Genomic DNA, 87,021 nt, shown 5'->3' on the forward strand with positions numbered 1-87,021 from the left:
CGGTGCGGAGATGGCGTCGAACCACGCGGAGGAGTAGGTGTAGTTGACCTCGGAGCCGTCCGAGTGCAGCGCGATCGTCTCATCCAGGGTGCTGGTGCGCTCCGTGTCAGACAGGAAGTACGCGGTCTCTGTCTTCGTCATCTGGATGCGTGCGCGCAGGATGATGCCGGTCAGGCCCATGCCGCCGACCGTCGCCCAGAACAGCGTGCCGTCCGGGTCGTCCGCGCTGCCTTCCGGCTCGAGGTGCAGGACGCGGCCGTCCGCCACCAGCAGCTCCATGGAGACCACGTGGTCGCCGAAGGAACCAGCGGAATGGTGGTTCTTACCGTGGATGTCCGGACCGATCGCGCCACCGATGGTGACCTGGCGGGTGCCCGGCAGGACCGGAACCCACAGGCCGTACGGCAGGGCCGCCTTCATCAGCTGGTCCAGGTTGACGCCCGAGTCCACGTCGACGATGCCGGTCTCCGGATCAATCGAGTGGATCTTGTTCAGCTCGTTGATGTCGATGACCAGGCCGCCACCGTTCTGTGCCGGGTCGCCGTAGGAGCGGCCCAGACCACGGGCGATGACGCCGCGGCGAGCGTGCTCAGGCAGGCTCTCGTTATCCTGCGCGACCTGTGCGACGGCTTGCTTGATGACCTCCACGTCAGGCGTGGACAGCACATGCGCAGTCGACGGAGCCGTGCGGCCCCAGCCGTAGAGTGACTTAAGATTGGTGTGTAGTTCCATCTCTTTCGCTTCTTCTTGTCGTCGTTGCTTCGCCGAAGTGCGAAGACATTCGGTTCGAGTCTAAATGATGTAAGTCGAAAAACCTATAAAAACATCATACTAAAGGTCCATAAGCTCCCTGATTTCTGCAGGAAGCTCCTCCTGCGACGTAATTTCCGGCTTCCCCGCAGCCTTGTGCTCCCGCAGCAGCTCATAGATGCGCCCACGCGACATCGAATCCACAAACGGCAGCTCCTCCGCGAACAGCCTCACCATGTAATCGGACAGCGGCACCTCGACGCGCTGCGCCGCCTCATGAATCTCCTCATGCTTAGTCATGCTTTTCACCCTACTAGTAGCATTGGACACCATGACTGACACGATTCAATCACTTGTCGACGAGCCCACCATCGACTACAACGCCCTCGACGACACCTTCGGCGGCCAGTGCATCCAAGCCGCCTACATCCTCGCCGCCGCCTCCGTCCCCGACTTCACCACGCGCAAAGCGCTGGCCTGGACCCTCCTCGGCGCCGCCAACCTCGCGACCATCGCCGCCTTCAACGCCTTCGACGAGGACCCCCGCAACGACCTGACCGCCGTCCTCGAATCCGAACAGGGCGAAGCCGAATCCATCGCCACCACCTGGTTCACCATCGGCGGCATCGCCGTGGCGGCCGCCGGCGCCTTCGCCGCCGGGGTGCAGGTGCAGAAGAAACTGGCAGGCTGGCTGAGCCGGAGGGGCGTCGCAAAGCCCAACGTGGCGATCGGCACCGTCGCAGCCCTCGCGTACCTCGGGGCGAAACAACTGTGAGCGCGATGAAGCAGCAAGCGCTGCCATTCCTCATCATCGGCATCGGCTGCGCCGTCATCGACTTCGGCATCACCTACACCCTCACCGAAGCCGTTGACCTCCAACGAGACTTCGCGAAAATGATCGGCTGGGTCTTCGGCACCGCCACCGCCTACGTGCTCAACTCGCGCTACGCCTTCAAATCCGAAGTCAGCGCGAAGAAGGCAGGCGCCGTCTTCGCGCTCTACGCCTGCACATTCGCCGTCCAAGTCCTGCTCTACAAGTGGACCGAACCGCCACTCATCGCGCTCGGACTCCACAACCCATGGAAAGACGGCATCAGCTTCGTCATCGCCCAAGGCGTTGCCACCGTGACCAACTTCGTCCTCCAAAGCAAAGTCATCTTTAAGGACGCCTAAAGTCCTCCCGCGCCCCCATCCGCAGCAGACGCAGCCACTGCAGGAAGCCCTTCGGATCCTTCCGCTCCACCAGGAAGAACCACCCGAAGCGCACCACTTCCTGCAGCTTCATCTTCTTCATGCCCTGCTGATTAATGATGTAGCCGCGATTCCGATACGTGAAATACCTTTTCGACTCATTATCCGGCCACTGCGCATGCGCCCTGCCACCCATAATCGGGTGGAACTCGCCCGACCCATCCGGGTGCAAATACTTCGTGGTCAGCGCCGTGCCATACCGCAGCCCCGACTGCGACAAACGCCGGTGATACTCCACCTCATCACCCCGAATGAACAGGCGATAATCCGGCACACCAATCCGCTCCATCGCCTCCGCCGAAATCAACGCCCCATTAAATAAGGACGCATAATCCGGCAAGAACGACCCCTCCAACTCGGCCGTCGTCCGCTTCCACTCCAAGCCCTGGCGCAGGGGAAACGCCAACTTCGCCGGATCCCCAATATTCGCCACGACCGGGCTCACCTCATGCAGCCGGTGCTGCTCCGCCACGCGATACAGCTCCTCCAACACGCCGTGGTCCGCCGGGCGGCCATCGTCGTCCGCGCACCAAATCGCGTCCGCCCCCAACGCCAGCGCCGTCAAAAAGCCATACGCGAACCCGCCAGCACCACCCAGATTCGTCTTCGACGGCAAATACACCGCTCGATCCCCGGCCAACTCCTGCAGCAGTTCCTGAACAGCCTGCTCAGCGCCGTTATCCACCACGATCACCCACTGCACCGGGTGCGTCTGGTTCACCACCTGCTCCAGGGAATGTCGCAGCATCTCGACACGCTTATGCGTCACGATCACCGCCGCCGTCGAACCACTACTTTTCAGGTGTGCCGTTCCAGTTCCAGTCATGCCTCATATTGTGCACCATCGGCGGGGCGGGGTGGGGGTGCGTCGGGGAGCGCGTGGTTTTCGGGCTGGTTTTCGTGTGGTCTTTGTGGTTTTTCGTTCCGGTCGAGGTGTACAAGGAGTGCGACGCTGGTCGCCAGAAATCGGCCGGGCTGGATGAAAATGCGCGACCTGCATCGCACGCTTCTAACCTTGGAGGGGAAACGGGAGGGCAGGCCGCCAAACGGTCGTTCGAAAACCGGCAAAAACTGCAAAGTGTAGTAGGTGGATTGTAGTAATCCTCGAAAATGATTGCGAAAAGGGGATTACTACAATCCTGTTACTCCCATTTGGGTTTCAGAGGAGCTCCGGCCAGCGAAAACCGACCGAAACCGGGCCGAACCAGCCCGGCGCCTACTCCGCCTGGAACCGCTTGACCAGGTCGTCGACGTACTGGCCGGCTTCGGGGCCTTCGTAGGCGCCGACGACCTCGGAGACCAGGCCGGCTTCCCTGATTTCGCCTTTGTCCACCCACAGAGCGGTGTTGCACAGCTGTGCCAGGAAGTCGTTGGAGTGGGAGGCGAAGACGAGGATGCCGGAGCGTTCGACGAGTTCGGCCAACCGGACCCTGGCTTTGGCCATGAAGGCGGAGTCGACGGCGCCGATGCCTTCGTCGAGGAGCAGGATTTCGGGTTCGATGGAGGTGACCACGCCCAGGGCCAGGCGAACGCGCATGCCGGTGGAGTAGGTGCGCAGGGGCATGGAGAGGTAGTCGCCGAGTTCGGAGAATTCGGCGATTTCGTCCATCTTGGCTTTCATCTGTTTGCGGGTCTGGCCGAGGAAGAGGCCGCGGATGATGATGTTTTCGTAGCCGGAGATTTCGGGGTCCATGCCGACGCCGAGGTCGAAGACGGGGGCGACGCGGCCGCGGACGTCGGCGACGCCGCGGGTTGGTTCGTAGATGCCGGAGAGCAAACGTAGCAACGTAGATTTGCCGGCGCCGTTGTGGCCGACCAGTCCCACGCGGTCGCCTTCTCGCAGGTGGAGGTTGATGTCTTTGAGTGCTTCGACGACCACGGTGTTGGAGGCATTCTTGCCGATTTTGCCACCGGCGGAGGACATGACTGCCTTTTTGAGTGAGCGGGATTTGGCGTCGAAAATTGGGAAGTCGACGCAGGCGTTGTAGGTGTCGATGGAAACCATGTGTGACTTCTTCTCCTTAGACCCAGTACGGCACGCGGAAGCGCATTTGGCGCATGGCGAGCAGGGCGAGCAGCAGGCCGATGATGGTGCAGACGCCGACGACGATCCAGTGGTAGCCGGCGAGTTCTTGGCCGATCATGGGGGCGCGCACGATCTCGAGGTAGTGGTAGAGGGGGTTGATTTCGGCGAGCATCGCGCGCTTGGCGACGTCGCCGCCTTGCTCCTTGAGCGTGTGGGTGGTCCAGACGATCGGGGTGACGTAGAACAGCAGCTGCACGAGTGCTTCCAGAAGTGGGGCGACGTCCCTGAATCGGGTGGCGATGATGCCGAAGAGCATGGTCACCCACACGCCGTTGACCACGAGGAGTGCCATCGCCGGGATGGCGAGGAGGACTTGCCATCCGAGGTGAATGCGGAACGCGAGCACGAGGATGACCCAGATGACCAGGTTGTGCGCCAGGAAGAGGAGTTGGCGCCATACGAGCCGGTACACGTGGACGGACAGTGCCGACGGCAGCTGTTTGATCAGGCCTTCGTTTTCGATGAAGACTTCCGCGCCGTCTTTGATGCAGCCGGAGATGAATCCCCAGACGATGAAGCCGACGGTGACGTGTGGGAGGAATTCGCGCACGCTGATTTGGAACAGCATGGAGTAGAGCAGCCCGAGGGCGAGCGCCATCACGCCGGTGGCGATGGTGATCCAGAGCGGGCCGAGGGTGGAGCGCCGGTAGCGCTGCTTGATGTCTTGCCAGCCTAGTTGGAGCCAGAGTTCGTGCTGGCCCCATCCGCGGATGAGGTCGCGGAATGCCAGCTTCAGCGTTTTCGACTGTGATTTCGGAGCGTCGTCGTGGTGTGGCTCGGAGGTCATCCTTGCGACGTCGTTTCGGAGCTGGTTTGTATTGTGCACGGTTCATACCCTAGCTTGCGTGTGCGTTGAGCGGTGTTTTGGCAGCATGCTGCGGGTGGGGTGCGCTGCGGTGTTCGGGCGTGCATAATGATTGGAAGTGTTGCCTGGAGGAGGTTGTGGTGTCGTTGCAGTCGTATGACGTTGCTAGTGTGCGTGGGCTGTACACCTCCCTTTCTGACGGCTGGACCTACATGAATGCGCACGACTGCCCGCAGATTCCGGAGCGGGTGTCGGCTGCGGTTGCGCGTTCGTTCCGTATGTCGACGGCGGTTGCGCGCCCGGAGCCGCGGGTCGGCTCGCATGCTCGCCCGACTGTCGGTGTGCCCGAGGGGCAAAGTTTTCTTTTCGACGCCCGCTCCGCCATCGCCGACCTGTGTAACGTTTCGCCTGAGCGTGTGGTGTTGGGGCCGTCGCTTCCGGTGTTGTATTCGGCGCTGGTGTTGGCGATGCGCCCGCTGTTTCGGCACCGTTCGTCGGTGGTGGTGTGCAATGCGGATCGTCCGGTGTTGACGGACGCGTTGGCGCGCTGCGCGGAGGATGCGCAGCTGCGTTGGGCGCAGACGGATCTGGCGACTGGCGATGTGCCTGCCTGGCAGTTCGGCGAGTTGGTGGATGGCTCGACGCGCCTGGTGGCGGTCCCGGCTGCGCACGAGGTGCTGGGGTCTGTGGTCCGAGTGGCGGACATTGCGGACACGGTGCGGGATCGTTCCCGCGCGTGGGTGCTCGCGGACGTCTCGGCGTACGCGCCGTATTACCTGATGGACTTCGATAGCTTCGGCGCGGATATTTTGGGCATTGACGTCGCGGAGCTGGGTGGCCCGCAGGTGGCGGCGCTGGTGTTCCGGGATGAGGCGATGTTCGGCAGGCTGGATATGTCGGCGTTGCAGCTCGACGTATCGACGGGCCTCGCCGGCGGGGTGTCCGCCATCGTCGACCACTACGCGCGCCTGGTGGAGGAGCCGGGGCGCCGCAAGACCCGCCGTAACCGGCTGGAGTTCTCGATGGGGTTGACGCAGCGCTACATGCGCGGGCTTCGCGACGACCTGCACACGTTCCTGGGCACGTTGCCGTCGGTGCACATCGTGGGTGTGTCCGGCGAGGCCGCTGAGGGCTCGCGCATGGAGCACACCCCGCGCCTGGTCTTCGGTGTGCACGGTGTACCAGCAGAGACGGTGCACCAGCGGCTGTTCGCCAACGGCATCGTATCGACGCCCGCCCCGACCACCCCGCTGCTGCAGGACATGGGTGTCGCCGAGATGGGCGGCGCGGTCGCCGTCGGGCTGGGTCCCTTCAATACGGAAGTGGACATCGAGCAGCTGATCCGCACCGTGGCCTCCCTGGCCTAAGCGGTTTCGACCTCCAGGACGACCTTGCCGGTGTGCTCGCCGGAGTTGAGGTAGGAATGGGCGCAGCGGGCGTCGATAAGCGGGAAGGTCCGGGAGATGTTCGGGTTGATGTGGCCTGCTTCAATGAGTGGCCACACGTGCTCCACCGTGCTTGCAACGATCGCTGCCTTCATGGGGCGCGGGCGGGCGCGCAGCGTGGTCGCGTGGACGGATTGGCGGCGCGTGAGCATACGGCCCAGGCTCAGCGTGCCCTTCGGCCCACCCTGCAACCCAATGACGACGAGCCTGCCGTCCACCGCAAGCGACTTGATGTTGGCCTCCAGATAGGAGCCGCCGATGACGTCCAGGATGATGTCCGCCCAGCCCGCGAGCTCCTCCTCGAAGCGCTGCTCCTTGTAATTGATGAGCCTGTCCGCGCCGAGCTGCCTGCAGTACTCGAGCTTCTCGGCGCTGCCCGCCGTCACGGCGACTTCGCAGCCCATGGCCTTGCACAGCTGGATGGCGAAGGAGCCGATGCCGCCCGCCCCGCCGTGGATGAGCACCTTGTCCCCGGACTGCAACCCGGCGACCATCCCCAGGTTCGACCACACCGTGGCAGCCGCCTCAACAACGCCGGCGGTCTCCGTGAGGGTGAGGTTGGTTGGCTTCGGCGTGAGCTGGCCCTCCGGCACCGCCACGTACTCGGCGTAGCCGCCGCCCGCCAGCAGGCAGCCGACTTCCTCGCCCGGCTGGCGGCCGGTCGTGCCCGGATCGGCGATGGTGCCCGCGCATTCCAACCCCATAATTTCCGACTCACCCTTCGGCGGCGGGTACATCCCCTTCGCCTGCATCAAGTCCCCGCGATTCACGCCTGCGGCGTGCACTTTCACCAGCACCTCACCCTCCTTCAGCTCGGGGAGGGGAACGGTAGTCAGTTCGAGGGCTTGCGGGTCCGAGGTATCAGTCTGGATGATGGCCTGCATAGTGTTCGTGTTCTGTGTGCTCATACTGCTCATACCGGGCCAGCGTACTGAATTTTCGCGTTCAGCAAGGGGGTGCTGTAGAATCACGCAACATTGGAGACGTGGCAGAGCGGCCGAATGCACTGGTCTTGAAAACCAGCGAGGGTCACACCTCCAGGGGTTCAAATCCCCTCGTCTCCGCAAGTGAAGGCCCCTTACCGGTTGGTGAGGGGCCTTCGTTTTGTTCCCCGTTCGTGGTGTGTGTACTATGGGCGAAGGTCTGGAGACGTGCCAGAGCGGCCGAATGGGGCTCCCTGCTAAGGAGTTGCCCTCTTTGCGGAGGGCCGCAGGTTCAAATCCTGTCGTCTCCGCCACGCGCCCGTGGCTCAACGGATAGAGCATCTGACTACGGATCAGAAGGTTGGGGGTTCGAATCCCTCCGGGCGCACCAGATCAAACCCCAGTCCACTGTGTGTGGGCTGGGGTTGTTGTGTTGCTTGTGCCAGTGTCTCAGTGCCAATGGACGCAACCATTATTGCCTAGCCCTTTGGTGACCTGCTCATATGCCCGGGCGGATTTTTCGAATTGCGTCCCTTGGCACTCAATCGGCTGGGGGACACCAAATTCCCTCCCAGCCCATCAGCGAACTGGGAAAACGCCGAGCGCCGTCGCGCGAATTGGCGAATCTGGTGCGCGCGCATATGCGGGCCGGTAGCGTCGTGCGTACACACACGCACCGAAAGGAATCGCACTATGCAACTGATGACACTTCGCCAACCCGGCGGAACCACGACCGCCGCGCGCCGCACCGGGGAAACGACTGCGGTGAAGCTCGGCTTCCATGACGTAGGCGAGCTCCTCGCCCAAGAGAATTGGCAGGAGCTCGCCGCGGAGGAAGGGGAGCAGATCACCTTCCAGGACAAGGACCTGGCGCCTGTTGTGCCTCGCCCGGGCAAGGTCATTTGTGTCGGCCTGAACTACGCGAACCACATCAAGGAAATGGGTCGTGAGCTGCCGAAAGTCCCGACGCTGTTCATTAAGTTTGCTGACGCCCTCACCGGCCCCTATGACGATGTGAACGTTCCCGAATGGGCCAGGGGAGCCCTGGATTGGGAGGGGGAGTTGGCGGTTGTGATTGGGAAGAGGGCGCGTCGAGTAGTAGAGGCGGACGCAGCTGATTACATCGCGGGCTACGCGGTGGCCAATGATTACACGATGCGCGACTACCAGTACTCCACCCTGCAGTGGCACCAGGGCAAGTCCCTGGAGAAGTCGGCGGGGTTCGGGCCGTGGCTGACCACTCGCGACGAGTGGGCGGGTGCGGGGCAGCTCACGACGCTCCTCAACGGCGAGGTGGTGCAGAACGATTCGACGTCTGACCTGGTGTTTACACCGGAGTTTCTGATTGAGTACATTTCGCACATTTACCCGCTGAACCCCGGCGACACCATCTTGACTGGTACGCCGGGCGGGGTTGGTCATGCGCGCGACCCGAAGCGTTATGTGGGCGACGGGGACGTCGTCACGATTGAGGTTGAGGGGTTGGGGCGCATCTCGAACCGCACTGTGTTCGAGTAGCGCCCGGCGCCCTTACTTCGCTGGGGTGGTGGGGACGACTGGCGCGGTGGTGGTCACTGAGCCGGTCGGCTGCTGGCCCTGGTTGCCGGAGCTGCCGACGGTGATGTCGATGTCCTTGACGTTCGGGATGCAGCTGCGCAGGCCGGCGATCGCCAGCAGGGTCACCACGACGCCGACCAGGCCGCCGCCGACCGCAGTCAGCGTGTTTGCGTCGACGTTGAGGGAGCGGGCGGTGTCGCGGAGTGCGCGGTCAATCGAGTTCTTATCGACGCCCGCAGCCTGAATACCGAGCTGGTTCGACAGTGCAACCGGGATTGCGGCAAGCAGCGGAAGGCCGAGGCCGACCAGGGTTGCGATGCAGCGTGGGTCGGAGATGCCGCCCTCTGCGCCGACGCGCGCGTTCAGGTTCGAGGAGCCGCCGTTGCCCTGGCCCTGACCTTCGCCGCCCTGGCCGCCACCCTTGGAGGAGCCGCCGCCGGAGCTGAGCGGGATGCCCTGCACGTTCGGATTGGCGTTGTCGGAGACCTTTATGTCTGGGTTGCCGTTGTTGTTGCCGTTGTCCGAAACGTTGACGGTCGGGTTCGCGTTGTTGGTGACCACGACGGTCGCCTTAGCGTTGTCAGAGATCTTCACGTCTGGGTTGCCGTTGTTGTTGGCGTTATCCGAAACGTTCACGGTCGGGTTCGCGTTGTTGGTGACCACGACGTTTGGGTTGCCATTATTGGACGCGTTATCAGAGACGTTGACGGTCGGGTTCGCGTTGTTGGTCACAACAACGGACGCCTTGGCGTTATCCGAGATCTTGATGTCCGGGTTGCCGTTGTTGGACGCGTTGTTGTTCGCGTTATCGGTGATGTTGACGGTCGGGTTCGCGTTGTTGGTCACAACAACGTTTGGGTTGCCGTTGTTGTTGCCGTTGTCGGAAATGTTCACGGTCGGGTTGGCGTTGCCCGTGATGGTGACGTTGCCGTTGTCGTGGACCTTGGCGTTATCCGTGACAACGACGCTGACCTGCGGGTTACCGTTGTTGGAACCGTTGTCGGAGATGTTGACGGTCGGGTTCGCGTTGCCGGTGACTGTGACATGGCCGTTGTTGTTGCCGTTGTTTTCGATGCGGATCGCGCCGTCTTCAACCTTGACGATGCCCTCGAGCGCGCCCTTCAGGCTGCCGAGCAGCCCGCCGCCCGAGCCGCCCTTGCCGTCCTCGCCAGAGCCGCCGGAGCCGCCACCGATGAGGCCGCCGAGCAAGTTACCGATAGCGCCACCGATGCCGCCGGTGCCGCCGCCGATCAGGCCGCCCAGGATCGGGCCGAGGACGCCACCGATACCCTTCGCGATTTCCCCACCAGTGGTCTGCGGGTTGGTGGCGTTGATGCGGATGGTGCGCTCGACGGTGGAGGTGCCGTCGCTAATCTTGACTGGCAGGTCGAACACGCCCGGGGTGAAGGTGGCAGGTGCGTTGACCTGCACTTCGCCGTTGAGGTTGGTGAAGGACCAGAGCGGGTACTTCGCGCCGCTGCGCTCAATCGTGACGTTCTCCGGCAGGGTGAGGCCCGGAACCGGCTTCACGCGCTGCTTCTCGAAGTCGACTGAGTAGATCTTGCTGAAGTCCGGCAGGTCGCCTTCCCACTCGGCGGGAGGCATGGTGTCGGTGAGCTTGACCTTCAGGGTGCCGGAGTACGGCTCGCCTTTCTTCGGCGTGATGGTGACCGGAATATCCGCGCTACCAGCCTTGATGGCGTTGTTGAAGGTGATCTTGTTCCACGGCTTCCCGATGGTCAGGTTGCCCTCCGCATCGACGGTCACCGGCCAGCGCGTGGTGCTATCCCAGTAGGTCGACGCGATCTTGTCGCCGGGCTCGAGCTTGGCGTCCGGCACGGGCACGGTTTCTTTGTTCCAGAAGTTCTCGGCCTCGTAGGTCTTGTCGAAGTCGAACTTCGGCGCCTCAGGGGCTGGGGCTTCCTCGCTTGTCGACGGCCCCTCCGACTCGGCTGGTGCTTCCGGTTTGGAAGACTCGGATGGTGCCTCCGGTTCGGAGGACTCAGACGGTGCCCCGGACTCAGCCGTGGTGGTTTCTGCCGAGGTCGTCTCCGGCGTGGTGGTCGCAGATGTGGTGGTTTCCTCCTCCTCCTCCTCCGGCTTTTCGTCCTTGACGGCGATCTTCAGCGTGGCCTCGTAGGGCTCGCCGGAGGCCGGGGTGACCTTGATCGGGATCTCGACGGTCTTGCCGACCTTGCTGCTGAACGCCAAGCCGTCGCTCGGGCGCCCGACGGTCAGGACGCCGTGGTCGTCGAAGGTCACCTTCCACCGGTACGTGCCGATCGTCTTCCAGTTGTAATAGGTCTCTACCTTGTCGCCCGGGTTCAGGGCGATGTCTTTGAGCGGGACCGAATCAACGTCCCAGAAGTTGACCTCTTCTGGCGTGTCGAAGTCGGATGCCTGCGTCGCCACTGTCTGGGCGTGGGCTGCGGGGAGGTCGGACGTCGAGACGCTGACGAATGGGGCGACCAGCGCGATCGAAAGCGCACCGGCGGCGATAGAGATGCGCTTTGTGCGCGTGCTGTATGCCATAAACTTGTCCTTTGCTCAAGAGCGGAAACGCTGCACTGGACCTGCAGCACAGGTATGTCACAGATTGATATCGTTTCTGTCCAGTAAAACTTAACATTCTCACCCCCGCCCAAGGCTAGGGATGGAAAGGGATAGGCAAAACATGCAGGTAGTTCGCTTTACAAAAAGGTGCGCTATTCCACCTCCGGGGGTAAGTGCGGCTACGCTTGCAATGCTTGACTTGGCCAATCGCGGTGAGGTGAAAGGACGTGGAGATGAAGATCAATGACCCCGAGCAGCTCTACGAGCTCGAGCGGCGGCTGGAGGACCACGACCCTGAGATAGAGGAGCTGTCGGAACTTCAGGAGCAGCTGAAGCACGTCCGCCTCAAAGACATCATCGCGATGATTGAGCGCACCGATGTCACAAACGGTGCGAAGATTCTGCGCCTGCTGTCGCCGGAGCGCTCTGCGGTCGTCTTCGACGTGCTGGACCCGGCGCACCAGGCAGACATGGTCACCGCACTTGGCGACGAAGCCGTCGTCGGCTTCTTCGACGCCCTCGGCGCCGAGGACCGCGTGGCCCTCCTCGACGAGCTCCCTCCCGAGGTCGCCGCCCGCCTTATGCACGAGCTCGACGAGGACGACCAGCGCGTCACCAACGTCGTCCTCGGCTACGAGAAGGGCACCGTCGGCCGCACCATGTCGCCGGAGGTGCCGCTGGTCACGCCAGAGATGACGGTCAAGGAGGTCGTCGATAATCTCCGCGAGAACGTCGACAGTCTGGAGACGATCTACACCGTCCCCGTCACGGATGCGCACCGCACGCTCGTAGGCATCGTTTCTTTACGACGCCTCTTCCAATCCAACGCCAACCAACCCGTTTCCGAGGTCATGCGGGAAGCGCAGTACGCCTACGCCTCCGACGAGGCAGAGGACACCGCGCGCTGGTTCCTGGCGTCGAACCTGCTGGCGTTGCCGGTCGTCGATAATGAGCACCACCTGGTGGGCATATTCACATACGACGAGGCTCACGACATCGTCGAGGAAGCAGACAGCGAGGACACAGCCCGCCTGGGTGCGTCCGAGTCCCTGAAGCGCCCGTACCTCTCAACGCCCGTGCAGGCCCTGGTCAAGAGCCGTATCGTCTGGCTGCTGGTGCTTGCGGTCTCCGCGATCCTGACCGTGCAGGTGCTCGGTATCTTCGAGGACACGCTGGAGAAGGCCGTCGTGTTGTCCTTATTCATCCCGCTGCTGACGGGTACCGGCGGTAACACCGGCAACCAGGCCGCCACCACCGTGACTCGCGCGCTCGCACTCAATGACGTCCGTAATCGCGACGTGGCTAAGGTGGCGTGGCGCGAAATGCGGGTGGGTATGCTTCTCGGTGCCGTGCTCGGAACGTTGGGGTTTGTGCTGGCAGGGCTGGTGTTCGGGCAGTCGGTGGGCATTGTCATTGGGTTGACGCTGCTGCTCGTATGCACGATGGCCGCAACCGTGGGCGGTGTGATGCCAATCATCGCTAAGACCATTGGCGCTGACCCGGCCGTGTTCTCTAACCCGTTTATCTCTACGTTCTGTGACGCCACCGGTCTGATTATTTACTTCTTCATCGCCAAAGCAGTTCTGGGGATCTAGCAGGCGTTTTGCTGCACTCATCGTTTCGGTGTAGAGTCTCTTTCGTTGCTTGCAAGGCAGCAAAACACCGCGCCCGTGGCTCAACGGATAGAGCATCTGACTACGGATCAGAAGGTTGGGGGTTCGAATCCCTCCGGGCGCACCAAATAAAACCCCAGTCCACCGCGTGTGGACTGGGGTTTTTGCTTTATTCTTTGAGGCGGTGTCAAAAGACGCACCCCTTGAAGCCTAGTCCTTTTCTGACCTGTGTGTATATTGGTCACGTTTTCTCGGATTGCGTCTCTTGGCACTCATTCCCTCATCGGCAATCGGCGAAATGTGGAAACAAAGGGGGACCCCGCTGCTCTCAGCTTTTTGCAAGGTTTGCCCGGCGTGTGTTGGGGTGCCTGATTGATTTGGACTAAGGGCGCAGGTCGGAGGGGGCGTCGATAATTGGAGCGGTGCGAAGAGGGGATTTGCGATTCTTGCGCTGCGTATATGTAGCTCTTAGCTTGAGTTGACGGTGGTAAACGACGTATATTTGTACAGATTACTTAGGAGAAGTCTGTGCGCTCGCTCCTAGGCTTCGAATTTCTCTCAATAACGTACGAATCAGGAGACCACAATGACCGGAAACGGTAAGTCCGGACGCGGACTGTTTTCCAGCATTCGCAAAGCGGCCATAGCTACGGCGACCGCTTTTTCTTTAGCTATCGGTGGGATGGCCGTCCCGGCTGTGAGCGACCACGCCGCTGAGGTGGCGCTGCCGTCGGCGTCGGCAACTGTTATCACTGATTTGCCCATTCAGCAGGCAAAAGTGACTAAAAAGGGGCAGCGAAAAATTTCGTGGGCGATACAGTCTGTAGGGTCGGCGCGATATCCAATCCCTATCTCCGGGATTTTTACAATCACTCCTTGGCTGGAGTCCAAAAAGCCGATCGTGCCGATCGGTAAGGTAAAAGTCCAGATCAAGCAGGGTGCTGAAGTTGTTGAGACTCTAGGCGAGTTTGATTTTCCGATCACCTCTGACGGGAAGTCCTATAAGCTTGATCTCTCCTCCAAGTGCACCACCTCTTCGCCTTGTTACCTCCCACAGTCTGACGTCCACTCATTGTGGATTGAGTCTGCGAACGATCTCGATCGAAAGCTCTTGGGAAACTTCGAGCAAGGTCGCCTTCAGGGAGGCTTTGGGCACCGTGAAGCTGAGGAAAAGAAACCAGAAGCCCCCAAACAAGGTTGGGTAGCGGGCCTTGTACAGGTACCGAATGGCTACTCGGCCTCCGATGTTGACCTGAAGATTGATGGGCGCCCAGTTCAAGTTGGTGGCAACGGCTGGTTTGTGAGCGAGAAGTTCAATTCTGGGACGTACGGCTGGGAAGCTCGCCTGAACGATAAGACTTCAACGTCAAGCGGTAGCGTTACAATCAGTGCTGACCAGCAGTCCTACCTCAATATCAAACTTGAGGAGCGCAAGGGGACCGTTTTGGTCCATATGCACGATCGTCATGGCTACCCGCTGTGGAACACGGGAGGTAGCCTGCAGATCAAACGTACCGACCTTGGCCCGAGTAACGGAGCTTCAATTGACCATGGGAATTGGTCGTCGACTGAACTAACCGGAAGCTACGGCGACTACCAAATTTGGTACAGCGGCTCGGATGAGTACTTCCCTACATCAGCACAGTCGTTCAATATCCCAGGGAACCGGCCAAGTGAAATCAGGTTCTACCTGCAGCGCAAGGAGGTAAGCGGTAGGGTTTACCTGCCGTCTGGTTACTCGTTCAATGCTGCGCAGGGGCTTACCCTCACAGTGTTTGACCAAAACAAACGCGAGGTCCGGAAGGTATCTCTCCTGGACTCTGGGGATTACAAGATTCAGGGTCTGGACAATGGAAGCTACCGCTTCCAGCTCTCTGGTGACTACATCAATACCGTTTCACGAACGGTGAATATTAGTAACCGTACGATCGACGGAGTTGACTTCCGACCAACGTTGAAAGAGGCCCGCGCTAAGGTAGAGATCCAGGTCCCAAGCAACGAGAACTTTGATGGCGGAAAGATTCGCCTGAAATACAACAATCAGACTTGGGGTGACTACCCATACAAGAATCAAGCAGGATACGACCTCGGTGTTGTCAACCCAGGTGAGGTATCCGTCCAGCTGATCGACCGGAACGGAAAGGTCGTAGGCAGCGGTTATGAGTTCGTGCTTCCAGGCGAAACTAAGATTGTGCGCGCCACAGTGTCCAAGACGCTGGCTTCCTACCAGGGCGTGGTGCTTGACCAGTTCGATAAGCCAATTTCTGGTGCCACGGTCTCTGTAAACGGCAAGAGCGTGAAGACGGACGGTCGCGGCCAGTTCGTTGTTGCAGGCGTGAAGCCCACTGCGACAGTTCAGGTCAAGGTCGATGCAATTGATAACTACACCTACGAACTGAATACGTCAGTGCCTGTCAATAAGACTGAAGGCGGCAAAACCTACGATCTTCCTGACCCGCTGAAGCCGAACTTTATGACGAAGGAACTCCTTCTCCAGTTCCTCGGCGGTGAAGAGGGCGCTGCGGGCGTGACGTGGGAAGTCGCTCCGAGCCCGAACCATAAGAAGGCAAACGGGGCTGAAGGACGTAAGGGCGTCACTGATAAGAACGGCTTTGTCCAGCAGGTGCTGTACCCAGGCACCTACGATCTCAAGCTGACTTCTCCGAAGGGCGACCTGGGCGACAAGTACACGTTCGAGAATGCTCCTCGAACCGTCACGATTGATCCCAAGAATGGCATGCAAGTCCAGGAGATCACGCTGAAGAAGAACCCAGGCGAAATCAACGGTCGCGTCATCTACGACGATGGCAAGCCAGTGGTGAATGCCGAAGTTCGAGTTGGCAATGAGACGGTTCGTACGAACTGGAACGGCTACTACACCTTTAACAGGGTCGCGGCTGGTACTGACTCGGTAACCGTTGCTGCCGCAGGTGACGGCACCTACGCAGAGGCCTCGCAGAAGTTCTCCGCGCTCAAGGCAGCGGAGAGGAAGACTGTCGAAGACATCAAGGTCGACCGAGCAACCTCCCGCATTGAAGGCACCGTCCGCATCGACGGGAAGCCTGCTTCGGGTGGTGTCTCGGTGGAAGCAAAGGGCCAGAACGGCGCGTACATCGACTTCGGTGGCGTTGACTCGAGCGGTAAGTTCTCCTTTGCAAATACCGGTTCCGCGAAGCTGCTGCCAGGTAAGTACGAGGTCACGGTCCGAAACTCGGGTGATGGCCGCTTCGACGAGACGACCAAGTCTGTCACCGTCAAGCCTGGAGAGGCTGCAAAGGTTGAGTTTGACCTCAAGGAAAATCGCGCTCCAATTGTCGCGACCGTCCGTAATGAGGCCGGCGAGCTAGTCAGTGGCGCAAAGCTGACTCTCAAGGACGTTGACACTACCTGGACCGAAGGCGAGCGCGGCGTGTACACCTCGGGCAACCTGCCTGCTGGTGAGTACATCGTCCAGGTTGAGGCAAACGACACTCATGGTTCGACGCAGGGTAAGGTCACCGTGAGGTGGGCTGCAGGTGGCCGCGCTAACTACATCGTCACGCGTAACCCGGGCACCGTCACGATTAACGTCACTGACGATGCAGGGCAGCCAGTAAACGGTGTGAAGGTACGGCTTAAGGGCACGCAGTCTGACGCTTACAAGACGCAAATCAACAAGGACTTGACCACCGCAAACGGCAAGGTCGCTTTCGATAAGGTTCCAGTCGGTACCTACAAGGTCACCATTGACGACTCTGCAGCATACGACGAGGCCCAGGGTATTGAGCTCAAGGTCGATGCAGCGGGCAACGTCGTTCGCGATGTGAAGCTGCGTCGTAAAGATGCATCCATGACGGTCCACGTCATGGATGAGAAGAGCCGTGCTATCTCGTCACCAGTCATCAAGCTGATTGATGAAAACGGTGCAGAGACCAAGGGCACCGGTGACGTGAACGGCAAGGTCGAGTTCAACGAGCTGCGCCCAGGTACTTACACGATTGAGGTTGAGCCGACGGATCGCCACAAGGGTGGATCGAAGTCCGGCGTCACCATCAAGCCTGGCACCACAGCAGCTGATAACAAGGAATTCGTCAGGGTGACCAACGAGTCCGCGACGGTGATCGGTACCGTCGTCGACGAAAACAAGCAGCCAGTTGCTGGCGCCACCGTCAAGGTGACGAACGAAGGCACGCAAGAAGTCACGACTGACAAGGACGGCAAGTTCGTCGTCGAGGGCCTCAGCGAAGGCAACGCAACCTTTGAGGTCCCGAAGACTAGCGAGTACACCGGTAACAACCTCACCGTGAACGGTCTGCTGCCAGGTGATCAGAAAGAGATCACCATCGAGGTCACCCGAGACCTTAAGCGCCTCAACGGCTCCGTGCTTGACGACGGCGGCAATGCCATCGAAGGCGTCGAAGCACAGTTGATCCAGAACGGTGAGGTAGTAAAGACCCAGACCACCGATAAGTCCGGTAGCTTTGCATTCGACAAGATGGAGCCGGGTACCTACACGGTGAAGGTCGAGGAGACTGACACCCACCTCGCTGGTGAGAGCGAAAGCTTCGAGGTTGTGCTTGGCCAGGGTACGGATCCTGTCCAGGTCTCCTTGCAGCGCAAGCCAGGCAGCATGAAGGGTAAGGTCGAATTCTCGAACAACAAGGTTGTCGACGGTGCCGAGATCCGACTGGTACCGGAGTCCGGCGATCCAATCGATCTGGAATTCAACAACGAAGGCAACATTGCCGTGCCAGAGCTACCAGCAGGTACGTACAATGTTGAGGTCAAGTCCCCGGACAACTACAAGCGCGTAAGTGTTCCACCACTGACGGTCTACCCAGGCAAGGAAGCTGACTTGGGCGTGATTAAGTTCACCGCCGAGATCGGCGACGTTGCAGGCACTGTCCGTGACGAGAACGGCGAGCCTGTTGGCAAGGTCAAGATCAAGCTGCAGCGAGCAGGCCAGCAGCCAATCGAATCTGAATCTGCCGAAGACGGCACGTTCTCCTTCACCAAGGTCCCGGTGGGCGATTACACGGTTGACGTTGTGCAGCCGGAGAAGTTCAAACCGGTCCGCGGTCTGACCGCCACGGTGAAGCCTGCCGAGGAAACGGCTCTTGACATCACCCTCGAGACGAAGCCGACGAAGGGCACCATCAAGGGCAACGTTGAGGACGAAGCCGGTGAACCGGTTGCGAACGTTGGTATCTCGCTCGAGCCGACCTCCGGCAAGGGCAACACCATCGACGTCAAGGTCGCCGAAGACGGCACATTTGACGACGCCACCATCCCAGCAGGCTCCTACAGCCTCAAGGTGACCCAGCCGGTTGGCTACGAACCGGTGGACAACATCCCGGTCAAGATCGACGCAGGTAAGGAGCGTGTCGTCCCGACCATCACGCTGAAGAAGAGCGAGGTGGAGGCCGAAACCGGTAGCTTCATCGGTGGTGTCTACGACAAGGCGACGAATGCTCCGCTGCCGCAGACCGGCCTGGTTCTTGTTGGTGACGCTGGACGCTACCCGGTGGCTATTAACGCTGACGGTTCGTTCCGTCGCAACGGCATCCCAACCGGTAACTACCAGTTGAAGATCGCGCAGCCGGAGGGCTACCTCGAGCGCGCAGACATCACCGTTGTCATCGAGACGGGCCTGGACAACTATGCCCAGGACATCAAACTGGAGAGGATCCCAGTTGAGAACACCCCGACCACGGGTACCCTGCAGGGCAACGTGCTCGGCGTGAGCGAGGGCAAGCCAGTCGAGCAGATTGCTGGCGCGAAGGTGAGCATCCTCCGCCTCGGTGGCGGATCTACGCAGGTCACCACGAACGATTCCGGTATCTTCACCGCTTCCGGTCTCGAGCCGGGCGAGTACGTCGTCCAGGTGGAGGCACCGGAGGGCTTCAATACGCCGCGTTACCAGCGTGTCGTTGTCGAGGCTGGCAAGACGAACGGCGACTTGCGGGTCTACCTCGAGCGCAAGCCGACGCCGAACCCGAAGCCAGGTGCAGCACCAGGCACGATCAGCGGCTGGCTCCTTGATGACGGCAACTACCCAATCAAGAGCGGCACGGTTCGCATCAAGGGCACCGCAAAGAATAAGGACGGCAGCCCACGCCTTGACGAGGACGGCAAGCCTATCGAGACACTTCCAGCGGTGAAGATTGGCAAGGACGGCTACTTCACCACGGATCGCCTTGAGCCAGGTGAGTACACCATTGAGCTCGACGTCCCAGATGGCTGGCCAAAGCCGAAGGACTGGCCGAAGAAGGTCACTGTCACTGAGGACAAGGCGATCGAGCTTGGCCTTGTCAGCATCAAGGCACCGCGAAGCAACGTCGAAGGTGTTGTTGACGACGGCTCCGGCAACCCAGTCGAGGGCGTCATCGTGACCGCGACCGACCCGCGTGGTGATACCAGCGTGGTCGCCACCGACAAGAATGGTAAGTTCGTCTTCGATAAGGCGCTGCCGGGTACCTCCACCATCGAGGTGTTCACCCCGCAGGGTATCCAGAACGTAGACCCAATGTATGTGCCGGTCAAGCCTGGCCAGGACGTTGCAATCCCGGGCGTCCACCTGACGGAGAAGCAGCTCAAGCTGAGCAAGCGTGTCCGCGGGTACGATGCCGACGATATGGACAGCGCCCCGATCCTCCCTGAGGACTGGGACCTGATCTACGGCTTCGTGATCACCAACGAGACCGACGAGATCATCAAGAACATCACCCTGGATGACCCATTCCTGGGAGATGCCAAGATCACCTGGCCTGAGGGCTGGGATAAGCCAGAGAATCGCACCTTGGAGCCGGGCGAGCACGTGTTTGCCTCCGCGAAGATTCCGCCGCAGAAGGACATGTCCGTTGTGAACAACATCGCGACGGCCCGCGGTACGGGCAGCAAGGGACAGATGGTGGCGTCGACACCTGATAACGCAGTGGCAAGAATTGGTTCTGCCTCTGTGGAGAAGAAGGTCAACGCACGGTTCGGTGTGGATAAGAACAAGCCAGTGTCCCTCGATGTGGATGAAGACATGTACTTCACCTACGAGATCATGAACCGTGGCGCCGCACCGATGTACAACGTCACCCTGACGGACGAGGTCTGCGAGTGGAATGAAGGCACGAGTGAAGACGATTCCAACGACTGCAAGCCGATGGAAATCGACCTGCCGAGTGACTGGAACCGCACCCTGCTGCCAGGCGAGCGCGTCTTCCTCACCGCTGCGCTGCCACCACTGAAGCCAGGCACCCGTCACCACAACAAGGCGCTGGTGAAGGCCGACCTTGACCAGCCTCGTCGTAGCCCGGGTATTGAGGAAGAGAAGGGCATCTACGAGGAGGACCCACCGTCAATCCTGACGGTTACCCCGAACAAGAACTCGTGGGGTAACGCACACGTGATTGTGTCTGAGGGCAAGACCCCGAAGGGCTACATCGATGGTGTGCTCAGCGGCCTGCCGGCTGGCCTGCTCACGGAGGCGAAGGTTGAGCTCATCTCGGAGGACAACAAGACCTCCCTGAGCGCAACCGTCGACGGTAACGGAAAGTTTGCCTACGGCAACGTCACGCCAGGCAAGTACAAGCTGCGCGTGACCAACCCGTCCGAGGACGTCATGAAGATCGCTGGCGAGTACGGCATCCCGACCGAGAAGGCAGCCCAGGGTGGGAAGATCACCACCAAGCTGTTCGAAGTCGAAGCAGAACAGCCGACGGACCTCAGCATCCAGCTGGTGAAGGCGGAAGTTCCGAAGGAAGGCAGCTCCCTTGGGCGCTGCATCACGGAGACCTCCTCCGCCTCGAACCCGGCGATGTACCTCATCCCGCTCGGCCTGCTGGTCGGCGCGATGGCGGGCAGCCTGGTCATCTACGAGGACCAGTTCAACGCCGTGGTCAAGCAGTTCAACCAGGCGATGCCGCAGCTCGCAATCGAGCGTCCGGCGTGGATGAACCAGATCAGCCGCCAGCTTGAGCAGCTGCACCCAGCAGCGGGTCCGGCAGTGCTGGCCATCATCCTGGTCGCGGTCGGTGCCATCGCGGTGGGCCTTGCTTACGCAGCCTGCGAAGCTGGTGCTGACGGCTCCAGCAAGGGAGAAAGCTCCAGCAAGAAAGAGCAGACCCCTAGTGAGGAAAAGGTCTCTTAGCCCAAAGCGCTAAGGACGAGCGAAAAGCAACCCGCCACCACGAAAATGGTGGCGGGTTGCTGCTTGAGAAGTACCACATCGTTTTGTACATTGAATGGTGGATTACTGGGTTTGCAGCCCCGCAACCTATACGAGAGGGAACAATGAAATTTTCGAAGACCGCCGGTTACTACGGCCGCTTGGCGATGGCGTCCGCACTCGCCGGGACATTCACACTCGTCCCAGTGGCAGCGAACGCTGACACCACGACCGAGACGCCCACCCAGGCGCCCGTCACCACGACAGCAACCGCTCCTTCGAGCATTGCTTCCTCCAGCGTGACGCCGAGCGCCAGCGCCACCCCAACCGTGAGCGTTGCTCCGTCAGTTGCGGGTGCGCCAGCAGTGGCGACGACGCCAGCGAAGGCGAAGAAGGCGTCGACAAGCGATAAGCCGGGCACTGGTACGAGCGGTGTAGAGCTCGAGTCCGGTGCGTGGACGTACACGGCGGTGGCGGGGCACCCAACCGACGGCAGCGTCTACGCGCTGTCCACCGCGCCACAGGAGAACCACCTGCTGAAGATCGACCCGGCGACGGGCAACGTGGAGGATCTTGGGGCTGCACGCGTCGAGCATGGCGCACTTCCTACCGACATCACCACGGCAACCATTACCTCTCATGGTCGCCTGATTGTGTCGGAGGAGCTGGCCAAGGACGGCGACAGCTACTACGCCATCGACCTGGACAAGCTGGGCGCAACCACCACCCCGGTGTTCACCGAGCACAAGGTGACGGTGGATACCTTCAGCAACCCGAAGCACTTCACGGCGCCAGGCGCGTGGGGCACGGCTTCCAAGAAGGCCGACCCGAAGGGTGAGTACCTGCATGCATACGCCGAAACCCTCGACGGCAAACCGGCATTGTGGACCCTGAACACTGACACCGACAAACTCAGCGTGACTACGCTGAAGGTGAAGCATGGTGTGAAGACCGAGGGCATTGAGCGCCTCGGCGATGTTGCCTACGCGGTGACCAAGGACACCGACGTCTTCGTTGCCGGCGACAAGGACGGCAACACCGTCGAGTTCAAGCCGACGCAGCTGAAGATCGGCCCTGGCGACGAGCTTGTAGCAACGTTCTCCCAGGACGGCGACGACACGCTCAGCGAGGTACTCGGCACCGACAAGAAGTTCGGGTTCACCGCCATCAAGCACGCGGGTACGGATACGGACGCGGAGAAGCCGTCCTCGGGGTCTGAGACGGCAGAGAAGCCTGAGTCGGAAAAGAACGAAAAGGCGGAGACGAAGTCGTCTGACTCCGCAGAGAAGTCCACGACTGAGACAGCGAAGCCCGCTGAGCCTACGGTGTCGACCACTGCGACGCCGTCTACGACGCCGACCACATCCAAGACGGAACAGGCCGCAGAGCAGCGCACGCTCGAGGTCGAGATCTACGCAGGTAGTGGCAACGATAAGAAGCCAGTGGAGGGTGCCCGCCTGGTTGTCCCGAGCCTGAACAACCTTGAGCTCGAAGGCGAGACTGACGCCGACGGCTACATGTTGACGACCCTGCCAAAAGAACTCAACGGCAAGGACTTCACTGTCCGCCTCGTAGAGGCGCCAGAAGGCTTCAAGAACAAGTCTATCCAGATCAAGAAGGACGACGACCACGCGGTCAAGGAAATCACCCTGGACAAGGACACCCGCGCAACAAGCACGAAGTCCAAGCCGCAGGAAATTCTTGACGTGTTCAAGGAAGTCAAGCCGCTGCTCGGCGCGTTCGGTGCCCTCGCAGGCGCGGGTGCGGCAGGTTCGAAGTCGAAGTCCACCACGACGAAGTCGACGTCGACATTCTCCAACTCCAAGAGCTCCGGCACCGTGTCCACCGGCCGCACCACCAGCGCAACGTCCCGCAGCACCGCTGGCACGCGCTCCACGGCGAAGAGCACCAGCAAGCGCAGCTCCAGCAAGTCCTCCTCGACGACCACGTCGACCCGCAGCGGGGACCTCGCCGACACCGGTACCCCAATGTCCGGCGTGATCACGCTCGGTATCGTGCTGTTCCTGATCGGCGGCGCGTACGTTTTCATGGGACGTCGCCGCGACGCATAAGCGGACGCATAAGCGACACGCTGAACGCATACGAAAGGCCCGAAGGGAGTGATCCCCTCGGGCCTTTGCCGTATCCAACAAACGCGAGTTAGAACACCTCGACGCGTCCGCCCAACGACTCGATCTGGCGCAGCTGCTTCACCCAGCCTGGCGCGCCCGGGTGCAGGCGCATCACAGGGCGCGAAGAAATCTTCACCGGTGACACCGACTCACGTCGCGCGCCCGAACGCGCCAGCATACGGGTGTGCGCCCGGTGGCCGTTCTCGGCGAGGCGCTTCATGGAAGGAGCGTCGGCGGAGAGGGCGGAGCGGGCGTCGGCAAGCAGTTCGGTGAACTCGTCAATGATGCTGACGAGGCTCTCGGCGTTGGTTTCGCACATGTTGCGGACCAGCGACGGGTCCGTGCCCGCGACGCGCGTGGCGCCCTTGAATGAGCCAGCCGCAAGCGACTGCGCCAACGTGCCGCCGCGATCCCCGACCACGGAGAGCGCCTCCGCGATGACGTGCGGCAGGTGGGACACGCGGGCCACTGCCTCGTCGTGGCGCTTCACTGACACCGGCACGGCCTCCGCGCCCGTGACCGCGACCAGGTTGCACACGTCCGCGAACAGGCTCGCCCACGTCTGTGGCACCTTGTCGACGCTCTCCGCGTAGTCATACGTCACCACCCACGCCGCGCGCTGGAACAACCCTTCTTGGGACGCCGACCAGCCGGAAAACTCGGTGCCGGCCATCGGGTGCCCGCCGACGTAGCGCTCCTCGAGACCGCGCTCCAGCACGAGGTCGTACACGGGCTGCTTCACGCTCACAACGTCGGTGATGCCGCAGCTCGGGGCGTGCTCAGCGATGGCGTCCAGGACGGTCGCCACGGCGTCCATCGGCACCGCGATCACGATCAGGGCCTGCTGCGCCTCTGCCTTCTGCAGTGCGGCCTCGAGGTCGTTGGTGACGTCGAAACCATCCTTTTGCGCAGCCCTCGTGCCCGCATTCGAGTGCGTGTAGCCGAACGCATCGTGGCCGGCCGCGGTGAGGTCGCGAATGATGGAGCCACCGATCAACCCCAGCCCAACAATGCAGACGGGAGGCAGGTGGCGCGAAGAATGTAGGAATGAGGCAGTCACGGTTTCACATTCTAGTGACAAATTCACTGCGTGCAGGCTAATGTCGTGAGGCATGGCACAGGAATTTCCAGACGGGTACGCAGTGACAGTCGCCCAGCACGACGGCGCATGGTCCGTGCACCGCTACAACGACACCTTCGACTCGCTGGAAGACACCATCGCCGCAGTGCGCCGCCTCCGCAGCGAAGGTCCGGCGTTTGCGCTGCTCAACGTCGAAAATGAGTACGTTGTGGTGCTGCGCCCAGGCCCGAACCGGGCACGCATTTTGCTTAGCGACGCCCCCATCGCCGTCGACGACGACTACGCCGCCGACGCCCTCGAAGAAGCCGGCTGCGACATCCCCGACATCGACCCCGATGACCTCGACGACACCGACAGCTGGGCCGACGGCGACTTCGACATCCTCGCCGACCTCGGCCTCACCGAAGAACGCCTCAGCCTGCTCCTCGACGCCGACGAAGACCCCGCCGACCTCATCGACGACATCGCCGACGCCCTCGGCTTCGCCGACGAATTCTACGAAGCACTGCGGTAACGTTGGCCTGCTCAAGCTGGCAGCGGCGCGCCACCGCCCGCATGCAACAAGCGCTCGACCTCGCGGCAACGACCCCGCCCGGCGACGTGCCCGTCGGCGCCCTCGTCTTCGACGCTGGCGGCGAGGTGATCGGCCGCGGCGTCAACCGGCGCGAACAACGCCAAGACCCCACCGCCCACGCCGAAGTCGAAGCGATCCGGGACGCCGCGCGCACCCTCGGGACGTGGCGCCTTGACGGTTGCGAGCTCGTCGTCACCTTGGAACCCTGCACCATGTGTGCCGGGGCCCTGCTCGGCGCCCGCATCGACTCGCTCATCTTCGGCGCCTTCGAGCCCAAAACCGGCGCCGTCGGCTCCCTATTCGACGCCCTCCGCGACCCCCACCACCTCCACCAAATCCAAGTCCGCGGCGGGATCATGGAACCCGAAAACGCGGAACTGCTCGCCGAATTTTTCCGGGACCTGCGCTAATATTTAACCGAATCGTTACAGTGCCGCCCTGCCAAAGCGGCTACCATGGGGAACCGTTAGCTTAAATACGAAACGAAAAGGAGCAATCGCATGGCTTTTGAAGGAGCAGCAGACAAGCTGAAGGGCACCGCCAAGGAAGCAGCCGGTAACCTTACCGACGACAAGTCTCTCGAGAACGAGGGCAAGGCCAACCAGCTCATTGGCGATGCAAAGGATAAGGTCAACGAGGCTGCCGACGCCGTCAAGGACAAGGCAAACGAGGTAGCCGCCAAGGTTGAGGACAAGCTGAACGACTAGTCCCCGCCTTGATTTGGTTGCTCGGGCAAGAACCGTTACTCTGGTGTGCGGTAGCGTGTCCGAGCGGCCGAAGGTACTCGCCTCGAAAGCGAGTGAGGGTAAAACCTCCGCGGGTTCAAATCCCGCCGCTACCGCCAATTAAAAACAACGCACTCTGGGTTCGCCTGGGGTGCGTTGTTTTTTGGTTTTGGGGAGGCCCCGAGTGCGCGAGTGCCAAAGGACGCAATTCGCAAAACGAGCATTTGTATTCCCGCAGGCCAGAAAAGGGCTAGAGGTATGGTGTTGCGTCTTTTGGCACTCGCTCCTTTGTATGTGCACCAGATTCCCTGTTTTGGGGTGGGGTCGGTGCGTTTCCCCAGGTCGTCTAAGTCTGGCGATGGAATTTGGTGCAGCGGGGAACAATTTCGCTTGGTCAAACCGGTGACCTGGGTATGAAGGGAAATCGAGTCCAGCAAGGTTTCGCCTATAAGATGGCCTGGTAGTGTGCCACGGTTTGGTGGCAGTCAGAATCGAGAAGCGACAGTGAGGACGTAAACACCGTGGCGAAGATGCTGTTTCGGCTTGGGCGCTGGTCATTTCTGCATAAGTGGAAGGTGATCGTGGCGTGGCTGTTGCTGCTCGGCGCGACGGCGGCAGGGGCGTTTTCGCTGATGAAGCCATTTACGTCGGAGTTTCCGATTTCGGGTACGCCTGGCATCGAAGCACTCGAGGACATGGAGCGGCACTTCCCGGGTGAAGGGAACGTGGCGACGGCGCCTGGGGTGAATTTGGTGTTTGCGGCGCCGGAGGGGCGTCGATTAGAAGAGCCCGAGTTTATGGCGGGGATGGACGCGACGGTCGGCTACATCGAGGAGCACCTGGAGGGGCTGACGGGGACGGACAGGTTTGGCAACCCGGTGCATGTGAACCGGGAGCTGGGGGAGATGATCGTCGGGCAGATGACGCAGATGGGCCTGCCTGAGGAGCAGGCGAAGCAGGACGCGTACTACCTGCGGATGGTGTCGGACGATGGCCGGATTGGGTACACCACGTTCGAGTTTGGCGCGGAGTCTTCGATGTCGGTGTCGGAGGAAGAGCGCGCCGTGGTCAATGAGGCACTGGAGATCGGCCGGGAGGCTGGCCTGCAGGTTGAGGCCGGTGGCGCCGGGTTCGGGGATCCGATCCAGATTAAGACGACGTCGGAGATGGTGGGGCTCGCGGTGGCGTTTGTGGTGCTGATTGTGACGTTTGGGTCCTTGGTGGCGTCGACAATGCCGATTGTGAGTGCTGTTGTTGGGGTGGGCATTGGTGTGCTGGCGGTGCTGATCACGACGCATTGGGTGGAGCTCAATGAGGTCACGCCGGTGCTGGCGGTGATGATCGGCCTGGCTGTCGGTATTGACTACGCGCTGTTCATCCTGTCTCGGTACAGGCAGGAGCGGCAGACGCTGGACGCGCCGGAGGCGGCGGGCCTGGCGGTGGGCACGGCCGGATCCTCGGTGGTGTTCGCTGGGGCGACGGTGTTCACGGCGCTGGTGGCGCTCTCCTTGGCAGGTATTGAGTTTTTGACGTGGATGGGCCTGGCGGCGGCGCTGACGGTGCTCATCGCGGTGCTTGTGGCATTAACGCTGCTCCCGGCGCTGCTGGGGGTGTGGGGTGATCGCTCGTTTGGTGGGAAGTTGCCGTGGTTCGCGGGCAACCCTGGCCCGGGCAAGAGGCCTGGTCGCGATTTGTCGGCGAAGTCGGTGGGCCGGTCCTGGGTGAACGTGGTGCGCAGGTTCCCGGTGGTGGTGATGACGGTCGTCGTGCTGGGGCTGGGTGCGCTGGCGTCGCCGTTGCTGCAGCTGGAGATGGCGCTGCCGTCGGATACGACGTCGAACCTGGACACCACGCAGCGTAAGTCGGCGGACCTGATGGCGGAGGGCTTCGGCCCGGGGGTCAACGCGCCGTTCCTCCTGGTTGTCGACGCCACCTCCGTCAACCCGGACGCGGAGATGCTGCAGCCGTACATGGCGATGATGCCGGACGAAGCCGGCGGGCGCGCGCAGAAGGCGGCGCTGGCGTCGTTTATGTACGCGGTGCAGGAGGCCAACAGCGTCAACGGGATCGAGCACGCGCAGCTCGTCGGCGCGAATGAGGACCTGACGGCGGCCCGGATCCTGGCCACCCCGAAGGGCGGTCCGGAAGAGGAGTACACGCTGGAGGTGGCGCATGCGCTGCGCGCGAACAATGTCCAGGTGGAGGATGCGACGGGGACGTCGATAGGCCTGACGGGTCTCACTGCGGTGCAGATGGACATTACTGAGGAGCTGGGCGACGCGATGCCGCTCTACCTGGCGATTGTGGTTGGGCTGGCGATCATCCTGCTGATCCTGGTGTTCCGCTCCATCCTGGTGCCGGTGGTGGCGGGCCTGGGCTTCCTGCTGTCGGTCGGTGCGGCGTTCGGTATGACGGTGGGCCTGTTCCAGCTCGGCTGGGGCGGACTTGTGAACACTCCCGGCCCGATCCTGTCATTTATGCCGATCTTCCTGATCGGCGTCACGTTCGGCCTGGCCATGGACTACCAGGTCTTCCTTGTCACCCGTATCCGCGAGCGCTACCTGAAGTTGCGCCGCGCCGGCGACCCGGAGGCGGAAATCAAGGCGGTGCGCGAGTCCACCGTCGAGGGCTTCGTGCAGGGCGCGCGCGTGGTCACGGCCGCAGCAGTCATCATGATTGCGGTGTTCGTGGCGTTCATCGACCAGCCGTTGCCATTCATACAAATCTTTGGCTTTACGCTCGGCGCCGCCGTATTTTTCGACGCCTTCTTCGTCCGCATGGCGCTCGTCCCCGCTACGATGTTCATCCTGGGCCGTTCCACCTGGTGGATGCCGAAGTGGCTGGACAAGGTGCTGCCGGAAGTTGACGTGGAGGGCACCGAACTCGAAGCCGAATTCCACCCCGAATCACTGGAGCACGCATGACCGACGACCTTTCCTTCGACCTGAACACCACCTTGTATGACGCGCCGGGTAAGCATGGGCGCACGGGTGTGATCCATACGCCGCACGGCCCGATCCAGACCCCCGCGTTCATCCCGGTGGCCACGAAGGCCACGGTGAAGACGCTCACCCCGGAGCAGATCCACCAGACCGGTGCGCAGGCGATCCTGTCCAACGCCTACCACCTGTACCTTCAGCCGGGTCCCGACATCGTGGACGAGGCCGGGGGCGTCGCCGCCTTCGAAAACTGGGACGGCCCGACCTACACGGACTCGGGTGGCTTCCAGGTGATGAGCCTGGGCGTCGGCTTCAAGAAGGTCCTGGCCATGGACACCGCCGGGCTCACCGACAAAGACATCCGGGCCGAGAAGCGTAAGCGCATGGCGATGGTCGACGAAGACGGCGTCGACTTCAAGTCTGTCATCGACGGCTCCAAGCACCGCTTCACTCCCGAGGTGAGCATGCAGATCCAACACCAGCTCGGCGCCGACATCATGTTCGCCTTCGACGAGCTCACCACCCTCGTGGATACCCGCGACTACCAGGAGCGTTCCGTGGAGCGCACCCACCGCTGGGCGAAGCGCTGCCTCGACGAGCACCACCGCCTCACCGAGGCGCGCACGCACCGCCCGAAGCAGTCACTGTGGGGCGTGGTGCAGGGCGCCCAGTACGAAGATTTACGACGCCACGCCACCCGCGGACTGCTCGACCTCGACAGGGAGGCGCGCGAGGCCGGCCGACGCGGCTTCGGCGGGTTCGGCATCGGCGGCGCCCTGGAGAAGGAAAACCTGGGCACCATCGTCGGCTGGGTCACCGATGAGCTGCCCGTGGACAAGCCGCGCCACCTGCTGGGCATCTCCGAGCCGGACGACATTTTCACCGCCGTCGAAGCCGGCGCCGATACGTTCGACTGCGTCGCGCCGACGCGGCTTGGTCGCCGCGGTGGCGTCTATACGCTAGATGGGCGCATGAACCTGATGAACGCCCGGTTCAAGCGGGACTTTTCCGGCGTCGATGAGGAGTTCGGTGGCTACGTCTCCGAGAACTACTCGCGCGCCTACATCCACCACCTGCTCAAGGCCAAGGAGTTCCTGGCGGGCACGCTGTGCACCATGCACAACCTGGAGTTCATGATCCGCCTGGTGGACAACATCCGCCACGCCATCGACGCCGGGGAGTACGAGGCCTTCCGCGACGAGTTCATGGGCAGGTACTACGCGTAGCCGAGTGACAAAAGACGCACGTCCAAACATCTAGCACTTTTTGCACCAGCACTTTTGAATGTATGGCCCAAATGTGGTTGCGTCTTTTGTCACTCGGGCTGGCTGGGGCGACACCAAAATCCCTGTTTTTGGGAAACGCCGTCAGCATTTCCCCAGGTCGATGGCGTTGTGCGAAGGAATTTGGTGCGTGCTGTCTCAGGGTGCGCACCAAATTCCCTGTTTTCGGGCGGGCCAATAAGAAAAAGCCCAGGTCGGGCCTGGGCTGTGATGGAATGTGGTGCGTGGTTTCCCTATTGGCTATAAATTTCTTGCTCGCGGCGGCGCACCCACGCGATGGTCGGGTAGGTGATTGGGAGGAGGACGACTTCGAGCAGGGTCTTCCACAGGAAGCCGACGACCACGTAGTTGATGAACTGACCTGGCGTTTCGATGCCGATGACTGCCGCTGCGATGGCGCAGAACAGGAGGGTGTCGGCGAACTCGCCGACGATGGTGGAGCCGATGAGGCGTGCCCACAGGCGGTCGTGCCCGAACCGGTCCTTCATTTTCTGCAACACCCACGCGTTGAGCAGCTGGCCTGCGATGTAGCCTGCCAGGGAAGCCATGACGATGCGTGGCATGAGGCCGAGGATCGTCGAGAAGGGTTCTTGCATGTCGTAGAAGTCGGCGCCGGGGAGCCAGATGGCGATGTAGAAGGATACGACGGCCAGGATGGCGATGCCGAACCCGGTGAAGATTGCCCGGCGGGCGGCTTTGAATCCGTAGACTTCGGCGAGCACGTCGCCGAGGACGTATGCAAGTGGGAAGAGGAAGAAGGCGCCGTCGGTGATGAATGGTCCGAGGGCGACTCCCTTCTGCGCTGTGATGTTGGAAATGAGGAAGACGGCGCAGAACACAGATACCAGGACAGGGTAAAGCGATCGCGCAATAGTTTCTTGGTTTGTCACGGCTACATATCCTATACACATGAATGCTGGACGGTATGCACCTTCTCCGAGTGGGGATCTTCATTTTGGTAATTTGCGCACGGCGCTGTTGGCGTGGTTGTTTGCGCGTCAGAGTGGGCGGCGTTTTTGGTTGCGAGTGGAGGATGTTGATTCGGAGCGTTCGTCGGAGGAGGCGGCGCGTCGTCAAATAGGGGATTTGCTGGCGCTGGGGCTTGATTTTGATCCGCCGGTGGTGTGGCAGTCGCAGCGTTCGGCGTTGTATGAGGCGGCGTTGTCGCAGCTGCCGGTGTATGAGTGTTATTGCACGCGCCGGGAGATTCGGGAGGCGGCGAGTGCGCCGCATGCGCAGCCTGGGCTGTACCCGGGCACGTGCAGGGACTTGAGTGAGAAACAGCGAGCTTTTCGACGCCACCAGCTTTCGCAAGAGGGCCGCATGCCTGCCCTCCGCCTGCGTGCCGAGGCGCGGGAGTGGACGGTGCGGGACTTCTTTGCGGGGGAGGTGACCGGGCCTGTCGATGACGTGGTGGTGCGCCGTGGTGGAAACCTCGCGCAGGCGCAGGCGGGGGACTGGGCGTATAACTTGGCGGTGGTCGTCGACGACGTGGACCAGGGGGTTGACCAGGTGGTTCGTGGGGATGATTTGTTGATGTCGGCGCCCGCGCAGGCGTACATGACGCACTTGTTGGGCGGGCAGGAACCCGAGTATGTGCACGTGCCGCTGGTGCTCAACGCGGAGGGCAAGCGGCTGGCGAAGCGCGATGGGGCGGTGACGTTTGCGGAGATGTCGCAGCGCATTGGGGTGGATGGCGTGGTGCGGGCGCTTGCAGAATCGATTGGGTGCGCAGGCGCTGGGACGGCGCAGGAGATCCTTGAGCGCTTTGACCCTGAGAAGCTCTCAGCGGATCCTTTCGTCTGGACAAATACACCCGAGCGGGGGTAACCGCTGGTTGAATAACATGCATGTGATGCAAATATTTTGACGACAACTGTGCAGGTTCGGGCGTTCGCTGAAAATAAACTGTCAAAAGTACTTGAAACTTCTTAAAAACCGTTCATGATGAATGGATAGCACAAATAACACACAGTTGCCTCTGAGGGGAGTTTCAGAATGCGAAATCGTAGAATGTCAGCCACTGTGGTGGCGCTGGCGCTGGGGGCGTCCGCGCTCGTGGTGCCACAGGTGGACGCGCAGAGCGCCGAAGAGAACCGATGCCACGACGTGCTGAGCGCGAACACCTTGTTCCCGCACCAGCGCATCGGTGGTGTGAGTACTCCGAACGAGGGCTCGTTTGAGCCGGGCACCCGCGCCGTTGTCAACGAGCAGGGCCAGGTTGAGGTGTACTACTGGGTCAGCCTCCACGGCGACGGCGAGCACGCTGTGGACTCGATGGTTTCCGAGTTGCGCATGAACCAGACTCGCATCTCTGATTTCGAGGAGACCTTCACCCTTTCGGCGGTGTCTGTAGGGGAGACTATCCCAGGAGCGGTGCGTTCCGGCGAGGATAGCACCACCAATATGGACCTGAACGTCACCGGCACCGCGCACGTTGAGCCGGTCGAGCTGCACCTTTCGGAAGGCTCCCCGGTGGTGTCCGCGAAGGTCATCCTCGAGGACGTGAAGGACATCAAGGAAGACGAGACACGCACGTTCGCGTGGGTCGCCCGAAGCGTAGGCAACGGCTACGAGAACTTCCCGAACCGCCTGGGCTTCGAGGCCCGCAACATCGCCGAGGTTGACCTGCTGCCGGTCCCGGCAGAGAACGCGCAGTGCTTCCCGCTGCAGGCGGCTCAGGACGAGGTGCCGGTTGTCACCGCGAATGGCAAGGAGTTTGCGACGAACATCCAGGTCACCAACGGTGCTGGGGAAGATTACGCTCGCGTGATTGCTGTCGTGACGCGAAACGGTAAGGCTGTCGAGGGCGCGAATGCGCGCGTCGATAAGGATGGCCGCGTGCATGTCACCCTGCCTGTCGGCGGGACCGGCGAAATCGACAATGACAAGCCTGAAGCGCTCCAGGTTGAGGTGTACGCCACCCCGCGCGACGGCTCCGACCAGCTCAACCTGCAGAAGTACAAGGACAACGCCAAGATCGGCGAAACGTTCCAGCTGAAGACCCAGCAGTGGGCCCCAAGCTACGGCAACGAGAAGACCTCCCCGGGCAAGACGGCAACCGTCGCGCTGAAGCCGGGCAGCCCGAAGTACCCTGACGGCACCACCTTCGAGGTCATCGGCGCTACCCCAAGCAGTGAGGCCCGCCCATGGGACGTCACCCTGGAAGAGGGCAGCAACGCGCTCAAGGTCACCGCGCCGATGAGCGCGCGCCTGGAAGATACCGTGACCGTGCAGGTCAAGGCCACCTACCCAGACGGATCCCACGACGTGCTGGAGTCCGTGGTCGGCGTTGACACGACCCTGGCCCAGGAGCACACCCCTGGCTACGACGTCGTGATCACCCGCCCATCCGTCACCGTGACGCTGCCGCAGGTCCGTGACCAGGAGCTGCCAGCCGGCACGACCTTCAAGATCGCCCCTGACCAGCAGCTCGGTGATTGGAAGGTGGGCGTCGATAAGCGCACCGGCGAGATCACCGCAACGCCGCCGGCGAACGCCCGCGACGGCGAAACCAAGACCGTCAACGTCGAGGTGACATTCCCAGACGGCTCCACCAAGGTCGTACCGGGCACCGTCATCGTCAGTGCGCCACCGCAGGCACAGAACCCGGACGCGTACTACCTGGCGGAAACCACCCGCCCAGGCGTCGAGGTCACCGTGGACGCCCCAGAGTTCAGCGCTGATGCGCCGAAGGGCACCACGTTCACCATCCACGACGCCTACGAGGCACCGAAGGGCTGGAAGGTCACCGTCGGCGAGGACGGCTCCGTCACCGCCACCCCGCCGGCCGATGCCAAGCCAGGCGACCGCATTGTCGTGCCTGTCCAGATCACCTACCCGGATGGTTCCTCGATCACCCGCCCAGCAGTCGTCGTAGTTGTTGACGACGCCCCCAAGGGCACCAACGACGTCCAGTTCCCACCGAAGCCGACCAAGCCGGGCACCGTCGTAGTTGTCACCCCGAAGGGTGGCACCGAGGGCTCCACCTACGTTGTCGAGCAGAAGGACGTCCCTGAAGGCTGGACCATCAACATCGACGAAAAAACCGGCGTCGCGCACGTCACTCCACCAGCAGACGCCAAGCCAGGCAACTTCGGCGTCATCAACGTGCAGGTCACCGACCCGAACGGCAACACCATCACGCGACCAATCGTCGTGACCGTCATCGACGACCCGGCCGCGCCCGTCGACCCGAAGCCGGCCACCCCGTCCGCTCCGGACCAGAACTACACCCCGAAGCAGACCAAGCCGAACCAGACCGTCACCGTCAACCCGACGCCACGCGCGCCGGGCGGCACCACCTTCGTCATCTCGCCTGAGTACAAGGTGCCGAAAGGCTGGAAGGTCAACGTTGGCGAGGACGGCGGCGTCACCGCCACCCCACCGGCCGACGCCAAGTCCGGCGACTACACCGTCGTCCCAGTCAACATCACCTACCCAGGCGGCCAGAAAGTCACGCGCCCAGCAACCATCCTCGTTGTTGACGACGCCGACACCCCAGAAGGCCAGCCACCAGTCGACTACACCCCTGGGCGCACCAAGGGCGGCGTCACCGTCGTCGTGCCGCCGAGCACCCAGCCAGACGGCGCAACCTTCAAGATCGTCGACGGCTGGAAAGCACCAGACGGCTGGGACGTCACCATCAACGACGGCGGCTCCGTCTCCGTCACACCACCTAGCGACGCCAAACCCGGTGACCAGATCGTCGTCCCAGTAGAGGTCACCTACCCAGACGGCAAGACCGTCACCCGCCCGGCCGTTGTCACCGTCGGCGGCGACACTCCGTCGACCGCAGGCGGCAACACCATCACCCCGAAGCCAGGCGAAACCGAAAAGGTTGTTGTCACGCCAGGCACGCAGAGCATCGTGATCAACGTGCCAGGAGCCAACATCGGTGACCTGAAGCTGCCCGACGGCTGGACCGCTAAGCACGAGGGCGACAAGGTCATCATCATCCCGCCAGCTGAGCGAACCCCGGACCCCAAGGGCTTCGACATCACGATCCCAGGCCGCGACGGCGATGTCACCGTCCACGTCGTTGTTCAGGGCGAACAAGACCAGCCGAAGACCCCAGGCAAGAGCTCGGCTGATGACCTGCAGCGCTGCTTCGCCGACATGTCCTCCCACGGTGGGCCGCTCCTGTGGCTCATCCCGCTCGGCCTGGCAGTCGCCGTCGGCGCGCCGCTCATCGCCGCAATGGGCCCAGAGATCAACGCCTCTGCCCGCCGCGTCTCCGAGCAGATGAACATCCCGAACCCGTTCGGCAACTTCGGCGTCGAGCGCCCTGACTTCCTCAAGCAGCTCGACATCGAAGCCGCACGCCTGAACGCCCAGTTCGGCCCGCAGGCCACCGAGGCCCTCGGCGCCATCGCGGCCGTCACGCTCGGCATCGGCGCCCTGGCTGGCCTGGTCTCCCTGTGTGCCCCAGGCGAGAACGGCGCCGCCAACAAGATCCAGCAGAGCTCCAACGAGGGCTCCTCGCTGGGCGACTTCCTCGGCCGGAAACCTTCGGCAACCGCTACGGCTACTGCTACTGCCGCCGCTGTGACGACCACGCCTAAGGAGAAGTAGCTCCTCTGCATAAAACCCCGCGATCTGCGAGTTGGGTCGCGGGGTTTTGTGCGTGCTGGACCCGCGCACCACATTCCTGGGGTTTCGCGGGCGAATTGGAAAACCCCAGTTCACTGGCGGCCAGTGAGGGAATTTGGTGTCTCCGTGGGTGGTGTGAGTGACAAAGGACGCAATCCTGTCGGCTAACTTCGGCAAAAGCCCAGGTCGCAAAAAGTAGGGTGCGTCCTTTGTCACTCGCCTTGATGTGAGGGACACCAAATTCCCTCGCACAGCGGGTGCGACCTGGGGAAACGCCTCGGTGACTTCTCAAAATACAGGAATTTGGTGCAAAGGCACGAGCCCAAAACGAAAACAGCGCACCCAGCGAAAAACTTCAACCGGATGCGCTGTTTGAATAGCGCGGAGGATGTGGGATTTGAACCCACGAGGGTCGTGAAACCCGCACGCGTTCCAGGCGTGTGACATAGGCCGCTAGTCGAATCCTCCTAGTTGCGACACATCATGCGTCGAGGGACTACTTTAACCCATCTCCCCGGCTTCCTACAAAACGCCAGCGCAATAATTGTTTTGCAACGCCTAAAGCTTCAAGCTAGAGTGTTCTGCAGGATCTCACGCGGTGCTCATCTCGTGAACTCCCCCAGGGCGGGAACGCAGCAAGGGTAAGCGGGCGCTGGCAGGTGCGTGAGGTCCCCTTTTTTATGGGGGGGACAACGCGGGTGAAACGCACGCGTGTGCCGGGGTGCCCGAGTACGATGATGGGTCGTTAGCACATAGGCCTCAGTACCCGGATAGGACACCACAACATTGAACACCCCGTTGAAAGAATTAGATGCTGAGCAGCTCGCAAGCCTGGCTGCTGAGTTGCGTGAGCAGTACAAGCAGCTGGAGGAGACCAACATGGCGTTGGATCTCACGAGGGGGAAGCCCTCGGCGCGCCAGTTGGACTTGGCGGACGAGCTGTTAGCACTGCCGGGTGTAGGGAATCACCGCGACGCGTCGGGCGTGGACGTGCGTAATTACGGCGGCCTGACGGGCATTTTGCAGTTGCGTGAGTTGTGGGCCGAGGCGCTCGGTATTGACCCGAAGCTGTTGGTGGCGGGGGACTCGTCGTCACTAAATATTATGTTTGACCTGGTGTCCTGGGCGTACACGTTCGGCACGAATGATTCGCCGCGGCCGTGGGCGGATGAGCAGCGCGAGCACGCGATTAAGTGGCTGTGCCCAGTGCCCGGCTACGACCGCCACTTCACGATTACGGAGCGTTTCGGCTTCGAAATGATCACTGTCCCGCTGCTTGAGGACGGCCCCGACATGGATGTCGTGGAAGAGCTGGTGAAGGACCCAGCCGTGAAGGGCATGTGGTCTGTGCCGGTGTTTTCCAACCCGACGGGCGCGGTGTACTCCCAGGCGACCATCGAGCGTCTGGCGGCGATGGAGACGGCCGCGCCGGACTTCCGCATCGTGTGGGATAACGCGTACGCGGTGCACACGTTGACGGATACGTTCCCGGTGAACGTGGACGTGCTTGAGGTGGCGGCGAAGGCGGGGAACCCAAATCGTTTCTGGTACATGTCGTCGACGTCGAAAATTACGCATGCGGGTTCGGGTGTGGCGTTCTTTGCTTCGTCGGAGGAGAACCTGGAGTGGTACGAGTCAATCGCGAATGTGCGCGGTATCGGACCGAATAAGGTGAACCAGTTGGCGCACGCGATGTACTTCAAGGACGCGAATGGCCTGCGGGAGATTATGCGGAAGCATGCGGAGTCGTTGGCGCCGAAGTTCGAGGCTGTGCTCGAGGTGCTGGAGAACCGGCTCGGGGGCACGGGGGTGGCGTCCTGGTCGAAGCCGAAGGGTGGCTACTTCATTTCTTTGGACGTGATGGATGGCACTGCGACTCGCGTGTGGGAGCTGGCGAAGCAGGCCGGCATCAGCCTGACGAAGGCGGGCTCGGCGTTCCCGAAGGGGCAGGACCCGAACGATCGCAATATTCGTTTGGCGCCGTCGATGCCGCCGCTTGAGGAGGTCACGAAGGCGATGGACGGCGTGGCTACGTGTGTGTTGCTCGCGGCGGTCGAGAAGCTCGGCGCATGACGGGAGACGAGCTCGCTGCCTGGTTGGCCTCGGTGTTTCCGGGGATGCAGCTTTCGCTTATCGACGCCCGCGCCGCCGCCACCGCGGAACTGGACGGTGCGAATGTGGCGGTGACTGCCGGGTTCAGCGGTACTGACATGGGGCTGGTGGCGCTTGATGATGGCGGCCCCGAAGTTGTGTGCGAGGTGATGGCGGTGGGGGACGTCGACAAGCAGGTGCTTGCCGAGGCCGTCGTGGGTGTGACCCGCGAGCTTGAGCGCCTCGGCGTGCCCGGTCAGCCGGGTGTGCTGCTCGAGGGGTTGCTGGCCGACGCGCCGGGCACCGTGCGGCATGGGCTGCTGCGGGAGCCGGAGGTGTTTGCGCAGGGCACCCCGCTGGTGCGTGAGCCGCGCCGGATCACGCTGCTTCTGGAGCTGATTGCGCTCACCGATGAGGAGTTCGGGATCGCCTCCGAGCAGGGCTATCCGGTGCTGGAGCGGCGTCTGCGCAGGCGTGGCGTGGATGTGAAAGATTGGTGCCGGGAAGAGGGCTGATCGTCTACACTTGGCGCCGTGGCTCTGTACCGGAAATATCGTCCTGCAACGTTTGGTGAGCTGGTTGGGCAAGACCAGGTGACTGTGCCGTTATCGAACGCTCTCGACAACGGGCGCATCAGCCATGCGTACCTGTTTTCGGGGCCGCGGGGGTGTGGCAAGACGTCCTCGGCGCGCATTCTGGCGCGCTCGTTGAACTGCGTTGAGGGGCCGACGTCCACTCCGTGCGGCAAGTGCGCGTCCTGCGTGTCGCTGGCGCCGGGTGGCACCGGGAACCTGGACGTGATGGAGCTGGACGCCGCCTCTCACGGCGGTGTCGACGACATGCGTGAGCTGCGCGAACGCGCCATGTTCGCGCCTGCGGAGTCCCGCTACCGCGTCTTCATCATCGACGAGGCGCACATGATTTCGCCCTCCGGCAACAACGCCCTGCTCAAGATTGTGGAGGAGCCGCCAGAGCACCTCATCTTCATCTTTGCGACGACCGAGCCGGAGAAGATCCTCGGCACGATTCGCTCGCGTACCCACAACTACCCGTTCCGCCTGCTGACCCCGCAGGCGATGCGCCACCTGCTGGAAAACATCGTTGCGGAGGAGGGCGCGTTCGTCGACGAGAACGTGTACCCGCTGGTCATCCGCGCTGGCGGCGGGTCGCCGCGCGACACGCTGTCCGTGCTGGACCAGCTGTTGGCGGGCGCCGGGCCGGACGGCCTGACCTACGAGATGGCGCTGCCGCTGCTCGGGGTCACGGACCTCACGCTTCTCGACGCCGCCATCGACGCCCTCGCCACCAAGGACGCCGCGGCGATGTTCCACACCATCGACAAGGTGATCGAGTCCGGCCACGAGCCGCGCCGTTTCGCCCTCGACCTGCTGGACCGGCTGCGTGACCTGCTGCTCATCGTCACCGTGCCGGATGCCTTCGGCGAAGGGCTTGTCGACGCCCCCGTCGACCGCGCCGAAATCCTCCGCGCCGAAGCGCAACAGTTCCACCCGTCGACGCTGGCCGCGCTCGCGACCGAGGTCAACGATCGGATCGGCGACCTCCGCGGCGCGACGTCCCCGCGCCTGTTGTTGGAAGTGATGATGGCGCACCTGCTCACGATGGGCGACCGCCCGGCGGTATCCTCGGCTACCTCAGCTGCACCGGCGCCTGCTGCCCCTGCGCAGGCGGCCCAGCCTGCCCAGCAGGCCCCGTCGCAGGCTCCTTCGCAGGGTGGGGGAGCCGCGGCCGCTGCGGCTGCTGCGGCCAGGATCGCGGAGCGCCGCAAGGCGCAGAGTGCGCCAAAGCCTGAGCCCAAGCCCGAGCCGAAGCCTGAACCGAAGCCGGTGCCGCAGCCACCCGCGGAACCCGCAACGCCGCCGAAGCCGGAACCAACCCCGGCACCGAAGCCAGAGCCAGCACCTGCGGAAGACCTCCTCGAACGCGTGCAGCGTGACTGGATGAAGCTGCGCCAAGCTGTGGGCAAGCGCAACCAGGTCGCCGAAATCATGCTTGCCGAAGCCAAACCGCTCTCCCTCGACAACGAAGACGGCCAACCCACGCTGCTCATCGGACACAACACGGGTGCCCTCGCGGAGCGCCTCAACGCCGACAACAACAACGGGGACATCGTCGCGGTGTTCTCCGAAGCGCTTGGCACCAAGGTTGCCGTGCGTTGCGTGGTGGGCACGAAAGGGGCGAAGGGGGCGTCGAAAAGTGAAGCAACCCCAAAACCCGCAGCGCAGCAGCCCACTGACTGGCGGGCGATAGCGAAGGCCGCCGGGCAGCGCAGCGCGCAACAGGAGCGTCGCGAGCGCGAGGAAGTCCCGCCGCCGCCCGAACCATTCCACGAAGACGCCGGATGGGAACCGCCTCCGCCGCCGCCCGAGCCCTACAGCCAAGAGGACGAAGAGCGCGACATGGTCGACCAGGCCGAGGCCGAGTCGGCGACCTTCGACCGTCGTGACGCCACCGAAGTCGCCATGGACCTGCTTGCCAGCGAACTTGGAGCCAAGCCCTTGTAAGCATTCAGGAACTACCGGGTACACTGGTGAGCAAATTAGACAAAATCACTGACACGAAAGGGTGTTACACACCATGACCCAGCCAAATATGCCTCAGGACATGCAAGAACTCATCCGCCAGGCAGCCGAGGTGCAGCAGGCGCTGCAGCAGGCACAGCAGGAGCTGCTCAGCACCACCGTCACCGGCACCGCTGGCGGCGGCCTGGTCACCGTCGTCATGACCGGTGGCGCAGAGATCACCGACCTGCAGATCAAGCCGGAGGCTGTTGACGCCGACGACGTCGAGACGCTGCAGGACCTCATCCTCGCCGCATACCGCGACGCCCACAACAAGGCCGGCGAGCTGGCACAGGAGAAGATCGGCCCACTGACCGGCGGCGCAATGCCACAGGAGGCTCCTGGTGGTCAGCAGCCTGCACCTGGTGAGATTCCGTTCGGCGGCATCATCTAAACCCACCCGCTTGAACGCCTGGCACTTCGCCAGGCGTTTTGTGTTGTAAAGGACCCCCATGTTCGAAGGACCGCTCCAAGACCTTATCGACGAGCTCTCGCGCCTCCCCGGCGTCGGACCCAAGTCCGCGCAACGGATCGCCTTCCACCTTCTCCAAACCGAGCCCGAAGATATCGACCGACTCCGCGCCGCCCTCGCCGGCGTCCGCGACGGCGTGACGTTCTGTCGCATCTGCAACAACGTCTCCCGCGAAGCAGTCTGCCGCATCTGCGCCGACTCCGGCCGCAAAAAAGACCTCATCTGCGTCGTCGAAGACGCCAAAGACATCCAGGTCATCGAGCGGACCGGCGAGTTCAACGGCCGCTACCACGTGCTCGGTGGGGCACTCGACCCACTCGCGAACGTGGGCCCCAAGGACCTCGCCGTCACGCCCCTGCTGAAGCGCATCGGCGGCGTCCTTCCCGACCTCGACGGCGACGACGCCCCCCAAATCACCGAAGTCATCCTCGCCACCGACCCCGACACCGAAGGCGAAGCCACCGCCTCCTACCTGGCCCGCCTGCTCAAGGACTTCCCAGATCTGACCGTCTCCCGCCTGGCCTCCGGCATGCCGCTCGGCGGCGACCTCGAGTTCGTCGACGAACTCACCCTCTCCCGCGCGCTCTCCGGGCGGCTCACGTTGTAGGAGGTGCTGTGCACCAAATTCCCTCACTGAGCTCCAGCGACCTGGGCTTTTTCAAATTCGCTCGCGAAAAACTAGGAATTTGGTGTTGTGACCAACGAGCTTGACACCAAATTCGCGCTTTTCGAGTAGGCCCTGAAGCGTTTCCCCAGGTCGCGAAAATCCAATGAGGGAATTTGGTGTCACCCCAACCGGGCCGAGTGCCAAAAGACGCAACCGCATATTCGCGACCTGGGCTTTTCCCGAGTTCCTCGGAACGAATTGCGTCCTTTGGCACTGGCTCCTAGAGCGCTAGCGGCAACCTACCTGAGGCGCTCCTTGCGCAGCTGGTCCACCTCGGGCAACGCGAGTGGGGTGAGTTCCTGGGCGTGGATGCCGAGGGCGCGGGTGAGGAGGAGGTCGGCAAGTTCGGGGTTGCGGGCGAGGGCGGGGCCGTGCATGTAGGTGGCGATGACGCTGCCCTGCACAACACCCTCAACGCCAGCCCGAGAACCAGCACCCACGTTGTTGCCCACGCCGCGTTTCACCTGGCCGAGTGGGGAGGCGTCGGGGCCGAGGGTGGTGCCGCCCATGTGGTTTTCGAATCCGGTGAGGGGGGCGGAGAGGCCGTCGAGAAGTGGGTGGGATTGGACTTCCCCGATGGCGCGCTCCGACATGGGGGAGGTGCGGACGTCGAGGACGCCGATGCCGGCGACTTCTTCGCCGTGGGCGGTGAAGCTGTGGCCGAGGACCTGCATGCCGGCGCAGACGGCGAAGACGGGGCGGCCGGCGTCGATGGCGCGCTGTAGGCCGGGGGACGCTTGCAGGCGGGAGGCCGCAATGATTTGGGCGGAGTCCTCGCCGCCGCCGAGGGTGTAGATGTCGCAGTCGGAGGGGATGTCCTCGGTGAGGGGGATGGGTCGGATGTGGGTGTCGATGCCTCGCATGCGGGCGCGTTGGCGCAGGACGAGTGCGTTGCCGTCGTCGCCGTAGGTGCCGAGTACGTCGGGCAGCAGCAGGCCGATGGTCAAAGTGTTAGTCACGGTCCAGCTCCTTGTGTAGGTCCTTTTTGAGGTCGCGGAAGGCGGTGTAGTTGGCCAGCACTTCGACGCGGCCGGGTGGGCAGGCGCGGATGGCGTCGACGCAGTTGTGGATCAGTTCGTGTTCGATGTCGGCGTAGAGCAGGCGCACGGCGAGGTCGGTGCCGCGTTCGCCGGCGGCTTTGACGGCGATGCCGTGGAAGTCTTCGAACTTGACGTCCCAGAGCCAGGAGAGGTCTTCGCCGTCGGCGACTTGGCCGTTGACGGCGATGACGAGGCCGTCGGCGGTGCGGTCCACCATGGAGAGGGCCTCTTGCCAGCCTGCCGGGTTCTTGGCCAGCAGGAGGCGGACTTCGTGGTCGCCGAAGTGGATGGTGGAGTAGCGCCCGGCGACGTCTTGGACGTCGGCGACGGCGGCGAGCGCAGAGGCGAGTGGTACACCGAAGACGTCGACGGCGCAGGCTACGGCCTGTGCGGCGTTGCCGCGGTTCGCTCGCCCCGGCAGCGCGAGGTCAAGCGTGACGACGCCCCCATCCGGGCAGCGCAGGCCGTCGTCGGTGACGGCGTAGGTGGGGGTGGGGCGTCGAAACTCGGAGCCGTCGGGGAGGGGCTCGACGGCGTACCAGTCGTCCTCGGTGCGTACGACGTGGCCGCCGCTGCGGGGGTTGGTGACGGAGTCGCCGAGCCAGCCGGCGCCCGCGGAAACCCAGATGACGTTGGGGTGGTCCCAGGCGACGGAGGTCATCAGCACGTCGTCGCAGTTAGCGATGACGGTGGCCTCCGGGTGGGCGTTGACGGCGCCGCGGAGGGCGCGCTCGATCTTGTTGATCTCGCCGACGCGGTCCAGCTGGTCGCGCGACAGGTTGAGCAGCACGAACGCCTTCGGCTGCAGCCGGTCGGCGACGTGGGGGACGTGCAGCTCGTCGACCTCGAGGGCGATCGTGGAGGCGTCCTTGCCCGCCATGAGCGCGGAGATGATGCCGGCGTCCATGTTGTCGCCGCCGTCGTTGGTGGCCACAGTCCTGGTGGAGCGCAGCGCCGCTACCAGCATCTTTGTGGTGGTGGACTTGCCGTTCGTGCCCGTCACCAGCACGGCCGGGCGCCCTTTGGACAGGCCTGCCATGATGTTCGGATCGATCGCGTTGGCAACGAGCCCGCCGATCATGCCGCCGGCGCCGCGGCCGGTGGCGCGCGACGCGAACGTGGCGGCCTTCGCGGCGGCCAGCGCAACAGAGGTACGCAGTTGTGAGAGCATGCCTCTACGTTAGTCGCGCGCTACGGCCTGGAGAAACTCCTGCGCGCTGAGCACCGGGATGTCTTTGCGGTGCGCGTGCATCGCTTTGCCTCGCAGTTCGGCGCCGCGGGATGGAGCGTCGGAGACGACGAGGGAGGCGGTGCGTGTGAGCTTTTCTTGGTAGTTCAGCCCGGCGTCGAGCGCGGCCTGGATGAGCTCGTCGGGGTCGACGGCGACGTCGTCGGAGATGGAGATCTCCATGCCTGGCTTGAGGCCCGCACCCGTGTAGACGCCCGGATTATCGACGTCCCCTTCGCGCTTATGCGCGTCCACCCGCAGTGCGGAGCGCTGCAGGCCGAAGCGGTCCGCCTTGAGGTCCTCCGGGTCGATGCTGGTCAGCGTGCCGTTTTCGCGCAGCTGCAGGTACACCGCGACGAGCTTCAGTGTGGCCGCCCGGGAGAGTTCCTCCTCGGGGACGCTGGCGCGCTCGACGGTGGCGGTGGCCGGTTCGGAGAGCACGCCGACTTGGTTGGCCACGGCGTTGAGTCGCTCGTCGATGAGGATGTGGCCCTGGCGGCGCGCGCTGCCGAGGATGTCCACGATTGCTTCGGGGCGCGGGATGTGGCCGACGCGCTGGCGGCGCCGGTTGTGCTTGCGGGCGCGTTGGCGGTTGGCGCGGGCGGCGGCGTTCATGGCGCGGCGCGACTCGGAGACGAGGTACCCCCACTCCGTGGGGCTGTCGAGCACGATGAGGGTGCGGCCGTCGATAAGCTTGTTGAGTGTCTTGAGGTGCCGCGCGAACCGTGGCGCCTGAGCGAAGTCGCTCTTCTCCAGGTTGTGCAGGTGGCGCGGGCCGGCGTCTTTGACCGGGTTGAATACGGCGTGGAAGTCCTCGCCGACCTCGCCGTTTTCGTCGAACGTGACCGCATCGAGGGTGAGCAAACGCCCCGTGGAGGGGTGGATGCTTGTCGAAAGGGCGCTTACCGCGACGAACGGAAAGAGCTCGTGGTCAGGTGTTGTCATCACTCTGATAGTAGCTATGGCCACTGCACGCGGTGTAATGGCCCGCCGAGCGGCGTGTCCGACTGGATCTGCAGGCCGCCGAAATTGTACTGGTAGTCGGGGGCAGGCGCTGGTGCAGGGGCCGGCGCGGGCTGTTCCTGCACGGGAGCGGGCTGCTGCACAGGCGCTGGTGCAGGCGCAGGGGCGGGCACGGGCGCAGGCGCTGGGGCCTGCCACACCGGGGCCGGTTGTGCTGGCACCTGGTACGCCGGTTCCTGTTGCGCCGGGGCTGGCGCCGAGGCCGGCTCAGACGCGGGCTCCGAAGAAGGCGGCGTGGTCTCCTCGGTGGTCTGTTCCGTCGACCGCTTCGAAGGTTCCGGCTTCTGGCCGGACTTGCTCGGGGAGTGCGCAGGCTCCGTCATGTACGTGGAAACTGTGTCCGGCGAGCCGCTCCACTGCTCGCTGAACGCCACCGAGCCGATCAGCGCGATCAGCAGCGCGCCGATGACAGCGGCTACCCAGCGCATCGGGTGGATCGGCTGGTTCTTCTTCGGCTGCGCCTCCGGGGTCTTCTCGTCCGCCGGGGTCTCCACGGCGGGGAACTCCTCCGAATCAGCCTTCGCTGCGGCGGACTTGGCCACCGCGTCGGCGCTGTCTTCCAGCTCCTCTGGGCGTACCACGGGGATCACGGTGGTCGCCGACATCGCCGAGGTATCCGGGTGGCGCGGGTGGACCTGCACCGGCGGAATCGGGGAGAGGGGCGGAAGCACGTCCGGGGCGAGTGGGCCAACGGTCACGCTCAACGACGGCTTGCCACCCAACGGCGCGAGGTAGCCGTGAGCTACCGCCAGCAGGCCACGCTCGCTGAGGGACTGCAGCGTCGGCAGCAGCGCGGTGGCCACTGGCCCCGCCAGGGTGCCGACGGCCCGATCCCCAATCGCGACCTGCACAGTATCTTCGGCGGCATCCTCGGTGGCGCTCAGCGTGAACAGGTAATGCTTCCGATCCAGCACCGATACTTCCTGGGCCTCTTGCGCGTCTGGGAGGAAGGAGACGTCGTAGGTGCGGGTGTCGTCGAGAAACACCCACGGCTCGGTCGGGGGCTGGTTGGTGGGGATGCACAGGCCGGGGCGTGGCAGGCGAAGGACGGTTTGCAGGGAGCCGTCCGCAAGGCGGATGGCGCGCACCGTGACCTGCGGGATCATCGAGGCTTCCACGATCCAGGACAGCTCCGCGTACTCGCGCGCGTCCGAGGCGCTCATGCTGCCGAGCACCGAGTCCTGGAAGTGAATGTCGAACCCGCAGCTCTCAGCGCGCGGGATAAGCAGCGCTGCGAGGTCCGCAACGTCCGTATCGGCGGAATCGAGCAGGTGAATGATGTGCTCTTGCTCCGCCTCGTGTACCGGGATGTTGCGAACAGCACCAAGCCCGTGGTCTGGAACCACGTATGTTGTTGCCATTTCGCCCTGCCTTACCCGGTGCTGCCTCGCCAGTAGATAAATCTCCGAGCAATGAGTATAAGGCGCGCACCTGGGTAAACGCATGTCGACCTGTGGAGGCGTGTGACACGTCACGTTCGTACGCAGCGCGGATTCTTATACGCTGAGAGAGGCGTAAGAGAAGCGAGCGCGCTTTATCACTCGCATCTCAGTCCGCCAGGCAGAACGACCCCCCTGACGGGGGTAGTGTTAGGCGACGGTCGAGCGGTTCACCGCGGACACGATGGCCTGCATCGACGCCAACGTCGTCGATCCTGCCACGCCAGCGCCCCACGCACGCTTGCCGTCGACATCCGCGTAGATGTAGCAGGCCGCGTCGGCGTCGTCACCCGCGGAGCGGGCGCGCTGCGAGTAGTCCTGCACCTCGACGTTGATGCCGATGTTCTCCAGAGCGTTCGCGAACGCCGCGATCGGGCCGTTGCCGACACCCGTGACTTCGTGGTCCTGGCCGTTGTAGGTCACGCGCGCGCGGATCCCGGTCGTCGTGGCGTCCTTGCCCTCCTCATCCGACGTGCGGAAGGAGTGCAGCTCCAGTGGCGAATCCGGGTCCAGGTAGGTCGTGGCGAAGATGTCCCACATGTTCTTCGAGTTGACCTCGCCGCCCTCGTTGTCGGTGATGTTCTGCACCACCGCGGAGAACTCCGGCTGCATCGCCTTCGGCATATCGATGCCGTGGTCCGTCTTCATGATGTAGGCAACGCCACCCTTGCCGGACTGGGAGTTGACGCGGATGACAGCCTCGTAGTCGCGGCCCACATCCTTCGGGTCGATCGGCAGGTATGGGACCTCCCAGACCGTCTCGCGCAGCTCTTCCCACTGCACCTCGGTGGAGTTTGCGCCTGGGCGCACCTTGCTCGCCAGTGCGTCCAGGCCTTTATTAATAGCGTCCTGGTGCGAGCCGGAGAACGCCGTGAAGACCAGGTCGCCGCCGTATGGGTGGCGCTCGGGGACGCGCAGCTGGTTGCAGTACTCCACGACGTCGCGGATGCGCTGGATATCAGAGAAGTCGATCTGCGGGTCGACGCCCTGCGTCAGCATGTTCAGGCCCAGTGTGACCAGGTCGACGTTGCCGGTGCGCTCACCGTTGCCGAACAGGCAGCCTTCGATGCGGTCCGCGCCCGCCATGTAGCCCAGCTCGGCCGCGGCGATGCCTTCGCCGCGGTCGTTGTGGGGGTGCAGCGACAGGATGATGGAGTCGCGGCGCTTCAGGTTGCGGTGCATCCACTCCACCGAGTCCGCATACACATTTGGGGTAATCATTTCGACGGTCGCCGGCAGGTTGATGATCATCGGCTGCTCAGGGGTCGCGTCCATGATCTCGACGACGGCGTCGCACACCTCAACCGCAAAGTCCAGCTCAGTGCCGGTGAAGGACTCCGGCGAGTACTGCCAGCGCCAGTTCGTGTCCGGGTAATCCTTCGCGATGCCCTTGATCAGCTCCGCCGCGTCCGTCGCCAGTTTCTTGATCGCCGGGCGGTCTTTCCGGAACACCACTTCGCGCTGCAGCTTCGACGTCGAGTTGTAGAAGTGCACGATCACGTTCTTCGCGCCCGAGCACGCCTCGAACGTGCGATGAATCAGGTGCTCACGGGCCTGCACCAGCACCTGGATGGTGACGTCATCCGGGATCATGTCCTGCTCGATGATCTCGCGCACAAAGTTGAAGTCAGTCTGCGAGGCGGACGGGAAGCCCACCTCGATCTCCTTGTAACCCATCTCCACCAGCAGGTTGAACATGCGGCGCTTGCGCTCCGGGTTCATCGGGTCAATCAGGGCCTGGTTGCCGTCGCGCAGGTCCACCGCGCACCACTGTGGCGCGTGCGTGATGGTGGCGTCTGGCCAGGTGCGATCCGGCAGGCGGATAGGCTCTACCTCCTGCGCAAACGGCAGGTAGCGGTGCGCTGGCATCTTCGATGGCTGCTGCTTATTCCAGGCTGGTTGGGTGGTCATTGTGGCTGTTCTCCTTCGTGGCGAGTTTCACGGTCGGCGTGCACAAACTCCGCGACGGGCGCCGGCCGTGTTACAACGAGGCCTGTATCCCGCCGCGGCAGATTAGGAGCAGCAGCTGATGTGACATGCGCCAAAGCATACACGGTTTGGGCCTATCCCACTTGAATACTGACCCGTGTGAGCATCGCCGCGCTGGCCAGCATCATAATTATCGACGCCACCATCGCTACCCAACCCCCAACACTGGACACGGCGAAGTTCTCCCCAAGCAGCACGATGCCCAAGGTGAGTGCAACCAGCGGCTCAACAACCTTCATGGCCGGCAGCGTGGTGGCCAGCTTGCTGGCGCCGAACGCGAACTGCTGCACTGCCGTGCCCAGCACCGCGCAGGCCAGCATGGCCCAGAACTGCCACGACTCCACAAGTCCAACGACTCCGCCGTGTACGTAGGCGTCCACAGCCACCTTGGAAAACACCGCCAGGTAGCCGAAGATCGCGCCGCACAGGATGCCGTAGGCCAGCGCCTGCGTAGCGGCGCCACGGGTGCGGGCGAACGCGACCGTCCCGACCATCCAGGCCAGCCCAACCCCGATTGCCAGCACCCAGCCGACCATCCCCGGCGGGGCGGTGCCCGGAACCGGGCGGCCCACCAGGATCACCACCGCAACGAAAATGGTCAGCAGCGTCGCCCACGCCGTGCCCTGCGGCGACATTGTGCGGTGCTCCACGCGCGCCGAAAGTAGCAGCGTGAACATCAGTGACAGCACCAGAATCGGCTGGACTACCAGCAGGGATCCGAACGCCAGCGCCAGCGCCTGAAATCCGTACGCGGCCAGCGCAAGGGCGAGCGATGCCCACCAGGCGGGGCGTCGCAAAGAAGAAAGCGGTGAGGGATTGACCTCCGTTGTGGAGCGGCCGGCGCGCAAGATGCGGTGGCGCCACACCGTCCCCACCGCGATGAGCAGCGCAGACGTGAGCGCAAAGCTAATCGCAAGGAAGTCGTTCTGCATGGTCAACGATAATACTAATTTTCTGTGCCATGTCGCCCCATAGTCGTTTTTGGGACGCTATTCTTATAGTGCGGATTTTCACGCGACAGTTTTTACACCGATGGAAGGTTCTACCATGGCATTGATCGTGCAGAAATACGGGGGCTCGTCCCTCGAAAGCGCCGACCGCATACGCGCGGTTGCTGAACGCATCGTTGCCACTAAGAAGCAGGGGCACGATGTCGTGGTGGTGTGTTCCGCAATGGGCGACACCACCGACGAGCTGCTGGACCTCGCCGCCCGCGTCAACCCAACCCCACCCGCCCGCGAGATGGACATGCTGCTCACCGCAGGCGAGCGCATCTCGAACTCGCTGGTCGCGATGGCGGTCGCATCCTTCGGCGCTGATGTGCAGTCCTTCACCGGCTCGCAAGCGGGCGTCATCACCACCGAGCGCCACGGCAACGCCCGCATTATTGAGGTGACGCCGGGCCGCGTCCAAGAAGCTATCGACGCCGGCCGCATCGCCATCGTCGCCGGCTTCCAGGGCGTCAACCGTGACACCAAGGACGTCACCACCCTCGGCCGCGGCGGGTCCGATACCACCGCCGTCGCCCTCGCCGCCGCCCTCGGCGCCGACGAGTGCGAAATCTACTCGGACGTCGACGGCGTCTACACCGCCGACCCACGCATCGTGCACGACGCCCGCAAGCTCGACAAACTCTGCTTCGAAGAGATGCTTGAGCTTGCCGCGTCCGGCTCGAAAATCCTTGTGCTGCGCAGTGTGGAATATGCGCGCGCATTCAACGTACCCATGCGGGTGCGTTCGTCATACAGCAACGATCCCGGCACCCTCGTCGCCGGAGCATTGGAGGATATCCCCATGGAAGAAGCAGTACTGTCCGGCGTTGCCACCGACGCCTCCGAAGCGAAAATCACCATCCTCGGCGTCAAGGACCTGCCAGGGGAAGCAGCCAAGGTGTTCCGCGTCCTCGCCGACAACGAGATCAACATCGACATGGTGCTGCAGAACATCTCCAGCCTCCACAACCTGACCACCGACATCACCTTCACCCTCCCAATTGCCGACGGCCCCCGCGCCATGGAACTGCTCAAGGCCCTCCAGGCGAAAGAAGGCTGGGACAACATCACCTACAACGACCAGATCGGCAAGGTGTCCCTCATCGGTGCAGGCATGAAGACCCACCCGGGCGTCACCGCCGACTTCACCGAAGCACTTCGCGACGCCGGCGTGAACATCGACATGATCACCACCTCCGAAATCCGCATCACTGCCGTTGTACGCGAAATCGACCTTGAGGAAGCCACCCGCGCTATCCACGACAAGTTCGAACTCGGCGGCGACGAACCAGCCATCGTCTACGCTGGCACCGGACGCTAAGAAAGGACACACTTCATGACCACCATCGCAGTAGTAGGTGCAACCGGCCAGGTCGGCCGCGTCATGCGCGAAATCCTCGCCGAACGAGACTTCCCAGCGGACAAAGTGCGCTTCTTCGCATCACCACGCTCCGCGGGTAAGCACCTCGAATACCGCGGCCAGGACGTCGTCGTCGAAGACCTCACCCAGGTCACCGAAGACTCCGTCGCCGACGTCGACATCGCGCTCTTCTCCGCAGGCGGCGGCACCTCCAAGCAGTGGGCCCCAGTCTTCGCAGCCGCCGGCGCCACCGTCGTAGACAACTCCTCCGCGTGGCGCAAAGACGATGACGTCCCCCTCATCGTCTCCGAGGTCAACCCCGACGAAGCCAAGGCGCCAGCCAAGGGCATCATCGCGAACCCGAACTGCACCACCATGGCAATCATGCCCGTGGCCAAGGCACTCCACGACGCCGCCGGCCTTCACACCATGCGCGTAGCCTCCTACCAGGCGGTCTCCGGCTCCGGCCTCGCCGGTGTGCAGGCGCTTGCAAACCAGGTCGCCGAAATCGGCGAGCGCAACACCGAACTCGCCCTCGACGGCTCCCTCCTCCAGCCCGAGGAGCTCGGCCCATACGTCGCGCCGATTGCCTTCAATGCGCTGCCACTCGCCGGCAACCTCGTCGACGACGGCACCGAAGAAACCGACGAGGAGCAGAAACTCCGCAACGAATCGCGCAAGATCCTCTCCATCCCAGACCTGCGCGTCTCCGGCACCTGCGTCCGCGTCCCAGTGTTCACCGGGCACACCATGGTCGTCCACGCCGAATTCGACAAGGAAATCACCCCTGACCAGGCTCGCGCCGTCCTGGAGGCCGCGCCAGGCGTCACCGTCGTCGACGTACCGACCCCTCTCGCCGCCGCCGGCAAGGACGATTCCCTCGTCGGCCGCATCCGCCAGGACCAGGCCGTCGACGGCAACCGCGGCCTCGTGTTCGTCGTCTCCGGCGACAACCTGCGCAAGGGCGCCGCACTGAACACGATTCAGATCGCGGAGCTGCTTGTGAAGTAGCTTTTCTGGCTTCTTGAGGGCACTTGAGGGCGCTTGAGGGCGGTCCCCTGGGGTTTGTTCCCTGGCGGGGCCGCTTTTCTGCTTCGGCTTTTGGGGCAGGCCGGTCCGTGACCAGGGGAAATGCCCAAATACTTTCCTGGATCCAGGGTTTGAGGTGTGGTTGCTAGGTAACCAGTGCCAATGGACGCACCTGAAAACATCTAGCACATTGCTGACCTGCAGTGTTGAATGGCTGCACCAAAACAGGTTGCGTCCTTTGGCACTAGGCCTCTCTGGGCGCACACCAAATTCGCCCATGCAGAATCAACGACCTGGGGAAACGCTCAGGGCTGCTCCTGAAAGCGGGAATTTGGTGTCGGACCGGGTGGTGGGGACACCACATTCCATCAAGCGGTACTGCCTACGACCTGGGGAAACGTTCCGACTCCTCTCCGAAAAACAGGAATTTGGTGCGCTCACCCTTGTATGAGCCAAAGAAAAAGTGCCAAAGCACGCATCTTGCGTCCCTTGGCACTTGGCTGGGCAGGATTATTTAGCCTGGCTCCCAGCCTCTTCCGTCTCGAGGACTTCTTCCGCTTCGAGGGCCTGCTCGGCCTCTTCGATCATGGCTTCCTTGAAGTCCTTATTTTCCATGACGGACTTCTCGGTAATCTTGTCCAGCTCGCGCTGGTCGTGGCGGGTGAACTTCACGCGCGGATCGAGTTTGTCCTTCATGAGCTCGAGGGCGCGGCGTCGCAGGCTGCCTTCGTGGCGCAGGGTTTCCGAGCCGCGGATGCGGGCTAATGTGACCACGACGATGAGTACCAGGCCCAGGTAGCCCAGGATCGGGTAGACGAACGAGATTAAGTCCTTGAAGCCGACGAAGGACAGGACGAACCCGATCAGGCACGCGGAGATGTAGATGACGCGGAACTTCTGCTGGCGACCGCGCGCCAGGCGCTTGCCCAGGGCGTAGAACATGCCCAACGAGGTGGCGAAAATCATGCCGAAGATCACGAACGTCATGATGAGGCCGAGTGTTGGGTTGATGTTGTTGATGAGGGTGAGCATCGGCATGTCGTGGCCGTTGACGTCGCTGATGCTGACCATGAGGCCCATGCCGAGCAGGAGCAGCATCGCGAGGTAGGCAATGCCGCCGAAGAGGCCGCCGAGGCCGGTTTCGCGCGGGTCGAGGTAGTTGCCGCCGATGACGACCGCCATGGACACAACGCAGATGAAGTTCAGACCGGTGTAGTTCAGTGCGGCGATCCACCAGTTTGGCAGCTCGGTTGCGACGTCCTGGGCCGCGATGTTGATGCTGTCCCAGTCTGGCTGCGCGTTGACGATGGTCCAGGTACAGCCGCCGATCACGAAGATCAGGAGGAACGGGGTGAGGATGCCGATTGCGCTGGTCACCTTATTGACGTCCAGCATGCCCACGCCGAGCACCATTGCCAGCATGATGACCGCGCCGATCCAGACCGGGATACCGAACTGCTGGTTCAGGTTCGCACCCGCACCTGCGAACATGATGAACCCGATGGAGAACAGCGTGATGATGGTCGAGATGTCCAGAACCCAGCCCATGACCTTGCCGGTGATGTTACCGAGCACTTCCATGTGTTCAGTCGCCTGGAAGTATGAGCCAAGCTGGAGGATGGAGATACCGCCAACCAACATCAGGGCCGAGCTCAAGAGTGCTCCCCAAATGCCTTGCGTGCCGAAGGCTACAAAGTACTGCATCGCTTCCTGGCCGGACGCAAACCCGGCGCCGACAACGATGCCGATGAAGGCAAAGGAGATCGCTATTGCGTTTCGAATCATAAAAGGCAGTGTAGTTGATGGGTTGGGCCTGGTCGGTGAATTCGGAACCTTTTTGGTTTGGTTCCAGGTGGATCATTCGTCCGGGTTGGCGCGCTGCGCTGCGTCCCTTTCGCGTTTGAAGGCGAAGACGTCGTCGGCGTATAGGCGCCGGTGTGCCCCGACTTTGTGGCCGGCTAATTGGCCGGTGTCGATGAGCTTCACGACGTGAGGTCTGGACACATGGAGGAGGTCTGCCGCCTGCTGGGTGGTGAGCTCTTTTTGCACCGGAACAATTTTGACCTGCCTGCCATCGGCCTCGTTGGCGAGCACCTCGCGTAGCGCGGAAGCCGCAGAGCGTGAGATCTCGATTGGCTGCCGGGTCCCATCGACAACGATGTCAACGCTGCTCGAGGTGGATCGAGAAAGCGCGACGTCAAGGTCTTCGAGTGCCTGGCGTGCTAGTCGCTCTACGTGGGAGCTTGTCATTTCTTCATGTTGTGGCATACTGTCATCATACACATAAACGAAATAAACGAAAAGGGGGTAACGGGCTAGGTCTGTTCCGTAAGTCGCATGATGTCTTTTCGGGCGCGGGCGACGCGGGAGCGGATGGTCCCGATGCGCACGCCAGCGATTTTGGCGGCTTCCTCGTAGCTGTAGCCGAGCACTTGCGTGAGGACGATGGCTTCGCGCCTGTCGGGGGCGAGTTCGTTGAGGAGATTGTGGGCGTCGATAACTTCGGGCCACAGGTTCGGGTCGTCGGTGCTGGGCTGTTGGGTGGCGACGTCGTCGTAGTCACTGTTGGTGGCGCGCGGGCGGCTGCGGTCGTGGCGCACGGAGTCGATCCAGGTGCGGCGCGCGATGGAGAGGAGCCACGTGCGGGCGGTGGAGCGGCCGGCGAAGCGTGGGAGGGCGCCGAGGGCGCGCAGGTAGGTTTCCTGGGTGAGGTCGTCGGCGGCGTCGTGTCCTGCGAGGTGGGCGAGGAGGCGCCAGACGTCGTCCTGGGTGGCGGCGATGAAGTCGGTGAGGGCAGCTTTGTCGCCCCGACCTGCCCGGAGGGCGAGGTCGGTGACGTACTGGCTATCGCTGCTGTTCACGAATAAAAAGGGTACCAGTATTGGAAAAACCCTTGATGCCACTCTGATATTCGCGTACTGTATAAATCGAACCCTAACAATAAGGAGGGCCTAACAATGGCAGAGAAGAACGTAGACCACATCCTTTCGAACGGCGAACGTCCAGCGGGCAAGGGTCAAACCACCCAGCTCGCCGGCCAGCCCGTCCCATCGGAAAACGTGAGTGTTACGCAGGGCCGTCAGGGCGCGAATGTCCTGGATGACATTCACCTCATCGAGAAGCTTGCGCACTTCAACCGCGAGAATGTCCCCGAACGTATTCCACACGCGAAGGGCCACGGAGCATTCGGTGAGCTGCACATCACCGAGGACGTGTCCAAGTACACGAAGGCGAAGCTCTTCCAGCCTGGCACCGTCACCCCGATGGCTGCACGCTTCTCCACCGTTGCTGGTGAGGCAGGCTCCCCAGACACTTGGCGTGACGTTCACGGTTTCGCACTGCGCTTCTACACCGAAGACGGCAACTATGACATTGTCGGCAATAACACCCCGACGTTCTTCCTGCGCGACGGCATCAAGTTCCCGGACTTCATCCACTCCCAGAAGCGCCAGCCGAACTCCGGCCTGCGCGATGACGAGATGCAGTGGGACTTCTGGACCCGCACCCCTGAATCTGCTCACCAGGTGACCTACCTGCTCGGCGACCGCGGCACCCCGAAGACCTCCCGTCACCAGGACGGATTCGGCTCCCACACCTTCCAGTGGATCAACGAGGAAGGCACCCCAGTTTGGGTCAAGTACCACTTCAAGACCCGCCAGGGCTGGGAATGCTTCACCGACGAAGAAGCCACCGAGAAGGCCGGCACGGACCCGGACTTCCAGCGCGAGGACCTCTTCAATGCCATCAAGGAGGGGGACTACCCAATCTGGGACGTCAAGGTGCAAATCATGCCGTTCGAGGAAGCGAAGGACTACCGCTTCAACCCGTTCGACCTCACCAAGACGTGGTCGCAGAAGGACTACCCGCTTATCGACGTCGGCTACTTCGTCCTCAACCGCAACCCGAAGAACTTCCACGCACAGATCGAGCAGCTGGCACTCGACCCAGCCAACTTGGTCCCAGGTGTCGGCCTGTCCCCAGACCGCATGCTTCAGGCCCGCGTCTTTGCGTACGCTGACCAGCAGCGCTACCGCATCGGCGCCAACTACAAGGATCTGCCGGTCAACCGCCCGATCAACGAGGTGAACACCTACGCAGAGCGCGGCTCCATGGCATACTTCTTCAACGAAGAGAACGAACCAAACTACAGCCCGAACTCCTACGAGAAGGGAGCCGGCTACCTCGACGACGGCGAAACCTCCGCGAGCGGCCAGGATCTCGGTCTCGCCGAGAACCTCTACATCAACCCGGACCCGGAGGGCACCGACCTGGTGCGCGCCGCCTACGTCAAGCACGCTGAGGATGACGACTTCGGCCAGGCCGGCACCCTCTACCGCGACGTCTTCGACGACGCCGCCAAGGAACGCTTCGTGCACAACATCACGAACAAGATGATGGCGATCACCAACAAGGAGATCGAGGAGCGCGTCTACGAATACTGGGGCAAGGTCGACGCTGACCTGGAAACCAAGGTCCGCGAATCCTTCGCCGCTAAGCGCGCAGCGCAGCAGAAGTAACCCTTAACGATTTAAACCCGCCAGGACGGTGACGTCCCGGCGGGTTTTGGTGTTTGTTGGGCAAGCTCGGCGGCTCACATGGCGGTGCCTGAGCACCACCCTCCCAGAACCGGAACCTAAATCCGGTAGTTCGGCCGGTTCGGGTGCCGGTCGCGCTTATCGGAGACGGTCACGCCGTAGAGGGTGCGGCCCATGATGAAGGAGCCGACGGAGCCGACGATCCATACGCCGGCGATGGCGATGATGGCGCGGAGGAAGTCATTGAGGTCGAAGCCGGTGGTGGACCAGGACCAGATCAGCTTGGCAACGACCAGGATCGGAAAGGCCAGGCAGACGGTTGGGCCGAGCAGGTTCGCGCGGGTTAGTGCGTCGGGGGCGCGCAGCTGCAGGAGCGCGGTGGCGACCACCAGTAGGGTGGCCACGATGACGAGCGCTGCGACGATGATTTCGATGATGGTCATTAGCGGCGTCCTCTCGTGATGATGCGGGCCATGGAGATGGTCGGGATAACGCCACAGACGAGGCCTGCGAGGATGGCGATTTCGTAGCCGATCATGGTCTGGGTCCAGATGGACCAGACGAGGAAGATGGTGACCATGGCGTAGAAAATGAGGTCGGCCATGACGGCGCGGGAAAGCTCGTCCTTGACCAGGATCAGACCAGCGAGGCCGACGAGCAGGCTGAGCGCCATGACGATGACGCAGCCCATGAGGATCATTTCAAACATGTTCTAGTCCATCCTTTCCGCTGGTGGCAGGGTGTGGTCGTCGGGGTCGCCGAGGTCCACGTAGGGGTCCCACCCGATGGATGCGGGGTCCAGCGGGGTGGCTTTGACCGCCGGGTTGATGCGCTCCTCCATGTCGATGAGGCCGGCGATCTGATCTAATGGGTCGCTGCCGAACGCCGCTTGGACCAGCAGCACCATCGGTCCGCCTTCCTGGGCGGGGTAGCGCAGCCCGAGGGACAGCGTGCCCGGGGTGACGGTGATGGAGGTGGAGTACCAGAAGACCTGCCAGTCGGTGGTCAGGCGCAGCGGGTAGTAGATGATGATCGGGTCCAGCCCGGTGTTGGGCTTGAACGCGGCGGCGGCTGCGCTGAAGCCGGAGGCGAAGATTTCTTTGATGAGCCAGGCGGTGTAGCCCACGCCGTGTACGAAGCGTTGCAGCATGGTTAGTTACCTCCTTGGAGGGTGTCCACATCGGGGATGCCGATGGCGTCGTCGCCGAGGACGGCGGTGGTGTAGGAGTCGACGTCGAGAAGGCTGTCGACGGCCGCGGTGCTGGCTGCCCAGAGTGGGCCGGCGCCGATGAACATGCCGAGGGACATGAACATGAGCAGCGCGGACGGTGCGAGCAGCTTCGCGCGGACGTTGAGGGCCTTCGGGTAGTGCTGCATTGGGCGGCCCCAGAAGACGCGCTTCCAGACGCGCATCATGGACAGCAGCGCACCGAAGGACGCGACGATGATGGTGGTGATTGCCACCCAGGAGCGCCAGTCGCCGGGTGTAGCGGCGGCGAGCACGATGGTGACTTTGCCGAAGAGGCCGGAGAACGGCGGGAAGCCGACGATGGAGAACGCGCCGGCGACGAAGACGGCGGAGGTCAGCGGGTCGCGGCGTGCGAGGCCGGACAGCTTCGAGATGGTGCCGGTGCCGTAGGTTTCCTCGATGGCACCGACGTTGAGCACGAGTGCTGCGATGGTGATCATGTGGTGCAGCGTGTACATGAGGCCGGCGGCAAGGGCGTAGCGGGCGTCGTCGTTAGTAAAGGCCAGCATGATGAGGATGAACGGCATGCCGTTGACCATCTGGTAGCCCAGGACGCGGCGCATGGTGTGCTCGGCAAGGCCGGCGAAGCCACCGATGAGCATCGAGATCACCATGATGACGATGATCAGTGCGTTCCAGCGCGCGTCCATGTCGAAGATGACCACCCAGATGCGGAAGAGCATGTAGACGGCCACCTTGGTGTGCAGGCCGGAGAACAGGCCCATGACGGCGGCACTGGTGGAGGGGTAGGTGCGTGGCAGCCAGGTATGGACCGGGAAGACGCCGGCCTTGGCGGCGATGGCGATGACGACCAGGCCAGTGGCCACGGTGATCGGGCCATTGCCGGCCGCGGCACCGCGCAGGGCGGCGATGTTGACCGCGCCGGCCACACCGTAGATGTAGCCCACGCCCATCACGAGCAGTGTCGACGCCGCCAGGTTCACCAGCACGAACGTGCGGGCGGACAGCAGGCGGTTGCGGGTGCCGGTCATGGCGATGAGGCCATAGGACGGCAGCAGCATGACCTCGATCATGACGAAGAAGTTGAACAGGTCCGCGGTGAGCAGCGCGCCGGAGACACCGGTGATGAGCACCAAGGTCAGCGGCGTGAAATAGCGCGCCTGGGTCTCACCGGCCACGCTGGCGAACCAGTTGGAGGTCAGCGCCACGATCATGGTGGTGATCAGCATGATGGCCGAGAACTGGTCCGCGGCGAAGGAGATGCCGACGCCGCCCTGGTACAAGCCGATGACGTGGGCAATCGTGCCGTGTTCGGCGGTGTAGCCGTACAACCAGATGGCCATGCCGAGGTTGATGGCGGGGATGATGAGGCCCAGGGCGTCGTTGCCGCGTTTCCAGGGACTGAGCGTCGTCACTGCCGCCATGATCAGCGGCAGGGCGACGAAGACTGGGAGGATTGCGTCCGCACTCATGCGCGTGGTGCTCCTTCCGTGTTGTTCATCTTGTTCGGGTTGAGGCGCGCGGTGCGGCCTGCGGTGGACAGCGCGGACGGGCTCAGGCGCATCAGGTCGTAGGTGCCTGCGACGCCGGTCGGGTTGTCCATGGTGTCGTCATCCTTGCCGAGTGAGGCCAGCATGAGCAGGATCGTGGTCGTCGCCATGGCGATGACGATGGCGGTGAGCACGAAGGCCTGCGGGAGTGGGTCGGACAAGTCGGCGAATTCGGTGCGGGAGGGGAATGCCTCGCCGCGCCAGGCGCCGACGCCGGTGGCAAGCAGCGTCAGGTTGGAGGCGTGCCCGAAGAGGGACATGCCGAAGATGATGCGGACCATGCCGCGCTGCAGGATCATGTAGACGGACCCTGCAACCAGGACCGCGATGGTAAGTGCCATGACCATGTGGTTTACAGCTCCTTCGTGGTAACTGGGCGCGGGTTTTCCGCGGGGTTGAGTGGGGCTGGGTGGGCGTCGACAGGCTCGGCGGGTGCTTCCGGCTCTGGTACATCCGGCAGTGGGTTTTCGCCGCCGCGGGTGTAGGTGAGGTCGGAAATCTCGGTGCCGGGGCGTAGGTAGCCGCCGAGCGCGTTGAGCGCCTGCGTGACCATGCCGAGCACGGCGAGGTAGATGCCGAAGTCGAAGATGAGGGACGTCGTCATGTGCTCCCCAGCGATGGTGCCGTGGATGGCGTACATGAAGCCGCCTTCGAGGAACCCGAGGAAGCCGGAGCTGATGGCGATGATGATGCCCCAGCCTGTCAGCCTGATCGGGGTGAGTTGCTTGACGACGTACGCGTCCGCGCCACGGGACAGGTAGTTGATGCCAAACGCGGTGGCCAGTACGAGCGCTGCGACGAAGCCGCCGCCGGGTGCTGTGTGGCCACGGAAGAAGATGAGGATGGACAGCAGTGCGAGGATCGGTACGACGAGCGCGGACGCCTTGCGCAGTGGCAGCGAGTTGAGCTGCGACTGGCCGAATGGGCGTGGGCGGGTGCCGGCCTCGAACATGTGGCGTGGCATGGACTGGACGACGGCCGCGATGACCACTGCCGCCATGCCGAGCACGGAGAGCTCGCCGAGGGTATCGAAGCCACGGAACTCAACGATGATGACGGCGACGATGTTGTCGGCGCTGGTCATCTTGCCGCCCTCGGTGAGGTACCACAGGGCGAGGTCGGAGCGGTCGTGGCGGCCCAGCAGGGCGTAGACGCCGAGGAAGGCGACCACGCCGGCGATGGCAGCGACGACGGCCGCGAAGACCTTGCGTGAGGTCGGGGTCTTGGGGAAGGTGCGTGGCTGGTAGCGCAGCACCACCATGATGATCACGACGGTCAGCGACTCGACGAGGAACTGGGTGAGTGCCACGTCGGGTGCGCCGAGCATGAGCATCTGCAGCGTCATGCCGACGCCGGTGGTGCCCAGCAGTACCGCCGCGGCGAGGCGGGAGCGGGTGCGCACCAGGCCGATGACGGACAGGGCGATGATGGCGAATGGGATGAGGTCCCACCACACGTCGATGCCCTCGGCGCGTGGGGCGAGCGGCATGCCGTCGACACCCTGGGTGAGCACGGCGGTGCTGACGCCCAGGACGAGGATGCACAGCACGAGTGGCAGCAGGTGGCGCGACGGGTTGAACGTGTCCGCCATCGCGCCGAGCCAGCGGCCCACCTTGGAAAGCCCGCGGACCATGGCGTTGAGTAGGTCATTGCCGCTGGTTGGCAGCAGCTGCTTGTTCTCGACGGCCGCGAAGAACGGTTTGCGCACGAAGAGGACGAAGCAAACACCCAGCACGAGCACGATGAGCGAGACGATGAATGGCGCGTTCAGGCCGTGCCACAGTGCCAGGTGCGAGTGGAACTCGGTGTCGCCAGTGATGGTGTGCACGCCCGCGTTGATCGGGTTGTCTACCCAGCCGAGCGTGAACGGCAGGACCAGGGAGGTCAGGCCGGGCAGCGCGGCTGGCAGCCAGAGCGCGACGGGCGCTTCGGTGACGTGCGGCATGGGCTTGGTGCCGTCGATAAATGCGCCGAAGACGATCTTCGCCGAGTAGATGAAGGTCAGCAGGGCGGCAAGCCCGGCGATGGCGAGCAGCAGCGGGCCGAAGCTTGTGGCGTCGAACGCTGTGAGGATGGATTCCTTCGAGATGAAGCCGAACAGTGGCGGGATGGCGGCCATGGAGGCCGCGGCCACGCAGGTGGAGGCGAAGGTGAACGGCAGCTGCTTGTACAGCTGGCCGAGGCGGCGGATGTCGCGGGAGCCGGCCTGGTGGTCAATGACGCCGATGAGCATGAACAGGGAGGACTTGAATAGCGCGTGGGCCAGCGTGTGCACCATCGCGGCGGCGAGTGCCGCCGGGGTGCCGATGCCGATCGCCGCGACGATCCAACCCAGGTGGGAAACCGTGGAGTAAGCCGTCAGGTGCTTCAGGTCCGTCTTCGTAATGGCGAAGGCTGCCGACATCAGCGCGGTAAACAGGCCGGTGACCAGCAGCAGCGTGTTCCACGCGGTGACGTCGTGGAAGATGGTGGAGAAGCGCAGCAGGACGTAGACGCCCGCCTTGACCACTGCCGCCGCGTGCAGGAACGCGGAGACTGGGGTGGCTGCCGCCATGGCTTCAGGCAGCCAGAAGTGGAAAGGGAATTGCGCGGCCTTGGTGAAGGCGGAGAAGCCGATGAGCAGCGCCACCGTGGTGGTCAGCCCCGGCGACTGCGCCCAGACCGGCGACGCGAGCACTGCGCTGAGCTGCGTCGTTCCTGCCGCGACGGAGACGACCGCCAGGCCCGCCAGCAGCGTCAGCCCGCCGAAGAAGGTCAGGATGAGCGTGCGGTAGGAGCCGGCTTCGCCGCCGGAGCCGGAGCGGGCGATGAGCATGAAGGACGCGATCGAGACGAGCTCCCAGCCGATGAAGAGGAGCACGGTGTCGTCCGCAAGCACGAGCAGCAGCACCGAGAGGGTAAACGCCGTCATGATGGTGTAGAAGCTGGTGTTGCCCTCGCGCTTCGGCAGGTATGCGGCCGAATATATGAGGACAATGCCGCCAATGACGAGTGCGAGCAACGCAAAGAAGATGCTCAGGCCGTCCGCGCGCAGTGAGAACGCGATTTCGGTGCCGGGCCCGAGGATGTCGTTGGCCCAGGTGACGGACCACGTTTCCACGTTGCCTTGGGAAATGCTGGGAAATTCGCGGCCCAGCGTGACCGCTGCGGCGAACAGCAGGAGCGCCAGCGGCCAGCCTGCTTTCCTGTCGAAAACTCGCACGAGCAGCGGCGATAGCGGAACTGTCGCGGCCACGAATGCGAGCACGAGAGGTAGTGCCATGGTGAACCCTCTCTGAGTTTGGGATTTGAAAACTGTCAGTTGCTTTAAAGGGTAGCAACAAGCTTGGACAAGGCCACAACATCTTTGGGAGCGTGCGGTGTGCCTTCCAGCATTCATGCAGTTGCAGGGGTTACATTGTGCACCATGAAGTGGCGCGTGTTGTGTGTGTTGTTGGTGTGTATTGTTGCGGCGTTCCTGCCGTTGAGCCCGGTGAGTACTTGGATGTCCACGCAGGGGGATGCCAGCGCGCCGCAGTTGCCGTCGGATCAGGGCAACCCGAACGAGGCGCGCCGCGCGGCGGGGGAGGCCAACACGCAGGCGGGCTTTCTCACGCAGGGCACCAAAGAGCTTGTCGACGGCACCTCCCAACTCACCGGCGGCGCCGACGAACTCGTCGCCGCGATCTCCCAGGCGCAGGCTGGTGCGCAGGAGTTGTCGGCCGGGATGGTGCAGCTACAGGCGGCGACGGGCCAGCTCGGGGGTGGCGCGACGGAGGTCGCGGACGCGATTGGCCAGGTTGTTGAGCAGGCCACGGCCTTCGATGCAGTGCGTGGCCAGGTCACCGCTGCCATCGACCGCGCCCTCGTATCGACGAAGGCCTCCAAGGACCCGGACGTCATCGCCGCACGCGAGCAGCTTCAACAACTGAAGGTCCAGGCGGACAATGCCCAGTTGCCGCCGGAGGTTGTCGCCCAGATGAACAAGCTGCGCGACGGCTCCCGCGAGGTAGCCAACCAGCTAGCGGTGCCGGGCTACGCCTACCACGACGGCGTCTACACGGCCACGAACGGCGCCCAGCAGCTGGCGAGTGGACTGACTCAGCTCAATAACGAGGCGCAGGGCGCGGTCGGCGGTATTGCACAGCTTGATGAGGGTGTCGCAAAGATTGACCACATGGCGAACCTGACCGCCGACCAGATTCGCGCGGTGCGTGGCGCGCTCCCGGCGCCGGCGGCGGCCCAGGCGGGCGTGGAGGGCGCAGCGCAGGAGCCGCAGGAGTCCTCGCTGGCCCCGGTCGCGGCGATGCTGGTCGCGGCACTCGTGGGGTTGGGCGGCGTCGGCGTCGCCGCGGCGGCGTGGCTGTCCCGCACGAGGCGCTGGCTGGCGCTGGCGCTAGGCGTCGTGCTCCTGGCGGTCGCCGGTTGGACCCTTGTGTTTATCCTCGGCCACAACTTGAGCCCGGCGACCCTGGGAATCGCGGCTCTCGCGCTGCTGTGCGGCGCAGCTGCCTCTACCGGAGTGACGACCGCGCTTGCGGCACTGTTTGGTCGCGGATGGGGGAGCCTGGTTGCGGCAATCCTGATAATTCTTCAGATGGGGGTAGTCGGGTGGGTTTGGAAAGCCGCCGCAGCTGCCCCTGTTAGTGGGGTCCTCGAGGCGCTTTCTTCGGCGATGCCGATGCACTGGCTGGCCGCGTCGCTCTCGAGCGCGGGCAATAACGGTTCTGCGCAGGCACTATGGATTGGTATCGCTATGAGCGCGCTCGTCGCGGCGGTCGGGCTGCTGGGCGGAGTACCGCAGCGACGTGACGTTGCGGTTCACGTGGAGGAATAATCCGAGCACACGGACATGGTTCCTACTTTCGGATGGGTTTGTGTTAATCTAGCGATGCTCATTTCAAGTAATAGGGGCTTGGATTGAGTGGTCTCCTTTCGCCCATTGTGGGCAAGAAAGGGGTTAGGGATGGGGAAGGCCCCGTCGGCTTCGGCTGGCGGGGCCTTCACTTATTGCCACTTATGCAACGTTAAGAGTGTACGAAGCGCACAGCCCGAATTACGCTGTTACTGACAAATCGTTGTGAAAAGTGAAGGGCAGCCACATGCAAGGCACATTTCCGGGCGCGGGGCGTCGGAAAGTACGTGTTGGAGTTACCGTAACGTCTGCGATAGCGCTCGCGTTGGGGAGCGCGGCTGTGGTTGTACCTTCCCCTGCTGCATATGCGCAGGAGAACTTGGCGTACACCGGTGCGGTGATCGGCGCTGAGCAGCAGGCGAAGTCAGAGGGGCTGGGCGATGATGCCTGCCGAGTGGTGCTGGAGAAGGACGATGTCGGCAAGGACGTTGCGGGTTTCAGGTTTGACGCGCTCAACCCTGGCGAGTACTCCGAGAGTGCAACTGAGTTCGGCATCCAGCTGCACTTCAACGCGGACAAGCAGCGCACCTTCACGGATACAGGGTTTAGCGACAGCGGGCCTGTTCCAGTCGAAGCTGGCGAGCTAGGCGTTGTCCCCGCGGGTGAGAAGCTCGATGGCGGTAACCCGTTCACGGTGAACAACACTGCTGAGCCCGCCGAGATTACCGCTTCCCGAGTTCAGCGCAACTTGAACGGCGCGTTCCCCTTCACGGAACAGTTCCAGCAACAAGCCGTGAGTCCGGAAGGGCTCACCTTTGCGTGGAAAGGGGCTTACACAAAGGAAGACTCTGACCACAGGTTTTTCAAAAGCCAAAACTTCCAAGCTGACGCGAACGCAAACCCTTGGCCGAGCGAGACCGACGATTGCGTCCCCCTCAAACTTGATTGGGAGCACATTTCGAAGGCCGTGATCAAGCCGGGGGAGAAGGTCAAGATCGCCTCTGCTGGCGGGATGTTCACGGAACGTGACCTGAGCCGCCTGCGTATCCAGGTCGCGGACGGCAGCGGCAAGGTGCTCGAGCACGTCACCATCACTCGTGACGGCTCCGACTTCTTCCTTACCTGGCCGAAGTTCGCCGACGACGCCGAGCTCGACGGCCTCCAGGGCCTCACGTTTACCGCGGTTGCGCTGCCGCGCAGCGTCGAGGAGCTCGAGGCTATCGCTCAGAACCACGCGTACGAAGATACAAGGGTTGGGGTGACGGACAGCTCCATTGCGCTGCCACGCTACAACACCGCCAACGAGCTCAGCTCGCACGCGATCAGCGTCGACGACACGCTCTACCACGATCCGCAGTTCACCAGGTCTGAGGTCACCATCACCTCCGGGATCTCAAAGGATGCGATTGTCTTCGAGGAGCTTCCCGACGCAAACGGGCACACCCTCGCCGACCTGAGGGAGAAGTTCGACGCCACCATCACCCTCGACGAGAGCCTCGTCTACGACGGCTGGACCGCCAAGTTCGCCGACGAGGAAAAGGGCGACTACAGGGTGATCATGACGGCGCCGGAGGGCGTCGATAAGCCGACCCCTGGGACGTTTGCGCAGCCTGTGGTGCATGTTCGTTACTCGAACGGCTCCAAGGACGCCATCCCGCTGCTCGTTGTCGTCGAGCCGAATCACACGCAGCAGACCAACCTCGAGTACCCCGCGGAGCCAGTGCGGGGCGCCCAAAACACAACACTTACCGCCAAGGCGAGCCTGACGCGGGTGCTGGGCAAGGGGGACGTCATCAAGCCGAAGAAATTCGAGCTTATCGACGCCCCCTCCGACAAAGACGGCTGGAACGTCACAGTCGATAAGGAAGGCACCGTCATCGCCAAGGCGAAGGCAACCGTGCCGAACTTCACCACCATCAAACCCGTGGTGAAGGCGACCTACCCGGATGGCACAACCGACGAAGCGTCGGTGTCCTTCCAGGTGTTCTCGGACGTGAAGGTGCCGTCATATGGCTCGGTCTCGGGTGAGGCGGCAGACCGCGTGACGCTTACGCCGACCGTGCCGAAGGTTGGCCTCGGCGGCAACGCGCACGACGAAACACCGAACCGCTACACCTTCCCTAACGGCTCCCAGCAGTACAAAGTCGGCGACTGGAGCGTCACTCTCGACGCCACCACCGGCGAGCTGACCGTCACCATCCCGGACACCGCGCTGCCGGGCGCCTACATCACGGTGCCGGTGCGAACCCACTACGCTAGCGGCGCCGTGCCGCAGGAAACCACCGCCACCATCAACGTGATCGGCGACGGTACGGGCACCGACGTTGCGAACTACCCGCAGAGCTTCACCAAGCCCGGGCTGCCGGTCTCCTCGATGATCAGCACCCTGCTGGCGGACCCGGTGAAGGCGAAATACAGCCTGCCGGAGCAACTCCCGGACGGCTGGACGTTCGACGTGTCGAAGGAGGGCGTGGTCACGGCCACTCCGCCGAAGGATGCGCGGCCCGGTGACCAGGCGATCATCGACATCCACGTCCGCTACCCGGACGGCTCCGAGGCGGACGTCCCGGCGGCGTTCACCGTCGTCGGCGACGACAAGGGCATGAACAACCCGCGGTACCAAACCAAGTCGGGCAAGCCGGGCACCACGGTCACGAGCAAGCTGGACACTGGAAGCGTCCGGGACATTTCGGAACCGAAGTTCGCACTGATCACGGACCCGAAGGACAAGCACTACATCGCTCCGCCGCGTAACCTCCGGTGGGAGCAGGTCAAGATCGACCCGAAGACGGGCACCATCACCACCCCGGTCAGCGAGCGCGCCGTACCGGGCAGCTCCGCGGACATCCCGGTGCGCGTGACCTATAAGGACGGCACGACCGCCATCATCGTCGCCACCGTGGTCGTCCTCGGTGAGCAGCGCGCCGTCTACGAGCCGCGATACGAGCAGCAGGAGGCGAAGCCGGGCGTCGACAAGCGATCTGAGATCACCGAGCCCACCCGCATCCCTGCCCGCGACCTCGCGGAAAAGACGCCGTTCAGCGTGCCCGCGAGCCTCGACGGCTGGAAGCTGCGCGTCGACGGCAAAGGCACCGTCACTGCGACCCCACCGAAAGACGCCGAGTCTGGCGACCACCTCAACGTCCCCGTCACCGTTACCTACCAGGACGGCTCGAAAGACGTGGTCACCGCCGCATTCGTTGTGGTCAGGGAGCCCGCGCCTGACGTCTCCTTCGACATCAACACCGAGTACGAAGTGATCGTGCCGTTTGAGACGCAGATCGTCTTCGACCCCACACTCGACGTAGGCACGCAGGTCGTCGACGCCGAACACCCCGGCGTGCTCGGCACCGACAAAGTGACCACGACCAGGACCATCACGAACTCCGAGGTGGTCAGCACACGCATCGAGCAGACGCGCATCGCGGACCCGCAGGACCGCATCGTGCGCGTCGGCACGAAGGAAACACCGGGCGTCACGCCGGAAATCCACTGGTCTGAAGAGACACCGTACCGCGTCATTATCCGGGAAGACCCGACGCTCGAAGCCGGCACCCACAAGGTCGCACAGCGCGGGAAGGTGGGCAGGATCTCCTACAAAATTATCGACGGCATCGCGCAGAAACCGCAGGTCGTCGACGCTGAGGACCAGGTCATTTTGGTCGGCACCAAGAAGGAATCCAAGCAGACAGAGCTACGCGAGACCATCCACACCCCCGTGCCGTTCGAGACCGAAATCCGCCAGGTAGACAGCCTGCCCGCCGGCGTGGTCAAGACCATCCAGGAAGGCTCCTACGGCCAAACCATCACGGAGAAGACCTGGCAGCTTGTCGACGGCCACGTCGTCGGCAACCCCGTCGAACACACCACCACGACCAAGACCCCGGTCAAGCGCATCATCGAGGTCGGCGTCGGCCACATCGTGCCAACCTACGGCAAGGTCGTCCAGGAACCGGGCGCAACCGACGAGGTCCCTCTCCACGAAGGCTCCAAGGTTCCTTCCGACGCCACCTTCGAAATCGACCCCGAGTGGAAGCCAACCATCCCAGGCTGGACCGCCACCGTCGACGAGCACGGCCGCGTCTTCTCGACGCCACCAGCCGACGCCAAGCCCGGCGACTCCATCCTCATCCCCGTTCAGGTCACCTACACCGACGGAGCCATCCTGGTCGTTCCGGCATTCGCGGCCATCAAGGAAACCGACGAATCCCCGCACGTCAGCTACGCCTCCGCCTCCGTCCTTCCCGGCGAGACGAGTACTCAGCCTGCAACCAACGCCACCGACGGCAACCGCTACTCGGTACCCGACCGGGTCAATGGCTGGAAGGTCAGCGTCGACGAGCACGGCACCGTTACCGCGACCGCGCCGAAGTCCACCACCCCAGGCACCTGGATCCGCGTCCCCGTCACCGTCACCCCAGCCCACGGCGAGGCCTACACCACCCAGGCCGTCTTCACCGTGGCCAACGTGCCGACCGGGCCAGTTGAACCTACTTCTTCCGCGACTGCTGCGCCGGAGCCGTCCCCGACTGCCACTCCGACTGCTCCTTCTGTACCTATCGCGCCAGCACCGTCGTACCCGCCGGCCATCACCGCGCCGGGCGTGCCGACGTCCATCAAGATCAGCGGCCACACCGACGGCAACACCTACAAGCTCGGCGCCCTGCCGACCGGGTGGCGGGCCTCCGTGTCCGCAACCGGCGACCTGCTGGTCACCCCACCCGCCTCCGCCGAAGTAGGCGAAAAGGTCGACATCCCAGTCATGGTCACCACCGCCTCGGGCGCAACGTACGAGGTGAAAACAGTCGTGGGGGTCATCGCGAAGGGCGGTGCAGCCCCGAGCCCGACCACGCCTGCGCCTTCTACGCCTACTCCCGCTCCCGCCGATTCATCTGCCGACGGCTTCAAGCGCTGCATGTCCAACATGTTCGCGCTCAACAGCCCGATCCTCTGGCTGCTGCCAATCGGGCTCGCCGCCGCAGTTGGCATTGGCGTTGCGAACACGATGCAGCCCCAGATCAACGCCGCTCTTGGGCAGTTCAACGACTCCCTGCGCCACGTAGGCCGCGGGTTCGAGGACCAGATTGCCGCCGTCAACAGGCAGTTCGGTATTGATGCCCGTCAGCTGCAGCCCGTTGCTATCGCGCTTGGAGTCATCGCAGTCGGCGGTCTGGCGATCTCCCTGATCGTCCAGGCATGCCAGCCCGAGGGCTTCGACCACGGCATGACTGTCCTCGGATCCTCCAAGGATGGTGAGCCAGTGCCAAAGGACGCATCTTCCAAAAAGTAGGCCTTTTGGGACCTGCGGGTTTAGACGTCTAATCCAAATGATGTTGCGTCCTTTGGCACTCGCCCCGGTTGGGGTGACACCAAATTCCCACCCTGCCCCTTGGCGACCTGGGGAAACGCCGACGGTGCTCCCCAAAAAAACAAGGAATGTGGTGCGCGGGTCCCAAGCCCATCTGAGCAACGCGAAACCCCGCCGCGAAAGCGGCGGGGTTTCATTGGTCGGGATAACAGGATTTGAACCTGCGACCTCTTCGTCCCGAACGAAGCGCGCTACCAAGCTGCGCCATATCCCGTGGGCACCTGGTTACTTTACTCCTGTGCCCGCGAAAAACAAAAGCCGTGGTCAGGGCCGCTCCGTGATGTGGAGGAGCGCTGCGGATGGCGGGCAGAAGATCCGTACGGGGGCGTACTTGGAGGTGCCCAGCCCGTTGGAGACTTCCATCCACATGCGGCCGAAGCGGTGGAGGCCGGAGGCGCGCTCGCGGTCGATGTCGGCGTTGGTGACGATGGCGCGCTCGCCAGGTAGGCAGATCTGGCCGCCGTGGGTGTGGCCGGACAGCGCCAGTTGGTAGCCGTCGCGCTCGAAGGCGTCGAGGACTTCCCGGTAGGGGGCGTGGAGAAGCGCGATGGAGAGGTCGGCGTCGGGGTTGGGGGCGCCGGCGATGGTGGAGTAGTCGTGCAGGTTGTGGTGTGGGTCGTCGACGCCTGCGAGGGCGAGGCGGACGTCGTTAATTTTGAACTCGAGCCTGCGGTGTGTGGCGTCGTGCCAGCCGTGCTCCTGGAATGCGGCGCGCATGCCTTCCCAGGGGAGGTCGACGTAGGAGGGCTCGCGCTTGGTGCCGAGGAGGTATTTGAAGGGGTTGACGGGGCGGGGTGCCCAGTAGTCGTTGGTGCCGAAGACGAAGGCGCCCGGGATGTCGAGGAGGGGGCCGAGGGCCTGGAAGACCCAGGGCACGCCCTTGGGGTCGGAGAGGTTGTCGCCGGTGTTGATCACCAGGTCGGGTTGGAGTTCGGCGAGGCTGGAGACCCAGGCGGCTTTGGCGCGTTGACCTGGGATCATGTGGAGGTCGCTGACGTGCAAGATGTCGAAGGAGTCCCGCCCGTTGAGGGTGCCGGGTGGGAGGAGGGGGAGGGTGTATTCCTTCAGGCGGTAGTTGTTCAGCTGGCTCACGCCGTACGCGGCGGTGGCCATGCCGGTCGCAGCGATGACGCCGGCGGCACGCGTGAGGCGTTTGAGGGAAGTATTCACGCGTCCTAGCGTACAGATGGACTACGCTTTCCCACATGAGTGAATTGAAAGCACAGCTGCGCGCAGACCTGAAGACCGCGATGAAGGCGAAGGAGAAGGAACGCACCGGCACGATCCGTATGTTGCTGGCCGCCATCCAGACCGCTGAGACCGAGGGTTCGAAGCACGAGGTGGATGATGCGGAGATCTTGAAGATTATTGCTCGCGAGGTGAAGAAGCGCCGCGAGTCCGCGGAGATTTACGCCACGAACGGCCGCCAAGAGCTTGCCGACGCCGAACTCCACGAAGCCGAAATCCTTGAGGCATACCAGCCCGCCCAGCTCACGGACGAGGAGGTTGACGCCCTGGTCGAGGAGGCCGTCGCCGAGGTTGGTGCGGAATCGATGGCACAGATGGGGCAGGTCATGAAGGCTGCGAACGCGAAAGCCGCCGGCCGTGTTGACGGCAAGCGGCTTTCAACGGCGGTTAAGGCCCGCCTGAGCTAGAACCCAGTCCTATTGGAAGACGTTCGTGAGCGCATCGCGGGCGTCGTTCAGTGACTGCTGGATGCCGTCGAAGTCGACGGCGGGGGCCTGCGTGCTCGTTGGTGGCGGGGTGGACGCCGACGGCGACGCGGTGGGGGAGGCGGCGCTGCCGTCGGACACGTTGAGGGTCACCATGGTGCCCTGCGTGAGCGCGGGGTTGGCGGGGATCGCGGCGATGACGTTGCCGGCGGGCACCCCGTTGCCGAAGACGGTTTGGGTGGTCACGTTGAACCCTTGCGCCTGGAGCTGCTGCTTCGCTGTGGCGGCCGGGAGGCCGACGACGGCGTCGAGCGCCGATTGCTTCGTGCCGCGCGTGTAGGTCGCGTTGGTCGGTGGTAGGCCTGCGCCCGCGGCGCCGGGGACGCCGTGGGCGGCCTGGAACCAGGTGCGCGCGGCCTCGTTGCCGCCGAACAGGTTGCCAACGGAGCACTGGCGCACCGGGCCGGTGCACAGCGGGGTGGTTTGGGTGCCGTCGTTGAAGATGTACGGTGCGCCGGCCATCCCGCGGGTGAACCCGAGGAACGCGGAGGACTGGTGGGACTCCGTGGTGCCGGTCTTGGCCGCGACGGGCGCGGTCCACCGGGAGGCGGCGGCTGCGTCCTTGGCGGTGCCGTCGATAGTGTCGTGTGACATGCCGAGGGCGAGCGCGCCGGCGATGTCTGGGTCGATGACTTGCTCGCACGGCGGGCGCTGGATGAACACTTCCTGCCCGTGCTTATCTACGACACTCTTGATCGGGTTCGGCTCGCACCAGCGGCCACCGGCGGCGAGCGTGGCGCCCACGTTGGACAGTTCGAGCGGGTTCACAGCCGTGGGGCCGAGCACGAAGGAGCCCATGTTCTCTTCCTTCGCGGCTTGGGCGACGGAGCGGCCGTCGCCAAACGTATTGGGTTCGGTGTAGGAGCGAAGGCCCAGGCGCACCGCCATATCCACTGTTGGGGTGACGCCGACGCTCTGGATGAGCTCTATGAACGAGGTGTTCGGGGACTGAGCCAGGGCGTCGCGCAGCGTCATCTGCGGCGGGTAGACGCCGGCGTTCTCCACGCAGTAGGCGCCCGGCGGGCAGCCGGCGGCGCCGCCCTTGCCCATGCCGTAGACCACGGAGCGCGCCGGGGTGTTCAGCATGGAGTCGAGGCCGTAGCCCTGCTCGAGCGCTGCAGCCGCCGTGAAAATCTTGAACACGGAACCGGCGCCATTGCCCACCATGGAGGTCGGCTGCGGCATGATCGTCTGGTGCTTCTCCAGCTCGAGGCCGTAGTAGCGCGAGGATGCCATCGCGAGGATGTCGCGGGAGTCCGTGCCAGGCCGGATCACGTTGAGGACCTCGGCCACGCCGTGGGTGGCTGGGTTGACGTTGTTGCGTACCGCCTGCACTGTCGAGGCCTGCACCGCCGGGTCGAGGGTGGTGGTGATCGTGTAGGAGCCGCGCTCGATCTCGTCGATGCTCAGGCCCTTGCTTTCCAGGTACTGCAGGGCGTAATCGCACATAAAGCCTGCGTCACCGGCGGTGATGCAGCCGTCCGGCAGGCCTTTCGGCTTGTCCACCACGCCCAGTGGGGTCGCCGCGTAGCGGTCCGCTTCCGCCTGCGTGAGGTGGCCTTCGTTCACCATGTTCTGCAGCACGGTGTTGCGGCGCTGCGTCGCGCCCTCCGGGTTCGTGTACGGGTTGAGGTACTCGACCGACTGCAGCAGCCCCACCAACAGCGCCGCCTGCGGCGGGTTCAGTTCAGCGGCCGGGATGTCGAAGTAGATGCGGGCCGCGGCCTCGATGCCGTAGGCGTGGTTTCCGAAGGAAACTAGGTTGAGGTAGCGGGTGAGGATCTCGTCCTTCGTCAGCGTTTTGTCCAGGTCGGATGCCATGCGCATTTCGCGCAGCTTCCTCGGGATCGACTGTTCGGTCGCCGCCTGCGCCTCCTCATCATTGCCTGCCTCCACCAGCCACAGGTAGTTCTTCACGTACTGCTGATTAATTGTCGACGCCCCCTGCTCGACACCACCCGCGAGCACATTGGTCACCATGGCCCTCGCAAAGCCCTGCATATCAACGCCGTCGTGCATATAAAAGCGTCGATCCTCTGTGGAAACCAGCGCATGTTTTACATGCGCTGAAATTTTTTCGCTTGGAACCTCGTATCTACGCTGTTTGTATAACCACGCAATGGGGGTGCCGTTGACGTCCGTAACGGTCGTGACACCGGGGACATCGCCGTGTGTCAGGTCGAGCAGATTCGACTGCATTGTATTCGCGGTGCGCGCAATCGCGAGGCCCGTCAGGCCTGCGACCGGCACCAAACACAGGGCAATCGCCAGCGCAACGGCGCAAAGGCCGAGCAGGAGGTTTCCAAAGGAACGAAGTGCAGTCACACCGTTACCTTAAATGAAACGCGGGAGAGAGTGAATAGGACGCCCCCACCTTTCGTGTGATGCATTTTACAAGGTGCATACCCTGTGAATACACTTACAAGCGCTTAATGGGTCTAAGTATTATACTTTGCCTCCGCTTGAAAGGAGACCGATTCATGACTGCCACTCTTGGAACCGCGACTTGCGAGGACACCCGCGCCATTCCGCGCCGCGTGAACTCTGCTGGGGATCTTGTGTTTGACCGTGGGGAGTGGATTACGCGTGCAATCTGTCGCACAGGTGACCCGGATGCTCTCTTCGTGCAAGGTGCCGAGCAGCGCAAGGCTGCAGAAATTTGTCGACGCTGCCCCGTCCAACTCGAGTGCCTCGCCGAGGCGCTGGAAAACCGTGTCGAGTTCGGCGTGTGGGGCGGCCTGACCGAGCGCCAGCGCCGCGCCGTCCTGCGTAAGAACCCACAGGTCAACGACTGGGGCGAGCACCTCGTCGCCGGCCGCGAGATTATCGGCCTCTAGAATTCGTCTAGGGTAGTGGCCATGACGAAATGGGAATACGCAACGGTTCCGTTGCTCACACACGCCACGAAGCAAATCCTGGACTCCTGGGGCGAGGACGGCTGGGAACTGGTCACCGTCACCCCAGGGCCGACGCCGGACAGCGTCGTCGCCTACATGAAGCGCCCGCTGGAGTAGGCCATGGCACACACCGATTGGGCCGCGCGCCTTACCGAACTCGGCATCACCCTGCCCGCCGTCGCCGCGCCCGTCGCGGCCTACGTTCCCGCGGTGCAGACCGGCAACCACGTGCACACCTCCGGGCAGCTCCCATTTATCGACGGCACCCTGCCCGCCACCGGCAAAGTCGGCGCGGACGTCTCCGCCGAGGACGCCTACGGCTACGCCCGGCAGGCCGCCCTCAACGCGTTAGCTGCCGTCGATAATTTGGTGGGCCTCGAGCGCATCAAGCGCGTGGTGAAAGTCGTGGGCTTCGTCGCCTCCGACCCGGCCTTCACCGGCCAGCCCGGCGTGATCAACGGCGCCTCCGACGTCATCGGCGACATTTTTGGCGACGCCGGCGCCCACGCCCGCTCCGCCGTCGGCGTTGCCGTGCTGCCGCTCGACAGCCCAGTCGAAGTGGAGCTCGTCGTCGAGCTGCAGTGATACCGCGCGGTGCCCCTAAGCGGGGGAATCGCGTTGTTTCGCAGCAAATTCCGCGCGCAAGGCGGTAGGGTGGGTGGCATGCAGCATCCCGCTTATAGTCAGTTGCGTCCTGTAACGGCATCCGTCGCGGTCGTTCTTGCGCCCAATCCAAGCTACGCGGCGCTCGAAGGCACAAACTCCTGGGTTGTGCGCGACCCTGAAGACGAATGCAGCATCGTCGTCGACCCGGGCCCAGAAGACGAAGGCCACCTCAACGTCCTGCAGTCTAAAGCGGACAAGGTTGCCCTCATCCTCCTGACTCACCGCCACCACGACCACGCCGACGGCGCCCGCCGCTTCTCGCAGCTCACCGGCGCCCCAATCCGTGCTCTTGACGCCCGCTACACCCACGGCGCCGAGCCACTCACCGATGGCGAAATCATCTCCATCGAAGGCGTCTCCCCCAAGATCCAGGTCGTGGCGACTCCCGGCCACACCGCGGACTCTACCTGCTTCTTCGTCTACACCCACGACGTCGAAGATGACCAGCTCGAAGGCATCATTACCGGCGATACCATCGCCGGCCGCCACACCACCATGATCTCCGAAACCGACGGCGACCTGGCCCAATACCTAGAAACGCTGTCCATGCTGGAGCGCCGCGGTAAGAACATCCCGCTGCTCCCAGGCCACGGCCCCGACGCCCCGGACCTCTCCGCGTTCGCCCGCAAGTACATCGACCGCCGCGAGCAGCGCCTCGACCAAATCCGTGAGGCCCTGAAGAAGTACGGCGAGGACGTAGACATCAACACCCTTGTCGACGCCATCTACGACGACGTCGACCCAGTCCTCCGTGGCGCCGCGGAACAGTCCACGCGCGTCGCCCTGCGTTACCTGAAGGAACACTAGTTCCTGGCGTTTCGAGTTCTAGAGCCCTAGTTGCCTTAGTCGTGGATGCTGGCAGCTAGGGCTTTTGTGTTGCCTTTGGTGCTTGGCTCAATCCGCTCGGCACCAGATTCCTTGTTTTTGGCGGACGGATTTGCAAAAGCCCAGGTCGCCGAAGCCTGGTGTGGGAATTTGGTGCGCGCCGGGCCCTCGCAGTGCCAAGGGACGCAACCCAAAAGAAACTAGACATTCAAAAAGCCTGGTAGAAAAAGGCCTACCTAAAAGAAGGTGCGTCCTTTGGCACTGACGGTGAAGGGGAACTTCACAAGTGCGGCAGAAAACCCCCGGGGAAGGCCCGGGGGGCTCACAAAACAGGCAAAAACTAGAAAAGCAGCCTACCGCGCGCGGCGGGCGAGGTGCTCCGTGTTCACGATGACCACGGACTTGCCTTCGAGGCGGATCCAGTCGCGGTGGGCGAAGGTTGCCAGGGCTTTGTTGACGGTCTCGCGGGAGGCGCCAACAAGCTGGGCGATTTCTTCCTGGGTGAGGTCGTGGTTCACGCGCAGGACGCCGCCTTCCTGGGTGCCGAACCGGTTGGCCAGCTGGAGGAGGGTTTTGGCAACGCGGCCGGGAACGTCGGTGAAGATGAGGTCGGCGAGGGACGCGTTGGTGCGGCGGAGGCGGCGGGCCAGGACGCGGAGGAGCTGCTGGGAGATTTCTGGGTGGTTGTCGATCCACTTCTTCAGCAGCGTGGAGTCCATGGTGGCCGCGGTGACTTCGGTGACGCACACTGCGGAGGAGGTGCGTGGTCCTGGGTCGAAGATGGACAGTTCGCCGAACATGTCGGAGGGGCCCATGACGGAGAGGAGGTTTTCGCGTCCGTCGGGGGCGTGGCGGGCGAGTTTCACTTTGCCGCTGATGATGATGTAGAGGCGGTTGCCGGGTTCACCTTCGTCGAAAATGGTGGTGCCGCGGTTGAAGGTGACTGTTTCCATGTCTTGGATCAGTGCTGCGACGGCCGCGGGATCCACGCCTTGAAATATGCCCGCGCGGGCGAGAATTTCGTGTGCGCCTTCCATGAATCCTCCTTGTGGACGGGTGTGACAGTCCGTGTCGGTTGTCACGTTAGCTCTTGAAGTGTGCGTGAGTCACACCACATTGGAACTGTACCACTAGTCGACGACTGCGGACTCTAAGTGTTCCATTCCTATGGTGAACAACCCGAGAATGAGGGGAATCGCGACGACTAAGAGTACTGCCATGCGTCCATCGTATCGCTTACCCCGTTAAGGTGAGAAAGCATGTCTGGTTCGTTGACGCCGCAGCAGCGGCGGGTCCCTGGTAAGCATCCGGTGTTGAAGGGGGAGGAGTCACCGTTGGCGCGGAAGCGTCGCGCGCGGAGGATTAATCGTACGCTGGCGAAAGCGTTCCCTGATGCCCATGCGGAGTTGGATTTTTCGAGCCCGCTGGAGCTGCTGGTGGCGACGGTGTTGTCGGCGCAGACGACGGATGTGCGGGTGAATCAGGTCACCCCCGCGCTGTTCCGGGCGTACCCGACGGCGGCGGATTACGCGGCGGCGTCGCAGGCGGAGGTGGAGGAGATCATTCACCCGACGGGTTTCTTCCGTGCGAAGGCTGCGAACTTGATTGGGTTGGGGCAGAAGTTGGTGTCGGATTTTGGGGGTGAGGTGCCGGTCGCGTTGGAGGACCTGGTCAGCTTGCCGGGTGTGGGGCGCAAGACGGCGCACGTTGTGCGGGGGAATGCGTTTGGGAGGCCGGGGCTGACCGTCGATACGCATTTTCAGCGTTTGATGCACAGGCTGAAGCTTATCGACGCCTCCTTGGGCTCAAATGCGGTGAAGATTGAGCATGCTGTGGCGGAGTTGATTGAGCCTTCGGAGTGGACGATGTTTTCGCATCGGATCATTTTTGAGGGCCGGAGGGTGTGTCATGCCAAGTCGCCGGCGTGTGGTGTCTGCCCTATCGCGTACGATTGTCCCAGCTTTGGTCTGGAGGGTCCGACGGATCCTGCTGAGGCGGCGAAACGTGTCAAGGGCGAGATGGAGCAGGTGTGAGCGCGAGTAGGTCGGTGGTTGCGAGCGTCGCTGCGATTGTGGTGGTGTCGGCGCTGGTGGTTGGGGGTGCGTGGCAGTTGTTGCAATCTGGGGATCCGGCGCAGCCGGGTAGCCAGCCTGCCACGACGGCGCAGGTGGCGCAGCGCCCGGATTGCCCGGGCCCGACCGTGGCCGGCGTCGCGTTGCCGTGTTTGGGTGGGGAGTCGGGCCAGGAGTCGGAGTCGGGCTTGACGGTGGTGAACGTGTGGGCGTGGTGGTGCGAGCCGTGCCGCGCGGAGTTGCCGTTGTTTGACGCGCTGGCGAAGGCGCACCCGGACGTGCGCGTGGTGGGTGTGCACGCGGATGGCAACGCTGCGAATGGGGCGGCGTTGTTGGGGGATCTGGGTGTCGATGTGCCGAGTTACCAGGACAGTGAGAATGCATTCGCGGGCGCGTTGGGGCTGCCTGCGGTGGTGCCGTTGACGTTGGTGTTGCGCGATGGGCGGCAGGTTGGGTTGTTCCCGAAGGAGTTCGGCTCGCTGGAGGAGCTTGAGGAAGCGGTGGGGCTCTAGTGCTTATCGACGTCCTCATCCTCATCATCGTGCTCGCCGCCTGTGTGAGTGGTTGGCGGCGCGGTGCGTTTTCGGCGGTGCTGTCGGCGCTGGGCATTGTTGCCGGTTTGACGCTCGCGGTGGTGGGGGTGCCGCCGCTGATTCAGCGCGCGGAAGCGCAGTGGGTGCGCGTGGCGGTGTTGATTGTGGTGGTTGTGCTGGTGGTATGCCTGGGGTCCTTCGCGGGATCGACGGTGGGTGACTGGATGCATGACCGGTTCCGACGGAAGGCGGCGCAGCGTCTCGATTCGCTGTTCGGTGCCCTGTTCCAGGGGGCCGTGGCGGTGGCGTTGGTGTGGTGCGTGTGTATGCCGTTGGCGGCGTCGTTGCCGGGGGCGTGGGCGAAGCACTTGCAGAGCTCGCGGGTGCTCACGCAGATTGATGCTGCGATGCCGGCGGCGGGCAAGCAGTTGCCGTCGCAGGTGGCGGCGGTGCTGGCGGATTCGGGTCTGCCGCCGCTGATTTCCCCGTTTGCCTCGGATGGGCATGCGGAGGTCGACGCCCCGGACCCGTCGGTTGCGCGCCCCGAGCTTGTCGACGCCGTCCGCGCCTCCGTGGTGCACGTGATGGGGGACGCGGAGTCCTGCAGTCGGCGGCTGATGGGCTCCGGATTCGTGATCGAGGACGGCTACGTGCTCACCAACGCGCACGTGGTGGCGGGTACGGAGACGGTGTCCCTGGACACGGTGCTTGGGGTGAAGAAGGCAAAAGTGGTCTTCTACGACTCGGAGGCGGACATCGCGGTGCTGCACGCGGAGGCGCTGGGGATCGCGCCGCTGCGCTGGGCGGAGGGCACGCTGCGCACCGGCGACAGCGCCCTGGTGATGGGTTTCCCGGAGTCCGGCCCGTTTGAAGCGATGCCGGTGCGGGTGCGCAACCAAGTCAGCCTGTCTGGCCCCGATATTTACGCGAAGCGGCACGTGCAACGCCAGGTGTATACGATCCGCGGCAATATCCGTCAGGGCAACTCGGGTGGGCCGATGCTGACCCCGTCCGGCGCTGTCGCGGGCATGGTGTTTGGCGCCTCTGTGGACGCCACGGAGACCGGTTACGTGCTCACCGCGCAGCAGATCCTGGAGCGTACGGGCGAGATCGCTGGGCTGCGTGAGCAGGTTGGTACGGGGGCGTGCGTCGGGCGCTAGCTACATGCGGGCTTCGATGCGCGCGAGCTCCAGAATGTAGGGCAGCGCGTTGGTGATGTGGGTGCCGTCCCGGCGCAGGCGCAGGTGGTCGGCGGTGGCGTCCTCGGGTTGGTTGCGTAGCAGGTCACGCAGCCACAGTTGGTCGAAGAGGGCCGGGAAGTGGCGGTAGAGGGGCGTCGGCACAAAGGCGGCTTTGCTGCCGGTCCATGGTGCTGAGGTGTGGCGCGTGACCAGGTGCGGGGACCGCTCCCGCAGCGTGTTCGTGATCACGGTGGAGGCGCCCGCGCTGATCACCTCCGCGGAGTCGTGGCCCAGCGTGTGGATCGCGCCCTTCAGGTCACCGGCGTGCAGCAGGAGGGCGTCGCCGCTGCGGCGCACCGGCTTGTCGGACAGACCGCAGCCACGCAGGTCGAGGGCTGCGACGTGATAGCCGGAATCGGCAAAGTCGGCGATGCGGTTGCGGTAGTCATACCAGCCGCCGAACGCGCTGTGCAGCAGCAACAGCAGGGGATTCGTAGGGTCGCCCGCGACGGCCGCATGCAGACGCAACCCACGAGTGTGCAACCACTCGTGGGTGAAGGGACCAGGTAGGTCGATGGCCGAAGGGGACGTCGAAAAGTCTGGCACGCCCTAGTTCGAGCCCGTGTAGAGCCCCGAGCTGTCCTTGGCAAGGTTCTTCTGCGCCTGGCCTGGGCGCAGGTTCTTCAGCTCGTTGACGGAATCGATGGTCTTCTTCGGCGCGCGGATCTTCTTCAGGCTCTTCACGCCGACCAGCGCCAGGATGCCCGCCAGGGCGATCATGATGGCGAAGACGATCAGGAACGCCCAACCCCGGTGCATCCAGGAGGACAGCATCTCGGCGAATGCGAAGAAAAGGAAGAAGGAGGAGTACAGGGCGATAACACCCGCGACGCCCAGGAGGCCGCCGCCGACGGCGCCCTTCTTGGCCTCGCCGATGACCTCGGCCTTGGCCAGCTCAATCTCGCCGCGAACAAGCGTGGAAACTTGCTCGGAGGCGTTCGAAATCAACGTACCGATGGAGTCCTTGCCCGGGTGGGTGACATCGGTGTCGTGCAAAGGAATCGAGTTAACCTTTGCGGACACTGCGGACGTTCCACTGGTGTACAGACCTTCGTTGCTCACTGTATGTTCAACCTTCCTGCGATTATTGAATGCACTCAACCCTAGCAACCATTGATGGGATTTGTCGCACACCCTCAGGGCTTAGGCAGACTTATCTTTCTTAATGGCCTTCGCCAGCAGCGTCCCTGCCACGGCTAACGCGGTCACGCCCGCGATGACGGACGCCCCGATACCGACTTCTTTCGCGTTCGGCATCTGGATCAGCGGCTCCGGGTTTTTGAACGTTTGCACGTCCCAGCCCTCCGCCTGCGCGTGCTTGCGCAGCGCCCGGTCCGGGTTGACTGCGACGGGGTTGCCAACCAGCTCCAGCATGGGGATGTCGGTGGCGGAGTCGGAGTAGGCGTAGCTGCGATCCAGGTCGTAGCCGTGTTCGGCGACGAATTCGCGGATGGCTTCGGCTTTGGCGTCGCCTTTGAGGTAGCGGGTGATGCGGCCGGTGAGGGTGCCGTCGACAACCTCGACCTCGCTGGCGACAATCATGTCGATGCCCAGCTCCTTTGCAATCGGTGCGACCAAAATATTTGCCGACGCCGAGATAATAATGACGTCGTGGCCGAGCTCGCGGTGCGCCTCGATGAGCTCGCGGGCCTCCGAGTAGATCGCCGGGGTGATCACGTTGTGCATGGTCTCGGTGGTCACAGCGGTGACATCCTCGACGCTCCAGCCGGTGATCATGTTGGCCAGGTTGTCGCGGGTGGTGTCCATCTTTTCGCTGCTCTGCCCGATGAGCATGTAGGCGGCTTTGGTCAGGTAGAGGTCCAGCGCTTCCTGGCGCGTGATCATGCCGTTGTTCAGGAACTCTTTGCCGAAGGCGAACACGGACGACGTGGCGATGATCGTCTTATCCAGATCAAAAAACGCCGCTACCGGTGCCGAGTTCGAAGCCATGAGGCACATTCTAACGCCACATACACGAACGCGTTGGGCTGTGCAGAATGTTATCCACAAATCAGGGTCGAGCGTTCAGGGAACAGCGGAGTTATCCACAGGCGCGTTCCAAATCGTTGTAGGGCGGTTGTGGCGTGGGTGATGCTCGAAGCCATGAGCACGCACAACATCACCATCGCCGTCAACGACGCGGCACTGCACCCCGAGGCCATGCACCTCGCGGCGGCAACAGGTATGCCCGTCACCGACCTCAGTAGCGCCGAGCCGGCGGAGGTCGCCCGCCGCTGTGAGCAGGCCTTCGCCATACTTATCGACGCCCACTTCGCCACCCACCTGCCACCCGCAGTGCTGCGCCGCCCGAATTGTTTCGAGCTCGGCCAGCAGCGCGGCGCCTACGACGTCCCGGACCAGTCCGGGCAGCTGCTGCGCGCGATTGGGGCGCTGCGGACACCGAAGGAACGCGGCAGGGTCATCGGCGTGGTGGGCGCGTCCGGCGGCGTGGGCGCCTCGACGTTTGCGGCGGTGTGCGCCAGGGCCGCGGCGCCCTCGACCCTGGTTGATGGGCACGCGCACTCCGGCGGGCTGGACTTGCTGCTCGGTATTGAGGAGGAGATCGGCGCGCGGTGGGGCGAGATCGCGATCGGGGAGGGCGCGGTCGCCCGCGAGGACGTGCGCCGCGCGCTGCCCGCCACCCCGGACGGCGTGGCGGTGATGACGTGTAGCAGGGAGGTCTCCGGCGCTGGTCTCGGGGATGGTGTGGATGAGCTGGAGGCGCTGGTGGAGGTGCTCGGCACCGGCGGGGTGACCGTGGTGGACGCCCCGTGCGCGCAGCTGCCCGCGCGCTGCGACGTAGTGGCGATCCTGGTCGCCCCGCAGGTCAGGGCGGTATCGGCGGCGGCGCAGCTGGTCGCCGAGTGCGAACGAGCAGGGCTGCGGCACGTCCTGGTGGTCAGGGACATCGGGTGGGCCGGCATCGGGGTGGATGAGATCGCCGCGATTGCTGGCTCGCGGGTGGTGGCCACCATCGGCCAGGTCCGCGGGCTGACGAAGCGCGTCGAGCAGCGCGGCCTGCCCCAGCGTCTGCCCGCGGGGCTTGCGAAGGCGGCGAAGGCTGTGCTCGAGGAGGTGGCCTCATGAGCTTCATCGACCGCGACTTGCTGCTACGCGTGCAACGCCGCATGGCCGACGAGCCCGGGGAGGTCGACGCCACTCGGCTCGCGGCGCTAATCCGCGAAGAGGCCGTCGTCATCAGTGACGTGGACGTGCTGGCCGCGATGCGCCAACTTCGCGACGACACCTCCGGCGCCGGGCCCCTGGAGCCGCTGCTCGCCGGCGGGGAGGTGACCGACATCTGCGTCAACGCCCCCGACCGCGTCTTCGTGGACCGCGGGCACGGCCTCGAGCGCAGCGAGATCCGCTTCGACTCCGAGGAGTCCGTGCGCCGCCTGGCCACGCGCTTGGCGCTGCGCTGCGGGCGCCGCCTTGACGACGCCCAACCCTACTGCGACGGCCATTTCCGCAGGCCGGACGGCTCGATTATCCGCTTCCACGCGGTGCTGGCGCCCACGGCCGTGGCGGGCACGTGCCTGTCGCTGCGCGTGCTGCGCACCACCACCGCCACCCTCGACGAGCTGGTGGCCAGCGGCACGATGGACGAGGAACGCGCCGAGATGCTCCGCGAAATCGTGCGGGCCCGGCGCGCCTTCGTCATCGTGGGCGGGACCGGGTCGGGCAAGACGACGTTGCTCTCCGCGATGCTCGCAGAGGTGGCGCCGCACGAGCGGATCCTGGCGATCGAGGACACCCTGGAGCTGACCCCGAACCACCCGCACGTGCTGAACCTGAATACGCGGGCGGTGAACACGGAGGGCGCCGGCCAGGTGACGATCGCGGACCTGGTGCGCCAGTCGTTGCGGATGCGCCCGGACCGGATCGTGGTGGGGGAGATCCGCGGGGCGGAGGTGACGGACCTCCTCGCGGCGCTCAATACCGGCCACGAGGGCGGCGCTGGCACCTTGCACGCCAACGCGATCGAGGAGGTCCCGGCCCGGTTTGAGGCGCTCGCCGCGCTTGGCGGGATGGGGCGCGACGCCCTGCACGCGTAGCTTGCGCCGGCGCTGGACACAGTGATTGTGATGCAGCGCCGCCCCGACGGCCGCCGCGTCCTGCACCAGATCGGCGCCCTGGAGGGCAACCCGGTGACCACACGAGTGATCTGGCAGCGGCCATGACGTACCTGTTCGCATTCGCGGCCTGTGTGGCCTGGACAGGAGGGGTGCCTGCGCGCCGGATTCGCCCGCGCGCGGTGTCCTGGGGGTGGGTGCCGCCGGTGGCGCTCGCGGTGGCGCTGCTGGTCATCGTGACGGATCGCGCGGCGGTGGTCATCGCGGCGGCGCTCGTCGGGGCGACGGTGCTCTACGCCTACTCGCGGCGCCGCGCCGGGCAGGCGTTGGTGCGGCGCCAGGAGGCGGCCTCGCAGTTTCTCGGCCACATCAGCGCCAGCCTGCAGGCAGGTTCCTCGCTTCTCGACGCCACCCTTCGCGCCACCGACCAACTCCCCGACACCACCCCCACCGACCTGCTTGCCGACGCCTCCCTGTTCTGCCACGTGCTGCGCACCGGCGACGCTGCGGGGCTTCGCACCCCGGAGCTGTCCCGGGTGGAGGCGCTGTGGCGGGTCGGGGTGCAACGCGGCGTGCCGATCGCCTCCCTGGTCACCGCCGCACGCGAGGAGATCGACGCTGCGCTGCGCCACCGCGCCGCCACCGCTGCGGCGTTGGCCGGGCCAAAGACGAGTGCGGTGGTGCTCTCCCTACTTCCGCTGGCAGGGATCGGGATGGGGGCTGCGATGGGGGCGCGCCCGCTGCACTTTTTGGCCGGCACCAACCTGGGCGGGGTGCTGCTCATTGTCGGTACCGCGCTGGTGGGGGCCGGTTTCTGTACGTCACAACACATCATCGAAAGGGCAACCCAATGAGTACGTTTGTTACCGCTTTGTGCGTCGCCGGCGCGATGGTCGTCTCCGGGAGCAGTCCGCGCGGCCGGGTGGGGCGCGACGTGCCCCGTGCGCCGAAGACTCCGCGGGACGGGCCGTCGCCAAGCCCCGGCAGGAGCGCAACCGACATCCGGCTCTTCGCGGCGTGCTGCCGCGCCGGCCTGCCGGTTGCAGCCGCCGCCGGCGCAGTGGCCGACACCCACGGCGAGGACCCAAGCCCCTGGCACACCGTGGCAGCGCTCAGCGCGCTCGGGGCCGACCCGGCACGCGCCTGGGCGGAGCTACGCGCGGTGCCGGGTGGGGAGGAGCTCGCGCACCTGGTGGCCTTATCTAACGCCACCGGCGCAACCCTCGCCGCGGGATGTGAGCGCATCGCGGTCAGCCTGACCGCGGACGCCGCCGACCACGCCACCGCCCGCGCCGAGCGCGCCGGGGTGCTCATCGCACTCCCACTGACCGTCTTCTTCCTGCCGGCGTTCTTCATCCTCGGCCTGGCGCCCGTGGTGGTCAGCCTCGGCCAAACCCTGTTTTAAAACACCAACAACCAATAAGGAGATTCCAATGTCTACGAACGTTATCCACGCTGCTGCTGCCCAAATTATCACGCGCATGCAGGCGAAACTATCCAACGACGACGGGCTTTCGACCATCGAATACGCCTTCGGGACTTTGGCGGCCGCCGCCCTTGCCGGGGTACTCTACATGGTGGTCACCAGCAACGGCGTCTCGGACGCCATCGAAGGCGTGATCACCGACGCCCTGACCAACAAGCCGGGCTAGCCGATGAACACCATCGAGGCAGCGCTCTCCCTGAGTGCTTTGGTGGTCGTCGCCGGTGCGATCGTCGCGGCGCTGGCCGCGATGGGCGCCTACATCTCGGCGGTCGACATCGCCGGGGCCGCAGCCCGCGCGCACGCCATCGGCCTGGACTACGACCCGCCCGCCGGGCGCGTCACCACCCAGGAACGCGGCGGCATGGTCACCGTGACTGCCCGCGTGCGCGGCATGGAGGCCACCGCCGTCTTCCCAACCGAGTTCGGAGGCTAGACATGCTTGGTCAACTCCGAAACGAGGAAGGCTCCGCATCCGTCACCACGGCGGGCATCATCGCCGCGGTGACCGTGCTGGCCCTTGCGGTTGCGGCGGTGGTTGCCGGGGTGGCGAACGCCCACCGGGCGCGCGTCGCCGCCGACCTCTCGGCCGTTGCCGCGGCTACCGCCCTCTACCAAGGTGTCGACGCCTGCTCCGCCGCCAACGACACCGCCCAGGCCAACGGTGGAAGCGTCGAAACGTGCGAAGTTGACGAGTCGGACGTGCAGGTCAGCGTGCGCGTCGGCCGGGCCGTGCAGAAGGCGCGCGCCGGTCCGGTCTAGCGTTGCGAGTGCTGCGAGTGTCGCCAGGAGTTTCTATGCGTTTTCGCTTAGCGGCACACGAGCATGAGAGCTAACACCCTCCGAATGAGACAACACACTCCACTTACTCCTAGTCCTAGGAGGAGCATACAAATCCAACCCAGCCCAACGCCCGCAGTTTCGCCGGAATACTGGATGATGAGGTATCCAGCAACACCTAGCAAGAGAAATAAAATGTCGACGTAGAAAATTCTGATCGGAACGAAACTGAGGGGCAGCAGGCCGATAAAGGACAATAGAACTATCACATGAATAGTTTCCACGTCTGATTCGGAGAAATGGTTCATTGCGAACGTGGTGAGCAACAGAGCGATCTCGATAAAGGGAATGCCACACCATTTTGCGCGGAATAAGGGTCTGTTGCTGCTCATGATGCTTTGCCTTTTCGGTTTGCGTGTTTGGCTTTTTGAAAGTGCTTTACTGCAGCGTACATATAGTTCGCTGTCGAAAAGCATCCTCGGTTTGTGACTTTATCCCGTTTCGTGCAGTTTCACTTTCGGGTAAGCGGGTGATTATCTATCCACGGGCGGACACATTAGTGGGTTGATGCCGGGATAGTTGCTGGTAGTTGGGGTGCCGCGGACAGTGGAAGCAGCGGTGACTTTCTTATCGACGCCCCTTCGATACACCACGTTTAACCTTTAACGCCACGACCCGGCTTCCGGATGAGTGGTGAATGCCTGCCTGCGCCGCGGAACCCAGCGCCGTATATAACGTCGGCGATCTGTCCGCCCCGCGGAAAGCCAGCGCAGATGTTGGTTGTCCGCCCCGCGGACACCTCGAGCGCCGACCCTGTTGTCCGCGGCGCGGAACTTTGCATCAATCAACACCCGACGCCCTATTCACCGGTGGTAATCTGTCCGCCCGGCGGACACTTGAATACCGACTGTTGTCCGCCTCGCGGAATTGTATTCACCAGTGGCGACCTGTCCGCTCCGCGGAATTCCGTAGTGAGTTCGCTATCTCTCAGCTCTAAAGTTCTCCCGCGAACGCGCGAGAGGACAGGGAAACGTAGAGCTCATTTAACCTGTGTGCTTTCTCCTCTTGAAGGAAGCGCGCCTGTCGGAAACCCGAAACGCGATCCGCTAGCTCGGCTTGCATCTGCTGGCTAAGTAAAGGGATTTTCAAGCTCCGAGCCTGTGAAATCGAAAACCCATTCAGCCCTGACGTTGTTCGTGCAAGCGCGACTAATTGTCGGCGCACAGGCATGCTGTTTATTGCTTGTTCTAGATAATCAGGGTGTACATCATTTTTAGGGCGTGCTCTAAAAAGATGGTTTTGGTACACCGTTGGGGTATCAAACTCTGGGACTTGGGCTGCGCGGCCTACTTCGTATGGGTTCGCGTTGGCTTCAACGAGCAACACGTCGCCTTTTCGCAGTTCACACCGTTGTATTTCGTTTTCTTTGCAGCGAATTGTCTTAACGGTTGAAAGCTCAAGAGACCTTCGTTGGACATTGCCAACGCGAAGGTAGTTCACTTCAAATGGATTATCCTTCCGGCGTTTGCTGAGGGTCAGTCCACCTTGAAGATCTGCGATTTCCTTGAGCCGTATTTGTTCAGTGGCAGCGCTAAAGATCGCATCGCAAACTGCTATTTCGAGTGAGCTCAGCTCAGAGACGAGAGCGTCTTGTTTCGTCCGAGCCTCTTCCACCGTTCCCAGAATTGTCGCGATGCGCTGCTGCTCCTCCAGAGGAGGCAGAGGGACCTTGATCTCCAAGAGGTCGCGGTTGTTGATCCTGGGAAGGTTGATCCCGTTAATATGCCTGTTGATTTGAGCAAATGCGAAACCGCTAAGTAAGAAATGCAACAGGTAGTGGGTATCGTCGCCGTTAATCATGCGGAG

General features: G+C 63.4%; 69 protein-coding genes, 7 tRNA genes, 1 other RNA gene and 1 pseudogene (1 of these 78 cut by a window edge). 45 read left to right on the forward strand and 33 right to left on the reverse strand.

What is annotated here, in order from left to right:
- Both QP802_RS05220 and QP802_RS05225 read right to left on the reverse strand, forming a co-directional pair.
- Positions 1-732, reverse strand: the 5' portion of a protein-coding gene (locus tag QP802_RS05220; protein ID WP_070477238.1) for a decaprenylphosphoryl-beta-D-ribose oxidase. Its footprint begins 684 nt before the window's first position; 732 of the gene's 1,416 nt are visible here — the first part of the coding sequence; it begins with the start codon at positions 730-732; its stop codon lies off the left edge, out of view.
- Between the two features lie 99 nt (positions 733-831).
- Positions 832-1,050, reverse strand: a complete 219-nt coding sequence (locus QP802_RS05225) for a hypothetical protein (protein ID WP_070363299.1) — start codon at positions 1,048-1,050, stop codon at positions 832-834.
- Positions 1,051-1,081: 31 nt separating this feature from the next.
- On the opposite strand from QP802_RS05225, the gene QP802_RS05230 reads away from it, so the two are divergent.
- On the forward strand, positions 1,082-1,525 hold the full coding sequence (locus QP802_RS05230; RefSeq protein ID WP_284817732.1) for a hypothetical protein: 444 nt from the start codon (positions 1,082-1,084) through the stop codon (positions 1,523-1,525).
- 5 nt (positions 1,526-1,530) lie between these two features.
- Entirely contained in the window at positions 1,531-1,923 is a 393-nt protein-coding gene (locus QP802_RS05235; protein ID WP_070975130.1) for a GtrA family protein, read from the forward strand.
- On the opposite strand, the gene glfT1 is transcribed toward QP802_RS05235, so the two are convergent.
- From glfT1 to wzm, 3 genes are all read right to left on the reverse strand, one after another.
- The gene (gene glfT1, locus QP802_RS05240; RefSeq protein WP_070363297.1) at positions 1,910-2,827 is read right to left on the reverse strand and encodes a galactofuranosyltransferase GlfT1; all 918 of its coding nucleotides are present in this window, start codon (positions 2,825-2,827) and stop codon (positions 1,910-1,912) included. The genes QP802_RS05235 and glfT1 overlap by 14 nt on opposite strands.
- 390 nt (positions 2,828-3,217) lie before the next feature.
- A complete protein-coding gene (gene wzt / locus QP802_RS05245; protein ID WP_284817733.1) occupies positions 3,218-4,006 on the reverse strand; it encodes a galactan export ABC transporter ATP-binding subunit Wzt/RfbE in 789 nt (262 codons plus the stop codon).
- A gap of 16 nt (positions 4,007-4,022) precedes the next feature.
- Complete coding sequence (gene wzm / locus QP802_RS05250; protein WP_256472717.1) at positions 4,023-4,874, reverse strand: galactan export ABC transporter permease subunit Wzm/RfbD; 852 nt, start codon at positions 4,872-4,874, stop codon at positions 4,023-4,025.
- 158 nt (positions 4,875-5,032) lie between these two features.
- Between wzm and QP802_RS05255 the strand changes: the two genes are divergently transcribed.
- Positions 5,033-6,259, forward strand: a complete 1,227-nt coding sequence (locus tag QP802_RS05255) for an aminotransferase class V-fold PLP-dependent enzyme (protein ID WP_252931179.1) — start codon at positions 5,033-5,035, stop codon at positions 6,257-6,259.
- Here QP802_RS05255 and QP802_RS05260 read toward each other — a convergent pair.
- Complete coding sequence (locus QP802_RS05260) at positions 6,256-7,254, reverse strand: NAD(P)H-quinone oxidoreductase (protein WP_284817734.1); 999 nt, start codon at positions 7,252-7,254, stop codon at positions 6,256-6,258. The two genes, QP802_RS05255 and QP802_RS05260, sit on opposite strands and share 4 nt — an antisense overlap.
- 62 nt (positions 7,255-7,316) lie before the next feature.
- Here QP802_RS05260 and QP802_RS05265 point away from each other — a divergent pair.
- The 4 genes from QP802_RS05265 (at position 7,317) to QP802_RS05280 (ending at position 8,778) form a co-directional block, all read left to right on the forward strand.
- Positions 7,317-7,401 (forward strand) — tRNA-Ser (locus QP802_RS05265).
- A gap of 81 nt (positions 7,402-7,482) precedes the next feature.
- Positions 7,483-7,574 (forward strand) — tRNA-Ser (locus QP802_RS05270).
- 1 nt (position 7,575) lies between these two features.
- Positions 7,576-7,651 (forward strand) — tRNA-Arg (locus QP802_RS05275).
- A 302-nt stretch (positions 7,652-7,953) separates the two neighbouring features.
- Positions 7,954-8,778, forward strand: a complete 825-nt coding sequence (locus QP802_RS05280) for a fumarylacetoacetate hydrolase family protein (protein WP_284817735.1) — start codon at positions 7,954-7,956, stop codon at positions 8,776-8,778.
- Positions 8,779-8,790: 12 nt separating this feature from the next.
- On the opposite strand, the gene QP802_RS05285 is transcribed toward QP802_RS05280, so the two are convergent.
- Positions 8,791-11,349 (reverse strand): hypothetical protein, encoded by a 2,559-nt coding sequence (locus QP802_RS05285; RefSeq protein ID WP_284817736.1) that lies wholly within the window; start codon positions 11,347-11,349, stop codon positions 8,791-8,793.
- A gap of 254 nt (positions 11,350-11,603) precedes the next feature.
- Here QP802_RS05285 and mgtE point away from each other — a divergent pair, with 254 nt between their 5' ends.
- The 4 genes from mgtE to QP802_RS05305 all read left to right on the forward strand — a co-directional run bounded on the left by mgtE (position 11,604) and on the right by QP802_RS05305 (position 23,192).
- Entirely contained in the window at positions 11,604-12,965 is a 1,362-nt protein-coding gene (gene mgtE, locus QP802_RS05290; protein WP_070477250.1) for a magnesium transporter, read from the forward strand.
- A gap of 69 nt (positions 12,966-13,034) precedes the next feature.
- Positions 13,035-13,110, forward strand: a tRNA-Arg gene (locus QP802_RS05295).
- A gap of 459 nt (positions 13,111-13,569) precedes the next feature.
- The gene (locus tag QP802_RS05300; RefSeq protein ID WP_284817737.1) at positions 13,570-21,102 is read left to right on the forward strand and encodes a carboxypeptidase regulatory-like domain-containing protein; all 7,533 of its coding nucleotides are present in this window, start codon (positions 13,570-13,572) and stop codon (positions 21,100-21,102) included.
- A 143-nt stretch (positions 21,103-21,245) separates the two neighbouring features.
- Positions 21,246-23,192 carry a hypothetical protein gene (locus QP802_RS05305; protein ID WP_284817738.1) on the forward strand — a complete coding sequence of 649 codons (1,947 nt, stop codon included), beginning with the start codon at positions 21,246-21,248 and terminating at the stop codon, positions 23,190-23,192.
- An 88-nt stretch (positions 23,193-23,280) separates the two neighbouring features.
- Here QP802_RS05305 and QP802_RS05310 read toward each other — a convergent pair whose 3' ends face one another.
- Positions 23,281-24,312 carry a prephenate dehydrogenase gene (locus QP802_RS05310; protein ID WP_246814881.1) on the reverse strand — a complete coding sequence of 344 codons (1,032 nt, stop codon included), beginning with the start codon at positions 24,310-24,312 and terminating at the stop codon, positions 23,281-23,283.
- Between the two features lie 52 nt (positions 24,313-24,364).
- Here QP802_RS05310 and QP802_RS05315 point away from each other — a divergent pair, with 52 nt between their 5' ends.
- The 6 genes from QP802_RS05315 (at position 24,365) to tgt (ending at position 29,797) form a co-directional block, all read left to right on the forward strand.
- Positions 24,365-24,847, forward strand: a complete 483-nt coding sequence (locus tag QP802_RS05315) for a tRNA adenosine deaminase-associated protein (RefSeq protein ID WP_284817739.1) — start codon at positions 24,365-24,367, stop codon at positions 24,845-24,847.
- 41 nt (positions 24,848-24,888) lie between these two features.
- Positions 24,889-25,317 carry a nucleoside deaminase gene (locus tag QP802_RS05320; protein ID WP_070363620.1) on the forward strand — a complete coding sequence of 143 codons (429 nt, stop codon included), beginning with the start codon at positions 24,889-24,891 and terminating at the stop codon, positions 25,315-25,317.
- A gap of 90 nt (positions 25,318-25,407) precedes the next feature.
- On the forward strand, positions 25,408-25,614 hold the full coding sequence (locus QP802_RS05325; protein ID WP_284817740.1) for a CsbD family protein: 207 nt from the start codon (positions 25,408-25,410) through the stop codon (positions 25,612-25,614).
- A gap of 49 nt (positions 25,615-25,663) precedes the next feature.
- Positions 25,664-25,751: transfer RNA gene (locus QP802_RS05330), tRNA-Ser, on the forward strand.
- A 402-nt stretch (positions 25,752-26,153) separates the two neighbouring features.
- A complete protein-coding gene (locus QP802_RS05335) occupies positions 26,154-28,556 on the forward strand; it encodes an MMPL family transporter (RefSeq protein WP_284817741.1) in 2,403 nt (800 codons plus the stop codon).
- Complete coding sequence (tgt, locus tag QP802_RS05340) at positions 28,553-29,797, forward strand: tRNA guanosine(34) transglycosylase Tgt (RefSeq protein ID WP_284817742.1); 1,245 nt, start codon at positions 28,553-28,555, stop codon at positions 29,795-29,797. Before QP802_RS05335 ends, tgt begins: the two co-directional genes overlap by 4 nt.
- Before the next feature lie 290 nt (positions 29,798-30,087).
- Here the strand turns inward: tgt and QP802_RS05345 are convergent, their stop codons facing one another.
- Complete coding sequence (locus QP802_RS05345) at positions 30,088-30,765, reverse strand: queuosine precursor transporter (protein WP_284817743.1); 678 nt, start codon at positions 30,763-30,765, stop codon at positions 30,088-30,090.
- Here QP802_RS05345 and gluQRS point away from each other — a divergent pair.
- Together gluQRS and QP802_RS05355 are read left to right on the forward strand one after the other, a co-directional pair.
- A complete protein-coding gene (gluQRS, locus tag QP802_RS05350) occupies positions 30,764-31,684 on the forward strand; it encodes a tRNA glutamyl-Q(34) synthetase GluQRS (protein ID WP_284817744.1) in 921 nt (306 codons plus the stop codon). The genes QP802_RS05345 and gluQRS overlap by 2 nt on opposite strands.
- Positions 31,685-31,867: 183 nt before the next feature.
- Positions 31,868-35,428, forward strand: coding sequence for a YPDG domain-containing protein (locus QP802_RS05355; RefSeq protein ID WP_284817745.1), 3,561 nt, complete (start codon positions 31,868-31,870; stop codon positions 35,426-35,428).
- A gap of 400 nt (positions 35,429-35,828) precedes the next feature.
- Here QP802_RS05355 and QP802_RS05360 read toward each other — a convergent pair.
- Positions 35,829-35,914 (reverse strand) — tRNA-Ser (locus tag QP802_RS05360).
- A 114-nt stretch (positions 35,915-36,028) separates the two neighbouring features.
- Between QP802_RS05360 and ffs the strand changes: the two genes are divergently transcribed.
- The 6 genes from ffs to recR all read left to right on the forward strand — a co-directional run bounded on the left by ffs (position 36,029) and on the right by recR (position 41,195).
- An RNA gene (gene ffs, locus QP802_RS05365) (signal recognition particle sRNA small type) lies at positions 36,029-36,127 on the forward strand.
- A gap of 105 nt (positions 36,128-36,232) precedes the next feature.
- Positions 36,233-37,519, forward strand: a complete 1,287-nt coding sequence (locus tag QP802_RS05370) for an aspartate aminotransferase type Ic (protein ID WP_284817746.1) — start codon at positions 36,233-36,235, stop codon at positions 37,517-37,519.
- Positions 37,516-38,052, forward strand: coding sequence for a hypothetical protein (locus QP802_RS05375; protein ID WP_284817747.1), 537 nt, complete (start codon positions 37,516-37,518; stop codon positions 38,050-38,052). The genes QP802_RS05370 and QP802_RS05375 overlap by 4 nt, the downstream gene beginning before the upstream one ends.
- Positions 38,053-38,070: 18 nt before the next feature.
- Positions 38,071-40,059: a DNA polymerase III subunit gamma and tau gene (locus QP802_RS05380; RefSeq protein ID WP_284817748.1), complete on the forward strand. Its 1,989-nt coding sequence runs from the start codon at positions 38,071-38,073 to the stop codon at positions 40,057-40,059.
- A gap of 73 nt (positions 40,060-40,132) precedes the next feature.
- Positions 40,133-40,510: a YbaB/EbfC family nucleoid-associated protein gene (locus QP802_RS05385; RefSeq protein ID WP_070363280.1), complete on the forward strand. Its 378-nt coding sequence runs from the start codon at positions 40,133-40,135 to the stop codon at positions 40,508-40,510.
- Between the two features lie 58 nt (positions 40,511-40,568).
- Positions 40,569-41,195: a recombination mediator RecR gene (recR, locus tag QP802_RS05390; RefSeq protein ID WP_070363279.1), complete on the forward strand. Its 627-nt coding sequence runs from the start codon at positions 40,569-40,571 to the stop codon at positions 41,193-41,195.
- A 299-nt stretch (positions 41,196-41,494) separates the two neighbouring features.
- Here the strand turns inward: recR and QP802_RS05395 are convergent, their stop codons facing one another.
- The 6 genes from QP802_RS05395 to QP802_RS05420 form a co-directional block, all read right to left on the reverse strand.
- Entirely contained in the window at positions 41,495-42,214 is a 720-nt protein-coding gene (locus QP802_RS05395) for a type 1 glutamine amidotransferase (RefSeq protein ID WP_284817749.1), read from the reverse strand.
- Entirely contained in the window at positions 42,207-43,466 is a 1,260-nt protein-coding gene (locus QP802_RS05400) for a Mur ligase family protein (RefSeq protein ID WP_070477278.1), read from the reverse strand. Before QP802_RS05400 ends, QP802_RS05395 begins: the two co-directional genes overlap by 8 nt.
- Before the next feature lie 9 nt (positions 43,467-43,475).
- On the reverse strand, positions 43,476-44,468 hold the full coding sequence (locus tag QP802_RS05405) for a DNA polymerase III subunit epsilon (protein ID WP_256008229.1): 993 nt from the start codon (positions 44,466-44,468) through the stop codon (positions 43,476-43,478).
- A gap of 14 nt (positions 44,469-44,482) precedes the next feature.
- Complete coding sequence (locus tag QP802_RS05410; protein ID WP_284817750.1) at positions 44,483-45,907, reverse strand: hypothetical protein; 1,425 nt, start codon at positions 45,905-45,907, stop codon at positions 44,483-44,485.
- Positions 45,908-46,135: 228 nt separating this feature from the next.
- The gene (gene leuA / locus QP802_RS05415; protein WP_284817751.1) at positions 46,136-47,896 is read right to left on the reverse strand and encodes a 2-isopropylmalate synthase; all 1,761 of its coding nucleotides are present in this window, start codon (positions 47,894-47,896) and stop codon (positions 46,136-46,138) included.
- 152 nt (positions 47,897-48,048) lie between these two features.
- Positions 48,049-48,906, reverse strand: coding sequence for a DMT family transporter (locus QP802_RS05420; RefSeq protein WP_070363273.1), 858 nt, complete (start codon positions 48,904-48,906; stop codon positions 48,049-48,051).
- 115 nt (positions 48,907-49,021) lie between these two features.
- Here QP802_RS05420 and QP802_RS05425 point away from each other — a divergent pair, with 115 nt between their 5' ends.
- Entirely contained in the window at positions 49,022-50,287 is a 1,266-nt protein-coding gene (locus tag QP802_RS05425) for an aspartate kinase (protein ID WP_070363272.1), read from the forward strand.
- A 15-nt stretch (positions 50,288-50,302) separates the two neighbouring features.
- Entirely contained in the window at positions 50,303-51,337 is a 1,035-nt protein-coding gene (locus tag QP802_RS05430) for an aspartate-semialdehyde dehydrogenase (RefSeq protein WP_256008226.1), read from the forward strand.
- A 528-nt stretch (positions 51,338-51,865) separates the two neighbouring features.
- Here the strand turns inward: QP802_RS05430 and QP802_RS05435 are convergent.
- The 3 genes from QP802_RS05435 to QP802_RS05445 form a co-directional block, all read right to left on the reverse strand.
- Positions 51,866-53,140, reverse strand: coding sequence for a YkvI family membrane protein (locus QP802_RS05435; protein WP_284817752.1), 1,275 nt, complete (start codon positions 53,138-53,140; stop codon positions 51,866-51,868).
- 72 nt (positions 53,141-53,212) lie between these two features.
- A complete protein-coding gene (locus QP802_RS05440) occupies positions 53,213-53,623 on the reverse strand; it encodes a helix-turn-helix domain-containing protein (protein ID WP_256008224.1) in 411 nt (136 codons plus the stop codon).
- Positions 53,624-53,670: 47 nt separating this feature from the next.
- Positions 53,671-54,216 carry an RNA polymerase sigma factor gene (locus tag QP802_RS05445; protein WP_256042519.1) on the reverse strand — a complete coding sequence of 182 codons (546 nt, stop codon included), beginning with the start codon at positions 54,214-54,216 and terminating at the stop codon, positions 53,671-53,673.
- A gap of 96 nt (positions 54,217-54,312) precedes the next feature.
- On the opposite strand from QP802_RS05445, the gene QP802_RS05450 reads away from it, so the two are divergent.
- The gene (locus QP802_RS05450; protein WP_284817753.1) at positions 54,313-55,872 is read left to right on the forward strand and encodes a catalase; all 1,560 of its coding nucleotides are present in this window, start codon (positions 54,313-54,315) and stop codon (positions 55,870-55,872) included.
- A gap of 116 nt (positions 55,873-55,988) precedes the next feature.
- On the opposite strand, the gene QP802_RS05455 is transcribed toward QP802_RS05450, so the two are convergent.
- Genes QP802_RS05455 through QP802_RS05480 form a run of 6 tightly spaced genes read right to left on the reverse strand, consistent with a single transcriptional unit; the run spans position 55,989 to position 61,912 of the window.
- Positions 55,989-56,333 carry a Na+/H+ antiporter subunit G gene (locus tag QP802_RS05455; protein WP_070363266.1) on the reverse strand — a complete coding sequence of 115 codons (345 nt, stop codon included), beginning with the start codon at positions 56,331-56,333 and terminating at the stop codon, positions 55,989-55,991.
- Positions 56,333-56,599 carry a cation:proton antiporter gene (locus QP802_RS05460; RefSeq protein ID WP_070363265.1) on the reverse strand — a complete coding sequence of 89 codons (267 nt, stop codon included), beginning with the start codon at positions 56,597-56,599 and terminating at the stop codon, positions 56,333-56,335. Before QP802_RS05460 ends, QP802_RS05455 begins: the two co-directional genes overlap by 1 nt.
- 3 nt (positions 56,600-56,602) lie before the next feature.
- Positions 56,603-57,040 (reverse strand): monovalent cation/H+ antiporter subunit E, encoded by a 438-nt coding sequence (locus QP802_RS05465; RefSeq protein WP_284817754.1) that lies wholly within the window; start codon positions 57,038-57,040, stop codon positions 56,603-56,605.
- Positions 57,041-57,042: 2 nt separating this feature from the next.
- Positions 57,043-58,572: a monovalent cation/H+ antiporter subunit D family protein gene (locus tag QP802_RS05470; RefSeq protein WP_284817755.1), complete on the reverse strand. Its 1,530-nt coding sequence runs from the start codon at positions 58,570-58,572 to the stop codon at positions 57,043-57,045.
- Entirely contained in the window at positions 58,569-58,997 is a 429-nt protein-coding gene (locus QP802_RS05475; protein ID WP_070477297.1) for a cation:proton antiporter subunit C, read from the reverse strand. Before QP802_RS05475 ends, QP802_RS05470 begins: the two co-directional genes overlap by 4 nt.
- Positions 58,998-59,002: 5 nt before the next feature.
- A complete protein-coding gene (locus QP802_RS05480; protein ID WP_284817756.1) occupies positions 59,003-61,912 on the reverse strand; it encodes a DUF4040 family protein in 2,910 nt (969 codons plus the stop codon).
- A 144-nt stretch (positions 61,913-62,056) separates the two neighbouring features.
- On the opposite strand from QP802_RS05480, the gene QP802_RS05485 reads away from it, so the two are divergent.
- Together QP802_RS05485 and QP802_RS05490 are read left to right on the forward strand one after the other, a co-directional pair.
- Entirely contained in the window at positions 62,057-63,466 is a 1,410-nt protein-coding gene (locus QP802_RS05485; RefSeq protein WP_284803919.1) for a hypothetical protein, read from the forward strand.
- Between the two features lie 358 nt (positions 63,467-63,824).
- Entirely contained in the window at positions 63,825-68,774 is a 4,950-nt protein-coding gene (locus QP802_RS05490) for a YPDG domain-containing protein (RefSeq protein ID WP_284817757.1), read from the forward strand.
- 215 nt (positions 68,775-68,989) lie between these two features.
- On the opposite strand, the gene QP802_RS05495 is transcribed toward QP802_RS05490, so the two are convergent.
- Positions 68,990-69,066 (reverse strand) — tRNA-Pro (locus tag QP802_RS05495).
- A gap of 50 nt (positions 69,067-69,116) precedes the next feature.
- Positions 69,117-69,965, reverse strand: a complete 849-nt coding sequence (locus QP802_RS05500) for a metallophosphoesterase (RefSeq protein ID WP_284817766.1) — start codon at positions 69,963-69,965, stop codon at positions 69,117-69,119.
- Positions 69,966-70,057: 92 nt separating this feature from the next.
- On the opposite strand from QP802_RS05500, the gene QP802_RS05505 reads away from it, so the two are divergent.
- Positions 70,058-70,507, forward strand: coding sequence for a GatB/YqeY domain-containing protein (locus QP802_RS05505; protein ID WP_071573607.1), 450 nt, complete (start codon positions 70,058-70,060; stop codon positions 70,505-70,507).
- A gap of 9 nt (positions 70,508-70,516) precedes the next feature.
- On the opposite strand, the gene QP802_RS05510 is transcribed toward QP802_RS05505, so the two are convergent.
- Positions 70,517-72,910: a transglycosylase domain-containing protein gene (locus QP802_RS05510; RefSeq protein ID WP_407933405.1), complete on the reverse strand. Its 2,394-nt coding sequence runs from the start codon at positions 72,908-72,910 to the stop codon at positions 70,517-70,519.
- A gap of 155 nt (positions 72,911-73,065) precedes the next feature.
- On the opposite strand from QP802_RS05510, the gene QP802_RS05515 reads away from it, so the two are divergent.
- The 4 genes from QP802_RS05515 (at position 73,066) to QP802_RS05530 (ending at position 74,955) form a co-directional block, all read left to right on the forward strand.
- A complete protein-coding gene (locus QP802_RS05515) occupies positions 73,066-73,422 on the forward strand; it encodes a WhiB family transcriptional regulator (protein WP_083290794.1) in 357 nt (118 codons plus the stop codon).
- A gap of 21 nt (positions 73,423-73,443) precedes the next feature.
- The gene (locus QP802_RS05520) at positions 73,444-73,599 is read left to right on the forward strand and encodes a Sp36 family protein (RefSeq protein ID WP_145945277.1); all 156 of its coding nucleotides are present in this window, start codon (positions 73,444-73,446) and stop codon (positions 73,597-73,599) included.
- A 3-nt stretch (positions 73,600-73,602) separates the two neighbouring features.
- Positions 73,603-74,067 (forward strand): RidA family protein, encoded by a 465-nt coding sequence (locus QP802_RS05525; RefSeq protein WP_070363257.1) that lies wholly within the window; start codon positions 73,603-73,605, stop codon positions 74,065-74,067.
- A 78-nt stretch (positions 74,068-74,145) separates the two neighbouring features.
- Entirely contained in the window at positions 74,146-74,955 is an 810-nt protein-coding gene (locus tag QP802_RS05530; RefSeq protein WP_284803929.1) for an MBL fold metallo-hydrolase, read from the forward strand.
- A gap of 371 nt (positions 74,956-75,326) precedes the next feature.
- On the opposite strand, the gene glxR is transcribed toward QP802_RS05530, so the two are convergent.
- A complete protein-coding gene (gene glxR / locus QP802_RS05535; protein WP_070363256.1) occupies positions 75,327-76,010 on the reverse strand; it encodes a CRP-like cAMP-activated global transcriptional regulator GlxR in 684 nt (227 codons plus the stop codon).
- 222 nt (positions 76,011-76,232) lie between these two features.
- Between glxR and nth the strand changes: the two genes are divergently transcribed.
- From nth to QP802_RS05550, 3 genes are read left to right on the forward strand one after another with little or no spacing between them, the layout of a single operon-like run.
- On the forward strand, positions 76,233-77,006 hold the full coding sequence (gene nth / locus QP802_RS05540; RefSeq protein WP_284817758.1) for an endonuclease III: 774 nt from the start codon (positions 76,233-76,235) through the stop codon (positions 77,004-77,006).
- The gene (locus QP802_RS05545) at positions 77,003-77,557 is read left to right on the forward strand and encodes a TlpA family protein disulfide reductase (protein WP_284817759.1); all 555 of its coding nucleotides are present in this window, start codon (positions 77,003-77,005) and stop codon (positions 77,555-77,557) included. Before nth ends, QP802_RS05545 begins: the two co-directional genes overlap by 4 nt.
- The gene (locus QP802_RS05550; RefSeq protein ID WP_284817760.1) at positions 77,557-78,738 is read left to right on the forward strand and encodes a MarP family serine protease; all 1,182 of its coding nucleotides are present in this window, start codon (positions 77,557-77,559) and stop codon (positions 78,736-78,738) included. Before QP802_RS05545 ends, QP802_RS05550 begins: the two co-directional genes overlap by 1 nt.
- Here the strand turns inward: QP802_RS05550 and QP802_RS05555 are convergent, their stop codons facing one another.
- The 3 genes from QP802_RS05555 to QP802_RS05565 all read right to left on the reverse strand — a co-directional run bounded on the left by QP802_RS05555 (position 78,739) and on the right by QP802_RS05565 (position 80,769).
- Entirely contained in the window at positions 78,739-79,365 is a 627-nt protein-coding gene (locus QP802_RS05555) for an alpha/beta fold hydrolase (protein ID WP_071573609.1), read from the reverse strand.
- Between the two features lie 3 nt (positions 79,366-79,368).
- The gene (locus QP802_RS05560) at positions 79,369-79,881 is read right to left on the reverse strand and encodes a phage holin family protein (protein WP_070363251.1); all 513 of its coding nucleotides are present in this window, start codon (positions 79,879-79,881) and stop codon (positions 79,369-79,371) included.
- 81 nt (positions 79,882-79,962) lie between these two features.
- Entirely contained in the window at positions 79,963-80,769 is an 807-nt protein-coding gene (locus QP802_RS05565) for an HAD family hydrolase (RefSeq protein WP_070975168.1), read from the reverse strand.
- A 153-nt stretch (positions 80,770-80,922) separates the two neighbouring features.
- Here QP802_RS05565 and QP802_RS05570 point away from each other — a divergent pair, with 153 nt between their 5' ends.
- The 7 genes and pseudogenes from QP802_RS05570 to QP802_RS05600 all read left to right on the forward strand — a co-directional run bounded on the left by QP802_RS05570 (position 80,923) and on the right by QP802_RS05600 (position 85,137).
- Complete coding sequence (locus tag QP802_RS05570) at positions 80,923-81,906, forward strand: CpaE-like family protein (protein WP_284817761.1); 984 nt, start codon at positions 80,923-80,925, stop codon at positions 81,904-81,906.
- Positions 81,903-83,000 (forward strand): annotated as a pseudogene (locus QP802_RS05575) (TadA family conjugal transfer-associated ATPase). The gene QP802_RS05570 and the pseudogene QP802_RS05575 overlap by 4 nt, the downstream one beginning before the upstream one ends.
- The gene (locus tag QP802_RS05580) at positions 82,997-83,746 is read left to right on the forward strand and encodes a type II secretion system F family protein (RefSeq protein WP_284817762.1); all 750 of its coding nucleotides are present in this window, start codon (positions 82,997-82,999) and stop codon (positions 83,744-83,746) included. Before QP802_RS05575 ends, QP802_RS05580 begins: the two are co-directional and overlap by 4 nt.
- 80 nt (positions 83,747-83,826) lie before the next feature.
- Positions 83,827-84,297, forward strand: coding sequence for a type II secretion system F family protein (locus tag QP802_RS05585; RefSeq protein WP_284817763.1), 471 nt, complete (start codon positions 83,827-83,829; stop codon positions 84,295-84,297).
- A gap of 76 nt (positions 84,298-84,373) precedes the next feature.
- Positions 84,374-84,544 carry a DUF4244 domain-containing protein gene (locus QP802_RS05590; protein WP_083290824.1) on the forward strand — a complete coding sequence of 57 codons (171 nt, stop codon included), beginning with the start codon at positions 84,374-84,376 and terminating at the stop codon, positions 84,542-84,544.
- 3 nt (positions 84,545-84,547) lie between these two features.
- Complete coding sequence (locus QP802_RS05595) at positions 84,548-84,811, forward strand: hypothetical protein (RefSeq protein ID WP_256060114.1); 264 nt, start codon at positions 84,548-84,550, stop codon at positions 84,809-84,811.
- A 2-nt stretch (positions 84,812-84,813) separates the two neighbouring features.
- Positions 84,814-85,137 (forward strand): Rv3654c family TadE-like protein, encoded by a 324-nt coding sequence (locus QP802_RS05600; protein WP_284817764.1) that lies wholly within the window; start codon positions 84,814-84,816, stop codon positions 85,135-85,137.
- A gap of 1,011 nt (positions 85,138-86,148) precedes the next feature.
- Here QP802_RS05600 and QP802_RS05605 read toward each other — a convergent pair.
- Positions 86,149-87,021: restriction endonuclease subunit S (locus QP802_RS05605; RefSeq protein WP_284817765.1), on the reverse strand; the 873-nt coding region annotated here is incomplete at its 5' end.

The sequence above is a fragment of the Corynebacterium sp. UMB10119B genome (assembly GCF_030228125.1).
GTDB classification, from domain to species: Bacteria; Actinomycetota; Actinomycetes; order Mycobacteriales; family Mycobacteriaceae; genus Corynebacterium; species Corynebacterium pseudogenitalium.

What these genes read in the sequence shown, in the direction of transcription:
- QP802_RS05225 (WP_070363299.1), bottom strand. Translation starts at nt 1,050, where the DNA reads ATGACTAAGCATGAGGAGATTCATGAGGCGGCGCAGCGCGTCGAGGTG.
- QP802_RS05230 (WP_284817732.1), top strand. Translation starts at nt 1,082, where the DNA reads ATGACTGACACGATTCAATCACTTGTCGACGAGCCCACCATCGACTAC.
- QP802_RS05235 (WP_070975130.1), top strand. Translation starts at nt 1,531, where the DNA reads ATGAAGCAGCAAGCGCTGCCATTCCTCATCATCGGCATCGGCTGCGCC.
- glfT1 (WP_070363297.1), bottom strand. Translation starts at nt 2,827, where the DNA reads ATGACTGGAACTGGAACGGCACACCTGAAAAGTAGTGGTTCGACGGCG.
- wzt (WP_284817733.1), bottom strand. Translation starts at nt 4,006, where the DNA reads ATGGTTTCCATCGACACCTACAACGCCTGCGTCGACTTCCCAATTTTC.
- wzm (WP_256472717.1), bottom strand. Translation starts at nt 4,874, where the DNA reads ATGACCTCCGAGCCACACCACGACGACGCTCCGAAATCACAGTCGAAA.
- QP802_RS05260 (WP_284817734.1), bottom strand. Translation starts at nt 7,254, where the DNA reads ATGAGCAGTATGAGCACACAGAACACGAACACTATGCAGGCCATCATC.
- QP802_RS05280 (WP_284817735.1), top strand. Translation starts at nt 7,954, where the DNA reads ATGCAACTGATGACACTTCGCCAACCCGGCGGAACCACGACCGCCGCG.
- QP802_RS05285 (WP_284817736.1), bottom strand. Translation starts at nt 11,349, where the DNA reads ATGGCATACAGCACGCGCACAAAGCGCATCTCTATCGCCGCCGGTGCG.
- mgtE (WP_070477250.1), top strand. Translation starts at nt 11,604, where the DNA reads ATGAAGATCAATGACCCCGAGCAGCTCTACGAGCTCGAGCGGCGGCTG.
- QP802_RS05300 (WP_284817737.1), top strand. Translation starts at nt 13,570, where the DNA reads ATGACCGGAAACGGTAAGTCCGGACGCGGACTGTTTTCCAGCATTCGC.
- QP802_RS05305 (WP_284817738.1), top strand. Translation starts at nt 21,246, where the DNA reads ATGAAATTTTCGAAGACCGCCGGTTACTACGGCCGCTTGGCGATGGCG.
- QP802_RS05315 (WP_284817739.1), top strand. Translation starts at nt 24,365, where the DNA reads ATGGCACAGGAATTTCCAGACGGGTACGCAGTGACAGTCGCCCAGCAC.
- QP802_RS05320 (WP_070363620.1), top strand. Translation starts at nt 24,889, where the DNA reads ATGCAACAAGCGCTCGACCTCGCGGCAACGACCCCGCCCGGCGACGTG.
- QP802_RS05325 (WP_284817740.1), top strand. Translation starts at nt 25,408, where the DNA reads ATGGCTTTTGAAGGAGCAGCAGACAAGCTGAAGGGCACCGCCAAGGAA.
- tgt (WP_284817742.1), top strand. Translation starts at nt 28,553, where the DNA reads ATGACCGACGACCTTTCCTTCGACCTGAACACCACCTTGTATGACGCG.
- gluQRS (WP_284817744.1), top strand. Translation starts at nt 30,764, where the DNA reads ATGAATGCTGGACGGTATGCACCTTCTCCGAGTGGGGATCTTCATTTT.
- QP802_RS05345 (WP_284817743.1), bottom strand. Translation starts at nt 30,765, where the DNA reads ATGTGTATAGGATATGTAGCCGTGACAAACCAAGAAACTATTGCGCGA.
- QP802_RS05355 (WP_284817745.1), top strand. Translation starts at nt 31,868, where the DNA reads ATGTCAGCCACTGTGGTGGCGCTGGCGCTGGGGGCGTCCGCGCTCGTG.
- QP802_RS05375 (WP_284817747.1), top strand. Translation starts at nt 37,516, where the DNA reads ATGACGGGAGACGAGCTCGCTGCCTGGTTGGCCTCGGTGTTTCCGGGG.
- QP802_RS05385 (WP_070363280.1), top strand. Translation starts at nt 40,133, where the DNA reads ATGACCCAGCCAAATATGCCTCAGGACATGCAAGAACTCATCCGCCAG.
- recR (WP_070363279.1), top strand. Translation starts at nt 40,569, where the DNA reads ATGTTCGAAGGACCGCTCCAAGACCTTATCGACGAGCTCTCGCGCCTC.
- QP802_RS05400 (WP_070477278.1), bottom strand. Translation starts at nt 43,466, where the DNA reads ATGCTCTCACAACTGCGTACCTCTGTTGCGCTGGCCGCCGCGAAGGCC.
- QP802_RS05405 (WP_256008229.1), bottom strand. Translation starts at nt 44,468, where the DNA reads ATGACAACACCTGACCACGAGCTCTTTCCGTTCGTCGCGGTAAGCGCC.
- QP802_RS05410 (WP_284817750.1), bottom strand. Translation starts at nt 45,907, where the DNA reads ATGGCAACAACATACGTGGTTCCAGACCACGGGCTTGGTGCTGTTCGC.
- leuA (WP_284817751.1), bottom strand. Translation starts at nt 47,896, where the DNA reads ATGACCACCCAACCAGCCTGGAATAAGCAGCAGCCATCGAAGATGCCA.
- QP802_RS05420 (WP_070363273.1), bottom strand. Translation starts at nt 48,906, where the DNA reads ATGCAGAACGACTTCCTTGCGATTAGCTTTGCGCTCACGTCTGCGCTG.
- QP802_RS05425 (WP_070363272.1), top strand. Translation starts at nt 49,022, where the DNA reads ATGGCATTGATCGTGCAGAAATACGGGGGCTCGTCCCTCGAAAGCGCC.
- QP802_RS05430 (WP_256008226.1), top strand. Translation starts at nt 50,303, where the DNA reads ATGACCACCATCGCAGTAGTAGGTGCAACCGGCCAGGTCGGCCGCGTC.
- QP802_RS05435 (WP_284817752.1), bottom strand. Translation starts at nt 53,140, where the DNA reads ATGATTCGAAACGCAATAGCGATCTCCTTTGCCTTCATCGGCATCGTT.
- QP802_RS05440 (WP_256008224.1), bottom strand. Translation starts at nt 53,623, where the DNA reads ATGCCACAACATGAAGAAATGACAAGCTCCCACGTAGAGCGACTAGCA.
- QP802_RS05450 (WP_284817753.1), top strand. Translation starts at nt 54,313, where the DNA reads ATGGCAGAGAAGAACGTAGACCACATCCTTTCGAACGGCGAACGTCCA.
- QP802_RS05455 (WP_070363266.1), bottom strand. Translation starts at nt 56,333, where the DNA reads ATGACCATCATCGAAATCATCGTCGCAGCGCTCGTCATCGTGGCCACC.
- QP802_RS05460 (WP_070363265.1), bottom strand. Translation starts at nt 56,599, where the DNA reads ATGTTTGAAATGATCCTCATGGGCTGCGTCATCGTCATGGCGCTCAGC.
- QP802_RS05465 (WP_284817754.1), bottom strand. Translation starts at nt 57,040, where the DNA reads ATGCTGCAACGCTTCGTACACGGCGTGGGCTACACCGCCTGGCTCATC.
- QP802_RS05470 (WP_284817755.1), bottom strand. Translation starts at nt 58,572, where the DNA reads ATGAGTGCGGACGCAATCCTCCCAGTCTTCGTCGCCCTGCCGCTGATC.
- QP802_RS05475 (WP_070477297.1), bottom strand. Translation starts at nt 58,997, where the DNA reads ATGGTCATGGCACTTACCATCGCGGTCCTGGTTGCAGGGTCCGTCTAC.
- QP802_RS05480 (WP_284817756.1), bottom strand. Translation starts at nt 61,912, where the DNA reads ATGGCACTACCTCTCGTGCTCGCATTCGTGGCCGCGACAGTTCCGCTA.
- QP802_RS05485 (WP_284803919.1), top strand. Translation starts at nt 62,057, where the DNA reads ATGAAGTGGCGCGTGTTGTGTGTGTTGTTGGTGTGTATTGTTGCGGCG.
- QP802_RS05500 (WP_284817766.1), bottom strand. Translation starts at nt 69,965, where the DNA reads ATGGCCACCGCCGCGTACGGCGTGAGCCAGCTGAACAACTACCGCCTG.
- QP802_RS05505 (WP_071573607.1), top strand. Translation starts at nt 70,058, where the DNA reads ATGAGTGAATTGAAAGCACAGCTGCGCGCAGACCTGAAGACCGCGATG.
- QP802_RS05515 (WP_083290794.1), top strand. Translation starts at nt 73,066, where the DNA reads ATGACTGCCACTCTTGGAACCGCGACTTGCGAGGACACCCGCGCCATT.
- QP802_RS05520 (WP_145945277.1), top strand. Translation starts at nt 73,444, where the DNA reads ATGACGAAATGGGAATACGCAACGGTTCCGTTGCTCACACACGCCACG.
- QP802_RS05525 (WP_070363257.1), top strand. Translation starts at nt 73,603, where the DNA reads ATGGCACACACCGATTGGGCCGCGCGCCTTACCGAACTCGGCATCACC.
- QP802_RS05530 (WP_284803929.1), top strand. Translation starts at nt 74,146, where the DNA reads ATGCAGCATCCCGCTTATAGTCAGTTGCGTCCTGTAACGGCATCCGTC.
- glxR (WP_070363256.1), bottom strand. Translation starts at nt 76,010, where the DNA reads ATGGAAGGCGCACACGAAATTCTCGCCCGCGCGGGCATATTTCAAGGC.
- nth (WP_284817758.1), top strand. Translation starts at nt 76,233, where the DNA reads ATGTCTGGTTCGTTGACGCCGCAGCAGCGGCGGGTCCCTGGTAAGCAT.
- QP802_RS05565 (WP_070975168.1), bottom strand. Translation starts at nt 80,769, where the DNA reads ATGGCTTCGAACTCGGCACCGGTAGCGGCGTTTTTTGATCTGGATAAG.
- QP802_RS05570 (WP_284817761.1), top strand. Translation starts at nt 80,923, where the DNA reads ATGAGCACGCACAACATCACCATCGCCGTCAACGACGCGGCACTGCAC.
- QP802_RS05580 (WP_284817762.1), top strand. Translation starts at nt 82,997, where the DNA reads ATGACGTACCTGTTCGCATTCGCGGCCTGTGTGGCCTGGACAGGAGGG.
- QP802_RS05590 (WP_083290824.1), top strand. Translation starts at nt 84,374, where the DNA reads ATGCAGGCGAAACTATCCAACGACGACGGGCTTTCGACCATCGAATAC.
- QP802_RS05595 (WP_256060114.1), top strand. Translation starts at nt 84,548, where the DNA reads ATGAACACCATCGAGGCAGCGCTCTCCCTGAGTGCTTTGGTGGTCGTC.
- QP802_RS05600 (WP_284817764.1), top strand. Translation starts at nt 84,814, where the DNA reads ATGCTTGGTCAACTCCGAAACGAGGAAGGCTCCGCATCCGTCACCACG.